Annotated in this window: 82 protein-coding genes, 2 tRNA genes and 5 pseudogenes (1 of these 89 only partly in view); 53 read left to right on the top strand and 36 right to left on the bottom strand. The window is 69.5% G+C overall.

Annotation, left to right across the window (positions count from 1 at the left end):
* Window positions 1-113: 113 nt before the first annotated feature.
* Together ACWDO5_RS01655 and ACWDO5_RS01650 are read right to left on the bottom strand one after the other, a co-directional pair.
* Window positions 114-248: a hypothetical protein gene (locus tag ACWDO5_RS01655; protein WP_450527460.1), complete on the bottom strand. Its 135-nt coding sequence runs from the start codon at window positions 246-248 to the stop codon at window positions 114-116.
* Window positions 245-1,288 (bottom strand): CocE/NonD family hydrolase, encoded by a 1,044-nt coding sequence (locus ACWDO5_RS01650; RefSeq protein WP_450527459.1) that lies wholly within the window; start codon window positions 1,286-1,288, stop codon window positions 245-247. The genes ACWDO5_RS01655 and ACWDO5_RS01650 overlap by 4 nt, the downstream gene beginning before the upstream one ends.
* Window positions 1,289-2,152: 864 nt before the next feature.
* Between ACWDO5_RS01650 and ACWDO5_RS01645 the strand changes: the two genes are divergently transcribed.
* Complete coding sequence (locus ACWDO5_RS01645) at window positions 2,153-2,953, top strand: hypothetical protein (RefSeq protein ID WP_450527458.1); 801 nt, start codon at window positions 2,153-2,155, stop codon at window positions 2,951-2,953.
* Between the two features lie 147 nt (window positions 2,954-3,100).
* Window positions 3,101-3,772, top strand: coding sequence for a class F sortase (locus ACWDO5_RS01640; RefSeq protein ID WP_450527456.1), 672 nt, complete (start codon window positions 3,101-3,103; stop codon window positions 3,770-3,772).
* A gap of 25 nt (window positions 3,773-3,797) precedes the next feature.
* Here ACWDO5_RS01640 and ACWDO5_RS01635 read toward each other — a convergent pair whose 3' ends face one another.
* Together ACWDO5_RS01635 and ACWDO5_RS01630 are read right to left on the bottom strand one after the other, a co-directional pair.
* Window positions 3,798-4,478, bottom strand: coding sequence for an HAD family hydrolase (locus ACWDO5_RS01635; protein WP_450527455.1), 681 nt, complete (start codon window positions 4,476-4,478; stop codon window positions 3,798-3,800).
* Window positions 4,479-4,503: 25 nt separating this feature from the next.
* Entirely contained in the window at window positions 4,504-4,986 is a 483-nt protein-coding gene (locus ACWDO5_RS01630; protein ID WP_450527453.1) for an Lrp/AsnC family transcriptional regulator, read from the bottom strand.
* Between the two features lie 180 nt (window positions 4,987-5,166).
* On the opposite strand from ACWDO5_RS01630, the gene ACWDO5_RS01625 reads away from it, so the two are divergent.
* Complete coding sequence (locus tag ACWDO5_RS01625; protein WP_450527451.1) at window positions 5,167-6,849, top strand: LuxR C-terminal-related transcriptional regulator; 1,683 nt, start codon at window positions 5,167-5,169, stop codon at window positions 6,847-6,849.
* Between the two features lie 194 nt (window positions 6,850-7,043).
* On the top strand, window positions 7,044-8,429 hold the full coding sequence (locus ACWDO5_RS01620) for an FAD-binding oxidoreductase (RefSeq protein ID WP_450527450.1): 1,386 nt from the start codon (window positions 7,044-7,046) through the stop codon (window positions 8,427-8,429).
* 176 nt (window positions 8,430-8,605) lie between these two features.
* On the opposite strand, the gene ACWDO5_RS01615 is transcribed toward ACWDO5_RS01620, so the two are convergent.
* Window positions 8,606-9,571 (bottom strand): aldo/keto reductase, encoded by a 966-nt coding sequence (locus ACWDO5_RS01615; protein WP_450527472.1) that lies wholly within the window; start codon window positions 9,569-9,571, stop codon window positions 8,606-8,608.
* Window positions 9,572-9,731: 160 nt separating this feature from the next.
* Window positions 9,732-10,151, bottom strand: a complete 420-nt coding sequence (locus ACWDO5_RS01610) for a PPOX class F420-dependent oxidoreductase (RefSeq protein WP_450527448.1) — start codon at window positions 10,149-10,151, stop codon at window positions 9,732-9,734.
* Between ACWDO5_RS01610 and ACWDO5_RS01605 the strand changes: the two genes are divergently transcribed.
* From ACWDO5_RS01605 to ACWDO5_RS01590, 4 genes are all read left to right on the top strand, one after another.
* Complete coding sequence (locus tag ACWDO5_RS01605; protein ID WP_450527473.1) at window positions 10,051-10,335, top strand: hypothetical protein; 285 nt, start codon at window positions 10,051-10,053, stop codon at window positions 10,333-10,335. The genes ACWDO5_RS01610 and ACWDO5_RS01605 overlap by 101 nt on opposite strands.
* A gap of 180 nt (window positions 10,336-10,515) precedes the next feature.
* Window positions 10,516-12,030 carry an FUSC family protein gene (locus tag ACWDO5_RS01600; protein WP_450527446.1) on the top strand — a complete coding sequence of 505 codons (1,515 nt, stop codon included), beginning with the start codon at window positions 10,516-10,518 and terminating at the stop codon, window positions 12,028-12,030.
* A 125-nt stretch (window positions 12,031-12,155) separates the two neighbouring features.
* On the top strand, window positions 12,156-13,307 hold the full coding sequence (locus ACWDO5_RS01595; RefSeq protein ID WP_450527445.1) for a nitric oxide synthase oxygenase: 1,152 nt from the start codon (window positions 12,156-12,158) through the stop codon (window positions 13,305-13,307).
* Window positions 13,308-13,380: 73 nt separating this feature from the next.
* Window positions 13,381-14,430, top strand: coding sequence for a lactonase family protein (locus ACWDO5_RS01590; RefSeq protein ID WP_450527443.1), 1,050 nt, complete (start codon window positions 13,381-13,383; stop codon window positions 14,428-14,430).
* Window positions 14,431-14,529: 99 nt separating this feature from the next.
* On the opposite strand, the gene ACWDO5_RS01585 is transcribed toward ACWDO5_RS01590, so the two are convergent.
* From ACWDO5_RS01585 to ACWDO5_RS01575, 3 genes and pseudogenes are all read right to left on the bottom strand, one after another.
* Window positions 14,530-15,450 (bottom strand): sirohydrochlorin chelatase, encoded by a 921-nt coding sequence (locus ACWDO5_RS01585; protein WP_450527442.1) that lies wholly within the window; start codon window positions 15,448-15,450, stop codon window positions 14,530-14,532.
* A gap of 95 nt (window positions 15,451-15,545) precedes the next feature.
* Window positions 15,546-16,538 carry an N-acetylglucosamine kinase gene (locus ACWDO5_RS01580; RefSeq protein ID WP_450527441.1) on the bottom strand — a complete coding sequence of 331 codons (993 nt, stop codon included), beginning with the start codon at window positions 16,536-16,538 and terminating at the stop codon, window positions 15,546-15,548.
* 17 nt (window positions 16,539-16,555) lie between these two features.
* Window positions 16,556-16,738 (bottom strand): annotated as a pseudogene (locus ACWDO5_RS01575) (uracil-DNA glycosylase); the annotation flags it as partial.
* 468 nt (window positions 16,739-17,206) lie between these two features.
* Between ACWDO5_RS01575 and ACWDO5_RS01570 the strand changes: the two are divergent.
* The 7 genes from ACWDO5_RS01570 (at window position 17,207) to ACWDO5_RS01540 (ending at window position 27,957) form a co-directional block, all read left to right on the top strand.
* Window positions 17,207-18,211: a LacI family DNA-binding transcriptional regulator gene (locus ACWDO5_RS01570; RefSeq protein WP_450527440.1), complete on the top strand. Its 1,005-nt coding sequence runs from the start codon at window positions 17,207-17,209 to the stop codon at window positions 18,209-18,211.
* A 161-nt stretch (window positions 18,212-18,372) separates the two neighbouring features.
* Window positions 18,373-19,662 carry an extracellular solute-binding protein gene (locus tag ACWDO5_RS01565; protein WP_450527438.1) on the top strand — a complete coding sequence of 430 codons (1,290 nt, stop codon included), beginning with the start codon at window positions 18,373-18,375 and terminating at the stop codon, window positions 19,660-19,662.
* On the top strand, window positions 19,659-20,633 hold the full coding sequence (locus tag ACWDO5_RS01560) for a carbohydrate ABC transporter permease (protein WP_450527436.1): 975 nt from the start codon (window positions 19,659-19,661) through the stop codon (window positions 20,631-20,633). Before ACWDO5_RS01565 ends, ACWDO5_RS01560 begins: the two co-directional genes overlap by 4 nt.
* Window positions 20,630-21,454, top strand: coding sequence for a carbohydrate ABC transporter permease (locus tag ACWDO5_RS01555; RefSeq protein ID WP_450527434.1), 825 nt, complete (start codon window positions 20,630-20,632; stop codon window positions 21,452-21,454). Before ACWDO5_RS01560 ends, ACWDO5_RS01555 begins: the two co-directional genes overlap by 4 nt.
* Window positions 21,455-21,530: 76 nt before the next feature.
* On the top strand, window positions 21,531-24,443 hold the full coding sequence (locus ACWDO5_RS01550) for a glycoside hydrolase family 2 TIM barrel-domain containing protein (RefSeq protein ID WP_450527432.1): 2,913 nt from the start codon (window positions 21,531-21,533) through the stop codon (window positions 24,441-24,443).
* 30 nt (window positions 24,444-24,473) lie between these two features.
* Window positions 24,474-27,167, top strand: coding sequence for a glycoside hydrolase family 38 N-terminal domain-containing protein (locus ACWDO5_RS01545; RefSeq protein ID WP_450527431.1), 2,694 nt, complete (start codon window positions 24,474-24,476; stop codon window positions 27,165-27,167).
* A 112-nt stretch (window positions 27,168-27,279) separates the two neighbouring features.
* Window positions 27,280-27,957, top strand: a complete 678-nt coding sequence (locus tag ACWDO5_RS01540) for a uracil-DNA glycosylase (RefSeq protein WP_450527429.1) — start codon at window positions 27,280-27,282, stop codon at window positions 27,955-27,957.
* A 124-nt stretch (window positions 27,958-28,081) separates the two neighbouring features.
* Here the strand turns inward: ACWDO5_RS01540 and ACWDO5_RS01535 are convergent.
* Together ACWDO5_RS01535 and ACWDO5_RS01530 are read right to left on the bottom strand one after the other, a co-directional pair.
* Window positions 28,082-28,700 (bottom strand): annotated as a pseudogene (locus ACWDO5_RS01535) (AAA family ATPase); the annotation flags it as partial.
* Window positions 28,701-28,753: 53 nt separating this feature from the next.
* Window positions 28,754-29,113, bottom strand: coding sequence for a hypothetical protein (locus ACWDO5_RS01530; protein WP_450527427.1), 360 nt, complete (start codon window positions 29,111-29,113; stop codon window positions 28,754-28,756).
* 248 nt (window positions 29,114-29,361) lie between these two features.
* On the opposite strand from ACWDO5_RS01530, the gene ACWDO5_RS01525 reads away from it, so the two are divergent.
* The 4 genes and pseudogenes from ACWDO5_RS01525 to ACWDO5_RS01510 all read left to right on the top strand — a co-directional run.
* Entirely contained in the window at window positions 29,362-29,889 is a 528-nt protein-coding gene (locus ACWDO5_RS01525; protein WP_450527425.1) for a transposase family protein, read from the top strand.
* A gap of 32 nt (window positions 29,890-29,921) precedes the next feature.
* Window positions 29,922-30,230 carry a transposase gene (locus ACWDO5_RS01520; RefSeq protein WP_450527423.1) on the top strand — a complete coding sequence of 103 codons (309 nt, stop codon included), beginning with the start codon at window positions 29,922-29,924 and terminating at the stop codon, window positions 30,228-30,230.
* A gap of 596 nt (window positions 30,231-30,826) precedes the next feature.
* Window positions 30,827-30,997, top strand: a complete 171-nt coding sequence (locus ACWDO5_RS01515) for a helix-turn-helix domain-containing protein (protein WP_450527471.1) — start codon at window positions 30,827-30,829, stop codon at window positions 30,995-30,997.
* A 568-nt stretch (window positions 30,998-31,565) separates the two neighbouring features.
* A pseudogene (locus ACWDO5_RS01510) lies at window positions 31,566-31,792 on the top strand (DUF7144 family membrane protein); the annotation flags it as partial.
* A gap of 33 nt (window positions 31,793-31,825) precedes the next feature.
* Here ACWDO5_RS01510 and ACWDO5_RS01505 read toward each other — a convergent pair.
* The 3 genes from ACWDO5_RS01505 to ACWDO5_RS01495 all read right to left on the bottom strand — a co-directional run bounded on the left by ACWDO5_RS01505 (window position 31,826) and on the right by ACWDO5_RS01495 (window position 35,620).
* A complete protein-coding gene (locus ACWDO5_RS01505; RefSeq protein ID WP_450527421.1) occupies window positions 31,826-33,442 on the bottom strand; it encodes an MFS transporter in 1,617 nt (538 codons plus the stop codon).
* Window positions 33,443-33,724: 282 nt separating this feature from the next.
* Window positions 33,725-35,161: a DUF2252 domain-containing protein gene (locus ACWDO5_RS01500; RefSeq protein WP_450527420.1), complete on the bottom strand. Its 1,437-nt coding sequence runs from the start codon at window positions 35,159-35,161 to the stop codon at window positions 33,725-33,727.
* A gap of 132 nt (window positions 35,162-35,293) precedes the next feature.
* Entirely contained in the window at window positions 35,294-35,620 is a 327-nt protein-coding gene (locus tag ACWDO5_RS01495) for a carboxymuconolactone decarboxylase family protein (protein WP_450527418.1), read from the bottom strand.
* A gap of 556 nt (window positions 35,621-36,176) precedes the next feature.
* On the opposite strand from ACWDO5_RS01495, the gene ACWDO5_RS01490 reads away from it, so the two are divergent.
* Both ACWDO5_RS01490 and ACWDO5_RS01485 read left to right on the top strand, forming a co-directional pair.
* Window positions 36,177-36,611 (top strand): DUF7144 family membrane protein, encoded by a 435-nt coding sequence (locus ACWDO5_RS01490; protein WP_450527416.1) that lies wholly within the window; start codon window positions 36,177-36,179, stop codon window positions 36,609-36,611.
* Between the two features lie 61 nt (window positions 36,612-36,672).
* Window positions 36,673-37,041, top strand: coding sequence for an amphi-Trp domain-containing protein (locus ACWDO5_RS01485; protein WP_450527415.1), 369 nt, complete (start codon window positions 36,673-36,675; stop codon window positions 37,039-37,041).
* Window positions 37,042-37,275: 234 nt separating this feature from the next.
* Here ACWDO5_RS01485 and ACWDO5_RS01480 read toward each other — a convergent pair.
* Together ACWDO5_RS01480 and ACWDO5_RS01475 are read right to left on the bottom strand one after the other, a co-directional pair.
* A pseudogene (locus ACWDO5_RS01480) lies at window positions 37,276-37,467 on the bottom strand (IS110 family transposase); the annotation flags it as partial.
* 245 nt (window positions 37,468-37,712) lie between these two features.
* On the bottom strand, window positions 37,713-39,020 hold the full coding sequence (locus ACWDO5_RS01475; protein WP_450527413.1) for a diacylglycerol/lipid kinase family protein: 1,308 nt from the start codon (window positions 39,018-39,020) through the stop codon (window positions 37,713-37,715).
* Between the two features lie 476 nt (window positions 39,021-39,496).
* Here ACWDO5_RS01475 and ACWDO5_RS01470 point away from each other — a divergent pair, with 476 nt between their 5' ends.
* Together ACWDO5_RS01470 and ACWDO5_RS01465 are read left to right on the top strand one after the other, a co-directional pair.
* Window positions 39,497-40,831: a hypothetical protein gene (locus tag ACWDO5_RS01470; RefSeq protein WP_450527411.1), complete on the top strand. Its 1,335-nt coding sequence runs from the start codon at window positions 39,497-39,499 to the stop codon at window positions 40,829-40,831.
* Between the two features lie 105 nt (window positions 40,832-40,936).
* Window positions 40,937-41,089 (top strand): helix-turn-helix domain-containing protein, encoded by a 153-nt coding sequence (locus ACWDO5_RS01465; RefSeq protein WP_450527410.1) that lies wholly within the window; start codon window positions 40,937-40,939, stop codon window positions 41,087-41,089.
* A gap of 361 nt (window positions 41,090-41,450) precedes the next feature.
* On the opposite strand, the gene ACWDO5_RS01460 is transcribed toward ACWDO5_RS01465, so the two are convergent.
* Window positions 41,451-41,523 (bottom strand) — tRNA-Arg (locus ACWDO5_RS01460).
* A gap of 159 nt (window positions 41,524-41,682) precedes the next feature.
* Between ACWDO5_RS01460 and ACWDO5_RS01455 the strand changes: the two genes are divergently transcribed.
* A complete protein-coding gene (locus ACWDO5_RS01455; RefSeq protein ID WP_450527409.1) occupies window positions 41,683-42,837 on the top strand; it encodes a CapA family protein in 1,155 nt (384 codons plus the stop codon).
* A gap of 40 nt (window positions 42,838-42,877) precedes the next feature.
* Window positions 42,878-44,578 (top strand): class I adenylate-forming enzyme family protein, encoded by a 1,701-nt coding sequence (locus ACWDO5_RS01450; protein ID WP_450527408.1) that lies wholly within the window; start codon window positions 42,878-42,880, stop codon window positions 44,576-44,578.
* On the opposite strand, the gene ACWDO5_RS01445 is transcribed toward ACWDO5_RS01450, so the two are convergent.
* Window positions 44,565-45,851 carry a M6 family metalloprotease domain-containing protein gene (locus ACWDO5_RS01445; RefSeq protein WP_450527406.1) on the bottom strand — a complete coding sequence of 429 codons (1,287 nt, stop codon included), beginning with the start codon at window positions 45,849-45,851 and terminating at the stop codon, window positions 44,565-44,567. The genes ACWDO5_RS01450 and ACWDO5_RS01445 overlap by 14 nt on opposite strands.
* A 236-nt stretch (window positions 45,852-46,087) precedes the next feature.
* Here ACWDO5_RS01445 and ACWDO5_RS01440 point away from each other — a divergent pair, with 236 nt between their 5' ends.
* Together ACWDO5_RS01440 and ACWDO5_RS01435 are read left to right on the top strand one after the other, a co-directional pair.
* Window positions 46,088-46,780 carry a TetR/AcrR family transcriptional regulator gene (locus tag ACWDO5_RS01440; protein ID WP_450527405.1) on the top strand — a complete coding sequence of 231 codons (693 nt, stop codon included), beginning with the start codon at window positions 46,088-46,090 and terminating at the stop codon, window positions 46,778-46,780.
* A 114-nt stretch (window positions 46,781-46,894) separates the two neighbouring features.
* Window positions 46,895-48,403 (top strand): MFS transporter, encoded by a 1,509-nt coding sequence (locus ACWDO5_RS01435; RefSeq protein WP_450527404.1) that lies wholly within the window; start codon window positions 46,895-46,897, stop codon window positions 48,401-48,403.
* Between the two features lie 86 nt (window positions 48,404-48,489).
* Here the strand turns inward: ACWDO5_RS01435 and ACWDO5_RS01430 are convergent, their stop codons facing one another.
* On the bottom strand, window positions 48,490-49,014 hold the full coding sequence (locus ACWDO5_RS01430; RefSeq protein ID WP_450527402.1) for a MarR family winged helix-turn-helix transcriptional regulator: 525 nt from the start codon (window positions 49,012-49,014) through the stop codon (window positions 48,490-48,492).
* Window positions 49,015-49,110: 96 nt separating this feature from the next.
* Here ACWDO5_RS01430 and ACWDO5_RS01425 point away from each other — a divergent pair, with 96 nt between their 5' ends.
* Window positions 49,111-49,893, top strand: a complete 783-nt coding sequence (locus ACWDO5_RS01425; RefSeq protein WP_450527400.1) for a dioxygenase family protein — start codon at window positions 49,111-49,113, stop codon at window positions 49,891-49,893.
* On the opposite strand, the gene ACWDO5_RS01420 is transcribed toward ACWDO5_RS01425, so the two are convergent.
* Window positions 49,890-50,429: an N-acetyltransferase family protein gene (locus tag ACWDO5_RS01420; protein ID WP_450527398.1), complete on the bottom strand. Its 540-nt coding sequence runs from the start codon at window positions 50,427-50,429 to the stop codon at window positions 49,890-49,892. The two genes, ACWDO5_RS01425 and ACWDO5_RS01420, sit on opposite strands and share 4 nt — an antisense overlap.
* A gap of 146 nt (window positions 50,430-50,575) precedes the next feature.
* Between ACWDO5_RS01420 and ACWDO5_RS01415 the strand changes: the two genes are divergently transcribed.
* Window positions 50,576-51,568, top strand: a complete 993-nt coding sequence (locus ACWDO5_RS01415; RefSeq protein ID WP_450527396.1) for a sigma-70 family RNA polymerase sigma factor — start codon at window positions 50,576-50,578, stop codon at window positions 51,566-51,568.
* A gap of 90 nt (window positions 51,569-51,658) precedes the next feature.
* Here the strand turns inward: ACWDO5_RS01415 and ACWDO5_RS01410 are convergent, their stop codons facing one another.
* Complete coding sequence (locus tag ACWDO5_RS01410; protein ID WP_450527394.1) at window positions 51,659-52,621, bottom strand: helix-turn-helix transcriptional regulator; 963 nt, start codon at window positions 52,619-52,621, stop codon at window positions 51,659-51,661.
* A 63-nt stretch (window positions 52,622-52,684) separates the two neighbouring features.
* Here ACWDO5_RS01410 and ACWDO5_RS01405 point away from each other — a divergent pair, with 63 nt between their 5' ends.
* The 4 genes from ACWDO5_RS01405 (at window position 52,685) to ACWDO5_RS01390 (ending at window position 58,321) form a co-directional block, all read left to right on the top strand.
* Window positions 52,685-54,193 carry an MFS transporter gene (locus ACWDO5_RS01405; RefSeq protein ID WP_450527392.1) on the top strand — a complete coding sequence of 503 codons (1,509 nt, stop codon included), beginning with the start codon at window positions 52,685-52,687 and terminating at the stop codon, window positions 54,191-54,193.
* A 173-nt stretch (window positions 54,194-54,366) separates the two neighbouring features.
* Window positions 54,367-55,128 carry a DeoR/GlpR family DNA-binding transcription regulator gene (locus tag ACWDO5_RS01400; protein ID WP_450527390.1) on the top strand — a complete coding sequence of 254 codons (762 nt, stop codon included), beginning with the start codon at window positions 54,367-54,369 and terminating at the stop codon, window positions 55,126-55,128.
* A complete protein-coding gene (pfkB, locus tag ACWDO5_RS01395) occupies window positions 55,125-56,078 on the top strand; it encodes a 1-phosphofructokinase (protein WP_450527389.1) in 954 nt (317 codons plus the stop codon). Before ACWDO5_RS01400 ends, pfkB begins: the two co-directional genes overlap by 4 nt.
* Window positions 56,075-58,321, top strand: a complete 2,247-nt coding sequence (locus tag ACWDO5_RS01390) for a fructose-specific PTS transporter subunit EIIC (RefSeq protein WP_450527387.1) — start codon at window positions 56,075-56,077, stop codon at window positions 58,319-58,321. Before pfkB ends, ACWDO5_RS01390 begins: the two co-directional genes overlap by 4 nt.
* A 144-nt stretch (window positions 58,322-58,465) precedes the next feature.
* Here ACWDO5_RS01390 and ACWDO5_RS01385 read toward each other — a convergent pair whose 3' ends face one another.
* The 3 genes from ACWDO5_RS01385 to ACWDO5_RS01375 all read right to left on the bottom strand — a co-directional run bounded on the left by ACWDO5_RS01385 (window position 58,466) and on the right by ACWDO5_RS01375 (window position 61,739).
* The gene (locus ACWDO5_RS01385; protein WP_450527386.1) at window positions 58,466-59,239 is read right to left on the bottom strand and encodes a DUF6227 family protein; all 774 of its coding nucleotides are present in this window, start codon (window positions 59,237-59,239) and stop codon (window positions 58,466-58,468) included.
* 188 nt (window positions 59,240-59,427) lie between these two features.
* Complete coding sequence (locus tag ACWDO5_RS01380; RefSeq protein ID WP_450527384.1) at window positions 59,428-60,498, bottom strand: P1 family peptidase; 1,071 nt, start codon at window positions 60,496-60,498, stop codon at window positions 59,428-59,430.
* A gap of 41 nt (window positions 60,499-60,539) precedes the next feature.
* Complete coding sequence (locus ACWDO5_RS01375; RefSeq protein WP_450527382.1) at window positions 60,540-61,739, bottom strand: low temperature requirement protein A; 1,200 nt, start codon at window positions 61,737-61,739, stop codon at window positions 60,540-60,542.
* A 33-nt stretch (window positions 61,740-61,772) separates the two neighbouring features.
* On the opposite strand from ACWDO5_RS01375, the pseudogene ACWDO5_RS01370 reads away from it, so the two are divergent.
* A pseudogene (locus tag ACWDO5_RS01370) lies at window positions 61,773-62,089 on the top strand (hypothetical protein); the annotation flags it as partial.
* Between the two features lie 107 nt (window positions 62,090-62,196).
* Window positions 62,197-62,403 carry a hypothetical protein gene (locus tag ACWDO5_RS01365; RefSeq protein WP_450527381.1) on the top strand — a complete coding sequence of 69 codons (207 nt, stop codon included), beginning with the start codon at window positions 62,197-62,199 and terminating at the stop codon, window positions 62,401-62,403.
* A gap of 16 nt (window positions 62,404-62,419) precedes the next feature.
* On the opposite strand, the gene mscL is transcribed toward ACWDO5_RS01365, so the two are convergent.
* From mscL to ACWDO5_RS01335, 6 genes are all read right to left on the bottom strand, one after another.
* The gene (gene mscL, locus ACWDO5_RS01360; protein WP_450527379.1) at window positions 62,420-62,893 is read right to left on the bottom strand and encodes a large conductance mechanosensitive channel protein MscL; all 474 of its coding nucleotides are present in this window, start codon (window positions 62,891-62,893) and stop codon (window positions 62,420-62,422) included.
* A 132-nt stretch (window positions 62,894-63,025) separates the two neighbouring features.
* On the bottom strand, window positions 63,026-63,622 hold the full coding sequence (locus ACWDO5_RS01355) for an RcpC/CpaB family pilus assembly protein (protein ID WP_450527378.1): 597 nt from the start codon (window positions 63,620-63,622) through the stop codon (window positions 63,026-63,028).
* A gap of 195 nt (window positions 63,623-63,817) precedes the next feature.
* Window positions 63,818-64,678, bottom strand: coding sequence for an S-methyl-5'-thioadenosine phosphorylase (locus ACWDO5_RS01350; protein WP_450527376.1), 861 nt, complete (start codon window positions 64,676-64,678; stop codon window positions 63,818-63,820).
* Between the two features lie 75 nt (window positions 64,679-64,753).
* A complete protein-coding gene (locus ACWDO5_RS01345; RefSeq protein WP_450527374.1) occupies window positions 64,754-65,095 on the bottom strand; it encodes an FmdB family zinc ribbon protein in 342 nt (113 codons plus the stop codon).
* A 68-nt stretch (window positions 65,096-65,163) separates the two neighbouring features.
* Window positions 65,164-66,459: an MFS transporter gene (locus ACWDO5_RS01340; protein ID WP_450527373.1), complete on the bottom strand. Its 1,296-nt coding sequence runs from the start codon at window positions 66,457-66,459 to the stop codon at window positions 65,164-65,166.
* 296 nt (window positions 66,460-66,755) lie between these two features.
* Window positions 66,756-68,267 carry a potassium/proton antiporter gene (locus ACWDO5_RS01335; RefSeq protein WP_450527469.1) on the bottom strand — a complete coding sequence of 504 codons (1,512 nt, stop codon included), beginning with the start codon at window positions 68,265-68,267 and terminating at the stop codon, window positions 66,756-66,758.
* A gap of 221 nt (window positions 68,268-68,488) precedes the next feature.
* Between ACWDO5_RS01335 and ACWDO5_RS01330 the strand changes: the two genes are divergently transcribed.
* Window positions 68,489-71,218 carry a penicillin acylase family protein gene (locus ACWDO5_RS01330; protein ID WP_450527372.1) on the top strand — a complete coding sequence of 910 codons (2,730 nt, stop codon included), beginning with the start codon at window positions 68,489-68,491 and terminating at the stop codon, window positions 71,216-71,218.
* Here ACWDO5_RS01330 and ACWDO5_RS01325 read toward each other — a convergent pair.
* A complete protein-coding gene (locus tag ACWDO5_RS01325) occupies window positions 71,208-71,819 on the bottom strand; it encodes a 5-formyltetrahydrofolate cyclo-ligase (protein ID WP_450527370.1) in 612 nt (203 codons plus the stop codon). The two genes, ACWDO5_RS01330 and ACWDO5_RS01325, sit on opposite strands and share 11 nt — an antisense overlap.
* A gap of 94 nt (window positions 71,820-71,913) precedes the next feature.
* On the opposite strand from ACWDO5_RS01325, the gene galU reads away from it, so the two are divergent.
* The 7 genes from galU to ACWDO5_RS01290 all read left to right on the top strand — a co-directional run bounded on the left by galU (window position 71,914) and on the right by ACWDO5_RS01290 (window position 77,333).
* The gene (gene galU / locus ACWDO5_RS01320; protein WP_450527369.1) at window positions 71,914-72,816 is read left to right on the top strand and encodes a UTP--glucose-1-phosphate uridylyltransferase GalU; all 903 of its coding nucleotides are present in this window, start codon (window positions 71,914-71,916) and stop codon (window positions 72,814-72,816) included.
* Window positions 72,817-72,820: 4 nt separating this feature from the next.
* Entirely contained in the window at window positions 72,821-74,122 is a 1,302-nt protein-coding gene (glp, locus tag ACWDO5_RS01315) for a molybdotransferase-like divisome protein Glp (protein ID WP_450527367.1), read from the top strand.
* A 73-nt stretch (window positions 74,123-74,195) separates the two neighbouring features.
* A complete protein-coding gene (gene moaC, locus ACWDO5_RS01310) occupies window positions 74,196-74,675 on the top strand; it encodes a cyclic pyranopterin monophosphate synthase MoaC (RefSeq protein ID WP_450527365.1) in 480 nt (159 codons plus the stop codon).
* A complete protein-coding gene (locus ACWDO5_RS01305; protein WP_450527364.1) occupies window positions 74,672-75,328 on the top strand; it encodes a MogA/MoaB family molybdenum cofactor biosynthesis protein in 657 nt (218 codons plus the stop codon). Before moaC ends, ACWDO5_RS01305 begins: the two co-directional genes overlap by 4 nt.
* Before the next feature lie 17 nt (window positions 75,329-75,345).
* On the top strand, window positions 75,346-75,957 hold the full coding sequence (locus ACWDO5_RS01300) for a GNAT family N-acetyltransferase (protein ID WP_450527362.1): 612 nt from the start codon (window positions 75,346-75,348) through the stop codon (window positions 75,955-75,957).
* 136 nt (window positions 75,958-76,093) lie between these two features.
* Window positions 76,094-77,179, top strand: a complete 1,086-nt coding sequence (sepX, locus tag ACWDO5_RS01295; protein WP_450527360.1) for a divisome protein SepX/GlpR — start codon at window positions 76,094-76,096, stop codon at window positions 77,177-77,179.
* 80 nt (window positions 77,180-77,259) lie between these two features.
* Window positions 77,260-77,333, top strand: a tRNA-Ala gene (locus tag ACWDO5_RS01290).
* 231 nt (window positions 77,334-77,564) lie between these two features.
* On the opposite strand, the gene ACWDO5_RS01285 is transcribed toward ACWDO5_RS01290, so the two are convergent.
* On the bottom strand, window positions 77,565-78,731 hold the full coding sequence (locus ACWDO5_RS01285; protein WP_450527359.1) for a hypothetical protein: 1,167 nt from the start codon (window positions 78,729-78,731) through the stop codon (window positions 77,565-77,567).
* A 655-nt stretch (window positions 78,732-79,386) separates the two neighbouring features.
* The gene (locus tag ACWDO5_RS01280) at window positions 79,387-80,313 is read right to left on the bottom strand and encodes a hypothetical protein (RefSeq protein ID WP_450527358.1); all 927 of its coding nucleotides are present in this window, start codon (window positions 80,311-80,313) and stop codon (window positions 79,387-79,389) included.
* Window positions 80,314-80,400: 87 nt separating this feature from the next.
* On the opposite strand from ACWDO5_RS01280, the gene ACWDO5_RS01275 reads away from it, so the two are divergent.
* Window positions 80,401-80,700 carry a helix-turn-helix domain-containing protein gene (locus ACWDO5_RS01275; RefSeq protein ID WP_450527356.1) on the top strand — a complete coding sequence of 100 codons (300 nt, stop codon included), beginning with the start codon at window positions 80,401-80,403 and terminating at the stop codon, window positions 80,698-80,700.
* A gap of 218 nt (window positions 80,701-80,918) precedes the next feature.
* On the opposite strand, the gene ACWDO5_RS01270 is transcribed toward ACWDO5_RS01275, so the two are convergent.
* Entirely contained in the window at window positions 80,919-81,551 is a 633-nt protein-coding gene (locus tag ACWDO5_RS01270; protein WP_450527355.1) for a hypothetical protein, read from the bottom strand.
* A 414-nt stretch (window positions 81,552-81,965) separates the two neighbouring features.
* On the opposite strand from ACWDO5_RS01270, the gene ACWDO5_RS01265 reads away from it, so the two are divergent.
* The 6 genes from ACWDO5_RS01265 to ACWDO5_RS01240 all read left to right on the top strand — a co-directional run bounded on the left by ACWDO5_RS01265 (window position 81,966) and on the right by ACWDO5_RS01240 (window position 86,847).
* Complete coding sequence (locus tag ACWDO5_RS01265; RefSeq protein WP_450527354.1) at window positions 81,966-83,252, top strand: MFS transporter; 1,287 nt, start codon at window positions 81,966-81,968, stop codon at window positions 83,250-83,252.
* Window positions 83,253-83,500: 248 nt separating this feature from the next.
* Window positions 83,501-83,644, top strand: coding sequence for a hypothetical protein (locus ACWDO5_RS01260; protein ID WP_450527352.1), 144 nt, complete (start codon window positions 83,501-83,503; stop codon window positions 83,642-83,644).
* 107 nt (window positions 83,645-83,751) lie between these two features.
* Window positions 83,752-84,651 carry an aKG-HExxH-type peptide beta-hydroxylase gene (locus tag ACWDO5_RS01255; RefSeq protein WP_450527350.1) on the top strand — a complete coding sequence of 300 codons (900 nt, stop codon included), beginning with the start codon at window positions 83,752-83,754 and terminating at the stop codon, window positions 84,649-84,651.
* 14 nt (window positions 84,652-84,665) lie between these two features.
* Window positions 84,666-85,532, top strand: a complete 867-nt coding sequence (locus tag ACWDO5_RS01250; RefSeq protein ID WP_450527348.1) for an aKG-HExxH-type peptide beta-hydroxylase — start codon at window positions 84,666-84,668, stop codon at window positions 85,530-85,532.
* 17 nt (window positions 85,533-85,549) lie between these two features.
* Window positions 85,550-86,395 carry a hypothetical protein gene (locus tag ACWDO5_RS01245; RefSeq protein WP_450527346.1) on the top strand — a complete coding sequence of 282 codons (846 nt, stop codon included), beginning with the start codon at window positions 85,550-85,552 and terminating at the stop codon, window positions 86,393-86,395.
* Window positions 86,396-86,643: 248 nt separating this feature from the next.
* The gene (locus ACWDO5_RS01240) at window positions 86,644-86,847 is read left to right on the top strand and encodes a hypothetical protein (RefSeq protein WP_450527345.1); all 204 of its coding nucleotides are present in this window, start codon (window positions 86,644-86,646) and stop codon (window positions 86,845-86,847) included.
* A 191-nt stretch (window positions 86,848-87,038) separates the two neighbouring features.
* On the opposite strand, the gene ACWDO5_RS01235 is transcribed toward ACWDO5_RS01240, so the two are convergent.
* Both ACWDO5_RS01235 and ACWDO5_RS01230 read right to left on the bottom strand, forming a co-directional pair.
* Window positions 87,039-87,995, bottom strand: a complete 957-nt coding sequence (locus ACWDO5_RS01235; protein WP_450527344.1) for a serine hydrolase — start codon at window positions 87,993-87,995, stop codon at window positions 87,039-87,041.
* 24 nt (window positions 87,996-88,019) lie between these two features.
* Window positions 88,020-88,598, bottom strand: coding sequence for a hypothetical protein (locus tag ACWDO5_RS01230; RefSeq protein WP_450527342.1), 579 nt, complete (start codon window positions 88,596-88,598; stop codon window positions 88,020-88,022).
* Window positions 88,599-88,861: 263 nt separating this feature from the next.
* Here ACWDO5_RS01230 and ACWDO5_RS01225 point away from each other — a divergent pair, with 263 nt between their 5' ends.
* The 3 genes in view from ACWDO5_RS01225 to ACWDO5_RS01215 are tightly spaced (each overlapping or abutting the next) and all read left to right on the top strand, a layout consistent with a single transcriptional unit that may run on beyond the window.
* Window positions 88,862-90,145 carry an efflux RND transporter periplasmic adaptor subunit gene (locus tag ACWDO5_RS01225; protein WP_450527341.1) on the top strand — a complete coding sequence of 428 codons (1,284 nt, stop codon included), beginning with the start codon at window positions 88,862-88,864 and terminating at the stop codon, window positions 90,143-90,145.
* Complete coding sequence (locus ACWDO5_RS01220) at window positions 90,142-91,062, top strand: ABC transporter ATP-binding protein (RefSeq protein WP_450527339.1); 921 nt, start codon at window positions 90,142-90,144, stop codon at window positions 91,060-91,062. Before ACWDO5_RS01225 ends, ACWDO5_RS01220 begins: the two co-directional genes overlap by 4 nt.
* On the top strand, window positions 91,059-91,495 hold the 5' portion of the coding sequence (locus tag ACWDO5_RS01215; RefSeq protein WP_450527338.1) for an ABC transporter permease. The gene runs 775 nt beyond the window's last position; 437 of the gene's 1,212 nt are visible here — the first part of the coding sequence; it begins with the start codon at window positions 91,059-91,061; its stop codon lies off the right edge, out of view. The genes ACWDO5_RS01220 and ACWDO5_RS01215 overlap by 4 nt, the downstream gene beginning before the upstream one ends.

The raw sequence follows: 91,495 nt of genomic DNA, 5'->3' as shown, positions 1-91,495 counted from the left end.
GACCGTCAGGCGCGGCCGGTCGACCCGCCCCGGCTCGCCCCGCTGGACCGGCACCTGCCCCACCTGCCGACAACCCACCCCCTGGCAGCCCTACGACACCACCTAACAAAGCCCTAGTAGGCGGTGGCGAAGAGCGGGATGTCGAGGGGGAAGGCCCGCCCCGGCATCCTGCCGGACCAGCTCTGCGGGCCGTGGGAGATCAGCTTCCCCACGCCGAGGGAGTTCACGTCGTAGAGGTAGCCGATCACCGTGCCTTCCGGCGCGGAGCGGTGACGGTCGTGTGCAGCCTGACGGCTCCGCGGATGTGCTGCGCGGCCGCGTACGGCTTCGACTGCCATACGGCTCCGGCCCAGCGGGGAAGCAACGGGACCATGACGACGGGCGGCAGTTTGGCGACCTGGTCGAGCAGCCCGGACAGTTCGGTAATGCCGCCGTCGGCGCCCGAGTTCGTACCGCCGACGACCGGCGTCTGCCATCCCGTCCCAGCCGTGCCGCTGCTCCCGGGCGTGCCGCCGTCGAGCGCACCGGTGCCGAACGCGCCCGCTCTGCCCAACTGCAGCCGCTCGATCCGGGAACTGACGGCATGCCAGGACGGATAGCTCTCGCGTGCACCGCCGGGCCGTACTTCCAGCTCCACCGGCGGCCGAGGCGTGCCGCCGCTGCTCTTGAGGTGCTCGTCGAACCAGGTGAGCGCGCTTGCCCAGGTGGCGTTGTCCAGTCCGAGCAGGCCCGTGACCTCCTGCGTGGCATGGTCGCCGGGACGCAGCTCGATCAGCTTGGGGCCGGTCAGCTGCTGATAGAAGGCAGTGATCTGGCTGGGGTTGAAGATGCTGTCTCCCCATGCGTTGGCGAGGAAGACGGCCGTGCCGTTGGCATTGATGCGGTCCACGTACGCAGCCGGGGACCTGGTCCGCGCCCATCCGACGACGTCGGGGATGTCACGGTCGCCGAACAGGCTGGCCAACATTCGCTGGAACTCGGCACTTTCGCGACCGGCGGGTGCCCCCACGGCGGTGAGCGCGGCGGCGGCCTGCAGGTGCCGGGTCTCGCCGCTGTACAGCGAGTCGACCAGGTCCCCCCAACCGCTCATCGCAGCCACCGCTTTGATCCGCGGGTCGGCGGCAGCTCCCGTCAGGGTCAGGCCGTCGCCAAGGGAGAGACCGGTCATCCCAATTCGCTGCGGATCGGCCGGAGTCCGGGCGATGACCCAGTCGATGTCCGACGAGATGTCCGCCACGTCCTTGGGTCCCGCAACGTCGACCTCTCCTTCGGAGAGGTAGGTGACCACGACATAGCCGCGTGCGGCGAGTTTCCCGCCCTGAAGGACGTACTCGAGGTCGTTCTGCCCCCCAGCTGGCCGGCTGCACGATCACCGGGTAGCGGCCGTGCGCGCCGGCGCCGGCTGCCGGGGGCGGGGGTGAACACGTTTGCCTTGAGGACGACACCGTCCTTCATCGGAATGTCGGCGAGGCGGAAGGAGGGGCCCGCCGTGGTTTGGGCTTCCCCGCGCTCCGGCCCCGGGGTCGCTGACGTGGGTGCCGCCAGTGCTGTGGGTGCCTCGGCGACGGTTCCGACGAGGACGAGTGCCGCGGCGACGGCGGCACTGGTCGTCCGGGACCCTGGTGCGGTGTCCGCCGTGGCGTTGCGTTCGTCTCACTCGTGCTCCATCTGGCTCAGACCGTCGTGCCACGGAGGCACTGCCCACCGGCGCGGTGATCGGAGCGTAGAGGTACAGAAGCAGCCGCGGTGAGACGACGATCAGCCAAATTACCCGCGGGTAGGGGGCGGAAGCATGGTGCCCCGGCCGGTGTTGATCCGGCGGGCTTGGGCTTCCGAGGGGGGGTGCCCGGACAGAGGTTAACGGCCGAGTCAGGTCGAGGCTGTCTTGAGGCGGATTGTCAGGCCGAGAGTGAGGAGCCGTCAGCGGATGATCGGGGCGGCGACGGACGAAACCTTTCTTCGGCGTGGCGTGCCGTCTAACGGGTGACTATCGGGCACTTGTCACACGAAGGGCCCCATGGTGTAGCTCGAATGCGGTGCTCTCCGGTGGTGCGGAGCCGGAATCCGGCTAACGGTGAATCACGTCGCCCCTGCGATCCCATGAGCCGATGAAGTGTCGGCCGTCGTAGTCGCGGCGAAAGGAATGTGCCTCATGCGCTCTGCCCGCACCCTGTTCGCGTCAGCGGCCGTTTCCGCGGTCCTGGCGATCACCACTCCCGCCGCATATGCCCTGACCCTGGCCGAGGACCAAGACAGTGGCTCCTCCTCCAGCGAGTACGGCCAGGAGGCCGAGAAGGGCGACAAGTCTGAGAAGGACGAGAAGTCTGAGAAGGGCGAGAAGTCCGAGAACGGCGACTACGGCAAGTCCGAGAAGGACGAGAAGTCTGACAAGGACGAGAAGTCCGAGAACGGCGACTACGGCAAGTCCGAGAAGGACGAGAAGTCTGACAAGGACGAGAAGGACGAGAAGTCCGACAAGGGCGACTACGACAAGTCCGACAAGGGTGACCACAAGGACGAGAAGTACGGCCACAAGGACGAGAAGGACGACTACAAGGACGAGAAGCCGAACGGTGGCGTTCACACCGGTGGCGGCGCCCTGGCCATGATCCCGGCCGAGGACGAGGAGAACGGCTACGGCGACAAGTCCGACAAGGACGAGAAGTCCGAGAAGGGCGACAAGGACGAGAAGGGCGACAAGGACGAGAAGGGCGACAAGGACGAGAAGAGCGACAAGGACGAGAAGAGCGACTACGACAAGTCCGACAAGGGCGACCACAAGTCGGAGTCCTGGAAGCACGAGAAGCCGAACGGTGGTGTTCACACCGGTGGCGGCGCCCTGGCCATGTCCAGCGGGAGCCTGGCTGCCGGCGCGGTGCTGATGCTCGGTGGTCTCGGCGCGGGGGCGTACCGGCTGCGCCGTCGCAACACGTCGGGTGGCGCGGCTGCCTGATGGGGCCGAACCACTAGCAGTTCGCTTGCTGTCGCGGCCGCCGCCCCTCCCGGGCGGTGGCCGCGGCGATTGCCCTTCCCGCACCGCAGCCTGTTCCATCGCCTGTCCGCGCCCCACTGACGCCCTGTACGCGAAAGGCACGCTCGCATGACCGCCCAGCAGCCTCCCGGTACCGCCCTCGCCTCCCGTCCTCTCGGCCGCGCCCTGCTGTGGCCTGCCATGGCGGTTGTGCTGGGTTTCCTCCTTATTTACAACTCCTTCGGCACCTCGGTGGAACTCAAGCCACCGCCCCGCGCCGCGGCTTCCGCCCCTGCCGCACCCGGCGCTGTTGCCCCTGCCGACGATCTGGCGCTGCCCCGTTCTGCCCCGAAGCGGATCGCGATCACGGAGATTGCCGTCGACGCGCCCTTCACGGCGTTGTCCATCGGCCCGTCCGGACAGCTGAACGCGCCACCTCCAGACGACGGCAATCTGGTCGGCTGGTTCGAAGGGGGTGTCAGTCCCGGCGAGCGCGGCACGTCAATCATCGCAGGCCACGTCGACACCAAGACCGGCCCGGCCGTATTCCTGCAGCTCAGCTTGCTCAAGCCTGGAAGCAAGGTCGACATCACCCGTGAAGACGGCACTGTCGCCACGTTCAAGGTCGACTCTGTGGAGACCTTCAGCAAGGCGCGCTTCCCCGATCAGCGGGTCTACGCCGACGCCCCCTCCCCGCAGCTGCGTCTGATCACCTGCGGCGGCGAGTACGACAGGAAGGCGAAGGACTACACGGACAACGTGGTGGTGTTCGCCCACCTCGACTCCACCAAACGCGCCTGAACCGGACTTCGTCGGCTGAGCCACGCTATCCAACGAGCCAGTCGTACGCGGCCCGCGCCGTGAACTCGGCCTGCCCGCCCGCGAAGAGCAGCCCCGCCGCCCGGAACGCCGGGTCGTCGGCCGTCGCGGGCACGTAGGGAATGGCGATGCAGCGCATACCGGCCGCGTGTGCGGCCGCCGCGCCCGGAGGTGCGTCCTCCAGCACCACGCAGTCGCCGGGACGGGCCCCCAGGCGGCGCGCGGCCTCCAGGAAGATGTCGGGCGCCGGCTTGCCCTGCGCAACCTCCTCGGCGGAGACGACCGTCGGGATGAACGCGTCAAGGCCGGTGCCCTCCAGCACCGCATCGATGGCGGCGCGGGACGAGCCGGATGCCACCGCCATCGGCACTCCTTCCGGGTGCAGCAGTTCCACGAACTTCCGCATCTCGGGGAAGACCTCCGTCGAAGCGCGGGCCAGCTCCAGATAGTTCCGGTTCTTCCCGGCCAGCAACTCGTCGATGGGCGCCTCGATCCCGTACTCCTCGCGCAGAATCTCCAGCGTCTCCCGTGTCCCGATGCCGATGAAGCGCGTGTGGTGCTCCCAGGTGAAGTCCGGCACGCCGTGCCGGGCCAGGAGCCTGCGCCCCGCCTCGTAGTAGTTCGGCTCGCTGTCCACGAGGGTGCCGTCGAGATCGAAGATGACCGAAGGGGTGCGCGAAGTGCTCATGCGGTCCAGCATGCCAAGGTGCGGCTCAGCGTGAGGTGCCGGCCGTCCGGCCCACCGATTCGACCAGCGGCAGCAGCCGGTGCGGCACCCGCTCGCGGAGCGCCATCTCGGTGCGTGTGCGCACCACGCCCGGCAGTTGGATCAGCCGCTGGATGACGTCTTCGAGATGTCCGTTGTCGCGCGCGGCGACCCGGGTCAGCAGATCACCGCCGCCGGTGATCGAGAACGCCTCGATGATTTCCGGTACGGCCGCGAGCGCGTCGCCGACCTCGTCCAGGTGCCCCTGGGTGACCTCGATATGGACGAAGGCGAGGACCGGGTACCCGAGGGCCGCGGGGGAGAGATACGGCCCCGTGCCCGTGATCACGCCATCCCGTTCGAGCCGGTCGATCCTGGCCTGCAGGGTGCCGCGGGCGATGCCCAGGATCCGGGCGTACTCGCGCACGCTGGTGCGCGGTTGCTCGATCAGGAGCCGCAGGATGCGGGTGTCGAGTGCGTCCACCGCCATCGTCCGCTCGCCTCCCTCCGGTCCGATATTCCGGTGCTGACTGTACCAACGGCCCAGCTTGCATCGGGCGAGTAGAGCCACTGTCCGGAGGGATGTGCGAAGAGAGTGCCCGTCGGAGCTGTCGGCTCCTATCCTGGTGAGGGGTGGTCCGGCTCGCGGGGAAGCGAGAAGGGAGCCGCGGTGGCTGAGCAGATCACCGGCACCGAACGGGCGATCGAGCAGGCGAGGGACGCTGTCGCCCGTGAGGCATGGGCCGATGCCTACACCGCCCTGCGCGACCTCGAACTCGACCGGATGACCTCGGACGACCTCGCCGCACTCGCCGATGCCGCCTGGTGGACCAGTCGCGTCGAGGAATCGATCACAGCGCGGACGAAGGCCTACTCCGGCTACGTGGCGGCGGGCGCCGTCCGGCAGGCCGGATTCAGCGCCTGGATGCTCTTCTACGAGTATCAGCTGGCGGGACGTACAGCCGCGGCCGCCGGCTGGCTGCGCCGGTCCCGGCAGCACCTCAGCAGCGAGCCTGAGTGCGTCGAGCAGTGCTATCTCGCCTGGGTCGAAGCGGACGAGGCACAGCAGCGTGGCGCGTTCGAGGAGGCCATGAGCTGCGCCCGCCGTATGGCGGGCATCGCCCGGCGCTGCGGCAGCCCAGATCTCCTCGCCATGAGCACCCAGGCGCAGGCGAGCGTGCTGCTGGCCCAGGGGCGGGTCGCCGGCGGGCTCGCACTGCTCGACGACGCCATGTGCGCGGCCATGGCGGGCGAACTCAGCTCGTTCTTCACCGGGTGGATCTACTGCCTGGGACTCCAGCAGTGCATGGCCTCCGCCGACCTGGAACGAGCCGTTGAGTGGACCGACGCCGCCATGGCCTGGTGTGCGTCGATGCCTGAGGAGAACAACTTCCGGGGTCTGTGCCGGGTACACCGCGTGGAGGTGCTGGAGCTGTGCGGTGACTGGCCCCGGGCCGAGACCGAGGCCGCCCTGACGTGCAGGGAGCTGCTGCCCTACGAGGCGAGGATCGCCGCGGAGGCGTTCTACCTGACCGGAGGTATCCAGCGCCGGCGCGGCGAGTTGGCCGAGGCCGAGGCATCGTACGACCGCGCGCACGAACTCGGCCGCGACCCGCAGCCGGGCCTCGCGCTGCTGCGCCTTGCCCAGGGCAAGGCCGACTCCTCAGCTGCCGCCCTAAGGCTTGCGCTGGCTGCCGAGGACGGTGGGGATGATGGCCGCCCCGGCTGCCTCGGGCGCTGCCGGCTGCTCGCGGCCCAGGTCGAGGTCTCGCTCGCCCTCGGACAGCTCGACCAGGCCCGTACGGCGGCGGACGAACTGGAGTCGGCCGCTCGCGAGTGGCAGCAGCGGCGGGAGTCCGAGAGCACGGTGCTGCATGCGACCGCCGCGGCGGCGGGCGGCGCTGTGGCATTCGCCGACCGCGACCTCCAACGTGCGCTGCCCCTGCTGCACCGGGCGCTGTTGCTGTGGCTGGATTTGGGAGTCCCGTACGAGGCGGCGCAGGTCCGCATGACCCTCGCCGCTGCCGACCGCGCCGCGGGGGACGACGAAGGCGCACGGCTGGAACTCCAAGTCGCGCAGGGGGTCTTCGAGCGGCTGGGCGCGGTGCCCGACGCGCGGCGGGCGGCGGCCCTGCTCAGCACTGTGCACCATCGGCTCCCCGGCGAGCTCACCGAGCGCGAGGTCCAAGTGCTGCGTCTCGTCGCGGCAGGCCGGACCAACCGGTCCATCGCCTCCGAGCTGGTGATCAGCGAGCACACCGTCGCCCGTCACCTGAACAACATCTTCGCGAAGCTCGATGTGTCCTCGAGGGCCGCTGCCACGGCGTACGCGTACACACACGGCCTTGCGTGATCCCGTACGCGATGCGGCGCATGGGCTGTTTCGCCCATGCGCGCTCCGGCGATATGGGCGGTTCCGGCGATGAATGTCGCCCGGCCCTGTGCCTACAACAGTGCTGTTCCCATTCCCTGAAGGTCCCTGAAGGTCCCCGAAGGTCCCCGAAGGTCCTTGAGGATCTGCGAAGACGCGGAAAGCCGGTGGCGGCCATGACCACCTACACACCAGCCCTCGACGACACGCTGTTGGAGCGGCTGCAGGGGTCCGTACGCGGCGACATCATCCAGCCCGGCGAACCCGACTACGACGAGGCCCGCAAGGTCTACAACGCGATGCACGACAAGCGGCCGGCGATCATCGTCCGGGCCGTCGACGTAGGCGACATCGTCGCCACCGTGGACTTCGCCCGGGAGCAGAATCTGCGGCTGGCGGTGCGCGGCGGCAGTCACAGCGTCTCCGGCTACGGAACCTGCGACGGAGGCGTCGTGCTCGACCTCGGGCGCATGCGCGGGATTCGGGTCGACCCCGAGGCGCGTACGGCTCGGGCCGAGGGCGGCTGCACCTGGGCCGATGTCAACCACGCCACGCATGCCTTCGGCCTGGCCACCACGGGCGGGGTCGTGTCCAGTACCGGTATCGGCGGGCTGACGACGGGAGGAGGCATGGGCTATCTGGCCCGGCGCTGCGGGCTGGCCTGCGACAACCTGATCTCGGCCGACCTGGTCACGGCCGACGGGTCCTTTCTGACCTGTACGCAGGAGCACAACGCCGACCTGCTGTGGGCAGTGCGCGGTGGGGGCGGGAACTTCGGGGTCGTCGCGTCCTTCGAGTACCAGCTGCACCCCGTGGCCGGCATTCTCGGCGGGCCGACGTTCTACCCGCTCGACGGCGACGTGATGAGGAGATACCGGGAGTTGATCGCCGACGCCGACGAGAAGTTCAGTGCCCTGCTCGTCGTCGCGCTCGGCCCGCCGGTGCCGTTCCTGCCCGAGCGATGGCACGGCCGGCCGGTCTGCGGAGTGATCACCTGCTGGAGCGGCCCCGAGGATGAGGACGACGAGGTCCGTGCCCGTCTCGACGACCTCGGTCCGGTCGTGGGGCAGCACGTCGAACGCATTCCCTATCCGGTGATCAACACTCTCTTCGACGAACTGCTGCCCGCGGGCCTCTTCCACTACTGGAAGGGCACCTTCAGTCAGGGCCTGCCGGACGGGGCCATCGACGCGTACGTCGAGTACGGCGCCACGACGCCCACCATCCAGAGCGCGACGGTGGTGTTTCCCATCGACGGCGCCTGCCACAGGGTGGTGCCCGAGGAGACCGCATTCACCTACCGGGACGCCGACTTCGCGACCGCACTCAGCCCGGCACTCCCTACCCGCGCCGACTGCGAGGCCAACGTCGGCTGGGCGCGCGCCTTCGCTGCGGCACTCCAGCCCTCCTCCTTGGAGGGCGGCTACGTGAACTTCATGGACCACGACGACCAGGACCGGGTCCGGGGCAACTACGGTCAGAACTACGACCGCTTGACGAGGATCAAGCGACGCTACGACCCCGGCAACCTGTTCCGCCTGAACCACAACGTCGCACCCTGAGAAGCATCCGAGCCCGGCGGCCGGACTGTTTCAGGTGGGCCGGGTACATGGGTGCCCCGGTAGCACCGTGCAGGTGCTCGCCCTGGTGGGGGAGAGGCGGCCGACACCGCTCACGGCCGGGCGGTGCGCGGCGGGTGAACCGCCTACCGCCCGGCCCCCGCAATGGAGCCCGGGGATCAGGCGTAGAAGTTGCGCTGCCACCGGTGCTTGGCCAGCACGGCGAGCTGGTCGGCGGTGAGCGGACGCCCGTCGCTCAGGGCCGTGTTGCGCTCGACGTTGCGTACGGTGCGCATTCCGGGGATGACAGTGGAAACCGCCGGCGAACTCAGCACGAACCGCAACGCGTTCTCAGCGATCTCATCGGGGGCGATGCTGAGGTCGGCGACGATGGCGGCCACCCGCTGTTCGACCTGTGCCAGGCGGTCACCGCGGAAGTACCGGTTGCGCCAGTCGCCCTCGGGGAACGTCGTGCCGGAGGTGATCCGACCGGTGAGGCCGCCCTCGTCCAGTGCCACCCGCACGATGACACCGACGCCGTGCTCCTCACAGGCCGGCAGCAGCGCGTCGGCGGGCGCCTGGTCGAAGAGGTTGTAGATGACCTGCACGCTGTCAACGGCGCCGCTGTGTACGAGTGCGAGTGCGTTGTCGGGCTGGTGGTCGTTGATGGAGACGCCGAACAGGCGGATCTTTCCCTCCTGTTTCAGTTCGGCGATCGTCTCCAGCCAGTCGCCACGGCCGACCCAGTCATCGCTCCAGACATGGAACTGCAGTACGTCGAAGTGGTCCACTTCGCTGGTGCGCAGACTGGTCTCCAGGCTTTTGCGGATGTGCTCGCCCGGGAACGTCTCGGCCGGGTCCAAGCCGTCGGGCGCCGGCCAAATACCGTTTTTCGGCGGCACTTTGGTCGCGACGCGCACCTCGTCGCCGGCCCGCTCGCGGACGACCCGGCCGACGATTCGCTCACTCTCGCCGTAACCGCGGGCGGTATCGATAAAGTTCACGCCAAGGTCGATGGCACGGTGCAGGGCGCGTACGGATTCGTCCTCCGTGGCCCCCACCCAGCCGGACTCACCGATGCCCCACGCGCCGTAACCGATCTCGGACACGGACAATCCACTGCGTCCCAGCTCGCGGTAGCGCACAATCATCCTCCACGTCATGGTCCTCGTCCTGGCCGAGCCGAGGCTTCCGTCACGAATCACGTTGACGATAAGCGACTTGGGCGGCGGGGTCAGTTCCATGAAGTCTTCGGCGCGGAGCATGAAGTCCAACTGCGCACGGACGCGGTCAGGCGGGCAGACATCACCCGGCCTGGCTGCTGTCCTTCAAGGTGCCCCATCCGTGCCAGCGGTCGATCTCGATCCATGCACTGACCCGGCGGCGATCCCGCTGCGGGTAGGGCAGGCCGAGGTAGTGCCGGGACAACCGGTCGATGTCGGCCAGTTCCTTGTCCTCGCTGAGTTCGGTGACGCGCCCGGTGATGCTGATGTGCGTGTACCAGTTGCCCTCGTCGAGCACGGTGAGCGACACCCGCGGGTCGTTGCGCAGATGCTCCAGCCGTTTACGTCCCTCATCCATGTTGACCAGTACCCGGCCGTCGTCCCAGAGGTACCACGTGGCCGTGGACACCGGCTGGCCGTCCGAGCGCAGGGTCGTGATAACGGCCGGGTTGGCCTTCGTCAACAGCGCGACTGCCTCTTTGGGAAGCGGTGGTTTCGACATGGGAGACACCCTCCGTGATCGCGTTGCTGCATTCATGCAGACGATCATCAACATGATCGTCTGCACCGAGCTGTTTCACGTTCTCAGCGGCTTCGGCTTCTCCATAGTGCGTGACGCTGCGCCACCGCGGCGAGCGCGTCCGGAGCCCGCCCCTCGTCATCTGGTGACCTTGTTCGCGCAGTAATCGACTTCGAAGTCCGTTGGCTCGCATCTCGGCCGTGATCGTTAGGTCTGGCTGGGCCAATGGCCCAACGATTCGAGCGTTGCTTGAGCCAATGGGGTCGCGGATGTTCTTATGGAGGTCGATGGCGCTGCGGACTCCGCGGCGCTTTTCCATGTCAGGGCGAAGGCGGGGCGGAAAGCAGTGATGAAGAGGATGTTCGTGGTACCGGATCCGGGTCGGTTGCGGCTGCGCAGCGCCATTCGGTCCGTCCTCGGCATCGGTCTGGCGGTGGTTGTCTGTGGTCTCACCGGTCACGGCCTCACCGCCGCGATCACTGGTGGGCTCGCCGCACTGCTCGCCCTCTTCACGGTCACCGACTCGACAGTCCGCAGCCAGGCTGTGACCGCGGCGCTGCTGCCCGCAGTGGGCGTTCCAGTGCTTGCCCTCGCGACTGGGCTGTATGGGCACCCGCTGCTGCGTGACGCGGCCTTCGTGGCAGTGGCCGGTGCCGGGGTGTACGTGCGCCGCTGGGGGCCGCGGGGCCACGCCCTGGGGGTCTTCGCGTTCATGACCTTCTTCGTGGCGCAGTTCCTGGGCACGGCGCCTGAGCAGCTGCCGGAGCTGTACTCGGCCGTCGTTCTCGCCGTGCTCGCCTCGTCGGCGGTTCGCTTCGGTGTCTGGTGCTTCGAGCGCCGGCTGTCGCCCCCCGCCGTGCCCACGCTGCCGGGCGGATCGGGCCTTGCGCGGACGACCACCCGCCAGGCGGTCCAGGTGGCTGTCGCGGCGGTCTTCGCACTAGCGGTGGGTCAGTTGCTCTCGCAGGAGCGCTGGTACTGGGCTGTTGGCGCCGCCTGGTGGATCTTCGTGAACACCGCCTCGCGCGGCGAGACCCTGGTTCGCGGCTTCCGGCGGGTCCTCGGCACGGTCGCAGGCATCGTCGCCGGGCTGTTCGTCGCCGTCCCGCTGCACGGTGCGACGGTCCCCACGGCCGCACTGGTGGCGGTGTGCGTCTTCGGGATCTTCTACACGGCCGCCGTGTCGTACAGCTGGATGATGTTCTTCGTCACCGTCATGGCCGGCCTGCTGTACGGGCTGCTTGGCGTGCTCCACCCCGGGCTGCTGCTGCTGCGGTTCGAGGAGACGGCAGTCGGCGCGCTCGGCGCGGCACTCGGCGTCGCCCTGATTTTGCCCGTGACCACGCATGCGGCGACCGACGCCTGGATCCGGCGCGCCGTGCACTGCGTTCACGGCTGCACCACCGTTGCGGCGCGCCGGCTGGGCGGGGACGAGCAGGCCGACCCGGCGCCGCTCGCCGCCGAACTGGAGTTGCTGCTCGGTCGGGTACGGCTCTCCCTCGCCCCGCTCGTTCATCCGCTCAGCCCGCTGCGGGCCCGCAAGGCGCGCGCCCGCCAGGTGATCGTGCTGCTGGACGAATGCGCACGCGAGGTCCGTGGCCTCGCCGCCGTCGCCGCCGCCCCGGACGCTTCGCACGACGCGCGGCTGGCCGCCGCCTGCCAACGTGTCGAAGCCGCGGTGCACGCCCTGGTGCCGCCCGCCGCCCGGCAGGGGAAGGCACACAGCGACTCCGTACCGGTGCCCCACCACCACCCCGGTGCTGAGGCGGCCCTTACGCATCTCCAGGCACTGGAGCGGGCGCTCGCGGAGCTGGACGCGCCCCTGCGTACCTCTCCGCGCGCCCCCCTCGTGACCGCCTGACCTGGGGAATAGACCCAAAGCCCTTGAAGGAGGCAAATTCCCCCGGCACACACAGGGTGGATCAGGCTGTTCGAGGGGTAACCACAGCGGCATCCACGTCCGCCAGGAGCCCGGGGGTGCGCACCATGCGGAAGTCTCTGTTCAGACCCTTGTACCTGACCGGCGCACAGGTGGACCGGCAGGAGGCCGAGGACTTCATCCGCCTCCACCACCGGGAGGAGCGAGCGGCGGGGGACCCGGCCGCTCGGATCGCCGCCGTCCTCGCGGAGATCGACGAGACCGGCACATACCGCCACACCCGCGCAGAACTCGCCTACGGCGCACGCGTGGCCTGGCGGAACAGCAACCGCTGTATCGGCCGCCTCTACTGGCGCTCCTTGCGGATACGCGACCGAAGACACATCGACGACGCCGACTCCGTGGCACGCGAGTCGGTGGAACACCTGCGCCAGGCCACCAACGGCGGCCGCATCCGCCCGATGATCACTGTCTTCGCCCCGGACGCGCCCGGCCGCCCCGGTCCGCGGATCTGGAACGAGCAGCTCATACGGTACGCGGGCTACGGCTCCGCCCACGGGCCCACCGTGGGCGACCCCCGCAACGCCGAGCTCACCGACTTCGCCCTACGGCTCGGCTGGCAGGGCGGCCCCGGCACACCCTTCGACCTGATGCCACTCGTCATCGAGGACGGTGACGGCAAGCCGCGCTGGTTCGAGGTGCCACGCGACGCCGTGCTTGAAGTGGAGCTGCACCATCCGGAGGTGAGCTGGTACGAGGAGCTGGGCCTGCGCTGGCACGCCGTACCCGCCATCGCGAACATGTGCCTGGAGATCGGCGGTATCTGCTACCCCGCAGCCCCCTTCAACGGCTGGTACATGGGCACCGAGATCGGCGCCCGCAACCTCGCAGACACCGACCGTTACGATCTGCTGCCGCGCGTCGCCGAGCGGCTGGGCCTCGACACGACGAACGACCGCTCGCTGTGGAAGGACCGCGCGCTGGTCGAGCTGAACCGCGCCGTGCTGCACTCCTTCGACCGCGCCGGCGTCACGGTCACCGACCACCACACCGAATCGCGCCGCTTCCTCACCCATCTGGACCGGGAGGCGAGCCGGGGCCGCTGCGTCGGCGCCGACTGGTCGTGGATCGTGCCGCCCATCTCGGGCTCAGCGACGCCCGTCTTCCACCGTACGTACGACCCCACCCAGTGGCGGCCCGCCTATGTCCACCACCCCGAGGCGCAGGCGCGAGCCCGCGGTGAACGGGGCGACCAGTAGCCGAACTTGGTCTAGACCGCCTGCTACCGTCGGCCCGGCAACAAGCGATCAGTCGGCGGAGAGGAGAATCGCTGTGGGTGACACGGACGCCGGGCGGGCATTCATCGGGTCGTTCACCTCGGCCGGAGGCCGGGGGATCATCGCCGCCGCCGTGGACGGGGAGACAGGTGCGCTCGCCGAGACGGGAGCGAGCGACGCAATCGTCGACCCGTCGTATCTCGCCATCGCGATCGGATCCGGCGGCCCGGTCCTCTACGCCGTCTCGGAGACCGCCGAGGGCGCGGTGGTGGCTTTCGACGTCAACGGGCCATCGCCGAAGCCGATCGGGGCGCGGATCCCGGTCTGCGGCGAAGGCCCCACCCATCTCGCTCTCGCAGCGGGCCACCTGGTGACCGCCAACTACGGCTCGGGCAGCGTCACTGTGCTCCCCGTTGGGGCGGGCGGAGAGCCGGGCGCCGCCACTGGCGTACTGCAGCACGAGGGCGCGGGACCGGACCCGGAAAGGCAGCGCGGTCCGCACGCCCACCAGGTGCTGCCCGATCCGACCGGGCGCTGGGTGCTCGGCGTCGACCTCGGCACCGACTCCATACGGATCTGCGCACTGGACCCCGATGCGGGTGAGCTGACCCTGCACGGCGAGACCGCGCTGCGTCCCGGATCCGGGCCGCGCCATCTCGCCTTCCACCCCGCGGGCAGTCATGCCTATGTGCTGAACGAGCTCGTGCCGACCCTCACCGTCTGCCGCTGGGACGCGGACGCGGGCGTCATCGAACCGGTCGGCGAGACGCCGGTGCTGCCGGACGGCGTCGCTGGACCCGTCTACCCCTCCGAAGTGGTCGTCTCGCACGACGGCAGGCATCTGTGGACCGCCAATCGCGGCCACGACAGCATCGCCGTATTCGCGCTCGACGAGACGCGCGAGAAGGCGGAGCTGATCACCACGGTGCCGTGCGGTGGCCACTGGCCGCGCGACCTCGCCCTGGACCCCACGGGACGCAGGCTGTACGCCGCCAACGAGCGCTCAGGGGACGTCACCTGGTTCGACATCGACCCGGAGACCGGCGTGCCGCGCAGGGCGGGCTCCCTTGACGCCCCCGCGGCCTCCTGCGTGATCTTCGCCTGATCACCGGGCCGTAGCGCGGGGGCCCACACCGTTCGAGTGGTGCGGGCCCACCTGCGTATCCGCTGTGCGCCTCTGCTCTGTGTACCTACGACAGTGCCGTCAGTGCGAGGGTGAGCCCTGCGGCTGCGGGGCGATGCCCAGCGCGGTCGTGTACTGCGACAGCACCAGCTTGCCGATCGCCGGATAGGCGCCGAGCGCCTCGGCGGCAGCACAGCCCGCCTCCTTGACGGCGGAGTCCAGCAGGCCCTCGGGCAGCTCCGGGCCGACCAGATACGGGGCCAGGGCGAGCTGCGCCGAGCCGGAGCCGCGCAGCTGCTCGGCGATCGCGCTCACCGAGCCTTCCTGGTCGAGCGCCGCGGCCATCACCGGCACCGCGAGGCGAGCGGCCAGCAGCATGCCGGTGATCCCGGCGGCCTGGACGGCCTCCTCGCCGCCGACCGTGGCCAGGATGATGCCGTCGGCCGCGGTGGCCACGGTGAACAGTCGGGCGCGGTCGGCACGCGCCAGGCCCGCCTCCGAGAGCCGGACGTGCAGCGCTTCGGCGAGCAGCGGGTGCGGGCCGAGGACGTCGGTCAACTCGGCGCTCGTGCGGCTGTCCATGACGGCCTGGCGGATGCGCCGCATCAGGGCGTTGTCCGGGCCTGCGAGGAGCGGCACCACGACGGCGGCGGGCCCCTCGGGAGCGGCCACTTCACGGCCGGCTGCCTTCGCGATCTCGTACCGTTCGGTGCGCCGGGCGGCGGTGTGCGCCAGGACGCTCTCGAGCTTGGCGTACTCGGCGTCGTCGCCGTCGAGATACCCGATGGCCACGTCGAGGCCGGGCAGCTCGGAACGGGCGATGCTTATGACCTCTTCGGCCAGGCTGCGCGTGGCGTACACGGGAGCGCCGGGAACGGCAAGCACGAGCGCGGGCGCGCCCTCAGGAGCCGCCACGGGTTCCGGGCGGCGGTGCCGCCCTGGCTGGCGGGGTCGCGGCATTCGTACAGGCAGGCCGGATGCGGGCCCAGTGGGGGAGCTCATGGCGCCGCATGCTACTGGTTTTGGGGGTGCGGCTGTTCGGGGAGGGGCCAGCCAAGCGTCATCTGTCCGTATTTATCCGGTGAATGTCGTACGCCTCAACTGCCCTGCTCTGTCGGTACGTGCAGGAGCGTCGGATGGCGGGGCAGTCGCAGCGAATCGGTGGCGAGCGCGGCCGCGAGAAGCAGCGCGCCGGTGAGCGGATCGCCGGCCGCGGACGCCGGCCGGGCGTGCGGCAGTCGCCCGGCCAGCTCGCTCCTCAGTGGTACGAGCAGCGGGTCGCCCATCTTGAACAGCCCGCCGGTCAGGGCGACTTCACAACCATCGGGTGCCTTGGCGGCCGGCGGGCACACGGCCGTGGCCGCTTCCGCGATATGCCGGGCGGCCCCGGCGAGGATGGTCGCGGACACCGCGTCGTCCTCCGCCGCGCACCGCCCGACCTCGGGCGCGAAGGAGGCGAGCACCGCGGGCCGGTCGGGGCGCGGATACAGCATTCCCGGCAGCTCCTGCGCCGGACCGAACACCGACTCCATCCTGGCCAGCAGCGCGGCTGACCCGCCGCGCCGCCCGTCGTGGGCGCGCAGCGCAGCCTCCAGACCGGCCCGGCCGATCCAGGCGCCCCCGCCGCAGTCGCCCAGCAGATGGCCCCAGCCGTCGGCCCGGTGCCAGGAGGACAGATCCGTGCCCATCGCGATCATGCCCGTGCCCGCCGCGACCACGGCCCCGGGACGCTGGCCGAGCGCCCCGGCGTATGCGGTGACCGCGTCCGCGGCGAGCGCAAGACGGCGTACACCCAGTGACTCGGCCAGTGCGGCGGGGAGTTCGGCACGCAGCCGGCCGCCGAGCGTCGCCATCCCGGCAGCGCCGACCGCGACCGCGGACACGGTGCCGCCCCCGGCCCGGCTCAGCAGTGTGAGCGCCATCGGCAGCAACTGGTCCAGCAGATGCTCCGCGTCGATGCCCCCGTCGCCGGTGCGCACCGGTTCGCTCGACTCGATACTGTCGACGCGTGCCAGGTCGGAGGCGTCGGCGAGCGCCGTACGCAGGCCGGAGCCGCCGGAGTCCACTGCGAGGACCCAGCGCAGGGTCACGGAAGCCGCCAGTCGGGCGCCGTGTTGAGCAGCGGCACGCCCTGCCGGGTCCGTGGCGTGAGGTCGCCGTTGGCCGGACGGGGGTGCCCCAGGTCGGCGTGCATCGCCCGGAAGATGTTGTCCAGGCTGCCGGGCACAGGGCGCACTTCGGGCGCCATCGAGAAGCTCAAGCGCACGGCCTGGCCGACGGGTTGGGGATGCAGTTTCTCGAACGAGGGGCCTGATCCGTACCGATGACGGAAGCCGAAGGGCTTGATCACTGGAGGCAACTCGCACCGCTGCCGTCCGACGAACGCATACGAGACCTCATGGCCCGACTCCCGGAAGAGGAAGAGTGAGGACGGCAGAGTATCCCGAGCCGCGCATGCTGGGGCCAACAGGATCGACCGGGTCTGTGCGCTTCATGGCGAACAGCCGGCTGGGCTCAGGGCAGCAGAGGGGGGAACCGGCGCCTGGACGCCGGCGTCGACGCTCGTGTGTCGCCGGCTGCGGCGGGGTCACCGCCCCGCTCGCGGCGCCCGCCCGGCTACACGCTTCCTTCGGCCGGTCCTCGCGGTCGTGCTCGCGCGGGGCTGGGCCGGAGGGATCATCTCGCGCCGCCGCGCCCGGCACGGGCATACTCGGACTCCGCGGGCGCACTGGCGCCTGCAGGCATCGGGAGGTACGCGATGGTGGTGTCGTCGGGAGCGGAACCCCGGAGGGTGACGATCCACGACGTCGCCCGGTCCGCGGGCGTGTCCCGGCAGACCGTGTCACGGGCGCTGAACGACAAGGACGGGATCGACGTCTCCACCAAACAGCGTGTGCTCGACGCCGCCCTCGAGCTCGGCTACCGGCCGAGCCGGTTCGCCCGCGGTCTGGTCCGGCAGGACACCACCACCATCGGGCTGGTGATCCCGGACCTGCTCAACCCGTACTTCACCGAGGTCGCCGCGGCCGCGCTGGAGGCGGCCCGGGCCCGTGGCTGGCACGTGGTCGTCTACGACACCGCGGACAGTGCCGAGGAGGAACTCGGCACGCTGCAGGTGATCGGTTCACAAGTGGACGCGGTCGTCGGCTACTTCAGCCGCCCCGAGCACGAGCTCGACCTGTTCACCCGCGGCATCCCGGTGGTGCTCGTCGACCGTGAGCACCACACGGCGCGGTTCAGCTCGATCCGGATCGACGGTGAGGACGGGGTCCACGCGGCGGTCGCGCACCTGGTCGCGGGGGGGCACGAGCGGATCGGCATGCTCGACCACGCCGGCCGCCCTGAGCCGAGCATCCGGCGCGAGTGGTTCAGGGCTGCCGCAGCGGCACACGGGATCGAGGCCGGCGCGGTGGTCGGGGCGAGCCAGTCGGCCGACGGAGGCGGGGCGGCGCTCAAGGCCTTGCTCACCCTCCATCCTGACGTCACCGCGGTCTTCACCTTCAACGACATCATCGCGATCGGCGCCCTGCGCGAGGCGCGCCGACTGGGCAGGCGCGTCCCGCAGGACCTCGCCGTGATCGGCTTCGACGGCCTGCAACTCGGCACGCTCGTCGAGCCCCCACTCTCCACTGTCGCCCTCGACACGCGAAGACTGGGCACGCTCGCCATCGACCAGGCTGCCCGGCTGCTGACCGGGGCCGACTTGCTCGGAGCCGACGATCTCGTCGTCCGGGCCGAGCTGCGGCTGCGCGAATCCGCGTAAGCGGGCCCTGTCCGGGCCGAGTTGCCGTTGCGTGGTTCCGCCGAGCCGGAGCCGATCGCCCACTTCGTACGAATGTCTTGACTCGAAAACAGCGGCCGCGCAGACTTCCCGGCAGTTCGTGAGCGTTCACGGGAGCGTTCACGGGACGTGAAGGGTCCTCGATGACGCTGACTCGACGAAGGTTCCTGACCGGCGCGGCCGCCACCGGGGCCGCGGCGTTCGGGGCCACCGCATGTTCCAGTCCCACCACTGCGAACCCAGGGCGCCTGACGCTCTGGTACACCTCGAACGGCCTGTCCGAGAACGTCCTCGGCGAGGCCACCGAACGCTTCGCCGGCGACAAACTCGTCACGTCGCAGGTGAGCGGCGACCTCAAGCAGCGGCTGCTCGCCGCGCTCGCCGGCCGGGCGTACCTGCCCGACATCACCATGCTCGGCGACAACATCTCGACGTACTTCTCCGACAGCGACCGCTTCGTGGACCTCAACACGCTGGGGGCCCGCACGGTGGCGAAGGAGTACCTGCCGTGGAAGTGGCAGGCGGGCGCCGGCCCCGACGGGTTCCAGATGGGCTTTCCCGTCGACATCGGCCCGGCCGCCCTGTACTACCGGCATGACATCTTCGACAAGGCCGGGTTCCCGAGCGAGCCCGACGACGTCGCGGCGGCCGTGCCGACCTGGGAGGCCTACTTCTCGTTCGGCGAGAGGCTGCAGAAGAAGCTTCCGGGAAGGTACCTGATCACCGACACGAAGACGGTGTTCACCTATTCACTGGCCCAGGAGTCGAAGAAGTACTTCGACCGGGACAACCACTACCTCGACGAACAGTCGCATGTCCGCCTGGCCTGGGACCGTGCGCTGGAGGCGTTCCAGCGCCGCCTCACCGCGGGGTACGCCGGTTCGCAGGGCTTCAATGGGCAATCGGTCGACCGGCATGCCGCCTGGAACAGCGGCAAGGAACTCAGCCTGGTCAACGCGTCGTGGATCACTGGTGAGTTGAAGCAGTCGGCGCCGGGCACCGCCGGCAAGTGGCGGGTGTGCCGTCCCCCGGGCGGCGCCGGCAACCAGGGCGGTTCGTTCCTGGCCATCACCCGGTACTGCCCGCAGCCGGAGGCCGCCTTCGAGATCATCCGGTGGATGCAGTCACCCGAGAACCAGCCGCGGAACTACCTCGACGTAGGCCTGTTCCCCTCCAGCCCGTCCGCCTTCACCGACTCGCGGCTGCTCGCCCCTGAGCCCTTCTTCGGCGGCCAGGTGACCATGAGCGTCTTCGGGAAGATCGCCCAAGAGGTGAAGTACGCCTATTTCAGTCCTTGGGACATCACCATCAGCGACACCTACACCGACGAGCTCAACAACGTCGAGCTCGGGGGCAAGGATCCCGCGAAGGCCTGGACCGACGCGCGGACCGCCGTCGAACGTCTGTTGCGCAGGCAGGGAGTGCTCTCATGACCGTGATCCCCGACGTCGGTGCCCCCGCGATCAAGCCGTCCGCCCCGCCACTGCCCGCATCGGTCGCCCGGCGCAGACGGTGGCGTTACCTGCCGCATTACCTGGCCATCGCGCCGTTTTTCATTCTGTTCGCCGTCTTCGGCCTGTACCCCGTGGTGTACTCGCTCTTCCTGTCACTGCAACGCTGGGACGGCGTCGGCTCGATGAAGTACGTCGGGCTGGAGAATTTCCGATTCCTGCTCACCGACCAGGCGTTCTGGCAATCGATCGGCAACACTCTGATCATCTGGGTGATGTCGACGATCCCGATGACCGCACTCGCCCTGCTCATCGCGCTCGGGCTCAACTCGTCGGTCCGCTTCAAGGGTGTCCTGCGCCTCGCGTACTTCCTTCCCAACGTGACATCCATCGTGGCCATGTCACTGGTGTTCGGCTCGATCTTCAGCGGTGAATTCGGCATTCTCAATTGGTTCTTCGGCCTTTTCGGCGTCGATCACGTTCAGTGGCTGAGCGACCCGTGGGCCATCCGCGTCGCGATCGCGATCATGATCATCTGGCGGTGGACCGGCTACAACGCGATCATCTTCCTGGCCGGGCTGCAGGCGCTGCCCAAAGACGTCTTCGAAGCGGCACGCGTCGACGGGGCCGGGCCGGTGCAGACGTTCTTCCGGGTCACCCTGCCGCTGCTGCGGCCGGTGTTGCTCTTCTCCGTAGTGATGTCCGCGATCAGCGGAATGCAGATCTTCACCGAGTCCCAGGTGCTGCTCGGCAACCGCGGCGGCACGGACGGAGCGGGAATGACGATGGTCCTCTACTTCTACAGCACGGCCTTCGCGGGCAACGACTTCGGTTACGGCGCCGCGATCGCCTGGGGCATCTTCGTGGTCGTCGTCCTCTTCTCGATCCTCAACTGGCGGCTCATCCAGCGCCCAGAACGGAGCCGGGTCAAGATCAAGGAGGCAGGGCGATGATGTACGGGCGCGGACGAATCCTCACCTATGGCGCACTCGGCATCGGCGCGCTGATCACGCTCTTCCCCTACTACTGGCTCACCGTGATGGCGTCCAACACGACGGCCGACATCTACTCCTCCCCACCGAAGCTGGTCTTCGGCGGTCAGCTGTTCCACAACATCGGGCAGGTCTTCTCGAAGATCGACTTCTTCGGCTCACTTCTCAACACGCTGGTCGTCGCCATCGTGACGACCGTGCTGGTGCTGTTCCTCGACTCCCTCGCCGCGTTCACCTTCGCCAAGTACAAGTTCCCCGGCAGCAACGTGCTCTTCGGCATCCTGCTCGCGACGTTTGTGGTCCCGACCCAGCTCGCCGCGATCCCGCAGTTCATGATCATGGCGAACCTGGGCTGGGTCGGTTCCATGAAGGCACTGATCATCCCCGCGGCCGCCAACGCGTTCGGCATCTTCTGGATGCGCCAGTACACCCGCGGCGCCGTGCCGGACGAGCTGATCGAGGCGGCCAGGATGGACGGCTGCGGGTTCTTCCGTACCTACCTCTCGGTGGGGCTGCCGGTGCTCCGCCCGGCGCTCGCGTTCCTCGGCATCTTCACCTTCGTCAACGCCTGGAACGACTTCCTGTGGCCGCTGGTCGTGCTGATCGACTCGAACCACGTGACGCTGCAGGTGGCGCTCTCGCAGCTGAACGGGGTGTACGTCACCGACTACAGCGTCGTCATGGCGGGCACGCTCGTCGCGATCGTGCCGCTGATCATCGTGTTCCTCTTCGGCGCCCGCCACTTCATCGCCAACATCGCCGCCGGCGCCCTGAAGGGCTGAGGACCGGCGCCGTCATGGACCGAGCCCTCAGGGTCTCTCCCCTCAAGACTGCCTCCGCAAGGACTGAAAGGAATCCATGTCTCTGTCGTACGTCGAAGACCCCGCCCCCGGCCACGGCTCGCTGCCGCCCCGCGCCGCGTTCACCTCGGACGCGCGGGCACTGAGTCTGAACGGCACCTGGCGGTTCCTGCTGTCGCCGTCGATCGCGGCGGCGCCGGACGGGATCGAACGCGACGACTTCGACGACCACGAATGGGACACGCTCCCCGTGCCGTCCCACTGGCAGCTGCAGGGGCACGGCAAACCCGCCTACACCAACGTGCGCTACCCGTTCCCGGTCCATCCGCCCGAGGTGCCGTCGGACAACCCGACCGGTGACTACCGGCTGACGTTCGACCTGCCCGAGGGCTGGACGGACGCGCCGACGGTGCTGCGCTTCGACGGCATCGACTCGAGCGCGCGGATCTGGCTCAACGGCCACGAGCTGGGCGTGACGAAGGGCAGCAGGCTGCCGTCGGAGTTCGACGTCGGCGCGCTGCTGCGCCCGCGGGACAACCTGCTCGCCGTGCGCGTACACCAGTGGTCCGCGGGCAGCTATCTCGAGGACCAGGACATGTGGTGGCTGTCCGGAATCTTCCGGGCCGTCACCTTGCTGGCGCGCCCGGTGGGCGGCGTGGCCGACTACACGGTGCACGCCGGGTACGACCACGAAACCGGCCGCGGGACGCTGTCCGTCTCGGCCGGCCCGGATGTGCGGATCAGCGTCCCGGAGCTCGGCGTCGCCGACCTGCCCGCCGGGGAGGCCGTCGAGCTGGAGGCCATCGAGCCGTGGAGCGCGGAAAGCCCGCGGCTTTACGACGGTGAGGTGCACACCGCGGTCGAACGTGTGCCTGTCCGCATCGGCTTCCGCACCGTCACGATCGAGGAGGGGCAGCTCAAGGTGAACGGCCGCCGCATCCTGTTCCGCGGTGTCAACCGGCACGAGCACCACCCGCGGTTCGGGAGGGCACTGCCCCGCGAGTTCGCCGTCGCCGACATCGAGCTCATGAAGCGGCACAACATCAACGCCGTCCGCACCAGCCACTACCCGCCCGACTCGGCGTTCCTGGACCTCTGCGACTTCTACGGGCTCTGGGTGATCGACGAGTGCGACCTCGAGACCCACGGCTTCGGCGACCTCGGCTGGGCGGGCAACCCGAGCGACGATCCCCAGTGGGCCGACGCCTACCTGGACCGGATGCGCCGGATGGTCGAGCGGGACAAGAACCACCCCTCGATCGTGCTGTGGTCGCTGGGCAACGAGGCCCACACCGGCCGTAACCTCGCGCGCATGGCGGAGTGGACCCGCGAGCGAGACCCTTCGCGCCCCGTGCACTACGAGGGAGACTTCGAGTGCGAGTACGTCGACGTGTTCAGCCGGATGTACGCCGATCACGAGGAGGTCGACCGGATCGGCCGGCGGTCCGACGAAGATGACAACCCCCGCCGCCGTGAACTGCCGTTCCTGCTCTGCGAGTTCGGGCACGCGATGGGCAACGGACCGGGCGGGCTGCTGGAGTACCGCGAGCTCTTCGAGCGCCATCCCCGCTGCCAGGGCGGCTTCATCTGGGAGTGGCTGGACCACGGGATCGCCCAGCGCGACGAGCAAGGTCGCGAGTTCTTCGCGTACGGAGGCGACTTCGGCGAGCCGGTCCACGACGGCAACTTCGTGATCGACGGCGTCGTCCACCCGGACCGCACGCCCTCACCCGCGCTCGCCGAGTTCGCGAAGGTGTTCGAGCCGGTACGGATCACCGCGAGTACCGGCGGGATCCGCGTGGCCAATCACTACGACGTCGTCTCGCTCGACCACCTCGTCCTCTCATGGGTCCTGGAGGAGGAGGGGGTCGCGGTGGCGAAGGGCCTGATCGATGTGGACCGGGTCCACGCCGGACAGAGCGTGGACGTCCCGCTGCCCGCGTTGCCCGCGACAGCGGCGGAAAGCTGGCTCACCGTACGGGCGGCGCTGGCCGGCGACATGTCCTGGGCGACCGGGGGACACGTCGTGGCCTGGGGCCAGGTGCAGGTCGCGCCCGCCGCGGAGCCGGCAGCAACCGCGACGGTCACCGCCGGCGGAACGGTCACAAGTGGCGGGACGGCCGGACCGGCCGGAACCGGGCTGCGGCTCGGCCCCGGTGAGTTCGATCCCGCGACCGGGCGCCTGACCGCGCTCGGCGGCCACCCCGTCAGCGGTCCGCGCCTCGACCTGTGGCGCGCGCCCACCGACAACGACCGTGGTTCGGACCGGCCCGAGGAGCGGGACTGGCGGGCGGCCGGCCTGCACCGGCTCCAGCACAGGGTCGCCGATGTCAACGTCCGGGGTGACGAACTTGTGGTCCGCACCCGGGTCGCGCCGCCCGCGCTCGGTTTCGGCATGCTCGCCGACTACCACTGGACCGCTGACGGCGAACGCCTGCGGCTGCGTGTCGACGTCGAACCCGACGGCGAATGGCCGGGTACGCTCCCACGGCTCGGCCTGCGGATGGACGTGCCGGGTACGTTCGGCAGCGCCGAGTGGTTCGGCGGCGGTCCCGGCGAGGCGTACGCGGACAGCAGGCAGGCAGCGCGGATCGGCCGGTTCGCGCTGACGGTCGACGAGTTGCAGACGCCGTACGTGTTCCCGCAGGAGAACGGCAACCGCATGGACGTGCGCTGGCTGCGGCTGACCTCCGCAGACGGGGACGGGGACGGGGCCCGGGCCCGGGCCCGGGCCGGGATACGGATTGACGGCGAGCCGGTGTTCGACTTCACCGCGCGCCGCTGGACGTCCGAGGAGCTGGACGCGGCCACGCATACGGTCGACCTCATGCCCGGCGAGCTGGTCCACCTGAATCTCGACTTCGCCCAGCACGGGCTCGGTTCCGCCTCGTGCGGTCCCGGCGTCCTCCCGCAGTACCGGCTCCATGCGCAGAAGGCGAGTTTCACGCTCACCTTCACGCCGCTTTCCTGAACCTCCTGACGAAGACGAGGTATCTGGCCGATGACCAGCATCCCTGAAGTGCGGCTCGTCCCGCACACGCACTGGGACCGCGAGTGGTACGAACCGTTCCAGCGATTCCGGCTCCGCCTGGTCGACCTGCTCGACGAGGTCCTTGACCGCGCCGAGGCCGACCCGCGGTTCCACTTCACCCTCGACGGGCAGATGGCCGCGGTCGACGACTACCTCGAGGTCCGCGGCGAGAACCGCGACCGCGTCGCGGCGCTGGTGGCAAGCGGTCAACTGGCGGTCGGGCCCTGGCAGATCCTCCTGGACGAGTTCCTGGTGTCCGGCGAGAACATCGTCCGCAACCTCGAACTCGGCTGGGCCCGCGCGAACGACCTGGGCGGCGCGATGCGTGTCGGGTACCTCCCCGACGAGTTCGGCCACACCGCTCAGATGCCGCAGATCCTCTCCGCGGCCGGGTTCGCGCACGCCTGCCTGTGGCGCGGTGTCCCCTCCGGTGTGGACGGACACGCGTTCCGCTGGACCGCACCGGACGGCAGTTCGGTCCGGGTCGAGTACTTGGCGGGCGGCTATGGCAACGCCGCCTACGTCTTCGCCGACGCCGGGAAGTTCGCCGAGCGGATGGCGCGTCTTGGGAAGCGGCTGCAGCCGGCGTTCGGCACCGACCCGGTGCTGGCGATGTACGGGACGGACCATTCGGCGCCGGTGGGGTCGCTGGTCAAGCTGGTCGCCGGGCTCGACCCTGAGTCCGTCGACGTAAGGATCACGACCCTCGCCGAGTACATCGATGAACGCGACGCGCACGACCAGGCGCTGCCCGTCATCGAGGGCGAGCTGCGAAGCCACGCCGCGGCCAACATCCTGCCCGGCGTGCTCTCGGTGCGCCCGCACCTCAAGCAGGCGATGGCACGCGCCGAGCGGCTCGTCGAGCGATACGCCGAACCGTTCGCCGCGCTCTGGTCGGCCGAGTGGCCGCAGCGATTCCTCGACCTCGCGTGGTGGCGGCTGGTCGACGCGTCAGGGCATGACTCGGTGACGGGCTGCGGGGTCGACGAGACGGCGACGCAGGTGTTCGCGCGCATCAGCGAGGCCGGGCAGCTCGGCCAGGCGGTGCGGGACCGCGTGGTGGGCAGGCTCGCACGGGCCGTGTCCCGCGACGCGATGATCGTGGTCAACCCCTCGCCCGCCATCCGGAAGGACCTGGTCACGCTCGACCTGGAGATCCCCTCGGACTGGGCGGAGGTGTCGGTCGAGCTGCCCGGCGGCACGCGCCTGCCCGCCCAGGTCGAGTCCCGCGGCGGGCAACTGCTGCACTCGGAAACGATCGCAGGACCCGACCTGCCGTCGTTCCTGCCTCGCATCCACGGCCGCGAGCTGTTCGGCAGCGAGATCACAGGCTGGACCTGCGATCACGAGCAGCGCCTGCTGGAGTTCGCGCTGGCACGGCACGGCGGCGAGGAGCCGTTCGACGTCGAGGCGGTGCGTGCCGCCGTCACGGGCGCGGCCGGTGACTGGACGGTCCGGCTGGTCCAGGCCGAACGCCGGACGGTGACCAGTCTGGTCGAGGCACCGGCGCTCGGCTGGACGTCGGTGCGTGCGGTGCCCGGCACCACCGCGGTCGAGCACGCCGTACGGACCGAGGGCCGGACGCTGACCAACGGTCTGGTCACCGTCACGGTGCTCGACGACGGCACACTCCGGATCACCTCGGCGGACGGGACGGTGCTCGAGGGAGTCGGCCGGATCGTCGACGGCGGCGACCGCGGCGACAGCTACAACTACGCCCCGCCCTGTGCGGACACCCTGGTCGACGCCCCGCGTTCGGTCGAGGTCGACGCCGGAGTCGACGGCCCGCTGCGCGGCACCCTCACAGTTGTCCGGACGTATGACTGGCCGGCTGCGATGGACTGGGCGGCCGACAGGCGCACGGCTGACGTCCGGATGGGGACCGTCCGCATGGGCGTGGAACTGCGCGCAGGCGAGCCGTTCGTGCGGCTCGACCTCACATTGGACAACGCGTCGCTCGACCACCGGGTACGCTGCCACGTCCCGCTGGCCCGCCCGGCGTCGACGTCGTACGCCGAGGGGCAGTTCGCCGTCGTCGAGCGCGGCCGGACCGCCGAGGGCGGCTTCAGCGAGTACCCGATCGCCACGTTCCCCGCGCACGGGTTCGCCGACGCGGGCGGCGCCGGGCTGCTCCTGACCCAGGCATGTGAGTACGAGCTGCTCGACGGTGAACTCGCCCTCACCGTGCTCCGGAGCACCGGCCGGCTCAGTCGCAACGTCCACCCCTACCGCGAGGAGCCGGCCGGGCCGCAGATCCCGACCCCGCTGGCGCAGTTGGTGGGGACCACGACGGTGCAGCTAGCGGTGGTGCCGCACACCGGCGACTGGCGCGACGGGGGTCTGCTCGACGCCGCCGAGCACTACCGGCACGGTCTCCACGCGGCCCTCGGCACGGGCCCGCTCGACGCGGAACCCGCGTCCCGCCAGGGCATCACAGTCCAGGGCGCGGTGATGACCAGCCTCCGCCGCCGCGACGGAGCCTTCGAGATCCGGCTCGTCGCGCAGTCCCCCGACGCCAAGACAGCGGTCGTCCACGGCCCGTTCACATCGGCGCAGCGGGTCGATCTGCTCGGCCGGACCGGCGCCCTCGTCGAGGTCGAGGACGGTACCTTCCGCCTTCCCCTGCGCCCTTGGGAGATCGCGACGGTCAGAATGCTCTCGTGACGCCGGGGAACTTCTCGTCCTTCGACACGAGATGGCCGTGCTCCGTCGGCGGCACCGTACAGTGACGGCCGGATTCGGAAGTGCGCTCCGTACACCAGTAGAGTGACGCGTCGTGGCAGCACTACCGTTGAACGAGCTTGTCGAGTCCGGATGGGCGGACGCGCTGCGTCCCGTGGCCGGGCGGATCGCCGCGATGGGTGATTTCCTGCGTGCGGAGATTGCAGCCGGCCGCACCTATCTGCCCGCTGGAGCACATGTCCTGCGCGCCTTCCAGCAGCCCTTTGAGGAGGTGCGTGTTCTGATTGTGGGTCAGGATCCGTACCCGACTCCGGGAATGGCCATCGGGCATAGTTTCGCGGTCGCGCCCGACGTACATCCTTTGCCGGGCAGCCTGGAGAACATCTTCCGGGAGCTGCACACGGACCTTGGACTGGCCCGGCCCTCCAACGGTGATCTGTCGCCCTGGACTCGACAAGGAGTGCTGCTGCTGAACAGGGCGCTCACCACAGCACCCCGCAAGCCGGCCGCGCATCGCGGCAAGGGCTGGGAGGAAGTGACCGAGCAGGCCATCCGTGCTCTGGTCGCGCGTGGTAAGCCGCTGGTGTCCGTGCTGTGGGGGCGTGACGCCCGTAATCTGCGGCCCTTCCTCGACGGCTTCCCGGCGATCGAGTCGGCCCATCCCTCGCCGATGTCGGCGGACGGCGGTTTCTTCGGTTCACGGCCCTTCAGCCGCGCCAATGACCTTCTGGTTCGCCAGGGGGCGCAGCCGGTGGACTGGCGGCTGCCATAGTTCGGCGCCCGGGCGGTCGCCGAACCGATGCAGTGGGCGGGGCGCTCCCGGCTGTTGTACTTGGCGCTCGGTGGGGCGCATCGGCCCGGGGTGCGGACCAGTGAACCACCGGGTACGACAGCCACGTCCGCAACGCGCCGCCGCCCGTGGCCGAGGGCAGCAGCGGGCGGACCTGATCGGCGTCCACCACATCGTCGAGGACGAGGAGCGCCCGTTCGCCCTCCCGTCTGCCACGCAGCGCGTGCGCCACTTCGGCGGACACCTCGCCGGCGCCGCGCGGCTCCGCGTCGGGGCGGGTCATCTGCACCAGGAGTTGTCCGGCCGGGAAGCTGTCGCGTACGAGATGGGCGACATGGTGGGCGAGCGCGGACTTGCCTATGCCGGGCGCACCGGACAGCAGCACGGTGACCGGTTCATGGCCGTAGCCGCCGGGGATGGTGGGTGCGCCTTCACCGGACGGGCCGCCGAGACCACCGCGTGATCGCCCGCCTCACGCGTCCTTGAGTGTGTAGAGCTCCGCCTCCGGGTCCTGCGCCAACTGGACGGCCCGGCGTACCTGTTCGCGGAATCCGAGCAGGTCGAGGGAGTGCGGCGCGGCGGTGATCAGCGGTCCGGTACCCGCCGGGGACCGCCTCGATCGAGGTCTCGGTGACGCCGTGTTTGGTGAACAGCCGGCGCAGACGCAGCACGCAGGTCTGGAGGGCGGCCTTGGCGGTGGCCGGCTGATCCTCGCCCCAGACGGCATTCCCCGGTCGGGCCCTCAACGCATACCGGCGGCTTCTCCACGCGGCGGGGGTCAGTGGTCGGAGTAGCTGAAGTCGCCCATGGTCCAGGCACTGACGTCCTCGATCGCCACGCGGTACATCCCGCCCGTCTCCGGGATCCCCACCGTGCCCTGCAGAATCCGCGCCACATGGAAATGCAGATGGGTGGGCGGCCCCTCCTTGCACGCAGTAGCGGTGAAGACGGCGGAGAAATCGCTCAGGCGGGCCGAGTCGGCCAGAACCTCCGACACCCGCTGCCTCCAGACGGCTTCGGGAGCCAGCCGACCCGTGATAACAGCACCACCGGCGACCACGGTCAGAGACATCTGATTGCTGTGCCCGGACTCCACCAGGGCGGCGACGTCAACGAGCAGTTCGTCAGGCTTCGACATGAGAGGCGATTTAATCACCGGCCGTCCGGTCAGCTTAAGCAGTGGTGCTACATGGAAGATGCAAGATCGCACTGCGCAGACGAGGACGCCGCGGGCCACTGCGTTCCTTCTTTGCCCAGCTAACGAGCTCGTGCATGGTTGGCGGTGGCGCGTCGGCCTCTTGATCGTTGATCATGGTCTTTGTGGTGGGGAACCGGACACGTGTAGCGATTATCCGGAGCCAGCAGATCACGGGGCTGACACCCGATGTGATTGCTGAACTCGTCGCCGAGGTCGGCCCGTTGTGGCATGAACGGCATCAGGCTGCGCTCGCGTCGCGCCCTCGGCGCCGGGCGGTGGGCGCCGACGCGAAGCACAAGCTGGTGTTCGTCGACTGGCTGCTGGCTACCCTCGTCCACCTTCGCCACGGTGCCACCCGCGACGTGCTGGCCTGCTGGTTCGGTGTCGACCGTTCCACGATCACGCGTGCAATCGGTGAGGTGCGGCCGCTGCTCGCGATCCGCGGCTGCACCATCACCACCGGCATCCGGCTGCGTACCCTCGCCGAGGTCATCGACCATCTCGGATCGAGCGGGCAGACAGGGATCATCGACGGCACCGAGATCCGGGTGCGCAGGCCCGCCGCGGAGCGCAAGGATCGGGAACGCTTCATCTCCGGCAAGAACAAGCAGAACGCCGTCAAGTCCATGGTCGTCACGGACGCCGACGGGAGGCTGCTGTTCTGCAGCCCAGCCCAGCCGGCCAGTTGTGCCGACATCACACATGCCGACAGTTAGGCCTGGTCAAGCTACTTACAGACGGGCCCGCCGTGGAGATCCTCGCCGACGCCAGCTACCAGGGACTGGGCGCCCAGACAGGCGGACGCGTCGGGACGCCACCACATCGCAAGTTCAAGAAGAACGCTCCGGACTGGTACGAGAAGATCTACGAACGTCAGCGTAAGGCTCACTCCTCCCGCCGCACCCGGGTAGAGCACGGCATCGCCCACCTGAAGAACTGGCGAGCCCTCGCCCGCCATCACGGCCGACGCGAGCACATGAGCGACACCGTCCAAGCCATCGCCGGGCTGCTGTCACACCAGCAGACCCACGCCCTCGCGACCGATCAGCGAATGTGAACACCCGACGGAACCGCACCTCTCGACGCGCCACCGCCAACCATGCACGAGCTCGTTGGGCACCGCACACACACGCAGCCTTAGGGAAGAAAGGACACGTGACGTTCCTTCCGTGTGTTCGAGTCGGTGGACTGCGGCGATCTCGGCGGCGAGCCCCTGACGCGCCCGCTTGAGTCGTTCGCGGTGCTTCTTCAGTGCCTGCCGGGTGTTGGCCAAGGTCGCCGCTTGCCGCGCCTCGAGTTCCGTGAGCCGGGCTATCTGGCGTTCGGAGTGAGCGACCTCCTCAGCTCGGAGGAGTGCCGCGGGGCGGCGGGGTGTCGTCGAGCGGCCGGAGCGGCGCTTCTTGTTCAGTTGTACGCGGGCGAAGTCGAGGAACTCGGAGCGGGGGACGTACTTCATGCGCCTGTCGCCGATACCCGTCAGCAGCGCGATCTTCGGGAATTCCGTATGGCGCTTGGCCCAGTTGCTGACGGCGGAGCGGCTGACGCCGACGAGGTCGCCTCCAGCGGCGAGGCTGATCAGTTCGTCTTCTCGGCTGGCGCGGGAGTCGACGCAGCCGCTGAAGCTGTTGCCGCGCCGCCACGGAGGCCCGGGGACTGCCGACCGGACGCCCGGCGAAGCTGAACGCCACCACCCGGGCCGGGGCCGCCCAGCGGATCAAGGACGGCGCGATCCCCGAGCAGGTCGCCGCCGAACTCGGCGTCAGCCGCTCCACGCTGTACCGAGAGCTACGCAAGCACCGCGAGAGCACCAGCCACAAAGACTGATCAGTGATCCGGGCCGCATCCCTGCTGGTCAGCGATATCCGTTGTTTTCGCAGTGAGTACTACGGAGACCCCGAAGTGGCCGATGAGCGGCCCAGGAAGCGAAAAAATATCCGAGATGTAAGCAATGCCCAGTTTAATGTTCCCAGGGCGTTCCCATTGCGTGCCTGAAGGCCTTCCAAAGAGGCTCCCTGGAAGGGCTTCAGTGTGCTGACCTGCAGTTTTGTGGTGCCCCCGGCAGGATTCGAACCTGCGACACCCGCTTAGGAGTTTTCTCTGATCAAGGTCGTGACCTGCATAAACGTCGGCCGCAGGGAGGCTGAACTGGGGGTATACCCCTCCGCAGTTCTCGTGTGTTCGCGGGGTTTCCCGTCCTGATGTGTGCTGAATCCGTTCTGGCCGGAGGCTGCTCGACAGCAGGACTTCCAGGATCTGTTGACGAGCGGCAATGCGGGCCGGGCGTCCTGAGGTCAGCCCCGCCAGGTCCTGCGGGCCGGTGGCGGTGGTGATGGGGGTGAGCAGAGCAAGGGCTCGACCTCGTCCAGGATGTCGAGATGGACCACCTGGTTGATGGGGCTGGATCCATCTGATCGTGGGCGTAGTCATCACTCTCGCCGGTGTCGCCCTGTTCCAGGGCGCCACCTGGCCAAGGTCGTCGGCGTGGGGCTGGCCGGCCTGGCCATGCTCGCGAACTTCCTTTGGATCCCTTACGCGCCGTCCTGGGCCATCGTCCTGAGCGCGATCAACGGCTTCGTGATCTGGGCGCTGTGCGCCGCTCCCAGTCCGTCGGAGCGGTGAAGCAAAGACGGCTTGGTTCCAGCCATCCCGCGGCTATGGCTCCGTCGAACGGGGCTGGGTCTTCGGGATCCGTGAGGTGAAGAACATCGCGAGGAGAGCGGTGAAGGCGAGGATGGCGAGTGCGGCGCGCAGACCGTCGATCCTGGCGTCGGCGTTCGCGTCGAGTGCCGCTTGCGTCACCTCCGTGCTCGTGCCCGCTTCGTCGAGGGCGGACTTGAGCTGGGCGTCCGACAAGAACGGTACGCCGCTTTGGAGTTCGACAGTTGCCTGGCTCTTGACCTCGGCCGGGATCGCCGGATTCTGGTCCACGCTGGTGAGGAAGGAAGTCGTCAGCGCGGCGATCATGATCGACCCGGCGAGTGCCGTACCGATCGAGGCGCCGAGGTTGGTGACGGCGTTCTGGACGCCGCCGACTTCCGCGCTCTGTGCTTCAGGCACTGCGGACACGGTGACCGACCCGAGCTGGGACGCCAGCGCGCCCATGCCGAGCCCGATCAACAGGAGGGGGATGGTGACGATTTCCGCGCCGGCGTCCGCGTCGAGCGCGGCCATCAGGACCACCGCGCCCGCGAGCAACGCGAGGGTCCCGAGCCGCACCACCCGCCGCGGCGAGACGTCCGGGAAGAAGCGGGGGATCAGGATGGCGGCCGCCAGCAGCGTCACTGAGAGCGGCAGGATGCGGGCGCCGGTCTTGAGCGCGGACAGGCCCAGGGCGACGGACAGATAGAGCGGTACGACGAAGAACACGCCCATCTGAACGAGGTACTGGAAGAAGAACATCGTCAGTCCGCCGGTGAGCTGCTTGTTGTGCAGCATGCCCGGGTCGACGAGTGGCTCCCTGCGCCGCTCCACCATGCGGGCCTCCCAGCGGAGGAAGAGCCAGACCAGAAGCAGACCAGCCAGCATCAGCCACACGACCAGCGAAACCCCGAGCCACGAGGGCGCGTCGGGCTTCGGCAGGAACCAACCCCATTCGTCCGAGCGGAGTACGCCGTAGACGAAGATCCCGAGCCCGAGCGCGGACAGCACGGCACCGACGAGATCGATGCGAGGGCGTTCGCCGATCGGCGCGTCGGCGATGCGGCCGGCGAGCACCAGGATGCCGAGCACCATCACAACCTCACCGGCGAAGACCCACCGCCAGGAGAAGTACGTCGTCGCGACACCTCCGATGAGCGGCCCGACCGCGATCGCCACGGCCCCTGCGGCCGCGACGAGACCGTAGGCGGCGGGACGGCGTTCAGCGGCGAAGTTGCTCGCCACGAGCGCCACGATCGCGGGGAGGATGAGTGCCGCACCGATCCCCTCGAGGAACGACCAGCCGAGCAGCAGCACGGGCAGGTTCGGCGCGAGCGCCGTGGTGAGGGAGCCGCAGCCGTAGATGACGCAGCCGATCATGAACGCGCGTTTGCGGCCGATCAGCGCCCCTACTTTGCCGCCGGGGATCATGAACATCGCCATCACGAGGGTGTAGGCCGTGATGGCGCCTTGCACACCCGTCACCGTCGTGCCCACGTCTTCGGCCACCGTCGCGATCGAGACGTTCATGACCGAACTGTCGAGCGCCATCAGGAACTGACCGGCCGCGAGTGCCAGCAGGACGATTCGCGCCGTTGCCGAACTCTTGGCGGTGCCTGCTCTGGGTGCCATGCGCGCATCGTCCCAGCCGCCCCGGAGGGCGATCCGCGACCCGCTCCGGAGGTCAACCGGTTGGCGGACTGAGGTCAGCGGAGTCACTTTGGGCGGGAGTCGTCATGGTGCGAGAGGGGCGAGAGGGGCAGCCTCATACGCTGCGGCAGATGTGCTCCCCGTTCGACAGGACGATGCCCGGCATGCCGAGCGCCCCACCAAGAGTGTGTGACAACGCTGCTCGACCACGCTCGGTTCCGCCGGCGCGGTCCCGGCCCTCCCCGCGCACGCACCTCTCCAGGGTCAGGCCGTCGGCAGTTCCTCCGCGGGTAGCCGGCCTGCGCGTACGGCGTCGACCAGGGCCTGGTGGTCACGCTCGTTCTGGTCGGCGTATGCCTCGGCGAATGTGGCGAGTGCTCGGTCGAACGAGTCGCCGCCGCCCAGATATGCGGCGATCGCGATGCGGTCGCCGGACCGCGCGTGCGCACGAGCCAGCGTGACCCCGCACAGTTCGCCGAACGCCTGCATGTCTTTCGGCCGCATCCTCTCCGGCATGGCGATGCCCTTCCAGTCGCGCAGCTGGCGGACGTAGAAGTCGCGTTGCTTGCCGTCGATCCCGTCCACCCGTTCCCAGCCGAGGAAGATGTCGCTCGTGGCCTGCATCAACCGCTGGCCCGAGACCACCCGTTCGCCCTGGTTGCGGTACTGGCTGGAGCCGACGTGTTCGGCGAGCACGGAGGTGTCGGCCTCCTTGGCCTGGAGGAAGAGCGGGTCCTGGTCGTCCCGGCCGAGCAGGAGGAAGATCCAGCATCGGGTGCCGACGCTGCCGACGCCGACCACCTTGCGGGCGACGTCCGCCAGTCGGTAGTCCTCCAGGAGCGTGCGCCGGTCGGAAGCGAGAGTGCGGCCGTATCGCTCGATCAGACTGCGGAACTGGCGTTCCAGCGCGCTGCGCTCGATGTCCGGCAGCAGGTCGCCGGCCGGGATGAGCAGCGGGGGGTCCGCCGCGATCCTGGGCCGGCCGTCGACCGTCTCGGTGAGCTTGTCGAAAGCCTGCAGGCTGTCGCGGGTGCGGGCCTTCGCCATCGCGCGGGCCAGGTTCTTCCGACCGCGCTTCGTTCCGTGGAGCCGGCCTGCGGCCAGGGACTCAAGGAGGTCCGCGTCGATCTTCGCGTACCAGATGTCAAGGTTGCCTGTCTCCGCGAAGCGGATCATCGTCTTGCGGTATGAACGGACCGTGGAGCTCACGATGCGGGCGCGCTCGGCGTCGTCGAAGCCGTTCGCCCGGCCCGCGATGACGAGACTCGCCGACAGCCGCTTGACGTCCCACTCCCAGGGGCCCGGCAGTGTCTCGTCGAAGTCGTTGATGTCGAACATCAACTGTCGCTCCGGCGAGGCGAGCAGACGGAAGTTCAGCAGGTGCGCGTCCCCGCACAGCTGGGCCGTGAGTCCCGAGGTCGGGCTGTCGGCCAGGTCGGACGCCATGATTGCGGCGGCGCCCCGGTAGAAGCGGAACGGGGACTCCAGCATCCGGCCGTAGCGGATCGGGACGAGTTCGGGTACCCGTGCCGCGGACTGCGCCTCCAGGATCGTCAGCGGGTCCGGCCGGTCAGGAGACGGTTTGTACGCGGCGTGGCCGGACCGCGGCGAGCGGCGCCGCGCTTCCTTGCCGAGGGCCGCGCGTTCCTCGGGTGTGGTGTGGGTTGCCGCGCGCATGGCCGTGGTCGCGTTCTGGGTCATCGAAGCCCCTCCTGCCTGGTGCTGCGGCCGTCGGGACGCCCGGCACAGGGCACGTCGGACAGAAGGGCAGCTCCGTGGCCTTCTGCCCGATGTCGGCCGCGCGGATCATCGATGCCGGGTGGGCGGCTGCTCTCAGCCCTGGGCCTCGATCTCGGTATCGGCGACGGCGATGGCGATGCCGAGTGCCGTGGCGATGTTGCCCGCTGCCGTCATGACGCGGGCGGTGCCCACGATGGGCGCGATGGCGACCAGGACGTCCTGCAGCTGTTCGGCGGTCAGGCCGGTCTTGAGGGCGGGGTCGATGTGGGCCACGTAGGAGATGGGCGGGGCGTCCGATGCGGCGAGTGCCGCGATGCGCGTGAGCAGGAGCATGTCCGGGGGCAGCCCGCATCGCTCGATCGAGTCGACCGTCATGGCGGCGAGGGTGTCCAGGACAGGGGTGTCAGATGCAGTGGACATGTGGCATGCCCTCCTGATGAGTTTCGAGCCCGAGGGAGATATAAGGCGGAAGGAACCGAGTTCCGCGGATGTGAGGCTTTCCCTCAACCGTAGAACCCATCCGGGCCTCGCGCATGGCGCGCTCATGGTTCGCCGCGCCATGGCGGTGGGCGTGAAGCCCGGTGAGGGTCCGGGTCCGGCCTGACGGAGGCCCCAGTCATCCGGGTTGACGGTGCCCGTGGGCCGAGTCGGCAGGTCCTGCCCGTTCCGGCGCCAGCGGCGCGGCTTGCTGTGCTGTTTCCTGGCGCCGCAGTTCGTCGGTGCCGACTTGCAGATAGCCCGTAAGGGGATGTCGTCCACAGGTGCTGAAAGCGCAGCTGCCATGATCGGTTAATTACCCGTAAGCGCGACGACATCCCCTGACCTGCACAGATGGCCAGTGAACTGCTCATCGAGAACCGCCCGTCGGGCACCCCGAGGTGCGCAGTGAACCCGAGAAGACGAGATTGGAAGTAGCCCGACCGGCCGAACGTGAACGTGCGGTTGTGCGGGGCCGTACGGCACGAAGGAGCCGGCGATGGCCAGCCATGTGAGTGGGGCCCGCTCGGGTGCGGGGGTGAGGAGCTCAGAGAAGACCGGTATCGGGAGCGGCTGGCTGGTCTTCGCCGCCGTCCTGATGATCTTCGGTGGCCTGATGATGATCTTCGCGGGCATCGCCGCCATCGCTGAGGACGACATGTTCGTCACCACCCGCAGCTATGTGTACGAGTTCGATCTCACCGGATGGGGCTGGATCCACCTGATCATGGGCGTGGTCATCACTCTCGCCGGTGCCGCCCTGTTCCAGGGCGCCACCTGGGCCAGGGTCGTCGGCGTGGGGCTGGCCGGCCTGGCCATGCTCGCGAACTTCCTCTGGATTCCCTACGCGCCGTTCTGGGCCATCGTCCTGATCGCGCTCAACGCCTTCGTGATCTGGGCACTGTGTACCGCTCCCAGTCCGTCGGAGCGATGAAGCAGGGGATGGCCTCAAGGGGCGGCCCGACACCCAGGCCGTATCCGGATCGGAGACACCCATGAAGGACCTCAAGTTTGAGCAGAAGCGCTCGCTGTCACGTCTTGAGGCGGCTGACCAGCTCACGGCAATCGCAGCCGCGCTGAGGGAGGGTGGGGATGCCGAACTGGAACTCAGCCCCGGAACGCTGAGCCTGCGGATCCCCGACGACCTTCGCAGCGAGATGGAGGTCGAGATCGGTAATGGGGAGATCGAGCTGGAGATCGAGTTCAAGTGGCCGACCGCGCCGACCCGGACAGCGCCATCGCGGACGGTCGCGGGCACAAAGGAGGCCACAACGCGGAAGAGCGTGCCCGCAAAGGCAGGGCGCAGCAGTACGAGCACCAACAGGAGCAAAGGCGCGAAGCGGTCCGCTACGAAAAAGCCCTGAGCCGTGCCGAGGACCTCGGGCTGACACCACTCCCAGTTCGGCGCGCAACCGACCTCGTAGTAAGCCGGGCGGCCGGTGGGTTCGCAGACGGGTCTGGCACAGGTTTTCCTACCTCGATCAAGGCCCGCGTGCGGTGCGGACGCGCGCCGCCTCCGCGGCGCGGCCTGCCTCCTCTCCCAGCTGGCTGCGCCCGGCGGCGCGCTACGTGTGGCGGGTAGAGGTGTGAAAAGTCACCAGCTGTAGGGCGCCGCTGGAGGCAGGCTGGTCGAACACGACGAGCACAGCTGTGTGCTTGGCCTGCAGTTTCCCGAGGGCTTCGCGGAGTTTGGGTTCGCTGTTGGGCAGCCGTTTGTCGAAGACCTTCTTTGCGGCCGGGGCGACGGCGGTGGCGTGGTGTTCGCCCTCCGCCGATCTCGCTGACGTCAATCACATGCGTCCTTCGGTCGTCCCGCCCGGCCGTCCCGTCCTCTCACACCGCTGTAGCGATCGACGCCGCGGCCACAACATCGGCCAGCGTCGCTTCGTCGTCGCACCGCCGGAACCTTCGGCCAGCTGATGCACTGGAGCGAGCAGTGGCCTGAGCGCCGCTTCGCTGCCCGAGGGCGCCACCGGCCTCGGAACACCTCGGCATCCCGCAGCTCGCCCAGAAACCCGTTCCGCCTCTTCTCAGCTCAGCGAGCCAGCTTCCGTAGCCGCCGCCAGTTCATGGGGGCCTTCGTCCGGGGCACGCCGGGGCGGTGGCGTGGTACCCGTACGCGCAGGGCCCGGGGTTGGATCGTGCAGCGTACGGGCGTTGGCAGGGTGAGTGCCTCACCGTCGACCCCGGCTTCGATCCCGGGCTCGTCCGCATCGATGACGACCTCCTGGGCGGTCAGGGTGGTGAGGCCGGGCGCGTGCTTCCCTGCGAGCAACTCGGCAGCCTGCGTGGCGTTGTCGACGTTGACGCCCAGGACACCGAGGGCACCTGAATCCAGGACCTCACGGTGTCCGAGGCCGGCGAGGTCGCCCATCCGGTATGGGTTGTTACTGACGAGCACGGCCTGGGGTCCGTCGATGACCATGCCCGCGGCGCGGACGGCCAGCCGGGGACCGCGTCGGTGGGTCAGCAGGTCGGGAAGCGTCTGGAGGATGGTGCGGACCTTGTCGTTGCGGTAGGCGGGACTTTGCACCACGGCTGCGTAGGTGCCGAAGGACGCGTTGTTGACAAAGGCTCGCTCACCGATGAAACCGATGTCGACGCGGAGTTCGACGCCGTCGCTGAGCGCATCCAGGCAGGTCGACGGGTCGTCCCGGTCCAGGCCGAGGTCGAGGGCGAAGTGGTTGCGGGTTCCGGCCGAGATCACCATGAAGGGAATGCCGTGCCTGGCGGCGACTCCGGCGACCAGGGCTTGTGTGCCGTCACCGCCTGCTACGCCGAGGAGGTCGGCGCCGTCTTCGACTGCCTTGTTCGCGAGTGCGACCACATCCTGCGGATGAGCTGTGTCCAGCAGGAGGACGTCGGCGTCGAGCGCCTCGGCCTTTTCCTCGAGGTGGAACTTCTGCACCTTTCCACCGCCTGATCGTGGATTCATGATGAGGAAGGGGCGCTTGGGAGGAGCAGTCCGCAACTCCGTGGGGCCGGCTTGCTCGATGTCCCTGCTGAGTGCCGCTCCGCCGAGGGAAACCCCGAGGGCCCACAAGGCAAGGAAAACGAGTACGACCCACAGCAGCTCCGCCCATGCGTAGAGCGCCAACACCGCAAGCGGGGCGACGGCGGCCAGGGTGAAGGCGAGCAGTCTGCCGATTCCGCGCCGGGTCAGTGCCCACCACAGGCTCGCTGCCGATATGGCCAACCCGGCCAGCCCGGCGCCCAGGAGCGCGATGCTCTTGACTCCGGCGAACACGAGCAGGATCACTACCGCAGCGAGCCCGGCCACGAGGGCAAGCCGTGCGGACCAACGCTGTACGAGGCGACCGCGCGCCCCGGAGTCCCTGTGCATGGAGCCTCCTGCCGGTCGGGGGCACGGCCGGCAGGCCTGTGCGTGGCACCGCGTCCAGTGGCGATCCCAACCGTTGTCCGAGCAAAGCGGGTCGAGTGCGTACCAGCCCGGTATCCGGGCCTGTCCGGGGCCCGCGATTCGGGCGTCCGCCTCGTTCGCCACCCCACGGGAAGCATCTTGGCAGCGGTTCGGTCTGCCGCGGCCGCGACCCGGAACGGCTGCGACGAGGCCGGACTCGCTGCGGTGCAGTTCCACGCAAGGGCACTTCCGCCACCATGCCCATTGCACCACCCGGCGGTGTGCGCCGCATGTTCACCACCGCCGGCGCGGCACGATGCACAGCGGTGATCCCCCGCCCGAATCGATCGACACGCCAACGCGACGGGGATTCCATCGCTGCCGAGCCGTCATGTCGCCTGCGGGCCGGCGCTACCACTCCGGGCGGTTGACCGCGTCCCAGGAGCCCTGGAGCACCCATGACCAGCTCGCACGAGCCGCCCGAGCCTGCTGCCGTTCCAGAGGCGGGCGCGGGTGACGCGGCGGGGAGTGGGCCCAAGCACGGCTCGGCGGCCGTGCGGATCACGCGGAACACCGCCTCGGCGGTGCTCATCGTGCTCACCTGCATCCTGGTGCCGGTCGCCCTGCTCACGGTGTGGGTGCACGACATCGCGCTGGACACCGACCGGTACGTGGAAACAGTCTCGCCGCTGGCCTCGGATCCGGCGATCGAGGACGCGGCGGTCAAGCGCATCACCCATGCCGCCGATGTACGGGTGGACGGCAGCCAGGCCGCCGCGGACATCGCCGCGTGGCTGCAGTCGCAGGGGCTGCCGCCTCGCGCCGCGCAGGCCGTGAAGGGACTGGGCCCGCAGCTCGACTCCGCGGTCAACGACACGGTCGAGAAGGTGGCCACCCGCTTCGTACAGAGCGATCGCTTCGAGCGGATCTGGACGAACGCCAACCGCAACGCCCACGCGGCGGTCGTGCACGCGCTCACCGGCGAGGGCCGTGGCGCCGTGGGCGTGGGCGGCGGCACGGTCACCCTCGACGTCGGCGAAGCCGTCGATCAGGTCAAACAGACGCTCGTGGACGCCGGGCTGTCCCCGGCCTCCAAGATCCCCGAGGTCGACAAGCAGATGGTGCTCTTCCAGTCCGACCAGTTGGAGAAGATCCGCAAGGGCGCCCATCTGCTGGACGTGATCGGGAACTGGCTTCCCGTGCTCGTCGTGGTGATCGGCGCGGCCGGCGTGCTGCTGGCTCACCGGCGCCGCCGCGCCCTGGCCCGTACGGCTCTGGGCGCGGCGTTCGCCTGCCTGGTCGTGGCCATCGTCCTGGTCATCGCCCGCTGCTACCTGGACAACCTCCCGCCCCAGGTTCAGTCGGAGGCCGCCGCGGCAGCCGTGTTCGACACCCTGCTGCACTTCCTGAGGGTCAGCCTGCGCACGGCGATCGTGCTCGGTGTGGTCATCGCGCTCGGCGCCTACCTGATCGGCCCCGGACGGCTGCCGCGCGCCATCCGGGGCACGTCCGAGCGCGCCGCGGGCTCCGCGGCACAGTGGGCGTACGCCCACCAGGTCCGCACCGGCCGGGTGGGAACCTGGACCCAGACCCACCGCCGGTGGATCGCCCTGGCCGCCCTGCTGATCGTGGCCCTCGTCTTCGCGCTCTGGAACCACCCGACGGCCCTGACCATCCTGCTGCTGGTCGTCATCCTGCTGGCCGTGCTCGCGCTGCTCGCCCTCCTCGCTGCCACCGGCCGCGCCACCACTGATGCCGAGCGGGTGGCACAGCGGCCGGAGGGCGGCGAGTGAACGGTTCACCGAGTCCCGAGCACGGCGAGGTCCTCCGTGCGTTCCTTCAGAAGCACCTCGTGGAGTCGTTCGGAGATGCCTTGCTTGCGCCAGCCAGGGCGCACCATGACCAACACCGCCCTCAGCCGCACCGAACGCGCCCGCCGCCGCTGCGACATCGACGACCTCGTCACTATCGCCACCGCACTCGGTGTTCCTCCCACCACCCTGCTCCTACCACTCGCGTTGGCGACCGCTGCTGACCGGAGGGGGTGCTAATTGGCGCGCGTTTGGATTGAGGACCGCATAGGGCACGCTGCGTACGGGCAGTGGCCGAGGCCAAGCGGGCAGGCCGTACGCCACCCGGGCGCTACCGCGTGCGCTGGTACGGCCCAGACGGCAAGCCGAAGATGAAGACCCTGGCCCGCAAGATCGACGCCGAGGCCGAGCGACTGAGGGTGGAGTCCCGCCTCAGCGACGGCTCGCTTCTCGTACTGGCGCCGGGCCAGCTCATCCTTGACGGGCATCCTGCACAGCTCCCCACCATCCGCGCGCACGGCATGTGTGCCATATGTGTGCTGCAAGCACAGGGGCCCTCCCGTCCGTCGGACGGAAGGGCCCCTGACCTGGTGTTTCTCTGTGCCCCCGGCAGGATTCGAACCTGCGACACCCGCTTTAGGAGAGCGGTGCTCTATCCCCTGAGCTACGAAGGCGCGAAGGCGGGGAGATCTGGTTGATTCAGATCCGGCGACCAGCCTAGCGGATGCGGGCTCCAGTCTGGCAAGCATTCCGTTTCGCAGGTCAGGCCGTAAGTCGGCGGTCGTGGATCCGGGCGGTTTCCGGTCGCCTACCGCGCGGCTTAGCGTGGAAGCATGCGAGGGGACGTGGTGACCCTGTTCCTCTGCGGTGACGTCATGCTCGGCCGTGGCGTCGATCAGATCCTCCCCCACCCCGGCGACCCCGCCCTGTGGGAGCGGTACACCGCGGACGCCCGGTCCTATGTGGAGTTGGCGGAGGCGGTGAACGGACCCATCCCGCTTCCGGTCGATCCCTCCTGGCCCTGGGGGGATGCGCCGGGGATCCTCGACGAGGCCGCGCCCGATGCCCGGGTGGTGAATCTGGAGACCAGCGTCACGCGCGGCAACGACTTCGCGGCGGGCAAGGAGGTGCACTACCGGATGCATCCGGCCAACCTTCCCTGCCTGGTCGCGGGCCGGCCCGACGCTTGTGTGCTGGCCAACAACCACGTGCTGGACTTCGGTCGCCGGGGGCTGGAGGAGACGCTCGACTCCCTGGCCGGCGCGGGCCTGCGGGCGGTCGGTGCGGGGCGGGATGTGGACGAGGCGCGGCGGCCCGCCGTGATCACCGTTCAGGGCGGCGCGCGGGTCCTCGTCCTTTCCCTCGGGATGGCGTCCAGCGGCATTCCGCGGAGCTGGGCGGCGGGCAAGGACCGGGCCGGGGTCGACTTCGTGGCGGAGCCGTCGGACGCCGCGGCGGCCTCGGTCGCCCGCCGCGTACGGCAGGTGAAACGACCGGGTGACGTGTCGGTCGCCTCCGTCCACTGGGGATCCAACTGGGGATACGGCATCCCGCGAAGCCAGGTCCGTTTCGCGCATGCGCTGATCGACGGTGGAGTCGATGTCGTGCACGGGCACTCCTCGCACCATCCCCGCCCGCTGGAGCTGTACCGCGGAAAGCTCATCCTCTACGGCTGTGGCGACTTCATCGACGACTACGAAGGCATCACCGGCTACGAGCAGTACCGGGACGACCTGCGGCTGCTGTATTTCGTCTCGGTGGAGCCGGACACCGGCAAGGCGGCCGACGTGCGGATGGCAGCCGTGCAGAGCCGGCGGATGCGGCTGCGGCACGCGTCGGGCGAAGACCGCGAGTGGCTGCGGGCGACCCTCGACCGGGTCAGCCGAAGGTTCGGTGTGCGCATCGGCCTGGAGTCCGGCGGCATGCTCGTGGCCGGCGGCCTCGATGGGGCGTACACGGATGTTGACGAGGGTGGGGCGCGGGCATAGCGTCGCTCCGTACTGAGCAAGTGCTTGGAGAGGGTCGACCGTGCCGCACCCCGATCCGTCCGCCCGCGCCGAAGCCGCACTGGCTGCGCCCGGGGCGCCCTTCGCCGTCGTACGGGGCGAGGACGGCGGGCTGCTCTACGCCGAAGGGCCGCGGACCCTGCGGGAGTTCGTCGAGGCCACCTGGTCGTTCGGGGACCAGCCGTTCCTCGTCGCCGCCACCGGGACTTACAGCTACCGAGAGTTCTTCGCCGCCGCCTCCGCGCTCGCCCGGCGGTTCGTCGAGGTGTACGGGCTGCGGCCGGGCGACCGGGCCGTTGTCGCGATGCGGAATCACCCCGAGTGGCAGATCGCCTTCTGGGCCGCGCAGCTGGCGGGACTGGTGGCCGTTCCGCTCAATGCCTGGTGGACCGAGGACGAGTTCGGGTACGCCCTCGACGACTGTTCGCCGCGGGTGCTGCTCGTCGACGGGGAGCGGCTGCCGCGGGTCGACGCCTGGCGCAGGCGGGCCGGCGTACCGGTCGTCGTCTTTCACGGGGAGGGCACGCCGGGCGCGGGGGTGGAGCGGTACGAAGACTTCGAGGCCCCCGATCCGCTCGCCGCGCCGCCCGGAGTCGAGGTGCGGCCCGAGGACGACGCCACCATCATCTATACGTCCGGGACCACCGGGCGGCCCAAGGGCGCCGTCGCAACTCAGCTCGCGCAGGTCGGGGCCGCGCTCAATCCGCGGTTCTACGCCGCCGCTGCCGCCCTCGCGCGCGGCGTGCTGCCGGGGCAGGGGCCCGCGCCGGTGGCGCTGATGACGTTCCCGTTCTTCCATGTGGCCGCGTTCACCACGCTGTACTCGACGATGGCGGCCGGCGGGGCGCTCGTACTGATGCGGAAGTGGGATGCCGATGAGGCCCTCGCGCTGATCGAGCGGCACCGCGTCACGCACTACTCCGGGGTGCCGACCACCGCGCTCCAGCTGCTCGACGCGGCCGAGAGGGCCGGGGCGGAGCTCCAGACGCTCACGCATCTCAACACCGGTGGGGCCGCGGCCCCACCCGATCTCGTCGCCCGGCTGACGGCCCGCTACGGGCAGCGGATCGAGCCGCGCAACGGCTACGGGCTGACCGAGACCAGCGGTGGCGTGCTCGCCAATTTCGGCGCCGGGTACCGGGAGAACCCGGAGAGCGTGGGGCGGCCGACTCCCACCACCGAGGTGCGGATCGCCGGGCCGGACGGGCATGACCTGCCCGAAGGGCAGGTCGGTGAGTTGTGGCTGCGCGGGCAGGCACTCGCGCGGGGGTACTGGAACAACCCGGACGCGACCGCCGCCGCGTTCCACGACGGCTGGTTCAGGACCGGCGACCTCGCGACCGTGGGGGACGGGCGGGTCAGCATCGTCGACCGGATCAAGGACATGGTCGTCCGCGGCGGCGAGAACGTGTACTGCGTCGAGGTGGAGGCGGTCCTGCACGATCACCCGGATGTCGCAGACGCCGCCGTGCTGGGCGTCCCGCATCCGGTGCTGGGGGAGGAGGTGGCGGCCGTGGTGCAGCTGCGCGCCGGGGCCACGGTCACCGTCGACGAGCTGCGGGCGCACGTCGGCAAGACCCTCGCCGCCTTCAAGGTCCCCGCTCATGTCCTCGTACGGGACGAGCCCGTGCCCCGGAATCCGACCGGGAAGATCCTCAAGCGCGAGCTCCGCGGCCCCGTACAGGAACAGGTGTCGCAGGAGCGGCTCTTCAGGAACGCATGACGCGCACTCGGTAGGTGCCGCCCGGCTCCTCCCGGATCACCGCGATACGGATGCCGTTCTGCCGGTCGACGAAGGACTGCCCCGGCTGGTACAGCGCGTCGGACAGCTCCGCGTGCACATTGGGACGCCGGGTGCAGCCCCCGCTGTTCCGCTTGCTGTCCGAGACCGACACCGGACCCTGCCCGGTGTCCACGTCGGACTGCACGCGGTAGATCAGCACGCCCGGCTCGCACACGGCCTCGTCGTTGCCCGCACGGGTGCGCACCTCCACCGCGTACCCCGCGTTCTCGGTGAGCGGCACGATCGCCATTTTCGCGCCGCCCGCGACCGCCAGCGGCGTCAGCGCGTAGTCCGAGGCGCCGGGCTGGGACGCGCAGCCGATCTGGCCGGCGTCCAGCCAGCCCAGCTTCCATTTGTGCCAGCCCAGCAGATCGTTGTTGGCCCCCCAGTCCTCGGACATGATGTCCCAGTGGCCGACCGCGCCCGCGCCCTCGGAGGTGTAGAGGTCGGGCAGGCCGAAGACATGGCCGTTCTCGTGGGGCAGTACGCGATAGCCCGTCTCGGCGTACGATCCCGAACCGTCGTCCTGGCGGCTGTAGACGAAGGATGTGTTGGCGAGCGGCACGCCGTCCGCGATCGGGGCCTCGTCATTGCCGGAGAAGGTCACGGAGAGCACGTTCTCCAGCGCCGACGGCCCGGCATTGGGCGTGACCAGTATGTTGACCAGGTCATACGCGCCGAAGTCCACCCGTGGGTCGGCCGCCCGCACTATGTCCTGGGCGAGCCGGCGGTAGCCCGGTTCATAGGGGGAGCCGCGCTCTATCCCGTACGCGGCGAACGGCAACGGCATCCGCAGCCAGTCGGTGATTGGGCTGTGCGCGCGGTAGCTGAGGCGTCCGTACGAACTGGTCCGGAACCAGTCGGCGGTCTGCGGGAAGAACTCCGCGAGCCGGTCCACCGCCCGCCCCGGACCCTGCGCGTCCGGGAAGTCGATCATCAGGTTGAGCGCGCGGACCACGCCGGTGGAGCGGGAGTAGCCGGGTGGGGTCGGCACACCCTCCGACATCTGGACCCCCAGCGTGGAGGCTATTCGGCAGGGGCCGAGCGCGGCCTTGTCGGCGGCTGCCACCGGCCCGCCCGACGCCCGGGTCGGGGCGGGGAGAGTGGCGCTCGCCGTTGTGAGGGCGGCGAGCGCGAGAGCTGCGAGGGCGGCGAGTGCGCCGATGCGGCGGGAGCTGCCGGTGGTGCGTATCCGGTGGCGCGTTGGCTGCATGCAATCGCCTTCGGGTCCGCGGCAGCAGGCCGGGCCCTGGCTGCACTCATTGCGATCAGCCTGTGACGGGTGGTGGCGGGGCGCCCGCCGGGTGGTCCGATCGTGGGTATTCCACGCGAGGCATCCGTGACGTAGGTCACATCGCGTACGGGAAATAACCGGGGATCGTTTCCCCGTTTGGACTATGTCGCTGCGAAACGGGGAAGAGGTCCCCGCTTGGGCGGCGATCGCTTGCGATGCACGTAGCGATACCAGGCACGAGAGGAAGTGGAGCCGTGAGCCCCGCCGCCGACACCGAAGCTCGCCGCTCCCCCCGGCCGCGGGCGGACGCCCTGCGGAACAGGGAGCGGATCGTGACGGCGGCGCGCGAGATGTTCGTCGAGTCCGGGCCCGAGGTCCCGCTCGATGACATCGCCCGCCGAGCGGGTGTCGGCAATGCCACGCTCTACCGGCACTTCCCGGACCGCGGCACCCTCATCCACGAGGTCGTCCTCTTCGTCCTGGCCCGCACGACGCAGCGGGCGCACGAGGCGGCGGCAGAGGAGGCGGACCCGTTCGAGGCGCTGCGGCGCTTCACCCACGCGGCCGCCGAGGAACGGATCGGGGCGCTGTGCCCGCTGCTCACCGGGTCCTTCGACAGGCACTATCCCGATCTGACCCACGAACGGGCACGCCTCGAAGCGGCAGTCGACGGCCTCTTCACGCGCGCACATGAAGCGGGCAGGCTCCGCGCCGACGTCGCCGTCGGGGATCTGCTCGTCGCTCTCTCCCAGCTCACCCGGCCGCTGCCGGGCACGGCGTGTCTGAACATCGACCGGTTCACCCACCGCCATCTGCAGCTTTTCCTGGACGGACTCGAAGCGCCCGCGCGCTCCGAACTACCGGGCACGGCCGCGACTTTGGAGGGCCTGCGCGGGTGCACCCCGTGAAGCGGTGAAGCAGCCTGGCCGCGCCGATGAGTTGAACCGGCGCCGCAGGTCCTCTCTCCAACACCTTTGACCACGTCCGTTTTGACCTCTGCGCACCCTTAGGTGGCTAATCCCATGCCAAAAACTTCCGTTCCCGACCCCAGTCGCTGGAAAGCGCTGGTGTTCATAGCCGTGGCTCAGCTGATGGTGGTGCTCGACGCGACGATCGTGAACATCGCGCTGCCCACCGCCCAGCAGGACCTGGGTATTTCCGACGCCAACCGCCAGTGGGTCATCACCGCCTACGCCCTGGCCTTCGGCGGACTGCTGCTCTTCGGCGGCCGCATCGCCGACCTGTGGGGCCGTAAGCGCACCTTCGTCGTCGGACTGCTCGGCTTCGCCGCGGCATCCGCGCTCGGCGGCGCGGCCACCGGCGAGGCGATGTTGCTCGGGGCCCGCGCCCTGCAGGGCGCCTTCGGAGCGCTGCTCGCGCCCGCCGCGCTCTCGCTGCTCGCCGTGATGTTCACCGACGCCAAGGAGCGCGCCAAGGCCTTCGGTATCTACGGTGCGATCGCCGGTGGCGGTGGCGCTGTCGGCCTGATCCTCGGCGGCTTCCTCACCGAGTACCTGAACTGGCGCTGGACCTTCTTCGTCAACATCCCCTTCGCGATCGTCGCCGCCGTTGGCGCCTACCTCGTGATCCGGGAGCCGGAGGGCGCGCGCAACCGCTCCTCGCTCGACATCCCCGGCGTCGTCCTGTCCACCCTGGGCTTGGTGGCGCTGGTGTACGGCTTCACCCGTGCCGAGTCCGCCGGCTGGTCCGACAGCCTGACCGTGGGCATGTTCGTCGCCTCCGCGGTGCTGCTCGCCGGATTCGTCGTCACCGAGGCGAAGGTCAAGTCCCCGCTGCTGCCGCTGCGCGTCCTGACCGACCGCAACCGCGGTGGTGTCTACCTCTCGCTGGGCCTCGCCATCATCGCGATGTTCGGGCTTTTCCTCTTCCTGACGTTCTACCTCCAGGTCGTGAAGGGGTACTCCCCGGTCAAGACGGGCTTCGCGTTCCTGCCGATGATCGTGGGCATGATCACGGGCTCGACCCAGATCGGCGCCCGGCTGATGACCCGTGTTCCGCCGCGGCTGCTGATGGGCCCCGGCTTCCTGGCGGCGGCGCTCGGCATGCTGATTTTGACCCAGCTCGAGATCGGCACCTCGTACGCGGGCCTGATCCTGCCGGCGCAGGTGCTGCTGGGCCTTGGCATGGGTACGGCGTTCATGCCGGCGATGTCGCTGGCCACGCACGGCGTGAACCCGGCCGACGCCGGTGTCGCCTCCGCGATGGTCAACACCTCGCAGCAGGTCGGCGGCGCGATCGGCACGGCGCTGCTGAACACGATCGCGGCCTCGGCCACGACCGCGTACATCACCTCGCACGCAGCGGGAGCCACCAACCCGCAGCTGCTGCAACTCCAGGGCATGGTGCACGGCTTCTCGTCCGCGATCTGGTGGGCGGTCGGGATCCTGGTGACCTCCGCGGCGATCGCGATCACGTTTATCACCACCGGGCGCCCGGGGGCCGGTTCGGTCTCCGCCTCGTCGGGTGAGGGCGTCGAGGACGAGATCAAGGTCCCGGTCGTCGCGCACTGACACGAGCTCGGCGGAGGCTGAGAGGTCAAGTGGAAGGCCCCTGCCCGGGGTAAGCCGGGCAGGGGCCTTCCTCTTGCCGCGCGGGCTCAGCGCAGCCAGGGCAGGTCCGCGCCGGAGTCCTGCGGCTGGAGCCCGGCGGCCATGATCTGCATGATCTCGCCGAGTTGTTCGACCTGCTCGGGCGTGAGCCGGTCGAACATCGCCTGTCGTACGGCCTCGACATGGCCGGGCGCGGACCGTTCGACGACCTCGAAGCCGTCGTCCGTCAGCACGGCGTTCTGCCCGCGCTTGTCGGAAGGGCAGTCCTCGCGGCGCACCCAGCCGTTCTTCTCGAGACGGGCTATCGCGTGCGAGAGCCGGGACCGGGTGATCTTCGCGTCGATGGCCAGCTCGGTCATCCGCTTGCGGCGGCGCGGGGCCTGGGCGAGCTGGACGAGGAGGCCGTAGTAGATGTGCGGCATGCCGACGTCGCGCTGGAGCTGGCGGTCGAGGTGGTCTTCGAAGAGGGTGGTGGCATGGAGATAGGCGCGCCAGACGCGCTGTTCGTCCTCGGTGAGCCAGCGCGGTTCGCGGCCGCCCCCGCCAGCGGATGCCGTGTTCATGTATTCCACTCTACGACCCATTCTTGAAGATTGAACTATATGAGGTTAGAGTTTTAGATTGAAAGTTCAAATAGCCGATCCGGATGTGGACCGGGAGCCGCTGTCATGAATGCCACCCCTGCTGCGGAGCGCATGCCCGCCCTCTATCTCTCGCACGGTGCGCCGCCGCTCGCCGACGACCCCTTCTGGCCCGGCGAACTCGCCGCCTGGTCGGCGTCCCTGCCGCGCCCGAAGGCGATCCTCATGGTCTCGGCCCACTGGGAGGACGCTCCGCTCGCGCTCGGCGCGACCGAGACGGTACCGCTGGTGTATGACTTCTGGGGCTTCCCCGAGCACTACTACCGGGTCCGGTACAACGCGCCCGGCGCACCCGAACTCGCCGATTCCGTACGGAAGTTGCTGGGCTCCGCCGGGTCGCCGGTGCAGGATGTCCCGGACCGCGGGCTCGACCACGGCGCGTACGTTCCGCTGGTGGAGATGTTCCCGAGCGCCGACATCCCCGTACTCCAGATCTCGATGCCCACGCTCGACCCGCAGAAGCTGATGGACATCGGGTGCAGGCTCGCGCCGCTGCGCGACGACGGCGTGCTGATCGTCGGCAGCGGCTTCTTCACCCACAATTTGGCCGCGCTGCGGCACGAGGGGACTCCCGGCTGGTCGGTGGAGTTCGACGACTGGGGGTGGCGGGCGCTCGCGGCGGCGGACGTGGACGCGCTGCTGGACTTCGAGAACAAGGCCCCGGCCGGCCGGCTGGCCCACCCGCGGACCGAGCACTTCGCGCCGCTGTTTGTCACCCTGGGGGCGTCTCAGGAGGAGCTCAAGGGCGGGAAGAGTGTGATCGACGGCTTCTGGATGGGCCTGGCGAAGCGGTCCCTGCAGTTCGGCTAGCCGCTGCCCGGGTCTTTGCCCAGGTCCTTCTCGTACCAGGCCACGTCCCAGTACCGGCCGAACTTCCGGCCCACTTCGCCGTACGTGCCGATGTGCCGGAAGCCGAAACGCGCGTGCAGCCGGGCCGAGGCCTCGTTCGGCTCGGCGATCCCGGCGTACGCGCGGTGCAGATCTTCGCCGTCGAGTGCCTCGAAGAGCGCCCTGTAAAGGAGCGTGCCGATGCCGCGGCCCGCGGCGTCGGGAGCGCAGTAGACGCTGACCTCGACGGAGGTGGAGTATGCGGGCTTGGGGCGGAAGGGACTGCTCGTCGCGTACCCGAGAAGTAGGGCAGAACGGACATCCCGAGCAACCAAAAGACGGTGGGGGCCGTCTTCAGGGTGGGAGCGCAGCCATGGGCGGCGCTGCTCGGGTGTGAAGGCGGTCGTGTCGAAGGTGACGGCGGTCTCACGTATGTAGTGGTTGTAGAGCTCCGTGAGGGCCTCGAGATCGGCCTCCGTGCCCGCCCTGACCTGCACCTCTGTGTGATCCTTCAGCACTCCTCCTCCCCCCGGCCGGACAGGGTACTGCAAGATCGCCAAAATCGATGTGTCGCGTGGGAATTCTGTCCGGATTCCAGTCGTTGTTTCCATCGGATGCAGGGCACCCGAAAGGGTGTCGCGACCTACTCAGCAAGGGAGCTCGCATGGCAACCCGTGCCGTCGCCCGTCGTCAGTCCGGATCCACTGGGACCGGCCGGGCAAGCAGTGCCGTGGGCGGGGAGATCGCCGACCGCGACCTGGTCGGCATGTACCTCGATGAAATCGCCCGTACGCCGTTGCTCGACGCCGAAAAGGAAGTCGAGCTGTCCAAGACCATCGAGACCGGTGTGTATGCCCGGCAGATCCTCGACGAAGAGGTGGAGAGCGATGCTGTCGACGCCACGCGCGAGGAGCTCGAGGCGCTGGTCGCCGAGGGCGAGCGCGCGAAGGACGTCTTCATCCGCTCCAACCTCCGGCTCGTCGTGGCCGTGGCCCGGCGCTACCCGCGCAGCGGCCTGCCCCTGCTCGACCTGATCCAGGAGGGCAATGCCGGTCTGGTGCGCGCGGTCGAGAAGTTCGACTATGCCAAGGGCTTCAAATTCTCGACGTACGCCACGTGGTGGATCCGCCAGGCGATCACCCGCTCCATAGCCGACCAGTCCCGCACTATCCGGCTCCCCGTCCACCTGGTGGAGGAGCTCGGCCGGATCCGCCGCGTCCAGCGCGAGTTCAACCGGGAGAACGGGCGGGAACCGGAAGCCGCCGAGGTGGCGAAGGAGCTGGGCTCCACGCCGGAGCGCGTGACCGACGTCCTCGACTGGGCGCGCGACCCGGTCAGCCTGAACATGGCGGTGGACGACGCGGGCGAGACGCAGTTCGGCGACCTGCTGGAGGACACCTCGGCCGTCTCGCCCGAGCAGTCGGTGCTCACGCTGCTGCGCAGCGAGGAGCTGGAAGACCTGATCGGCAGGCTCGACCACCGTACGGCGTCGATCATCCGCATGCGGTACGGCATCGAGGACGGCCGGGAGCGCACGCTGACGGAGGTCGGCAAGCAGCACGGCCTGACGCGGGAGCGGATCCGGCAGATCGAGAAGCACGCGCTGCTGGAGCTGAAGCGGATGGCGCGCGACACGGGCTTCGACGCGGCGGCGTAAAATCGCCCGCGGCAGGCAAGGCCCCCATAGACGGACCCCGGCACCATCCCCCCCCGGTGCCGGGGTCCTTGTCCGTCCTGTGCCCGCGGGTCACCGGGCAGGAGTTGCCCGGGTCAGCCGCGCGCCCAGGTCCGTCACGTACTCCACCAGCGGCCGCGGGCCGTGCACCGTGAACTCGCAGTCCACCAGCGCCAGTCGGAGCGCCACCCATTCCAGCGAGTCCGTCGACCTCGCCCGCAGCCGGCATGTCCCCTCGCCCGTCGCCTGAGGCGCGCCCAGCGTGTCCGGGAGACGCGCGGACACGAACGCCGCCGGGGCCTCGAAGGTCACGTCGACGTCGTGCTCCGGCTGCCGGGACATGGTGTGCCCCAGCAACTCCGCGGCACTGCCCGTCGGAAGCTCCCGCGGCACGAAGCGCGCCCCCGTGGCGAAGGGTTCAGAGACCCGGTCGACCCGGAACGTACGCCAGTCCTCCCGGCCGATGTCGTACGCGACGAGATACCACCGTCGGCCGGTCGAGACCAGGCGGTACGGCTCGACCTGCCGCTTCGTCTCGGTGCCGTCGCCCGCGCGGTAGTCGAAGCGGAGCCGTTCGCGCCCGGTGGCCGCGCCCGCGATGACCGTCAGAGTCTGCGGGTCGATCGTCGCGCCGTCGCCCCGGGTGAGCGGGATCGTCGCCGCCTGGAGCGTGGTCACCCGGTGCCGCAGCCGGGACGGCAGCACCTGCTCCAGCTTGGCGAGGGCGCGTACCGAGGCCTCCTCGATGCCCTCGATGGCATGGCCGGCCCCCGCGCGCAGGCCGACCGCGATCGCGACCGCCTCCTCGTCGTCGAGCAGCAGCGGCGGCATCGCGGCGCCCGCGACCAGCCGGTACCCGCCGACCGCGCCCTTCGTCGCCTCGACCGGATAGCCGAGGTCGCGCAGCCGGTCGATGTCGCGCCGGATGGTGCGCGGGCTCACCTCGAGGCGCTCGGCGAGTTCACTGCCCGGCCACTCGCGCGGTGTCTGGAGGAGGGAGAGCAGATTCAGGAGTCGTGCCGGAGTGTCCGTCATGTTCTTCAGGATGCCGCCTATCTAGGTCGTGATCTGACCTACATCGCCTCTAACTTCCTTCCTATGAGTTCACAGCCCGCCGTACCGGATACGGCTTCAGACCGTCGTCGCTGGATCGCGCTTGCCATCGTCATGACCGCCGCCTTCATGGATCTGGTCGACGTCACCATCGTCAATATCGCGATCCCGAGCATCGAGCGGGACCTCGGGGCGTCCTTCGGCGCGATCCAGTGGATCACCGCCGGGTACGCGCTGGCCTTCGCCGCTGGTCTGATCACGGGCGGCCGGCTCGGTGACATCTACGGCCGCAAACGGCTGTTCCTGATCGGCATCACCGGCTTCACGCTCGCCTCCGCGCTCTGCGGCTTCGCCGCGAACGAGGAGATGCTGGTCGCCTCCCGCCTGCTGCAGGGCGCGACCGCCGCGATGATGGTGCCGCAGGTGCTGGCGATCATCCATGTCACCTTCCCGGCGCACGAACGCGGCAAGGTCTTCGGCATGTTCGGCGCGGTCATCGGGCTCGGCGCGGTGTTGGGGCCGCTGCTCGGCGCGCTGCTGACCCAGTGGAACATCTTCGGCCTCGAGTGGCGGCCGATCTTCCTGATCAACCTGCCGGTGGGCATTGCCGGGCTGATCCTGGGCCGGAAGTACATCACCGAGTCCCGCGCCCCGAAGGCGCTCAGGCTCGACCTGGTCGGCGTCGCGCTGGTCACGCTCGGCCTGCTGATGCTGATCTACCCGCTGACGCGCGGCCGGGAGCTCGGCTGGCCGCTGTGGGGTCACCTGTGCATGGCCGGCAGCCTGATCGTCTTCGCCGCGTTCGTCACGTACGAGAAGTACAAGACGCGCAAGGACGCCTCGCCGCTCGTCGAGCTGTCGCTGTTCAAGGTGAAGAGTTTCGCGGCGGGCATCGCTGTGCAGCTCACCTTTGGGATCGCGTGCGGGATCTTCTTCCTGGTCTGGACGCTGTACATGCAGATCGGCCTTGGCTGGTCGCCGCTGCGGGCGGGGCTGACCGGCGTCCCCTTCTCCATCGCCGTGTCCGCGGCGGCCGGGATGTCCGTACAGAAGCTGGTGCCGCGCTTCGGCCGGAAGGTACTGCAGGCGGGGGCGGTGACGATGGCCGCGGGTCTGCTGCTCTACATCTGGGAGGCCGGGCGGTACGGGACGGGAATCCAGTCCTGGCAGATGATCCTGCCGCTGGTGGTCATGGGCGTGGGCATGGGCCTGATCGTGGCGCCGCTGACGGACGCGGTGCTGTCGGACGTGCCGCGCGAGCACTCGGGCTCGGCATCCGGACTGATCAACACCACCATGCAGATGGGCAATGCGCTGGGGCTGGGTCTTGTCTCGGTGGTCTTCTTCGGCTCGATCGACGACCGGATCGCGCCGAGCGCGGTCGGGAAGGCGTTCGGGGACGCGTTCCAGAGCTCGCTGTGGTGGGTGGTGGCGGTGCTGGTCGTGATCTTCGTGGTGATGTTCGCGCTGCCGGCGAGGCCGAAACAGCATATGGAGGGGGCGGAAGCGGCGGCCGAGGGTTCGGTCGACCGGGAGCCGGTCCTCGCCAACTGAGCTCGTGCGATAGGCCCGGCCTGGGGATGCTTCCCCGGGCCGGGCCTTTCTGTATGTGCCCGGGCGATTCTGTATGTGTCCGTCACATGCCCGGATCTGTTTACTTCGCCGAAATCCAGGCGTAGCCTGCAAGCGAAGCCACAGATTCGGGCATGGAACGGATGTAAACCCACATGTACGCACCGGAGCGCCAGCAGGAGATCCTGCGACTCGCCCGCGACGGCGGCCGTGTCGATGTGCTCTCCCTCGCCGAGGAGTTCCAGGTCACCGCCGAGACCATCCGGCGCGACCTCAAGGCGCTGGACCGGGCAGGGCTCGTCCGCCGGGTGCACGGTGGGGCCATCCCGGCGGGGCGTCTCGACTTCGAGCCCGACCTCGCCGAGCGCGAGTCCACCGCCGCGGACGAGAAGGATCGCATCGCGCACGCCGCGCTCGCCGAACTGCCGGCGGACGGCAGCGTGATCCTCGACGCCGGGTCCACCGTGGGCCGCCTGGCCGCGGCCTTCCCGCTGGAGTGCTCGCTCACCGTCGTCACCCACGCCCTGTCCGTCGCGGCGCGCCTCGCCGACCACCCCGGCATCGACCTCCACCTGGTGGGCGGACGGGTCCGGCACCGGACGCGGGCCGCGGTCGACGCGTGGGCGCTGCGAGCGTACGGAGAGATCCACGCGGACGTTGTCTTCCTCGGCGCCAACGGCTTCTCCGTCAGTGGCGGGCTCACCACGCCCGACCTCGCCGAGGGCGCCGTCAAGCGCGCGACCGTCTCGGCCGCGCGGCGCGTGGTGCTGCTGGCGGACTCGGACAAGCACGGGCACTCGCACTTCGCCCGGTTCGGCGACCTCGCCGACGTCGACCTGCTCATCACCGACAGCGGGCTCAGCCCCAAGGACGCCGCGGCGATCGAGGCCGCGGGAACGGAAGTCGTACGCGCATGATCCTGACCGTCACCCCGAACCCCTCGCTGGACCGTACGTACGAGGTCCCGGCGCTGGACCGCGGCGAAGTCCTGCGGGCCACGGCCGAGCGGATGGACCCCGGCGGCAAAGGCGTCAACGTCTCGCGGGCCGTTGCGGCCGCCGGGCACCGTACGGTCGCCGTCATGCCGCTCGGCGGAGCACCCGGCGCGCTCGTCGCGGAGCTGCTGACGGGGCAGGGCATCGAGGTCGCGCCGGTTGCGGTGGCGGGTGCGACGCGCTCCAACGTCGCGCTGGCGGAGCCGGACGGGACGCTGACGAAGATCAATGCGCCCGGCCCCGAACTGAGCGTCGCAGAAGCCGAGTCGCTCCTGTCCGCGGTCTCCACGCACTCCGCGTCCGCGGCCTGGATCGCGTGCTGCGGCAGCCTGCCGCGCGGCCTCGCGCCCGAGTGGTACGCCGAGTTGGTCACGCGGGCGCACGCGGCGGGGGCGCGGGTCGCCCTCGACACCTCCGGCCCGTCCCTGCTGGCCGCCCTGCGCTCGCGCCCCGACGTCGTCAAGCCCAACGCCGACGAACTTGCCCAGGCGGTGGGCCGCCCGCTCGCCACGGTCGGCGACGCGGTCAAGGCGGCGGAGGAGGTGCGCGGGTTCGGCGCGGGTGCGGTGCTGGCGAGCCTGGGCGCGGACGGCCAGCTGCTGGTCTCGTCCTCAGGCGCCTTCTACGGGCACGCCCCCGTGACTGCAGTCCGCAGCAACGTCGGCGCGGGCGACGCGTCGCTGGCCGGCTTCCTGGCGGCGGGCGGCGACGGCCCGGACGCGCTGTCCGCGGCGGTCGCACACGGCGCGGCGGCGGTCCAACTGCCGGGCAGCGTGATGCCGAAGCCGACCGACCTCGACCCGTCCGCGGTCACCGTGACCGCGGACATCCCCCTGGACCGAGCACTCACCGAGCAAGGGAGCCCGCGATGAGCGAAATGATCACCGCGGACCTGGTCGACCTCGACCTGGCCGCGACGACGAAGGAGGCCGGGGCCCGTTCGCTGGCCGAGCGGATGGTGGCCCTTGGCCGGGTCACCGACCTGAACGGTTTCCTGGCGGACGTGGCGGCCCGCGAGGCCCAGATGCCGACGGGCCTGGACGGCGGGATCGGCATCCCGCACTGCCGCAGCGCGCATGTCACCGAGCCGACACTGGCATTCGGCCGCAGCGCCTCGGGCATCGACTTCGGCGCCCCGGACGGCCCGGCGGACCTGATCTTCCTGATAGCGGCCCCCGCGGGCGCGGACGACGCCCACTTGACGATCCTGTCGAGCCTGGCGCGCCGCCTGATGGACGAGAACTTCACGGGCACGCTGCGGGGAGCGACGGACGCGGACGCGGCTGCCGCGCTGATCCGGGGCGACGCTCCGGAGGCCGCGGCGGGTGGCTCGGTCTCGGGCGAGGGGGCGGCCGCCTCGGCTTCGCCGGACAGCGGCGCGAGCTCGACCCCGGCCGTCGTGGCAGGCTCTGGTGCGGCCGAGGACGTCGCCTCTGCCTCTGGCGAGGGGACGTCCGCGGTGGTGCCGGGCGCCGAGAGCGACGCGTCCGTCGGGGAAGCTGCTGCCGACAGCGACGGGACCGTGCCCGGCGTCGACGGGGAGCCGGTGGCCGCCGAACGCGGCGAAGCCGGCGACGGCGCGTCCGGGGGTCCGGAGCGGAGCCCCGGCTCCGGGAAAGGGCGGGGTGGGGGAGACACCATCACCCCCTTCCGCATCGTCGCCGTCACCTCCTGCCCAACTGGCATCGCCCACACCTACATGGCCGCCGAATCCCTCGAAAAGGCCGGCGAAGCCCATGGCGTCCAGGTCGCCGTCGAGACGCAGGGGTCCGCCGGGTTCACCCGGCTCGACCCCAAGGTCATCGCCGACGCCGACGGCGTGATCTTCGCGCACGACGTACCCGTACGGGACAAGGAGCGCTTCGCCGGGAAGCCCACCGTCGACGTCGGCGTCAAGGCCGGGATCAGCCGGCCCGCCGAGCTCATCGCCGAGGTCCGTGGCAAGGCCGCGCGCGGTGAGGTCAGCGGTGCCGCCAGGGCCACGCCCGTGGAGGCGGCCGGCGAGCCCGGCGAGGGTTACGGCACCAAGCTGCGCAAGTGGCTGATGTCCGGCGTCAGTTACATGGTCCCGTTCGTCGCAGCCGGCGGCCTCCTCATCGCCCTCGGCTTCGCCATCGGCGGCTACGAGATCTCCGACGCCAAGTCCGTCGCCGAGCACTTCGCCTGGGCCGACCACACCAGCTGGGCCGCCCTCCTCTTCCAGGTCGGCGGGCTCGCCTTCAGCTTCCTCGTCCCCGTACTCGCCGGCTACATCGCCTACGGAATGGCCGACCGTCCCGGTCTCGTGCCCGGCTTCGTCGGCGGCGCCATCGCGCTCACCATCAACGCCGGTTTCCTCGGCGGCCTGATCGCCGGTCTGCTCGCGGGCGCCACCGTCATGGCGATCCAACGCCTCAAAGTGCCCAAGCCACTTCGTGGCATCATGCCGGTCGTCGTGATCCCGCTCATCTCGTCCGCGGTCGTCGGATTCCTGATGTTCCTGGTGATCGGCAAGCCCATCGCCGAGCTCCAGCAGGCGCTGACCGACTGGCTGTCCAGCCTCTCCGGCGCCAACGCCGTCATCCTCGGCGCCATCCTCGGCCTGATGATGTGCTTCGACCTCGGCGGCCCGCTCAACAAGGTCGCGTACACCTTCGCGGTCGGCGGGCTCGCCAACCCCAACGAAGGCTCCCTCAAGGTCATGGCCGCGGTAATGGCCGCCGGCATGGTGCCGCCGCTGGCGATGGCCCTGGCCACCGTCGTACGCGGCAGGCTCTTCACCAAGACCGAGCGCGAGAACGGCAAGGCTGCCTGGGTGCTCGGCGCGTCCTTCATCACCGAGGGCGCGATCCCGTTCGCCGCGGCCGACCCGCTCCGGGTGATCCCGGCGGCGATGGCGGGCGGAGCGGTCACCGGCGGCCTGTCGATGGCCTTCGAGTGCACGCTGCGAGCCCCGCACGGCGGCATCTTTGTGGTGCCGCTGATCGGCAACCCCTTCCTCTACCTGGTTGCGATCGTCGCGGGCACGCTCGTCAGCGCGGGCGTGGTCATCCTCCTCAAGGGCGCGCGCAAGCGGCAGCCTGAGCAGATCCCGGCCGGGGCCGGGGAGGAGACCAAGGTGGTGGCGGCAGCCTGAGCAGGCCCGACCGATGGTCACGGTCACCAGGAAGGAGAAGCCCGTGAGGAGAAGCCGGTGAGGCGTACGGCGGCACACCCCGAGCTCCAACGGCTGGAACCCCTCGTGGGCGAGTGGCTGATGGACGCGTCCATCGACGGCCAGCTAACGCACCCGCGCCCGGAGCTCCATCGCCTCCCGCGCAGTGTGCTCCGCGCCGTACACCTCGCACATATGGCGGCCGTCCGGCGTCGCCGTGTGCTCCACCTCCCACAGGCCCGTCTCCGTCCCGTCCAGCAGCAGGAACGCGTGCTCGTAGAGGGTGAAGCCCGCGTCCCTGCCCTCCACCCGGTACTGGCGGCCGAAGACCTGCGTGATGTGGTGGGCGAACGCGGCCTGCAGTAGTTGCGCGGTCTCTTCGCCCGGCCGGTCGGCGTTCTCCGCGCGGCGCAGCACGCGGCGGGCGTGGTCCGCGGAGTTGTCCGCGACGTACATCCGGGGGAGCGGAGCCGGCGGTGTCGCCATCAGGCTGGCGAGAAGCTCCAGATCGGCGTCCAGGTCGGCGCCGGGATCGGCGCCCGGATCGAAGGCGGGGGCCGCGTCCGGTCCGGCGAAGCCGGGGAAACCCGCGGGCAGCCGTGAGGCGGCGAGGCGGGCCTCCGACTCCTCGGTGTACAGCTCGTGCTGCTCCGCGCCGTCGCGCCCGGTGTTGTGCACCAGCTCCCACAGGACGAGGGAGCTGCCGTCACTGAGCAGATAGGCATGGCGGTACGTCGCGCGGTGCAGCGCCGCGCTGTGGTGCGAGGAGTGCAGCGAACTGGCATGCGCCAGCGCAGACTCCAGCCGTTCGACCGTGGTGTCGGGCAGGTCGAAGGAGTTGAGCGCCCGACCCAGGAGTCGCTCGAGGTGTGGCTCGGTTGTCTCGTACGGATCGTTCAAGGTGGGTCTCCAGGCCGTCGCCGCAAGTCACTTGGTGATTGCTAAACGTAGCCCCTGGCTCTGACAACGCGTCCGGGGTTCGGGAAAACGAAGGGGGTGCGAGGAAAAGTTCCCGCGCATCCGCCCGCGCTCCCGCGCACCCCCGGAGGTTTCCCCGCGCGCCGGAGCCAACTGGCTTGCCCTGTACGTTAGTTGATGTCGTACAGGTCCCCGTACGCGGGATACACCCCGCCCGGTCCCGCGATGCCGTCGGCCGTGAGTACCGCCCGGACGATTGCCCGCGTCACCACATCCGCGCCGGCCGCGAGCACCTCGTTGAGCGCGAGTGGGTTGGCGGCGTCGAGGGGGACGGCGCCCGTGGCGAGGGCGAAGACGGTGTCCCCGTCGTTGAGGAGATGGACGGGGCGTACGGCGCGCGCGATGCCGTCGTGCGCCGTGCCCGCGAGCTTCTGCGCCTGGGCGCGGGTGATGTCGGCGTCGGTGGCGACGACGGCGAGGGTGGTGTTGAGCGGGGGCGGCCCGTTCTTCTCGCGCGCCTCTGTGAGGCGGAGCTGGGCCGCGGCGTGCACGTCGGGGGAGGGATAGGCGACGCGGCCCGCGAAGTACTGCCCGTACAGCGCGCCCGTCCGCGGATCGACCGCCGAGCCCGCGGCGTTGGCCACGACGAGCGCGGCGACGGTGATCCCGGAGTCCAGCACCGTGCTCGCGGTGCCGATCCCGCCCTTGAACTGCCCGACGGCCGCGCCCGTGCCCGCGCCGACGCCGCCCTCCTCGACCGGCGCGCCCTCGTCCGTACGGGCTGCCGCCTCCACCGCGGCGCGTCCCGTCGCGGCGTCCGGCCTGGTCCGCCAGTCGCCGCCGCGCCCCAGGTCGAAGACGCAGGCGGCCGGGACGACCGGCACCACGTGTGAGGGGTCGGGGCCGACGCGGACGCCGCGGCCCTGCTCCTCCAGCCAGGCCATCACGCCGCCGGCGGAGTCGAGGCCGTACGCGCTGCCGCCGGTCAGTACGACCGCCTCGACGCGCTGGACCAGATTGCGGGGGTCGAGGGCGTCCGTCTCCCGCGTGCCGGGGCCGCCGCCGCGTACATCGACGGCGGCGATCGCCCCGCCCGTGGGGGCGAGCACGACGGTGGTGCCGCTGAGGGCGCGGTCGCCGGGCACGCGCGCGTGGCCGACCCGCAGGCCGGCCACGTCCGTGAGCCCGCCTTCGGCCGGTCCGCCGGCCGACCCGTCTGCCGGAGCATCATTCCTGTCCATAACGCCCATGCGTATCACGCCAGTTGCGGCATGCGGTGCCGTCACGCGGTGCCCGCCCGACGGGTGGCGAGCGTCACACCCACCGCGACCGTCGCCGCGGCCACCAGGCCGGCGGCGAGAACCGCCCAGTGGCCCGCGAACGTGCACGCCAGGATCGCCAGTGCCGAGACCGGGAGCGTCAGCTGCTGAGCCCTGCCGCGTTTGAAGTGGCGTGCGTGCAGCAGCCAGACGGTCAGCAGGAAGAAGGCTGCGGGGACGGTGACGGCGGCGGAGGCGGCCGTCGTGGAGATGCGCGCCTTGTGTACGGCTTGTTCGACCGCCACTTCGAGGCCCGCGCCGATGGCCGCGCCCGACGAGAAGATCAGGTAGTGGCCGTAACCCCAGAGGAACGCCTGCCTGCTGGAGGCGAGCCGGTCGTGGGCGGGGACCGCGAAGTAGATCCACCAGGCGGCGAAGACGATCAGCAGCCCGCCTACGGCGATGGGCGCCAGCTCGGTGAGCCCGTCGGTCTCGTCGAGCGCCGCCTCCATGGCCACGGTGGCGGCCAGGATCGTCTCGCCGAGCACGATGATGGTGAACAGGCCGTACCGCTCGGCGATGTGGTGCGCATGCCAGCTGGTGGCCATGGAGCGCTCGGCGATCGGCGGCACGGCCATCTCGGCGATGGCCATCACCAGGAACACCCAGGGGCGTACGTCCTTGGGCAGGAACAGCAGCGCAAGCCAGCCGATCTGGCACAGCGCCACCCCGGCGGCGTACTTCAGGGCCGTGGCCCGTTCGGCGCCCTCCGCCGATCTGGCGGCTCGCAGCCACTGTGCGATGAGCGCGACGCGCATCACGAGGTAGCCGAACCAGACCATCACGAAGTCGTGGTCCTGGAAGGCGCGTGCGACACCGGCGGCCAGGATCAGTACGCCTGCGATCTGGATCAGTGTCACGACGCGGTAGGGCACGTCGTCCGTGTCGTACGCCGAGGCGAACCAGGTGAAGTTCATCCAGGCCCACCAGATGGCGAAGAAGACCATCGCGTAGTCGACGACGCCGGTGGCGGTGTGGTTCTCGGCCACGGCATGCACCAGCTGTACGCCGGCCTGGGCGACCGCGACGACGAAGCACAGGTCGAAGAAGAGTTCCAGCGGTGTGGCGGCGCGGTGCGCCTCGTCGCGGTTGCGGGAGGTCATACGGCGCAGCGGCGCTGAGGCGTCCGAGCCGCTGGAGCCGGGGCCGGATGTGGACGTCATGCCCACAGCACAGCACAGCAGACCGGGGCGGGGCTGGGCGGCGAGACGCGCGCTGCCGTCCGCCGACGCGCACCGGGCGGGACCGGGCGGACCGGGCGGCCGTCCCCGGACGGCCCCGACCGTCCCTGGTCACCAGGCGTACCCGGAGAGGCAGGTCTCCCGCACCAACCCCAGCCTGTCCGTGAGCGCTGTCCGCAGATCCGCTCCACCACTGGCTACGGCGAACCGCGGATCCCGCACACCGGCCCGGGCCCCGGGGCCGGCAGCGAGCAGGGGCCCGGGCGTTCCTCGAAGCTCACGGCCCGCCTGGCCTTGGCGATCACCGTCGCATCGGCCGGCTCTGGGGCCTGGAACCAGCCCCGCGGCCGCCGGCCCGGCTCCGGCCGGCAGCCCGGCGGCACCAGCCCGGCCCAGGCCGCCCGACCCCTACCTGCCCCCGCCCCCGTACCCTGGAGATATGAGCACCGCCCCCGCCCCCGGACCGCGTGATGCGAAGCAGCCACGGCAGCAGTCCCCGAAGCCGAAACTGATCTTTGACGATCCGCTGGACCAGCAATCCTCGGACGATACGGACCGTGGGTGGGGCGAGCGGCCTCCCGCGGGCGGCGACAGCTCCGCCGACTTGGCGCGCTTCCTCGACGAGAAGCCTCCCCACCACATCTGAGCCTTCGCTGCCTTCGCTACCGGCGGTCGTGGCCCGATCCGCCGCCGCGCTGCGCCACGACCGCGTCGCGGATCTCCTTCAGGACCTCGAGCTCGGTCAGCTCGACCACTTCCTCCGCGCCTTGCTTGGCGGCCTCCCGGTCGGCCCTCCTGGCCAGGTACTTGGACATGGGCAGCACCATCAGGAAGTAGACGACGGCCGCGGTGATCAGGAAGGTGAGCGTGGCGCTGAGCACCGAGCCCCACAGGATCTGGATGCCGTCCACCTCGCCGTTCACCGGCTTGCAGGTGCCCTTCAGGCAGGAGCTGTAGGAGTCGAGCTCCTGCGTCCCGAACGCGCCGACCACCGGGTTGATGACGCCCTTCACCACGGAGTTCACGATCTGGGTGAACGCCGCGCCGATGACTACGGCGACGGCCAGATCGATCACATTGCCGCGCATCAGGAAGGCTTTGAAGCCCTCCAGGACGCTGACCTTCTTCTCGCTCACCACTGAGCCTCTCTTCGCATGTGCAGGACACGGAGCCAAACGCTCCGAAACCTACGTCAGCGCGTGACCGCGCTGTCCGGTCCGCCCATGCGATGAGGAGACTTGACGGTGTGTCAGTATGAGCACGAGTAGTCAGCACACCGTCACCGCCAGCCGGGATGTCGCCCCCGCGCCCGCCAGTGCCGCGGCCGTCGCCCGCGGCACGGACAGCACAACCAGCGCACCGCCGTCCGGAGAAGAGCCCTCAGCGGACGGCTCGCGCGTACCCGGGACTTCGGCCACGCGGGCACCCGACGCCACCACTCGCGCCTCGGACCCTTGCCCCGCGGGGGAGTCGGCGGCTGCGATCACATCCACCCGGTCTCCCGGGCGCAGCAGCCGAACCGTCGCGGCATCCGCGATACGCACCGGAGCGGACACCATCTCGGCGGCGGGCCGGCGCTCGCGCTGTGGTGCCGCGGCGAGCGCCTCCGCCTCGGAACCGTCCGTGCCGCGGGCGCCCGAAGCGGCAAGCGCCGCCGCCGTCATGGCGAGACCGGCCGCCAGCGCCCGCCGTCGCCGGCGCATCGCCCGCCGCAGCCGATGTGCCCCGCCGCGCACCCGCAGCGGAGCGAACGGGGGCACACCAAGAGGCTCGGGCGCGGGGGAGGGAGGGAGGGGGGACGAAACAGAGGAGGGAGGAACAGAAGGAGGAACAGCAGGAGGAACAGAAGGAGGGAGAAGCGACATGACACTCACCGCCCGTCGTGAGAAGTGGAGTTGGCCCGACCGCGCGGCCCGACCGCTTGGACCGATCACCTGGACCGATCACCTGGTCCGACCGCTTGGTTCGACCGCTCCTCACCATCCACCCTCCGCCCGCACCCCGCAGACGCCTGTGGACGACCCCCGCCCTGTGGACAACTCCCTCACCCAGCCGAGCGATTACGGCAGCTGAAACCCCGGATCGACGCCACCCAGCGCCCGCGTGCACAGACAGTCCCGGTCCCCGTCCCCCGGCAGCCCCGCCACCGCGTCGAACAGCACCGTCCGTAGCCGGTCCACATTGGCGGCGAAGACCTCCAGCACCTCCTCGTGGGAGACGCCCTCGCCCGACACCGCACCCGCGTCCAGGTCCGTCACCAGCGTCATCGACGTGTAGCAGAGCGCCAGTTCACGGGCGAGCACCGCCTCCGGGTGCCCGGTCATGCCGACCACCGACCAGCCCATCGCCGCGTACCACCGCGACTCCGCCCGGGTCGAGAAGCGCGGCCCCTCGACCACCACCAGCGTCCCGCCGTCCACCGGCTCCCAGTTCCGCCCGCGAGCCGCCTCCAGCGCCGCCTTGCGCCCGTCGGGGCAGTACGGATCGGCCGGTGACACATGCACGACGTTCGGAATGGTCCCGTCCGGCAGCGGCAGCCCGTCGTAGAACGTCTGCACACGCGACTGCGTACGGTCCACGAACTGATCCGGTACGAGCAGCGTTCCCGGCCCGTACTCCGGCCGCAGTCCGCCCACCGCGCATGGGCCCAGCACCTGCCGTACGCCCACTGACCGCAGCGCCCACAGATTCGCGCGGTAGTTGATGCGGTGCGGCGGCAGATGGTGGCCGCGTCCGTGCCGGGGCAGGAAGGCGACCCGCCGCCCGGCGATCTCGCCGAGGAACAGCGAGTCGCTGGGACTGCCGTACGGGGTGTCCACCTGGATCTCGGTGACATCGTCCAGGAAGGAGTAGAAGCCCGAGCCGCCGATCACACCGATCTCTGCGTTCGGGTTGCTCGCCTTACTCGCGTTGGTCGCCATGGCTGTCACAGTATCCGTACGCGAAAACGCCGAGGGACCCTGCCGTACACGACGGCAGGGTCCCGGCAGCAGACCTCAGGCGGCGGAGCTGCCGCTGGAGCTCGTGGACGAACTCGAGGAGCTCGATGAGCCCGACGACGAGGAAGAAGAAGGCGTAGAAGCCGCAGGCTTCGAGTCCGACGACTTGGAGTCGGAAGCCTTCGCGCCCGACGTCGACGCCGACGAGCTGCTCGACGACGACCCACGGCTGTCGTTCCGGTAGAAGCCGGACCCCTTGAATACGATGCCAACCGCCGAGAACACCTTCTTCAGGCGTCCGTCGCAGCTTGGGCACACGGTCAGGGCGTCATCGGTGAACTTCTGCACCGCCTCGAGGCCCTCGCCACATTCGGTGCACTGATACTGGTAGGTCGGCACTGGTCTTCCTCCTGGCACTCTCACTCAATGAGTGCTAACGACGGTCCATAGTGACGTATTCCGCTGGATCAGTCCACCGTCACCGGCACTCGGTGACCGATCCCACGTGCCGCGATCCTCCCGGAAGCCCTCGCCGAGAGCCGCGAGCGTAGTGCGACCAGGGTGATCAGGGCCAGCACGGTGCCCACCAGAGGGACCAGGAATCCGGCGCTCGCGCCGTGCTCGTCGGTCAGCCGTCCGGCCACCGTCACGGCCGCCGCCTGCCCGAGCGCCACCGCGCCCGTCAGCCAGGTGAAGGCCTCGGTACGGGCCGAAGCAGGCACCAGGGACTCGACCAGCGTGTAGCCGCTGATCAAGGCGGGCGCGATGCACAGGCCGACCAGCAGCCCGAGCCCGGCCAGCAGCGTCACGGAGTGCACCGCCCACAGCGCGGAGGCCGCCAGCGTCAGCCCGGCGTAGCCGAGCACCATGCGCCGCCGCGGCCCGCACTGCCACGCGATCGCGCCGCACGCGATGCCCGCCAGCATGTTGCCGGCCGCGAAAATTCCGTACAGCAGACCGTTGACCCCGGGGTTGCCGATCTCCTCGGAGAAGGCGGTCAGTGCGACCTGCATTCCGCCGAAGACCGAGCCGATGCCGAGGAAGGCCATGGCCAGCACCCGTACGCCCGGAATGGACAGGGCGGAGGCGTGCGGCTCGGCGGCCGTCGCCGCAGGCCGGACCGCCGGCTGCGTACGGCTCTGGGCCGCGAAGAAGAGACCGCCGGCCAGCGTCAGTGCCGCCTCCGCGATCAGTCCGGCCGCCGGGTTGACGCCCGTGCACAGCGCGGTCGCGAGCACAGGTCCGACGACGAAGGTGAACTCGTCCGTCACGGACTCGAAGGCCGCCGCCGTCGACATCAGTGGCGAGCCTCCCCCAGAGCCTTCGGCCTCGGAGGTGCCCCCACCAAGCTCGGCGGCCCAGCGGGCCCGCACCATCGGGCCGATCTGCGGTACGGACGCACCCGTCGGCACGGCCGCCGCGAACAGCACCCACAGGGGCGCGTCCGCCAGCGCGAGCGCCGTCAGAGCGGATACGGAAGCGGCGTGCACCAGCACGCCCGGCAGCAGGAGGGCCCGCTGCCCGAATCGGTCCGCGAGCTTGCCGCTCTGCGGTGCGAACAGCGCCATGGAAACACCGGTGAAGGCGGCGACGGCGCCGGCGCTGCCGTAGGAACCGGTGGTGTGCTGGACCAGCAGGACGATGCCGATGGTCAGCATCGCGAAGGGCTGGCGTGCCAGAAAGCCGGGGAGCAGGAACGTCCAGGCGCCGGGGGTGCGCAGGAGCTGCCCGTACCCAGGACGGGTCTCGACCGTGGATGCCACGGTCCGTGCCTTTCTGCCGCCTGGTAGCGCTCCCACTGGTGCGCGTCGTACTCGTGATACGAGACGCACGGGTGCCGCCGAGAGCTGTCCTCTTGCGCGGAACTGCGGTAGATACCGGGGCGCACTGCGAGGGCGCCGCGGCCGCCATACGGTCGCGCCAGCTCTGCGTCAGGCAGAGTTGGTCGATCAGTGTGGCTTGATGGTACAGGGGATTTTCACAGTTGCGCCTGGGAAATGGGCCACATACCCAAGGGCACGCCTGCGTATGAGTCACATGCCCAGAGGTACGCCTGCGATTAGGCGGATCTCCCTCCGCCGTTTCCGCCTGTCCCCAGCCAGGCGGCCAGCTTTCCGCCCTGGGCGACCGCCCGCAGCCGCCGCTCCGCCGCGTCCCGCACCGGATCCGTTGCCACCACAAGCAGTTCGTCGCCCCGCCGCAGCACGGTCGACGGCAGCGGTACGAAGCTCTTCCCGTCCCGCACGACGAGGGTCACCGCGGAACCCGCGGGCAGCCGCAGCTCCGCGACCTCCACGCCGTGCATCTTCGACTCCTTCGGTACCGACACCGACAGCAGATGTCCGCGCAGCCGCTCCAGCGGCGCCGACTCGATGCCCAGATCGGCCGCGTCGGGCGTCCTGCTCAGGCCCAGTGCTCTCGCCAGCCAGGGCAGTGTCGGCCCTTGCACCAGGGTGTAGACGACGACCAGGACGAAGACGATGTTGAAGACCCGGCGGCTGCCGTCGATGCCGTAGACCATCGGGATCGTGGCGAGAATGATGGGCACGGCGCCGCGCAGCCCGGCCCACGACATCAGCACCTGTTCGGGCCACGGAATCCGGAAGGGCAGCAGGCTGACGAACACCTCCAGCGGCCGCGCCACCATGGTCAGCACCAGGCCCACGATCACCGCGGGCCAGAAGTCGACGAGCAGCTCGCTCGGGGTCACCAGCAGGCCGAGCAGGACGAACATGCCGATCTGGGCGATCCAGCCGAGGCCCTCGGCGAATCCGCGGTTCGCCGGCGCGTGCGGCAGCCGCGAGTTCCCGAGCACCATCGAGGCGAGGTAGACGGCGAGGAAGCCACTGCCGTGCGCCATGGCGCCGGCGGCGTAGGCCACCACCGCGATCGCCATCACCGCGATCGGATACAGGCCGGACGCGGGCAGCGCCACATGCCGCAGCCCGAAGGCGCCGAGCCAGCCCGTCGCGAGGCCGATGCCCGCGCCGATCGCCAGTTCCAGCGCGATCTTCCCGATCAGTACGTACCACTCGTCGACCGGCCCCGCCGTCGAGAAGGCGATCACCAGGATCACCACAGGGGCGTCGTTGAAGCCCGATTCGGCCTCCAGCACACCGGTCACCCGGGGCGGCAGCGGCACCTTGCGCAGTACGGAGAAGACGGCGGCGGCATCCGTCGAGGACACCACCGCGCCGATGATGAGCGACTGCCGCCACTCCAGCCCGACCAGATAGTGCGCCCCCGCCGCCGTGATGCCCACACTCACCGCGATGCCGACGGTCGACAGCGCGACCGCCGCGGGCAACACGGGTTTGATCTCCTTCCACTTCGTGCCCAGGCCACCCTCAGCCAGGATCACCACAAGCGCGGCATAGCCGATCACCTGCGTCAGCCTGGCGTCGTCGAACCTGACGTCGAAGATGCCGTCCTGCCCGATGGCGATCCCGATCCCGAGATACAGCAGCAGGCTGGGGAGCCCACTGCGGGACGAGATGCGTACCGCCGCGACGGCGATGAGCAGAACGAGCGAGCAGATGAGCAGGAGTTCATTGAGCTGGTGGACAGTCAGTGGCCGATCCTTCCCCTCGCGTCTAAATGCCGGATCGGTCCTCCGGCAGACGACACTTCGTTACCTTACCTAATCTTTAACGTTTCCTTGATGCAGTCGATCATCTGTGCGGATAGAGGGGGCGGGTTGCTGCCTTACGGATACCGCGTCCGGACGGGTGGAGGGCTGCGCCTACAGTTGCTCCAGCACTCCAGGACCACCCTGCCCCTCGAAGGACAGCGATGCCCGCCAACACAACCGCCTCTTCCCCCAAGAAGAAGAAGGGGCGACGCGCCCGCCTGCTCGTGATCGTCCTGGTGCTGGCGCTTGTCGCGGGTGTCGGATACGGCACGTACTGGAGCACCAGCACCGTGCGCGCCTCTTTCCCGCAGACCACTGGGGCGCTGAAACTCGACGGTCTGCGCGGCCAGGTCGAGGTCAAGCGCGACAATTACGGCATCCCGCAGATCTACGCGGACAGCGACGAAGACCTGTTCCGCGCCCAGGGCTTCGTCCAGGCTCAGGACCGCTTCTGGGAGATGGACGTACGCCGCCATATGACGGCCGGCCGTCTCTCCGAGATGTTCGGCTCCGGACAGGTCGAGACGGACGCCTTCCTGCGCACCCTCGGCTGGCGCCATGTGGCGCAGCAGGAGTACGACGACAAGCTCACGCCGGAGACGAAGAAGAACCTCCAGGCGTACGCGGACGGCGTCAACGCCTACCTCAAGGGCCGCGAGGGCAAGGATCTTTCCGTCGAGTACGCCGCCCTGTCCTTCGCGAACGACTACAAGCCCGAGCAGTGGACGCCGGTCGACTCGGTGGCCTGGCTCAAGGCGATGGCCTGGGACCTGCGCGGCAATATGCAGGAGGAGATAGACCGGTCGCTGCTGACCAGCAGGCTCGACGAGAAGCAGATCCAGGACCTGTACCCGTCGTATCCGGCCAGGAACAAGCCGATCGTCGACGGGGGCGGAGTCGACCCCGCCACCGGGAAGTTCGACCCGAACGCCAAGCCGTCCGACCAGTCCGGCGGCGGCAGCGGAGGGAGCAGCCCGGCAGGCGCCACCCAGGCCCTGAACTCCCAGCTCGCCGGGTTCTCGAAGACCCTGGACACGATCCCGGCGCTGCTCGGCCCCAGCGGCAGCGGCATCGGCTCCAACTCCTGGGTCGTCTCCGGCAACTACACGACGACCGGCAAGCCGATGCTGGCCAACGACCCGCATCTCGCGCCGGCGCTGCCCTCCGTCTGGTACCAGATGGGGCTGCACTGCCGTACGGTCTCGGCCTCCTGTCAGTACGACACCGCCGGCTACACCTTCTCCGGCACGCCCGGCGTGATCATCGGTCACAACCAGGACATCGCCTGGGGCTTCACCAACCTCGGCGCGGACGTCACCGACCTCTATCTGGAGAAGCTCGCCGGCGACAGCTACCAGGTGGGCAACCAGCAGAGGAAGCTGACCACCCGCAAGGAGGTCATCAAGATCGCGGGCGGCGGCTCCAAGACGATCACGGTCCGCTCCACCGGTCACGGCCCGCTGGTCTCCGACCGCAGCACCGAACTGGAAAAGGTCGGCCAAACGGCCCCGGTCACCAACTCCGGACCGGACCGCGGCGCCGGTTACGCCGTGGCCCTGCAGTGGACCGCCCTGATGCCCGGCAAGTCCATGGACGCGGTCTTCGAGCTCAGCCGCGCCAAGGACTTCAAGACCTTCCGCGCGGCCGCCGAGAACTTCGAGGTTCCCTCGCAGAACCTCATCTACGCCGACACCAAGGGCAACATCGGCTACCAGGCACCCGGCAAGATCCCGATCCGCGCCGTAGGCGACGGCACCATGCCTGCTCCCGGCTGGGACCCCAGGTACAAGTGGAAAAGCTTCATCCCCTTCGGTGAGCTGCCCTACGAGTACAACCCCAAGCGCGGCTATATCGTCACCGCCAACCAGGCGGTCGTCGACGCGACGAAGTACCCGTATTTGATCACCAAGGACTACGGCTACGGCGCCCGCAGCCAGCGGATCAACGACCTCATCGATTCGAAGATCCAGGGCGGCGGCAAGATCTCGACCGAAGACATGCGCACCATGCAGATGGACAACAGCAGCGAGATCGCCAAGCGGCTCACGCCGTATCTGCTGAGGATCGACATCTCGGACAGCCACGTCCGCGAGGCGCAGAAGCTGCTGGAGGGCTGGGACTACACCCAGGAGCCGGATTCCGGTGCCGCCGCGTACTTCAACGCGGTATGGCGCAATGTCCTCGAGCTCGCCTTCGGCAACAAGCTGCCCAAGGAGTTGCGCGTCGTGGGTGAGTGCCTCAACGTCCGCCCGGCCGACAGCTCGGCCCCGGCCGACCAACTGGCCCGGCTCGTGCGCGAGTGCGGCCAGCGCGACACGGCGTCGGCCCAGCCGGACGGCGGCGACCGCTGGTACGAGGTCGTGAGCAAGATCCTCGACGACGAGAACAACCAGTGGTGGAAGTCCCCGGCCAGCCGCACCGACTCGGCCACCACCACGCGTGACCAGCTGCTGGCCCGGGCCATGGAGGACGCCCGCTGGGAGCTGACGGCCGAGCTCGGCAAGGACGTCTCCCGCTGGAGCTGGGGCAGGTTGCACCAGCTGACGCTGAAGAACCAGACGCTCGGCACCGACGGTCCCGGCTTCCTGCAGTTCCTGCTCAACCGCGGCCCGTGGAATCTTGGCGGCGGCGAGGCCGCGGTCAACGCGACCGGCTGGAACGCGGCCGGCGGCTACGGAGTCGTCTGGGTGCCGTCGATGCGGATGGTCGTCAACGTCGGCGACTGGGACGAGTCCCGCTGGATCAACCTGACCGGCGCGTCGGGGCACGCGTACAGCGCGCACTACACCGACCAGACGGACAAGTGGGCGAACGGTGAACTTCTCGACTGGGCCTACAGCGCGCAGGCCGTGTCCCAGAACACCGCCGACACCCTCAAGCTCACTCCGTAGCGTCCGTAGCGCCGGTGAAGCGCCTGACGGCCTCGGGTGTCACCACCGCGTGCACAGGGTGGTCGTGCGGCTCCTCGGGGACCCGCGCGACCACCTCGTTCGCGTACAGCAGCACCAGCAGCGCCGGGTCGGCGCCGGCTGCCGAGAGGCGGGCCAGGACCCGGTCGTACGAGCCGCCGCCGCGGCCGAGCCGCATACCGCGGGCGTCCACCGCCAGCCCGGGAAGGAGCACGGCATCCGCCTCCAGCACGGCGTCCACGCCGAGCCGCGCGCCGTTCGGCTCCAGCAGCCCGCGCCCCGCGCGCACCAGGTTTTCCGCGCCCTCGTACACTCCCCAGTCCAGGTCGTTGTCCGCCTGCAGGACGGGTAGCAGGACGCGTACGCCCCGCGCGCGCAGCGCGTCGAGCAGCGCGCGGGTGCCGGGCTCGCGCCCGACAGAGACATAGGCGGCAACCGTGCTCGCTTCGGCCAACTCCGGGAGATCAAGGGCCAGTCGGGCGAGAACCGCGGCGGCCTGCTGGACGTCCGCAGGGGACAGGAGATCCCGGGCGTCCAGGAGTTCACGCCGAACCGCAGTCTTTCCGGACAATTCACAGCTCATTACCCGTTCACATACCTCTCGTATATATCTTTATGAGAAGGAAGTTAACCGGAGGCTCATCTTCAGCCCATACTCGGTGGATATGGTGCTGCGCATGACTCAGTCGCACCCCAGGATCAGCAAGGCTGTCATCCCTGCCGCAGGCCTCGGAACCCGGTTCCTGCCTGCCACGAAAGCCACTCCCAAAGAGATGCTGCCTGTCGTCGACAAGCCCGCGATCCAGTACGTCGTCGAGGAGGCGGTCGCGGCCGGTCTCTCCGACGTACTCATGATCACGGGCCGCAACAAGCGTCCGCTCGAGGACCACTTCGACCGGAACTACGAGCTGGAAGAAACGCTCACCCGCAAAGGCGACGCGGGCCGGCTCGCGAAGGTCCAGGAGTCGAGCGACCTCGCCACTATGCACTACGTCCGCCAGGGCGACCCGCGCGGCCTCGGCCACGCCGTGCTCTGCGCCGCCCCGCACGTCGGTGACCAGCCCTTCGCGGTCCTCCTCGGCGACGACCTGATCGACCCGCGCGATCCGCTGCTCGCCAGGATGGTCGAGATACAGGAGCGGGAGGGCGGCAGCGTCATCGCGCTGATGGAGGTCGACCCCGCCCAGATCCATCTGTACGGCTGCGCGGCAGTCGAGGCCACCGGCGAGACCGACGTCGTCAGGGTGACCAACCTGGTCGAGAAGCCCGACCCGTCCGAGGCCCCCAGTAACCTCGCCATCATCGGCCGCTATGTTCTGAATCCTGCGGTCTTCGACATACTTCGTGAGACAGAGCCGGGCCGGGGCAACGAGATCCAGCTCACCGACGCACTCGAGAAACTCGCCGCGGATGAAAAGGTGGGCGGACCGGTGCACGGTGTCATCTTCAAGGGCCGCCGCTACGACACCGGCGACCGTGGGGACTATCTGCGGGCGATTGTCAGACTCGCGTGCGAACGTGAAGACCTGGGCCCGGAGTTCCGGACCTGGCTTCGCAGTTATGTGACCGAGGAGATGTAACAGGGTGAGCAGCACGATCTGGTCGGTGGACGACCACCTGGAGGACATCCTCGGCACGATCCGCCCGCTGGACCCGATCGAGCTGCAGCTGCCCGACGCCCTGGGCTGCGTCCTGGTCGAGGACGTCACCGTGCCGGTCGCGCTGCCGCCCTTCGACAACAGCTCCATGGACGGGTACGCGGTCCGTACGGCCGATGTCGCGGGCGCGAGTGAGGAGTTTCCCGCCGTCCTCACGGTGATCGGCGATGTGGCGGCCGGCAGCGGCGGGCTGCCCACCGTCGGCCCTGGTCAGGCCGCCCGCATCATGACCGGCGCCCCGCTGCCGCCCGGCGCGGAGGCGGTCGTCCCGGTCGAGTGGACCGACGGCGGCTCGGGCGGCGGAGCTGCCACCACGATGCGCCCGGCCGGCGAGGCCCCCGAGGGCGCGAGCGGCGAGGTCCGCGTCCACCGACCCGCCGAGGCGCGCGCCCATGTGCGCGCCCGCGGCAGCGACGTCCAGGCGGGCGACCTGGCGCTGGAGGCGGGCACCGTCCTCGGCCCGCCGCAGATCGGCCTGCTCGCCGCGATCGGCCGCGGCTCCGTGCGCGTCCGTCCCCGTCCGCGCGTCGTCGTGCTCTCCACCGGCAGCGAACTGGTACAGCCCGGCGAGGAGTTGGGCGAGGGCCAGATCTACGACTCGAACAGCTTCGCGCTGTGTGCCGCCGCCCGCGACGCGGGCGCCCTCTCCTACCGGGTGGGCGCGGTCACCGACGACGCGGAGGTGCTGCGCGCCACCATCGAGGACCAGCTGATCCGCGCCGATCTGCTGGTCACGACGGGCGGCGTGAGCGTCGGCGCGTACGACGTCGTCAAGGAGGCCCTCGCCTCCGTGGGCGACGCGGACGTGCCGGGCAGCGGGATCGACTTCCGCAAGCTCGCCATGCAGCCCGGCAAACCGCAGGGCTTCGGCTCGATCGGCCCGGAGCACACCCCGCTGCTGGCTCTGCCGGGCAATCCGGTCTCCTCGTACGTCTCCTTCGAGCTGTTCGTACGTCCCGCGATCCGGGCCCTGATGGGGCTCAGGGACGTCCACCGCCCGAAGGTGCGCGCCGTGCTCAAGGCCGACGAGCCGCTGTCGTCGCCCGCGGGCAAGCGGCAGTTCCTGCGCGGTGTGTACGACCCCGAGTCGGGCACCGTCTCCCCGGTCGGCGGTTCCGGCTCCCATCTGATCGCGGCCCTCGCCCATGCCGACTGCCTGATCGTCGTCCCGGAGCCCGACACCTCGGCCGAGCCGGGCGCGGAGGTGGAAGTGGTCCTCCTGGGGTGACCTGCATACGGTGGCGGTACCGTTTCTGCCCACACAGGCCCTGAGGGGCCAGGACTGGGAGCGCCACAGCAAAATGAGTACGCAAGGCAGGTTGACGCACATCGACGACGCGGGGGCGGCCCGTATGGTCGACGTCTCCGGAAAGGACGTCACCGCACGCACCGCCCGGGCCAGCGGCCGGGTCCTGGTGTCACCGCAGGTCGTGGAGTTGCTGCGGGGCGAGGGCGTGCCCAAGGGCGACGCGCTGGCGACGGCCCGTATCGCGGGCATCATGGGCGCCAAGCGCACCCCCGATCTGATTCCGCTCTGCCACCCGCTCGCGGTCTCCGGCGTCACCCTCGATCTGGCGGTCGCGGACGACGCCGTCGAGATCACCGCCACGGTGAAGACCACCGACCGTACGGGCGTAGAGATGGAGGCCCTCACCGCCGTCTCGGTCGCCGCGCTCACCGTCATCGACATGGTCAAGGCCGTCGACAAGGGTGCGGTGATCACGGACATCCGCGTCGAGGGGAAGACGGGCGGCAAGTCCGGCGACTGGAGCCGGTCATGAGTCCGGCGCCACGGGCCGGAGAGGTGTACGGCCACAGCCACGGGCCGCGCCCCGATCCCTCGGCACCCGATCCCTCGGCACCCGGGCAGGCGGAGCACGCGCCTGATCCGGCGCACGGCCGGCCGCCGTCCGGCACCGACGCGGTCCGGCGGGCCCTGGTCGTCACCGCGTCCAACCGCGCGGCCGCCGGTGTGTACCAGGACACGGGCGGCCCGATCCTCGCCGAGGGGCTGGCGGCGCTCGGCTTCCAGGTCGACGGGCCGCGCGTCGTCCCGGACGGCGACCCGGTCGAGCAGGCCCTGCGGGACGGGGTGGCCGCCGCGTACGACGTCATCCTCACCACCGGCGGCACCGGCATCTCGCCCACCGACAAGACCCCCGAGGTCACCCGGCGGGTGCTCGACCACGAGATCCCCGGAATCCCCGAGGCGATCCGCGCGTACGGACGCGAGAAGGTGCCCACCGCGGCGCTGTCCCGGGGGCTCGCCGGAGTCGCGGGACGCACCCTGATCGTCAACCTGCCGGGCTCCACCGGCGGGGTGCGTGACGGACTGGCCGTACTGGAGCTGCTGCTGCTCCATGCCGTCGACCAGATCCGCGGCGGCGACCACCCCCAGACTCCGTCCGGGGGGACTCCCGGGAGCCCAAGCTGAACGCCCACTCCTGGCCGGTGATCCTGGCGGACGGCGATGTGGTCCTCCGCCCGATAAAGCTGCGCGACCAGCGGAACTGGCGCGAGGTGAACCGGCGCAACCGCGACTGGCTGCGGCCCTGGGAGGCGACCATTCCGCCGCCCGCACCGGGCGGGCCCGTCGCGCACCGGCCCACGTACCGGCAGATGGTCCGCCATCTGCGCACCGAGGCCAACGCGGGCCGGATGCTCCCCTTCGTGATCGAGTACCAGGGCCGACTGGTGGGCCAGTTGACGGTCGCCGGGATCACCTGGGGCTCGATGTGCTCGGGCCATGTCGGCTACTGGGTGGACCGGGAGATCGCGGGGCGCGGGGTCATGCCGACTGCCCTCGCGCTCGCCGTCGACCACTGTTTCCGCGCGGTCGGACTGCACCGCATCGAAGTCTGCATTCGGCCCGAGAACGCCCCCAGTCGCCGGGTCGTGGAGAAACTCGGATTCCGCGAAGAGGGACTGCGCCCTCGTTATCTCCACATCGACGGTGCGTGGAGGGACCATCTCGTGTTCGCCCTCACGGCCGAAGAGGTGCCCCAAGGGCTCCTCCGCCGCTGGCACCAGGCACGACCCGGAACATCACGGGAAATAAAATAAACGTTCGAAAATGATCGCTGTCGACCATGTTCCGATCTGAACAATCACAAAAAAAGTCCGTGATATCAGCCAGTTCGTGCGACACACCGGGCCAATTGGCGGATGCCCTTGCGCGAATCCCTCTACGGTGTGATGCGTGAGCAGCAGCGGCCTCATCTACGCAGTCATTGTCGGGGCCTGGGCCGCCTACTTGGTGCCGATGTGGCTCCGCAGGCAGGACGAGCTCAATGAAGCTCGTCCGACGGAACGCTTCTCCACCGCCATCCGGCTGCTGTCCGGACGCGGTGCAATGGAGCGCCGGTACGCCAAGGAGCTGCGGGAACGCACCGCTGAGCAGGCTGAGCCCGAGGCGAACCCGGATGCCGCCACGGACCGTTTGAGTTCCGTGGACGTCCGGGCCTTCGCCGCGCCCCCGGCCCGTACCGAAGCCCCGATGGACATGCCGGGCCGCCCGGCGCCCGTCCCGGCCCAGGCGCGACGCCCGGTGCCGCGTCCGCGTCCGCGGCCGAACGGCTCCGCCGCCGAGCGCGCCCGGCGCACCAAGGTCCTGGCCCGCCGCAGACGTACCACCGTGGTCCTCTTCATTGCCTTCACTCTCGGCGCGATTGTCGCCGCGGTCGGCGGACTCGGCTTCCTGTGGGCCCCGGCCGTCCCCGCCGTACTTCTCAGCGCGTACATCGTCCATCTGCGCACCCAGGAGCGCCGGCGCTTCGCGTTCACCATGGACCGTCGCCGGGCCGAGGCGGCTGCGCAGCGGCTGCGCGAGAACCGTCCCCGCCGGCACCCGGACGCGGCGGCCACCGCCGAGCCGGACGAGGAGCCCGCGGCACGCACCGAGCCCGAACCGGGCGGCGCGCTCTCCCCGCAGGAGGCGGGCCGCCGTGCGCTGGTCGAGCAGACGGACCACGCGGAGTGGGTCGACCAGCAGCGCGAACGCGGGCCGGCGCGCGGCGACAGCTGGGAGCCGGTCCCGGTCCCGCTGCCGACGTACGTCACCGCGCCGGTCGCCCCGCGCGCCACGAGCGGCGTGGACGTGAGCGACCCCGAGACCTGGAGCGCTGCCCGCTCCTCGACGGCGGAGCCGACCTCCGCGCCGGCCGCGCCTGCCGACCCCGCGCCGAGCCGGCGCACTCCCGCGCCCAGGCGTGCGCGCGAGCGCGGACGCACCCCGCTCTTCGATCAGTACGCGGACGAGGACAGGCCCCGCGCCGCCAACGAGTGAGCTGGTGACCGGCGCGTGACCAGCGCCGGAACGGATTTCCAAGCACCCCAACGGGGATGCTAGAGTTTCACTCGTTGCAAGGGCCTGTGGCGCAGTCTGGTAGCGCACCTCGTTCGCATCGAGGGGGTCTGGGGTTCAAATCCCCACAGGTCCACAAACGGACCGTTCACGAGTTAGCTCGTAAGCGGTTCACGAAATCCCGTCCGATCACTTCGATCGGACGGGATTTCGTCGTTTCTGGGCTCGTTGGGAGGTCTGGGTGCGCACGTCGTGGCGTCGTGGCCGGTGTCGCGGGGGTTGTGGCAGGTGTACGGGCATGGCTGTGCGCGCCGGCCTGGGGGGTCGGCGCGCGGTGGTCGGCTGTGGTTGTCGTGCGGGTCTGACGTCAGGTCATGCGCGGAGGCGGGTGCCGTCCGGTGAGGTCTGCCGACGGGGCGATGGCCGGGACGGTATTCGGGGGCAGTGGGCCTGCGGCCTCGAAGTCGGCGTTGGCGAGTTCGTCGGGGCCGGCGCGTTCGGTGAGCCAGGTCTCCAGGACGGTCAGGTTGGCGACGGTGAGCATGACCGCGAGGAGAAGGGTCTGGGTGACCTGTCCGGGGGCGGGCCGGTGCTTGGGGTTGCCGATGTCGAGGGTCCCGCTCTTGAAACGGCCGTTGGCCCCCTCGTTATGGCTACGAATAGGCCGATAAGTGTTCAGCCAGGGTGTATGCAGGTAGTGCACGTCCTGGCGGTACTTGGCCAGACGCCAGTCGGCCTTGGCGTCGGCGGGCACGGTGATGGAGCCCGCGCAGCACACCCGGGGCATCGCTTCAGCTGGCGGTGGCGCGAAGTGCTCGGCGTCAGGGATGTGGATGGTGGGGCGGGCCGCCGCGGGGAGGATCCGGGCCGGAGGTTCGCTGAGGTTGATCACCCGGACGGGCATCGCCGAAGCGGCGGGGGTGCGGGGCCGCAGCCGGTCGCGGCGGAGGCAGTTGACCGTCGGGGAGGGGCCGGAGGCCGGGCAGTGGAGGCGGATCGCCCCGCGTGGGTCGGGTCCCTGCTTGAGTTTGAGGTGGTGCGGCTCGCGGGCTTCGATCTTCTCGCGGAGTTCGTCGCTGCGAAGCCGGACGGTGTCGTCGTCGGCGCCGGTGGTGGCGTGGATGAGAGGGGCGGGGGTGAGCGGGCACAGAAGCGATCCGTCGACGAGCGGGGCTCCTTGCCAACTGCCCTGCAGGCCACGTTCCTTGACCTTGTAGTCCAGGGCGAGCCGGTAGCCGAGGCGCCGCACGGGGCTCTGGAAGGTGGGTGGGCTGCAGCCGGTGTAGGCGCGGTCGGCGGCCAGGATCCCGGCGGGCAGACCGAGTTCGGCGAGCTGGGTCAGGATCGTGACGGCGTTGGGCCCGGTGCGGACGGTGGGGGTGTCGAGTTCGAAGCCGAGGCACAGTTGGGGGTATGCCTTGGGCGGGTTGTCGTCATGGTCGCGGTGGTGGGCGGCGATGGCCAGGGTCGCGCTGTAGCCGAAGGTCTTCTCGCCGCTGCCGCCCTTGAAATGCCAGCCTGCGGTGATCTCCACCGAGGCGGTGCCGCGCCGACGGCTGTCGGGTGGGCCACGACGGGAACCGAGGTGGCGTCCACGCCGACGTCACCGTTCCAGCCGCGCAGGTGTCCGCGCTGGTGGGCCATGCGAACGGTGGCCAGGACCAGGCGGTTGGCCAGGGTCTGGAGGCGGGTGGCGGCGGTGCGTCCGTCTGGGCTGTCCCAGATTGCGGCGTGGAAGTCGGCATGGCGTTGGGGCAGTCGGGAGCGCCGGTCGTGGCGGACCGGGTCCAGGGCGGTGGTGATGGTGTCCAGGCCCCGGTAGAGCTGTTTGCTGGACGCGATGCGCGCGGCGGGCCCGGCGGGAGGCCGGTCGGGGATGTTCAGCCAGCCACGTGCTCTGGGCTCGAGGCCGTAGTGCAGGATGCGCCAGGCGTCGGCGACGGTGGCCCGGCCGGTGTAGTACGCCGACAGCAGCAGACCGGCCAGTACCACCCGGGGGCGTACCCCCTTGGGGCCGGGACGGTTCTTGAGGAGTTCTTCCAGTTCCTCGGGGATGCCGGAGCGGTCCAGGAGGGTCAGCAGCTGGCCGACCTTGGAGTCGGGGATCTTCGCCGCCCCGCTCAGCGGCGGCTTGGGCCGCAGCCACCGGATCCGGATCTCCGGATCGTCGGGTGCCTGCGGGCGGCGCATCACGGCCGGGGTCCGCGCAGCAGCGCGGCGGCCTGCTCGGGGCCGAGCGGAGGTACCCAGTGGAAGTAGGGAGCCAGGCCCGCAGCCGAGCGCATGCCCGCGGCATCCGCGACCAAGGCCGGATCGATCCGCTGCCGCAGCAGGTCCACGATCCACGTGGTCCGCAGCCGCCGGGCCGCCAGCGGGGGCAGGCCCAGGTGCGGCCGGTGGCGGGCGGGCCAGGAACTCACCAGGTTCTTCGCAGCCTCGACCTTGCGGCCGGGCCGGAACAGGTAGCCGTCCCCGGCGACCTGGGCGAGTTCGGCCAGCGTCTGCTCCCACCCGGAGCGACAGGCCACCAGCCGCCCCAGCCAGGGCACGTCGAGAACAACCATGCCCTGGGCGGTGACGCGCAGATCGCTGCCCCGTACGGCGGGCACTTCGCCCGGGGCCAGGCCGCAGCCCGCGGTGAGCGCCATCAGCGCCAGCCCGTCCAGCCGGGCCCGGCCCGGCAGCAGCTCCACCCAGCTCCGCAACCGGTTCAACTCGCCCAGTTCGTACGGTGGTTGGGGTCGGCGATCCGCTGCGATCCGGATTGGTGGGGCCTCCCCGCGCTGCACCCACACCAGCGCCTCCCGGGTGCGGCGCAGCCAGGTCCGGAAGGTCTGCGCCGTGCTGCCCGGCCTGCCCCTGAGCCCACGGAGGATGAACGCGTCGATGGTCTCGGTCCGCATCCACAGCCCCGGATCGCGCGGCAGACCGGTGCTGTCGGCCCACACGGCGAGTCGGCCCACCACATGCAGCAGATGCCCCGCCTCGTAGCAGGTGGCCGGGGCCGCCGCCGTGACGGTGGCCCTCACCTGGTCCGCGACCGGCCCCCACCGCTCCGGCGGCAGGCGGGGGCGGTAGCGGCGGATACGGGCGGAGACCTGCGAGTTCAGCGTCACGGACCAATCCCACCGGCTGGTCAAGCAGCCAGTGAAGGGATTGAAGCCGATCTTCACGTAAAGGAGTGCATCAGCATGGTCGGAGGCATGGCCCGGAGAACACCGCCGCGCGAGCTTGCCCGCGATCCGGAAACCTGGCCCCACGCAGAGCTGACCGACCCCGGCGCCGCCGTCGTCCAGGTCATCGCCCGCGCCCTCGCGAACGCCCTCAAGGACCAGAAGCGGAGTCTGCGGCGGACCGCCGCCGGTGCCGGGGTCAACCGGCAGGCCATCGCCGACCTGCTCGCCGGTCGCTGCTGGCCCGACGTCGCCACCGTCGCCCGCCTGGAGAACTTCCTTGCCGTGCCGCTGTATCCGCCCCGAGGCGGAACGCATCCCGACCACTGAAACCGGCCTTCCCGTCCCCGAATAACAGCAACTGCCGGGAACGACGAAATAGGCCACGCACCCCCCGAGGCGAGCACGGTTGCTCTAACCTCGGGAGAGCGCGTGAGCCACTACCAATGGGTCCACGTCGAAGGTTCCGAAGAGGGTCCAAGCTCAACGGAACCCGTCCCCTCCTCCCTGCAAACGGGAGGAGGGGACAGCTCTTGATGCCGGAGTCGTCAGGCGGCTCCCTTCAGCCCGGCGCCGCCAGCGGGCCTAGGCTCATCCGCCACCCCGCCCGCAGCGCTCCGGGCGATCTCGAACACGGCTGTCTCCACCTCGGCGACCCGCCCGTGCCCGACCAGCCGCTTGCACGTCGCACGGATCGTCTCCACCGCAGCCGTCCCCGCTTTTCCGTCCGTTGGACGACCAAGAGCCTCGGTGATCTTCGTGACGTGCATCGGTTCCCCGGACGTCGCCAGCAGCTGTTCGATGGCCTGCATCACCTCGCCGGATTTCGCTTTCGACGCCGTCTTCTTCGCAGCCGAAGCCCGGGGTTTGCCGGGCCTGCGTTCCTGCCGGCCACCAGCTGTCCCATCGGCCGACTCGGACTCGGCCGCAGCGGGGGCTGGGACGGAGGGATCGCAATCCTCACCAGCCGGGCTCTCCGCGGTCTCCCCCTCGCCGGGGTCCTGTTCCTGGCCGGAGCCCGAGGTCTGGGAGGTCTGGGCGAGGATCTCGTCAAGTGCCCCGGCAAGCTGGTCGCATGTCGTGCACGTCTTGTCCAACTCGGCTTGCACAGAGGCCATTTCAACCTCCAGGTCGCGCCGGCGCTGCCGCAGCTGATCTGCCTTGCGGGTGTAGAAGTCCACGGCCGTCCGCAACCCAGGCGCCGCAGCAGCCTCGTCCATGCCAGCGAAACCCATCTGCCCTCCCGACCTATCGGCGCCACAGGCGCGACGCCAGACATCGTAGGGAACGCCAGACGTCCCAGACACCCAAACGCCAAACCACGTCTGGCAGTTGGGCCGATAAACGCGGGCCAGATGTGCCACCAGACTTCGTGCTCACCGGCTACGACTGGCAAGATCGTCGGCCAAGCGCACTTCTCGTAGCCTCCGGACGTAAGCGGAGGCGCCAGTAGTAACATGCCTGCCATGCATCGCCTCTGTGACTAGTCAGCGGATGTTCCACGGCCGCTCCTCAGGCCCTGGAGCACACACGACGTCATCTCCGTCGTTCGTCCCGGTCATCGTTCGGGACGCCATCACCGCTGGAGTCACCGGGTGTTATTCGCACGCCGCCGCTCTCACGGAAGTCTGGTCGCGCTACTGCGTGACAATGCCGACTTCCGACGCCTCTTCTGCGCTTCCGCGCTCAGCCTGACCGGTGACTGGTTCACCTTCGTCGCCCTGAGCAGCTTCGTCTACCAACGCACGGGCTCGCCGGGCTGGACGGCACTGCTGTTCGCCGTCAACTCCCTCCCGGGGGTCCTGCTGCTGCCGTTGATCGGCCCGCTCACTGACCGATTCGACCGGCAACGCCTGCGGATCGCATGCGACCTGGGTGCGATCGCGCCGGTCGTCGGGCTGCTGGCCGCCTTTCACACAGGCTCTGTCCCGCTGGCCCTGGGCTGCCTGGCCGTGTTGTCCGTGTCGGCCGCTGTCGCGGGCCCGATCCCTGAGGCAGCCCTGCCGAACCTCGTCACCTCTCGCGAACTCCCGCTGGCCCAGACCCTGCTCGGCAGCCTTTACTCGGCGGGCCTGCTCGTGGGAGCCGGACTGGGAGGCGTGGTCACCGCGGTATGGGGCACCTCGGCCACTCTCCTCATCGACGGTGTGTCCTTCGCCGTCTCCGCGCTGCTCATCGCGAGGATCAAGCGCCCGTTCTCCAAGGCAATGACGACCGGCCGTATCCGGGTACTGGCCGACACCGCCGAACTCTGGACCTTCGTACGGACCACCCCGGTGGTGGCCGCCTTGCTCTGGCTGACCGTAGGACTGCGTCTGTGCTATGGCATGGTCGGCCTGCTGCCGGCCTATGCCCTCGACCGCTTTCACGTCGGTGACGCCGGTGTAGGAGTCCTGTATCTGGCACAAGGGCTCGGCGCTGTCCTCGGCCCCTTCCTCGGTAGACGGCTCACCGCTGGGTCGGTGCGCCGACGGCTGCACGTGGCCGGAGCCGCCCTGGTGCTCTTCGGCCTCGGATACCTTGCCCTGGCCCACGCCACAAGCCTCGGCCCGGGCATGGCCGCGGCCCTGATCGGCCACATCGGTGTCGGCGGGTGTGCGATTCTCGCCGTCAACGGTCTCCAGGTGACGACTCCAGACCACATTCGCGGGCGGGTCATGGTGCTCGTCTTCGGCCTCTCCTCCGCGTTCCAGGGCGTGTCGTCCCTGACCGTGGCTCCCCTCGCGGTCGCCATCGGTATGCCCGACACCACCAGCCTCCTTGCGCTGTTCGCCATCGTCTATGCGGTCATCTGGTCGATCGGTGTATCACGCATGTGGAAAGTCCGAAAGATCGTCGAACCGGACGCGGTCCACGAGCTGGCTGTCGACCCCACACCCTGACGCTGTCAAGCACACATGCACCTGCGCCTTTCCGCGCAGCACAATGCCGGGGCAGCGAGCCAAAGTCGATCCTCCGCTTGTACTGCCTCCCACGTGACCAGCGAGTATGACCGCGACGCCCCATCCGACTCTCGCCCTGTAATTACGCTTTGAACGGTCCCTGTTTCGTGGAGAGTCTTGGGGCGGCAACACATGTCCGGACACAGAGTGCCGCCCACCAACTCCCAGTCCCGAAAGGAGTGAATTCCATGGACGACCTCCTCCAGAAGATCGCTTCCACGATCACCGACGAGGACATCACGCAGGCCCAGGCGTCCTCCGCCGCCATGAGCGAGACGAGCGGTGACGCCAAGAAGTACCGGCTGCAGATGTTCGCCGCCGACCAGGGCTGAGCCCAAGCGGGCTGCCGCCGCAGGGTGATTCGATCAATAAACCCTGCGGTGGCAGCCCGCGATCGCACCCCCAAAGCCTTCTGCGGACGCTGAGGTGAGGAGAATCCATGCTGCATCTGTTCGGAGCTGAAGAAAACCTGAGGACAATCACCACACTCGCCTTCCCTTTCATCAGCAAGGGGCAGACGGTGACATTTCCTGTCCTTAAGGAGGCGTACCGATCTTTCCTGCGCACCGTGCAGCCCAGCGTCCCGTCCGAAACAGGTGACGAGCCTGCGTACATCCAGGAGACGCATCGGACCCTGGAGTATCTGGGCATCTTCAGCGCGGACTCGGCCCTGACCGACACCCGCTACCAGTTCGGAACCGTGAACGAATCCTCTGCGGTGTTAGAGGCAGACGCGCAGAAGGCGTTGGCTTGGACCCGAAAATGCGCGGATTCGATCGCTCGGCGGGACGAGGGATTCGCCGCATTCTGGCCGCTGGCCGTGAACGCGGTCTTCCAAGCGCCCAGTGAGATCGCCGGCGGAGGAACCACCAGTGGTGCAGTCGGTGTCCTCTGGGTCGACCCGAGGGACTCGTGGGACGACCGCGATCTCCAGGAATTTCTGATACATGAACTGAATCACACTCTGCTCTTCCTGGATGAGTGTCGGTTCGGACTCTTCACGTCCTACCCGGAACTCCTCAAACGAGACAACTGGGTCACTTCCGCAATCCGCAAGACGGTCCGTCCCCTGGACAAGGCGTACCACAGTGTGATTGTCGCTGCAGACGTTCTGCTCGCGCGCGAGGAAATCCTCGGGCACCCGGACTCTGTCGTACTTCACCCTCTCTCGCCGGCCATGGCGCAGGGAACCATGGATGCCATCAGGGACATCAGCCTTCCGGCGACCCGGGATCTTCTCACCCCGCATGCACTGGAAATCCTGAATCGCTGTCGGCAAGAAGTGGAGCGGCTGATCCGGAAGAACCGTTGGCCGGTGACCGTCCCGGGCGGCGAGTGAGGAGCTGATCAGGCGTGTATTTCCTCGGAGGCGCTGCCACCAACCTTCAAACGCTCATGGTGCTTGCCCAGCCTCACCTGCCGGAGGGTGAACCGCTCACCGAGAGGACCGTCGCACGGGCCTATCGCGGCTACCTTGCCGACCTTCAGCCGGACGTACCCAGCACCCCCACCGCCGATACCTTCCTGGTGCGTGACGAATCCCAGGCGCGATTCCTGGCCGACCTGTTCGGCCTGCACGGGAGCTCGGCGGAAAAAGAGGAATACGCGGTAGCGGGAGCGTCATCGATGGATGACGGGAAGGTCGCCTTCTTCGAGGAGGGACTGAAGCGGCTCGCCCAGTGTGACACTGCACTCTCCGCGCTCTTCCAGATGGCTGTGAAGTCGATTTTCTCCACTCCGGCCAGCCCCATCCCCGGCAGCATGACCGTACGCGCCGCACTCGGCGTTATGTGGGTATACCCGCTCGCGACCTGGGCTACTGAGGACCTGGTCGAGGCGTACGTGCACGAACTCACCCACACGCTCGTCATGCTCGACGAGCGCCGGTTTACCCACTACCCGCACTACGATGAACTGGATCGTGAAGAGAATCTCGTGAACTCTGCGATCAGGAACGAGAAACGCTCACTCTTCGCCTCCGTGCACAGTGTCTTCGTGGCGAGTGAGCTGCTTCAGTTGCGAGAAGCCCATCACGGTCACCGTATGGAGTTTCGCATACATCCGCCATCGCGGAATATGCGCGAAAAGTCACTTATGGCTCTCGAATCTGTTCTCGCTCTCCCGAACATCGATCACCTTGCCAGCCCTCGACTCCGGGAACTACTCGAAACAACGGGAAAGCAGTTGGATGCTATTCGTCCTGGCGCACTGGGCTCCTGAACGAGAGAAGGAGGACAATGTTTTTTCTCCGAGGTCCCGAAGAAGGTCTCCAGGACGTCGTCACACTCTCCGCTCCCTACCTCGACCGCCGCAGCATCTCGCTTCCCGCAGTCAAGGCCGCTTACCAGGCGTACCTTGCCGTCCAGCAGCCCAAGGTTCCATCGAAGACCGTGGAGCGCGCCGAATTCGTCCGCGACGGATCACGGCGGACGGAGTTGAGCGGCTGGTTCCGCAGTCCTGACGCACCGGACATGGCGGTGGTGCCGGAGGACTCTTCGGCGGTGGAACGGGCCATGGACCGAGTCGAGGAGGGATTCCGCGTCCTGTGCGGGAGCGAGCCGGAACTCGCCCCGCTGTTCGATCTCGTGGTCAACCAGGTATTCGTCATGACGCTCCCGCAGGAGCCGGGCAGCGGTTCCTCCTTCGACGGGGTCGGGCTCGTCTACATAAACCCCTTGCCAGAGTGGAGCACGCAGGACGTCATCGAATGCCTGGTCCACGAGTTCGCCCACACCGTCCTCTACCTGGACGCCCTACGGCACACGCACCACCCTGATTATCGACTGCTCGATATGCCGGAAAACGAGGCGGAGACCGCGATCACCGGGCGACGTCGGTCGATCTTCTTCGCGTTCCAGAGCTTCCTCATCGCGGCCGAGATCCTCACTGTGCGACACAGGCATCCCGAAATCTGCCCCGGCGTAGGCATACATGGGTCCACTCCCGAGATTCTGGCCACCGCGAAGAGGACGTACGACCGTTGCATGACACATCCGAACCTCGACGCTCTCGCAACACCTCGGCTCAAGGCCCTTCTCAGCGATGCTCGCGCCCGCATGCAGGAGATCGAACAGAGCATGTAGCCGAAGACCGAGCACTGTTCGCTCACACTCGTGGCGCCAACGTCACGTGAAGCGGGCGGGGAGCGATCTTCGAGGGCGCGGGGAACGATCTTCAGGGCCTCTTGTCGCCGCACGTCAGCCCCACTCGTGAACACCCCACAAACGCGAACTGTTCACGAGATCCCGTTCAGACGGTCTCCGTCTGAACGGGATCTCGTCGTTTGGGCTCCTACTTGTGTGAAAGTCAGTCTGCCGGGCCGCTGGGAAGCGTGGCGGTTCGTGTCGTCACAACGGAGGCCGAGGGCCTGACGAGCATCGACGACCTCACCTTCGTCGGGCAGGGCGACACGATCCTGGCGGCGCAGAGCTTCGCGGGCGCCATCGCTCTGGGGAAGCCCGACGGCACGCACCGGACGGGGGGTCACCGCGCAGGACGGGCTGTCCAACCCGACCTCTCTCGCGGTGCGCGGTAGGACCCTGTACGTGGCGAGCGCGGCCTATCTCACCCACAGCGACCCGAACCTGCTCCTGGCCCGCATCGCTCACTGATCGCGGTGCCGGGTACGGCCGTCTCGGCCCCCGCGGCGGGGGCCGGAGACGCCGTGGCCTGAACGCGGCCGGTCCGGGCCGGAGTCGCCCCGGCTTCGGCCGGTCCGGCGCCGTCTCACGGTTCCTGCTCCATCACGGACGCGGTCGCTTTCGCCGCCTTCTCGACGACGGAGATTCCGGTGTCCATCCCGGTGTTGCCCTTCGACAGCACGGCGAGCAGGCAGGGGGCGTCTCCGATGGTCACGTCGCCGATGCTGGTGATGTCCCACAGACCCGTCGCGCTGCGCTGCAGCCAGCCGTTCTTGAGACCTGTGGTGTCACCCGCCGCGGAGACCCCCCAGCTTTGTGCGTCCGATACCTGGCTCATCAGATCGCCTATGTAGTTCCGCGAGTCGGCGGTGAGTACGGAGGACTTCCCGAACACCTGGGACAGGAGCGTTATCTGGTCGGCGGCGGTGGTCTGGGTGAGTCCCCAATTGCCGTTGGTGCCCAGGCGCTTGTTGGCGGCGTTCAGTCCGTCCGAGCCGCCGACGATCTGCCACAGAGCGGTCGCCGCGGCGTTGTCGCTGTTGGTGATCATGGGGACGGCGTACGACTTCTCCCGCGAGGTGAGTGCGCGCCCGTCGTCCTGGGCCTGCAGCAGCAGGGTCGCCAGTATGCCGACCTTGACGATGCTCGCGGTGTCGTAGGTCAGCCCCGACTTCACGTTGTACTGGGCGGTGCGTCCGTCCGAGAGGTCGAGCACGGCGACGGACAGCGAGGCCCCGTCCGCGTCCAGCTCCTGAAGCCGTTCGGTGAGTGCCTTGTTCCGGTCCTCGGACACCTGGCTGGCGCTCGGCGACGGTGACGGCGACGGCGACGCCGGCGACGACGGTGAAGCCGGTGACGCCGACGCCGACGATCCGGGCGACCCGGAGGAGTCCGCGGCGCGGGCCGCGCCTCCGGTCCACCCGTCGGCACCGTGCGCCAACACGAGCGTCGTCACGAGGAGTACGAGCGTGATGCCCGCGAAAATTACGTTCCGGTTCCGGCTGGAGGTGTCGACCCTCCGGGCCGCCTGGCGCGCGGGCATGTCGGGATACCAGGAACGCCGGCGTCAGGACGACGCGCTCGGGGTCGCCGCGGGTTGGCCCGAGGGGCGCTGGGGAAGGAGAGCCTGGCAGGACGTGTACGCCTCGGCGGTCTTGGCGTCGGCGGTGTTCAGGCCGCTCACAGGATTGCCCTGGGAGCCGGGTGACGCGGAGGGCAGCACGACTCCGTGGTCCTTCATACAGCTGGTGAACGCGCTGATGGCCGACGCGTCCGCGTTGCCGCCACCGCCACCCTGCGGACGCAGGCTCGCGCACGCCTCTTGCGCCTTCTGGAACTCCGGATCGGCCGACTGGCCCCCGCCGAAGCCACCGCCGCCACCACCGGCGCGGCCGCCGCCACCGGCTCCGCCACCACCGGCGCCGCCGCTGGGCCGGCCGCTGGGCCGGCCGCTGGGGAGTGTGACCCCCTGCTCCGAGAGGCACTGCCGGTAGGCATCCATCTGTTGCGCACCGCCGGACGCGGAGGCCGACGGCGCGGCCTCGGCCGACGTACCGGCGGAAGATGACGAACAGCCGCTGAGAAGCAGAGCGCCGGTGGCGACGATCGCCGCGGACATCGCGGCACAGCGAGTGGTGCGGAACATGGCCGGTCTCCTTGGGGAGCGGTAATGGGCTGGTGGCGTACCACCGCCGCGTTACTCAACCCCAGCCGTTTGGCAGCGGGCTGGGAGAAACCAAGGAGTTAGCTGGGAACGCGGATCCACCGCACGGGCATCGCTTGGGCGATTTCGCACCATAAGGAGCCACTTCGTACCAGGAGACGGGCGGCCGCAACGGGCGGCGGCCCCCAGGAAGCTCACAGAAAGCTGCCAGGGTTTCGACAAGCTGGGCGGTCAGTCTCTCTGCCATGAGAGTGCTTCCACGGCCGCGCAAGGCCGTCATGGTGAACTTGGTACTCGGCGTTGCGCTCGTGGGAGCCGGCACCGGTGCCTATACGGCGATCAACAGCGACAGCACCGCCACGGCCCCCACGGGCTCGCGTACGGTGACGGTCGCCAAGGGCACCGTCCTGGCAACGGTCTCCGGCTCGGGATCACTTGTCTCCCCCAGTGACGCCGGAGCCAACTTCACCACCGGCGGCACCCTGACGGAGGTGAAGGTCCAACCCGGTGACAAGGTCGCCAAGGGGCAGGTGCTGGCAAAGGTCGATCCGACCTCGGCCGAACAGAGCCTCACTGAGCAGAAGGCAGCCCTGACCGCCGCCGAGGCCGATCTGGCCAAGGCCGAGGACGGCCAGCCGGTCAGCGGTTCCGGCGCCCAGTCCGATCCCTCCCCCAGCACGACGGTCGATCCGTCCGCGGTCGCCCAGGCGGAGGCCCAGGTGGCACAGGCCCAGAACGCGTTGGACACGGCGCAGCAAGCGGTGGACGGCACGGTACTGACCGCCCCGGTCAGCGGCACGGTGGCGTCGGTGGAGGGCGCGGTCGGCGAGACCGTCTCCGGTACGAGCGGCTCGGGCTCCAGCAGCGGTTCCTCGTCTTCCTCGTCTTCCTCGTCCTCCACGTCGACGTCCACGTCGACTCCAAGTGGCTTCGTCGTCATCACCAACCCCACCGGTATGCAGGTGACGGCCAGTTTCTCCGAGGCGGACGCGCTGAAGCTGAAGGAGGGACAGGCCGCCACGGTGACCTTGAACGCCGACTCGGAGAAGGTCCTCAACGCCAAGGTGCTCTCGGTCAGTTCGCTGTCGACCAGCAGCAGCAGTAGCAGCAGCGGCGGGTCGGGGGGATCGAGCAGCACCGCCGTGCAGTACGCGGCCACCCTTGCCATCAACGGTTCGACCGCCGACTTGCGGACCGGGCTGAGCGCGAACGTCCAAGTGGTCACCGGTGAGGCATCCAACGCGTTGCATGTCTCGGCCGCCGCTGTCAGCGGTACGGGCGCGAACCGCAGCGTCACGGTGGTGAACAAGGACGGCAGCACCCAGGTCGTCAGCGTCACCGTGGGACTTCAGGGTGACACCGACGACGAGATCACCAGCGGCCTGACCGAGGGCCAGCAGGTGCAGATCAAGAGTGTCGCTTCCACGGGCAACAACGGATTCCCCGGTGGCGGATTCCCCGGCGGCGGTGGCGGTGGCGGTGGCGGCGGTCGCGGCGGCGCCGGTGGCGGCGGCGGAGGCCGGGGATGAGCCCGCTGCTGCCCCGACGGCGTACGACGGAGACCGAGTTGGCCGAGGTGGGCCCGTGGGGTCCGGCACCGGTCATCGAGGTGCGGTCGCTGGTGAAGAGTTACGGGGAGGGCGAAGGGGCAGTGCACGCGCTGTCCGGACCGGTGGATCCGGTCACCGGCGAGCGGGCCGGGGTCGATCTGACAGTGATGCAAGGTGACTTGGTGGCCGTCATGGGCAGTTCCGGGTCCGGCAAGTCGACCCTGATGAACATTGTGGGCTGTCTGGACGTGCCGACCTCCGGCCGGTATCTGCTGGACGGTATCGATGTGGGCGGGCTGGATGAGGGCCAGTTGTCGCTGGTCCGCAACCGCAAGATCGGTTTCGTCTTCCAGTCGTTCAACCTGGTGCCGCGCACGACCGCGCTCGCCCAGGTCGAACTGCCGCTGGCCTACGCCGGAGTGAAAGCGGCGGAGCGCCGCCGCCGGGCGGTGGCCGCGCTCACGGTGGTGGGGCTCGGCGACCGGCTCGATCACCGGCCCAACCAGCTCTCGGGAGGCCAGCAGCAACGCGTCGCGGTCGCACGCGCCCTCGTCACCTCGCCGGCCATGCTGCTGGCCGACGAGCCGACCGGAAACCTTGACAGCCGCAGCACCGACGAGGTGCTGGGCATCATCGACCGGCTCAACGCCACGGGCCGCACTGTGGTGCTGATCACCCACGAGGACGAGGTGGCCCGGCACGCCAAGCGGGTCATCCGGCTGGTGGACGGCCAGGTCGTCGGGGACGTACGGCAGGCGCCGGTGGAGGGCCCGCCGCCCGCGCTGCGGGACCCGGACGCCTTCGCCGAGGCCCAGTACACCACTCAGCAGTCCGCCCGGCCGGCCGCGCAGCAGGCTGCGCTGCTGGGTACGGCGCCCTGGGGTGCGCACCAGTGAATCCTTTCGAGACTCTGCGGTTCGCGGTGGCGGGCCTGGCGGCCAACAAGGTGCGCTCCTCGCTGACCATGCTCGGCGTCCTCATCGGTGTCGCCGCGGTCATCCTGCTGCTCGCGGTCGGCAACGGCTCCTCGCAGGCGGTGAAGGACTCCATTGAGAAGCTGGGCACCAATTCGCTGACGATTTCCTCCGGCAGCAGTCCCGGCGGCTCAGGCACCGCGACCACGATCAAGCCGCTCACCGTGGACGACGCCAAAGCCCTGGCCGACCCCAAACAGGCACCGAGCATCAAGTCCGTCGCCCCCGAGGTCACCACCTCCCAGACCGCGGTCTACGAAGGCACCTCGTACACCATCGGCCAGGTCGTCGGCACCTACCCCGCCTACTTCGAGGCGTCCAACAGTAAAATTGCCAAGGGCGACTACTTCAGTAA

The sequence above is a fragment of the Streptomyces sp. NPDC000880 genome, from assembly GCF_053599675.1.
The sequence above is the reverse complement of the archived record's forward strand: the minus strand, read 5'-3'. Positions and strand labels throughout refer to the sequence as shown.

Bases quoted from the DNA above. Each gene is read 5' to 3' on its own strand.
- ACWDO5_RS01645 (WP_450527458.1), top strand. From the start codon at position 2,153: ATGCGCTCTGCCCGCACCCTGTTCGCGTCAGCGGCCGTTTCCGCGGTC.
- ACWDO5_RS01640 (WP_450527456.1), top strand. From the start codon at position 3,101: ATGACCGCCCAGCAGCCTCCCGGTACCGCCCTCGCCTCCCGTCCTCTC.
- ACWDO5_RS01635 (WP_450527455.1), bottom strand. From the start codon at position 4,478: ATGAGCACTTCGCGCACCCCTTCGGTCATCTTCGATCTCGACGGCACC.
- ACWDO5_RS01630 (WP_450527453.1), bottom strand. From the start codon at position 4,986: ATGGCGGTGGACGCACTCGACACCCGCATCCTGCGGCTCCTGATCGAG.
- ACWDO5_RS01620 (WP_450527450.1), top strand. From the start codon at position 7,044: ATGACCACCTACACACCAGCCCTCGACGACACGCTGTTGGAGCGGCTG.
- ACWDO5_RS01610 (WP_450527448.1), bottom strand. From the start codon at position 10,151: ATGTCGAAACCACCGCTTCCCAAAGAGGCAGTCGCGCTGTTGACGAAG.
- ACWDO5_RS01595 (WP_450527445.1), top strand. From the start codon at position 12,156: ATGCGGAAGTCTCTGTTCAGACCCTTGTACCTGACCGGCGCACAGGTG.
- ACWDO5_RS01585 (WP_450527442.1), bottom strand. From the start codon at position 15,450: ATGAGCTCCCCCACTGGGCCCGCATCCGGCCTGCCTGTACGAATGCCG.
- ACWDO5_RS01570 (WP_450527440.1), top strand. From the start codon at position 17,207: ATGGTGGTGTCGTCGGGAGCGGAACCCCGGAGGGTGACGATCCACGAC.
- ACWDO5_RS01565 (WP_450527438.1), top strand. From the start codon at position 18,373: ATGACGCTGACTCGACGAAGGTTCCTGACCGGCGCGGCCGCCACCGGG.
- ACWDO5_RS01560 (WP_450527436.1), top strand. From the start codon at position 19,659: ATGACCGTGATCCCCGACGTCGGTGCCCCCGCGATCAAGCCGTCCGCC.
- ACWDO5_RS01555 (WP_450527434.1), top strand. From the start codon at position 20,630: ATGATGTACGGGCGCGGACGAATCCTCACCTATGGCGCACTCGGCATC.
- ACWDO5_RS01550 (WP_450527432.1), top strand. From the start codon at position 21,531: ATGTCTCTGTCGTACGTCGAAGACCCCGCCCCCGGCCACGGCTCGCTG.
- ACWDO5_RS01545 (WP_450527431.1), top strand. From the start codon at position 24,474: ATGACCAGCATCCCTGAAGTGCGGCTCGTCCCGCACACGCACTGGGAC.
- ACWDO5_RS01530 (WP_450527427.1), bottom strand. From the start codon at position 29,113: ATGTCGAAGCCTGACGAACTGCTCGTTGACGTCGCCGCCCTGGTGGAG.
- ACWDO5_RS01505 (WP_450527421.1), bottom strand. From the start codon at position 33,442: ATGGCACCCAGAGCAGGCACCGCCAAGAGTTCGGCAACGGCGCGAATC.
- ACWDO5_RS01500 (WP_450527420.1), bottom strand. From the start codon at position 35,161: ATGACCCAGAACGCGACCACGGCCATGCGCGCGGCAACCCACACCACA.
- ACWDO5_RS01495 (WP_450527418.1), bottom strand. From the start codon at position 35,620: ATGTCCACTGCATCTGACACCCCTGTCCTGGACACCCTCGCCGCCATG.
- ACWDO5_RS01490 (WP_450527416.1), top strand. From the start codon at position 36,177: ATGGCCAGCCATGTGAGTGGGGCCCGCTCGGGTGCGGGGGTGAGGAGC.
- ACWDO5_RS01485 (WP_450527415.1), top strand. From the start codon at position 36,673: ATGAAGGACCTCAAGTTTGAGCAGAAGCGCTCGCTGTCACGTCTTGAG.
- ACWDO5_RS01475 (WP_450527413.1), bottom strand. From the start codon at position 39,020: ATGCACAGGGACTCCGGGGCGCGCGGTCGCCTCGTACAGCGTTGGTCC.
- ACWDO5_RS01470 (WP_450527411.1), top strand. From the start codon at position 39,497: ATGACCAGCTCGCACGAGCCGCCCGAGCCTGCTGCCGTTCCAGAGGCG.
- ACWDO5_RS01465 (WP_450527410.1), top strand. From the start codon at position 40,937: ATGACCAACACCGCCCTCAGCCGCACCGAACGCGCCCGCCGCCGCTGC.
- ACWDO5_RS01455 (WP_450527409.1), top strand. From the start codon at position 41,683: ATGCGAGGGGACGTGGTGACCCTGTTCCTCTGCGGTGACGTCATGCTC.
- ACWDO5_RS01445 (WP_450527406.1), bottom strand. From the start codon at position 45,851: ATGCAGCCAACGCGCCACCGGATACGCACCACCGGCAGCTCCCGCCGC.
- ACWDO5_RS01440 (WP_450527405.1), top strand. From the start codon at position 46,088: ATGCACGTAGCGATACCAGGCACGAGAGGAAGTGGAGCCGTGAGCCCC.
- ACWDO5_RS01435 (WP_450527404.1), top strand. From the start codon at position 46,895: ATGCCAAAAACTTCCGTTCCCGACCCCAGTCGCTGGAAAGCGCTGGTG.
- ACWDO5_RS01425 (WP_450527400.1), top strand. From the start codon at position 49,111: ATGAATGCCACCCCTGCTGCGGAGCGCATGCCCGCCCTCTATCTCTCG.
- ACWDO5_RS01415 (WP_450527396.1), top strand. From the start codon at position 50,576: ATGGCAACCCGTGCCGTCGCCCGTCGTCAGTCCGGATCCACTGGGACC.
- ACWDO5_RS01410 (WP_450527394.1), bottom strand. From the start codon at position 52,621: ATGACGGACACTCCGGCACGACTCCTGAATCTGCTCTCCCTCCTCCAG.
- ACWDO5_RS01405 (WP_450527392.1), top strand. From the start codon at position 52,685: ATGAGTTCACAGCCCGCCGTACCGGATACGGCTTCAGACCGTCGTCGC.
- ACWDO5_RS01400 (WP_450527390.1), top strand. From the start codon at position 54,367: ATGTACGCACCGGAGCGCCAGCAGGAGATCCTGCGACTCGCCCGCGAC.
- pfkB (WP_450527389.1), top strand. From the start codon at position 55,125: ATGATCCTGACCGTCACCCCGAACCCCTCGCTGGACCGTACGTACGAG.
- ACWDO5_RS01390 (WP_450527387.1), top strand. From the start codon at position 56,075: ATGAGCGAAATGATCACCGCGGACCTGGTCGACCTCGACCTGGCCGCG.
- ACWDO5_RS01380 (WP_450527384.1), bottom strand. From the start codon at position 60,498: ATGGACAGGAATGATGCTCCGGCAGACGGGTCGGCCGGCGGACCGGCC.
- ACWDO5_RS01375 (WP_450527382.1), bottom strand. From the start codon at position 61,739: ATGACGTCCACATCCGGCCCCGGCTCCAGCGGCTCGGACGCCTCAGCG.
- ACWDO5_RS01365 (WP_450527381.1), top strand. From the start codon at position 62,197: ATGAGCACCGCCCCCGCCCCCGGACCGCGTGATGCGAAGCAGCCACGG.
- ACWDO5_RS01355 (WP_450527378.1), bottom strand. From the start codon at position 63,622: ATGTCGCTTCTCCCTCCTTCTGTTCCTCCTGCTGTTCCTCCTTCTGTT.
- ACWDO5_RS01350 (WP_450527376.1), bottom strand. From the start codon at position 64,678: ATGGCGACCAACGCGAGTAAGGCGAGCAACCCGAACGCAGAGATCGGT.
- ACWDO5_RS01330 (WP_450527372.1), top strand. From the start codon at position 68,489: ATGCCCGCCAACACAACCGCCTCTTCCCCCAAGAAGAAGAAGGGGCGA.
- ACWDO5_RS01325 (WP_450527370.1), bottom strand. From the start codon at position 71,819: ATGAGCTGTGAATTGTCCGGAAAGACTGCGGTTCGGCGTGAACTCCTG.
- galU (WP_450527369.1), top strand. From the start codon at position 71,914: ATGACTCAGTCGCACCCCAGGATCAGCAAGGCTGTCATCCCTGCCGCA.
- moaC (WP_450527365.1), top strand. From the start codon at position 74,196: ATGAGTACGCAAGGCAGGTTGACGCACATCGACGACGCGGGGGCGGCC.
- ACWDO5_RS01305 (WP_450527364.1), top strand. From the start codon at position 74,672: ATGAGTCCGGCGCCACGGGCCGGAGAGGTGTACGGCCACAGCCACGGG.
- ACWDO5_RS01275 (WP_450527356.1), top strand. From the start codon at position 80,401: ATGGCCCGGAGAACACCGCCGCGCGAGCTTGCCCGCGATCCGGAAACC.
- ACWDO5_RS01260 (WP_450527352.1), top strand. From the start codon at position 83,501: ATGGACGACCTCCTCCAGAAGATCGCTTCCACGATCACCGACGAGGAC.
- ACWDO5_RS01255 (WP_450527350.1), top strand. From the start codon at position 83,752: ATGCTGCATCTGTTCGGAGCTGAAGAAAACCTGAGGACAATCACCACA.
- ACWDO5_RS01245 (WP_450527346.1), top strand. From the start codon at position 85,550: ATGTTTTTTCTCCGAGGTCCCGAAGAAGGTCTCCAGGACGTCGTCACA.
- ACWDO5_RS01235 (WP_450527344.1), bottom strand. From the start codon at position 87,995: ATGCCCGCGCGCCAGGCGGCCCGGAGGGTCGACACCTCCAGCCGGAAC.
- ACWDO5_RS01230 (WP_450527342.1), bottom strand. From the start codon at position 88,598: ATGTTCCGCACCACTCGCTGTGCCGCGATGTCCGCGGCGATCGTCGCC.
- ACWDO5_RS01225 (WP_450527341.1), top strand. From the start codon at position 88,862: ATGAGAGTGCTTCCACGGCCGCGCAAGGCCGTCATGGTGAACTTGGTA.
- ACWDO5_RS01220 (WP_450527339.1), top strand. From the start codon at position 90,142: ATGAGCCCGCTGCTGCCCCGACGGCGTACGACGGAGACCGAGTTGGCC.